At 66.8% G+C, this 111,532-nt stretch carries 110 protein-coding genes and 6 tRNA genes (2 of these 116 only partly in view); 69 read left to right on the top strand and 47 right to left on the bottom strand.

What is annotated here, in order from left to right:
- The 3 genes from VL15_RS26680 to VL15_RS26670 all read left to right on the top strand — a co-directional run.
- On the top strand, positions 1–386 hold the 3' portion of the coding sequence (locus tag VL15_RS26680; protein WP_047900131.1) for an electron transfer flavoprotein subunit beta/FixA family protein. Its footprint begins 364 nt before the window's first position; the window shows 386 of its 750 coding nt (coding positions 365–750); its start codon lies off the left edge, out of view; its stop codon occupies positions 384–386.
- 16 nt (positions 387–402) lie between these two features.
- Complete coding sequence (locus tag VL15_RS26675) at positions 403–1,338, top strand: electron transfer flavoprotein subunit alpha/FixB family protein (RefSeq protein ID WP_048249615.1); 936 nt, start codon at positions 403–405, stop codon at positions 1,336–1,338.
- 99 nt (positions 1,339–1,437) lie between these two features.
- Positions 1,438–3,228: an acyl-CoA dehydrogenase gene (locus VL15_RS26670; protein ID WP_048249614.1), complete on the top strand. Its 1,791-nt coding sequence runs from the start codon at positions 1,438–1,440 to the stop codon at positions 3,226–3,228.
- Between the two features lie 96 nt (positions 3,229–3,324).
- Here the strand turns inward: VL15_RS26670 and VL15_RS26665 are convergent, their stop codons facing one another.
- Positions 3,325–4,611, bottom strand: a complete 1,287-nt coding sequence (locus VL15_RS26665; protein ID WP_048249613.1) for a D-amino acid dehydrogenase — start codon at positions 4,609–4,611, stop codon at positions 3,325–3,327.
- 145 nt (positions 4,612–4,756) lie between these two features.
- Between VL15_RS26665 and VL15_RS26660 the strand changes: the two genes are divergently transcribed.
- Positions 4,757–5,245 (top strand): Lrp/AsnC ligand binding domain-containing protein, encoded by a 489-nt coding sequence (locus tag VL15_RS26660; RefSeq protein WP_012492860.1) that lies wholly within the window; start codon positions 4,757–4,759, stop codon positions 5,243–5,245.
- Between the two features lie 90 nt (positions 5,246–5,335).
- Positions 5,336–6,514, top strand: a complete 1,179-nt coding sequence (locus VL15_RS26655) for a PA0069 family radical SAM protein (protein ID WP_048249612.1) — start codon at positions 5,336–5,338, stop codon at positions 6,512–6,514.
- Between the two features lie 52 nt (positions 6,515–6,566).
- On the opposite strand, the gene VL15_RS26650 is transcribed toward VL15_RS26655, so the two are convergent.
- Together VL15_RS26650 and VL15_RS26645 are read right to left on the bottom strand one after the other, a co-directional pair.
- Entirely contained in the window at positions 6,567–7,034 is a 468-nt protein-coding gene (locus VL15_RS26650; RefSeq protein WP_048249611.1) for an NINE protein, read from the bottom strand.
- A 109-nt stretch (positions 7,035–7,143) separates the two neighbouring features.
- Positions 7,144–8,235 (bottom strand): PQQ-dependent sugar dehydrogenase, encoded by a 1,092-nt coding sequence (locus VL15_RS26645; RefSeq protein WP_419188697.1) that lies wholly within the window; start codon positions 8,233–8,235, stop codon positions 7,144–7,146.
- Positions 8,236–8,428: 193 nt separating this feature from the next.
- On the opposite strand from VL15_RS26645, the gene rpsP reads away from it, so the two are divergent.
- From rpsP to VL15_RS26615, 6 genes are all read left to right on the top strand, one after another.
- Positions 8,429–8,683 carry a 30S ribosomal protein S16 gene (gene rpsP / locus VL15_RS26640; RefSeq protein WP_006476550.1) on the top strand — a complete coding sequence of 85 codons (255 nt, stop codon included), beginning with the start codon at positions 8,429–8,431 and terminating at the stop codon, positions 8,681–8,683.
- Positions 8,684–8,725: 42 nt separating this feature from the next.
- Positions 8,726–9,403 carry a ribosome maturation factor RimM gene (gene rimM, locus VL15_RS26635; protein WP_048249610.1) on the top strand — a complete coding sequence of 226 codons (678 nt, stop codon included), beginning with the start codon at positions 8,726–8,728 and terminating at the stop codon, positions 9,401–9,403.
- A 1-nt stretch (position 9,404) separates the two neighbouring features.
- Entirely contained in the window at positions 9,405–10,199 is a 795-nt protein-coding gene (gene trmD / locus VL15_RS26630) for a tRNA (guanosine(37)-N1)-methyltransferase TrmD (protein ID WP_048249608.1), read from the top strand.
- Positions 10,200–10,332: 133 nt separating this feature from the next.
- Positions 10,333–10,725, top strand: a complete 393-nt coding sequence (rplS, locus tag VL15_RS26625; RefSeq protein WP_048249607.1) for a 50S ribosomal protein L19 — start codon at positions 10,333–10,335, stop codon at positions 10,723–10,725.
- 87 nt (positions 10,726–10,812) lie between these two features.
- A complete protein-coding gene (locus tag VL15_RS26620; RefSeq protein WP_048249606.1) occupies positions 10,813–11,499 on the top strand; it encodes a CoA pyrophosphatase in 687 nt (228 codons plus the stop codon).
- Positions 11,500–11,619: 120 nt separating this feature from the next.
- On the top strand, positions 11,620–12,558 hold the full coding sequence (locus tag VL15_RS26615; RefSeq protein WP_048249605.1) for a CobD/CbiB family protein: 939 nt from the start codon (positions 11,620–11,622) through the stop codon (positions 12,556–12,558).
- A 63-nt stretch (positions 12,559–12,621) separates the two neighbouring features.
- Here VL15_RS26615 and VL15_RS26610 read toward each other — a convergent pair whose 3' ends face one another.
- From VL15_RS26610 to VL15_RS26600, 3 genes are all read right to left on the bottom strand, one after another.
- Entirely contained in the window at positions 12,622–12,939 is a 318-nt protein-coding gene (locus tag VL15_RS26610) for a hypothetical protein (RefSeq protein WP_048249603.1), read from the bottom strand.
- Between the two features lie 66 nt (positions 12,940–13,005).
- On the bottom strand, positions 13,006–13,947 hold the full coding sequence (rsgA, locus tag VL15_RS26605; RefSeq protein WP_048249602.1) for a ribosome small subunit-dependent GTPase A: 942 nt from the start codon (positions 13,945–13,947) through the stop codon (positions 13,006–13,008).
- Positions 13,944–15,203 (bottom strand): M48 family metallopeptidase, encoded by a 1,260-nt coding sequence (locus VL15_RS26600; RefSeq protein WP_048249719.1) that lies wholly within the window; start codon positions 15,201–15,203, stop codon positions 13,944–13,946. The genes rsgA and VL15_RS26600 overlap by 4 nt, the downstream gene beginning before the upstream one ends.
- A gap of 117 nt (positions 15,204–15,320) precedes the next feature.
- Between VL15_RS26600 and orn the strand changes: the two genes are divergently transcribed.
- Entirely contained in the window at positions 15,321–15,953 is a 633-nt protein-coding gene (gene orn, locus VL15_RS26595) for an oligoribonuclease (RefSeq protein WP_048249600.1), read from the top strand.
- A 16-nt stretch (positions 15,954–15,969) separates the two neighbouring features.
- Here the strand turns inward: orn and mog are convergent, their stop codons facing one another.
- On the bottom strand, positions 15,970–16,590 hold the full coding sequence (gene mog, locus VL15_RS26590; RefSeq protein WP_048249599.1) for a molybdopterin adenylyltransferase: 621 nt from the start codon (positions 16,588–16,590) through the stop codon (positions 15,970–15,972).
- Positions 16,571–17,176, bottom strand: coding sequence for a ribosome biogenesis factor YjgA (gene yjgA, locus VL15_RS26585; RefSeq protein ID WP_329955965.1), 606 nt, complete (start codon positions 17,174–17,176; stop codon positions 16,571–16,573). The genes mog and yjgA overlap by 20 nt, the downstream gene beginning before the upstream one ends.
- 127 nt (positions 17,177–17,303) lie before the next feature.
- Between yjgA and pmbA the strand changes: the two genes are divergently transcribed.
- Complete coding sequence (gene pmbA, locus VL15_RS26580; RefSeq protein WP_048249597.1) at positions 17,304–18,674, top strand: metalloprotease PmbA; 1,371 nt, start codon at positions 17,304–17,306, stop codon at positions 18,672–18,674.
- Positions 18,675–18,757: 83 nt separating this feature from the next.
- On the opposite strand, the gene VL15_RS26575 is transcribed toward pmbA, so the two are convergent.
- Together VL15_RS26575 and VL15_RS26570 are read right to left on the bottom strand one after the other, a co-directional pair.
- Positions 18,758–19,258, bottom strand: a complete 501-nt coding sequence (locus VL15_RS26575) for a dihydrofolate reductase (protein WP_048249596.1) — start codon at positions 19,256–19,258, stop codon at positions 18,758–18,760.
- Positions 19,259–19,537: 279 nt separating this feature from the next.
- Positions 19,538–19,864 carry a hypothetical protein gene (locus VL15_RS26570; protein WP_048249595.1) on the bottom strand — a complete coding sequence of 109 codons (327 nt, stop codon included), beginning with the start codon at positions 19,862–19,864 and terminating at the stop codon, positions 19,538–19,540.
- 505 nt (positions 19,865–20,369) lie between these two features.
- Between VL15_RS26570 and VL15_RS26565 the strand changes: the two genes are divergently transcribed.
- Together VL15_RS26565 and VL15_RS26560 are read left to right on the top strand one after the other, a co-directional pair.
- The gene (locus VL15_RS26565; protein WP_048249594.1) at positions 20,370–21,767 is read left to right on the top strand and encodes a sigma-54 dependent transcriptional regulator; all 1,398 of its coding nucleotides are present in this window, start codon (positions 20,370–20,372) and stop codon (positions 21,765–21,767) included.
- Between the two features lie 41 nt (positions 21,768–21,808).
- On the top strand, positions 21,809–22,780 hold the full coding sequence (locus tag VL15_RS26560; protein ID WP_048249593.1) for a thymidylate synthase: 972 nt from the start codon (positions 21,809–21,811) through the stop codon (positions 22,778–22,780).
- A gap of 100 nt (positions 22,781–22,880) precedes the next feature.
- Here VL15_RS26560 and VL15_RS26555 read toward each other — a convergent pair whose 3' ends face one another.
- Positions 22,881–25,415, bottom strand: a complete 2,535-nt coding sequence (locus VL15_RS26555) for a DUF6600 domain-containing protein (RefSeq protein WP_048249592.1) — start codon at positions 25,413–25,415, stop codon at positions 22,881–22,883.
- 162 nt (positions 25,416–25,577) lie between these two features.
- The gene (locus VL15_RS26550) at positions 25,578–26,285 is read right to left on the bottom strand and encodes an ArsR/SmtB family transcription factor (RefSeq protein ID WP_048249590.1); all 708 of its coding nucleotides are present in this window, start codon (positions 26,283–26,285) and stop codon (positions 25,578–25,580) included.
- Between the two features lie 202 nt (positions 26,286–26,487).
- Here VL15_RS26550 and VL15_RS42795 point away from each other — a divergent pair, with 202 nt between their 5' ends.
- Together VL15_RS42795 and VL15_RS26545 are read left to right on the top strand one after the other, a co-directional pair.
- Positions 26,488–26,628: a hypothetical protein gene (locus VL15_RS42795; RefSeq protein ID WP_164991999.1), complete on the top strand. Its 141-nt coding sequence runs from the start codon at positions 26,488–26,490 to the stop codon at positions 26,626–26,628.
- 129 nt (positions 26,629–26,757) lie between these two features.
- Entirely contained in the window at positions 26,758–27,270 is a 513-nt protein-coding gene (locus tag VL15_RS26545) for an acyl-CoA thioesterase (protein ID WP_048249589.1), read from the top strand.
- A 46-nt stretch (positions 27,271–27,316) separates the two neighbouring features.
- Here the strand turns inward: VL15_RS26545 and fumC are convergent, their stop codons facing one another.
- The 3 genes from fumC to VL15_RS26530 form a co-directional block, all read right to left on the bottom strand.
- Positions 27,317–28,711: a class II fumarate hydratase gene (fumC, locus tag VL15_RS26540; protein WP_048249587.1), complete on the bottom strand. Its 1,395-nt coding sequence runs from the start codon at positions 28,709–28,711 to the stop codon at positions 27,317–27,319.
- 142 nt (positions 28,712–28,853) lie between these two features.
- On the bottom strand, positions 28,854–30,242 hold the full coding sequence (gene norM / locus VL15_RS26535; RefSeq protein WP_048249585.1) for a multidrug efflux MATE transporter NorM: 1,389 nt from the start codon (positions 30,240–30,242) through the stop codon (positions 28,854–28,856).
- A gap of 171 nt (positions 30,243–30,413) precedes the next feature.
- Positions 30,414–30,632 carry an RNA-binding S4 domain-containing protein gene (locus VL15_RS26530; protein WP_048249584.1) on the bottom strand — a complete coding sequence of 73 codons (219 nt, stop codon included), beginning with the start codon at positions 30,630–30,632 and terminating at the stop codon, positions 30,414–30,416.
- 270 nt (positions 30,633–30,902) lie between these two features.
- Between VL15_RS26530 and VL15_RS26525 the strand changes: the two genes are divergently transcribed.
- Positions 30,903–31,304, top strand: coding sequence for a hypothetical protein (locus VL15_RS26525; protein WP_048249583.1), 402 nt, complete (start codon positions 30,903–30,905; stop codon positions 31,302–31,304).
- Positions 31,305–31,420: 116 nt separating this feature from the next.
- Here the strand turns inward: VL15_RS26525 and VL15_RS26520 are convergent, their stop codons facing one another.
- The 8 genes from VL15_RS26520 to fdxA form a co-directional block, all read right to left on the bottom strand.
- On the bottom strand, positions 31,421–32,203 hold the full coding sequence (locus VL15_RS26520) for a DUF4088 family protein (RefSeq protein ID WP_048249582.1): 783 nt from the start codon (positions 32,201–32,203) through the stop codon (positions 31,421–31,423).
- A 161-nt stretch (positions 32,204–32,364) separates the two neighbouring features.
- Positions 32,365–32,703 (bottom strand): AzlD domain-containing protein, encoded by a 339-nt coding sequence (locus VL15_RS26515; RefSeq protein ID WP_048249580.1) that lies wholly within the window; start codon positions 32,701–32,703, stop codon positions 32,365–32,367.
- Entirely contained in the window at positions 32,700–33,467 is a 768-nt protein-coding gene (locus VL15_RS26510) for an AzlC family ABC transporter permease (protein ID WP_048249579.1), read from the bottom strand. The genes VL15_RS26515 and VL15_RS26510 overlap by 4 nt, the downstream gene beginning before the upstream one ends.
- A gap of 116 nt (positions 33,468–33,583) precedes the next feature.
- Entirely contained in the window at positions 33,584–34,483 is a 900-nt protein-coding gene (locus VL15_RS26505; RefSeq protein WP_048249577.1) for an AraC family transcriptional regulator, read from the bottom strand.
- Between the two features lie 62 nt (positions 34,484–34,545).
- Positions 34,546–35,031: a CreA family protein gene (locus tag VL15_RS26500; protein WP_048249576.1), complete on the bottom strand. Its 486-nt coding sequence runs from the start codon at positions 35,029–35,031 to the stop codon at positions 34,546–34,548.
- 119 nt (positions 35,032–35,150) lie between these two features.
- Positions 35,151–35,226, bottom strand: a tRNA-Asn gene (locus VL15_RS26495).
- 70 nt (positions 35,227–35,296) lie between these two features.
- A tRNA-Asn gene (locus VL15_RS26490) sits at positions 35,297–35,372 on the bottom strand.
- 96 nt (positions 35,373–35,468) lie between these two features.
- Positions 35,469–35,792 (bottom strand): ferredoxin FdxA, encoded by a 324-nt coding sequence (gene fdxA, locus VL15_RS26485; RefSeq protein WP_034183076.1) that lies wholly within the window; start codon positions 35,790–35,792, stop codon positions 35,469–35,471.
- A gap of 318 nt (positions 35,793–36,110) precedes the next feature.
- Here fdxA and pncB point away from each other — a divergent pair, with 318 nt between their 5' ends.
- The 5 genes from pncB to rmuC all read left to right on the top strand — a co-directional run bounded on the left by pncB (position 36,111) and on the right by rmuC (position 42,081).
- Entirely contained in the window at positions 36,111–37,310 is a 1,200-nt protein-coding gene (gene pncB / locus VL15_RS26480) for a nicotinate phosphoribosyltransferase (RefSeq protein ID WP_048249575.1), read from the top strand.
- 88 nt (positions 37,311–37,398) lie between these two features.
- The gene (locus VL15_RS26475) at positions 37,399–38,061 is read left to right on the top strand and encodes a LutC/YkgG family protein (protein ID WP_048249574.1); all 663 of its coding nucleotides are present in this window, start codon (positions 37,399–37,401) and stop codon (positions 38,059–38,061) included.
- Positions 38,062–38,104: 43 nt separating this feature from the next.
- On the top strand, positions 38,105–39,535 hold the full coding sequence (locus VL15_RS26470; protein WP_048249573.1) for a sodium:proton antiporter: 1,431 nt from the start codon (positions 38,105–38,107) through the stop codon (positions 39,533–39,535).
- An 81-nt stretch (positions 39,536–39,616) separates the two neighbouring features.
- Positions 39,617–40,606 (top strand): 2-hydroxyacid dehydrogenase, encoded by a 990-nt coding sequence (locus tag VL15_RS26465; RefSeq protein ID WP_048249717.1) that lies wholly within the window; start codon positions 39,617–39,619, stop codon positions 40,604–40,606.
- On the top strand, positions 40,603–42,081 hold the full coding sequence (rmuC, locus tag VL15_RS26460; protein ID WP_048249572.1) for a DNA recombination protein RmuC: 1,479 nt from the start codon (positions 40,603–40,605) through the stop codon (positions 42,079–42,081). The genes VL15_RS26465 and rmuC overlap by 4 nt, the downstream gene beginning before the upstream one ends.
- Positions 42,082–42,172: 91 nt before the next feature.
- On the opposite strand, the gene VL15_RS26455 is transcribed toward rmuC, so the two are convergent.
- From VL15_RS26455 to VL15_RS26430, 6 genes are all read right to left on the bottom strand, one after another.
- Positions 42,173–42,658 carry a GNAT family N-acetyltransferase gene (locus VL15_RS26455; protein ID WP_048249570.1) on the bottom strand — a complete coding sequence of 162 codons (486 nt, stop codon included), beginning with the start codon at positions 42,656–42,658 and terminating at the stop codon, positions 42,173–42,175.
- The gene (locus VL15_RS26450) at positions 42,655–42,930 is read right to left on the bottom strand and encodes a hypothetical protein (protein WP_006476519.1); all 276 of its coding nucleotides are present in this window, start codon (positions 42,928–42,930) and stop codon (positions 42,655–42,657) included. The genes VL15_RS26455 and VL15_RS26450 overlap by 4 nt, the downstream gene beginning before the upstream one ends.
- Positions 42,931–42,969: 39 nt before the next feature.
- Positions 42,970–44,268, bottom strand: coding sequence for a gephyrin-like molybdotransferase Glp (gene glp / locus VL15_RS26445; RefSeq protein ID WP_048249569.1), 1,299 nt, complete (start codon positions 44,266–44,268; stop codon positions 42,970–42,972).
- A 110-nt stretch (positions 44,269–44,378) separates the two neighbouring features.
- Entirely contained in the window at positions 44,379–44,996 is a 618-nt protein-coding gene (gene mobA / locus VL15_RS26440) for a molybdenum cofactor guanylyltransferase MobA (RefSeq protein WP_048249568.1), read from the bottom strand.
- A 35-nt stretch (positions 44,997–45,031) separates the two neighbouring features.
- A complete protein-coding gene (gene moaA / locus VL15_RS26435; RefSeq protein WP_048249567.1) occupies positions 45,032–46,144 on the bottom strand; it encodes a GTP 3',8-cyclase MoaA in 1,113 nt (370 codons plus the stop codon).
- Between the two features lie 131 nt (positions 46,145–46,275).
- A complete protein-coding gene (locus VL15_RS26430; protein ID WP_048249565.1) occupies positions 46,276–49,434 on the bottom strand; it encodes an Rne/Rng family ribonuclease in 3,159 nt (1,052 codons plus the stop codon).
- A 721-nt stretch (positions 49,435–50,155) separates the two neighbouring features.
- Between VL15_RS26430 and VL15_RS26425 the strand changes: the two genes are divergently transcribed.
- Genes VL15_RS26425 through VL15_RS26410 form a run of 4 tightly spaced genes read left to right on the top strand, consistent with a single transcriptional unit; the run spans position 50,156 to position 53,228 of the window.
- Positions 50,156–51,160, top strand: a complete 1,005-nt coding sequence (locus tag VL15_RS26425; protein WP_048249563.1) for an RluA family pseudouridine synthase — start codon at positions 50,156–50,158, stop codon at positions 51,158–51,160.
- A gap of 5 nt (positions 51,161–51,165) precedes the next feature.
- Complete coding sequence (locus tag VL15_RS26420) at positions 51,166–51,825, top strand: HAD-IA family hydrolase (protein WP_048249561.1); 660 nt, start codon at positions 51,166–51,168, stop codon at positions 51,823–51,825.
- Positions 51,822–52,223, top strand: coding sequence for a Rieske (2Fe-2S) protein (locus VL15_RS26415; RefSeq protein ID WP_048249560.1), 402 nt, complete (start codon positions 51,822–51,824; stop codon positions 52,221–52,223). Before VL15_RS26420 ends, VL15_RS26415 begins: the two co-directional genes overlap by 4 nt.
- Before the next feature lie 12 nt (positions 52,224–52,235).
- Positions 52,236–53,228, top strand: coding sequence for a S49 family peptidase (locus VL15_RS26410; protein ID WP_048249559.1), 993 nt, complete (start codon positions 52,236–52,238; stop codon positions 53,226–53,228).
- A 51-nt stretch (positions 53,229–53,279) separates the two neighbouring features.
- Here the strand turns inward: VL15_RS26410 and VL15_RS26405 are convergent, their stop codons facing one another.
- Together VL15_RS26405 and VL15_RS26400 are read right to left on the bottom strand one after the other, a co-directional pair.
- Positions 53,280–54,002 carry an SAM-dependent methyltransferase gene (locus VL15_RS26405; protein ID WP_048249558.1) on the bottom strand — a complete coding sequence of 241 codons (723 nt, stop codon included), beginning with the start codon at positions 54,000–54,002 and terminating at the stop codon, positions 53,280–53,282.
- Entirely contained in the window at positions 53,999–54,631 is a 633-nt protein-coding gene (locus VL15_RS26400) for a Maf-like protein (RefSeq protein ID WP_048249557.1), read from the bottom strand. Before VL15_RS26400 ends, VL15_RS26405 begins: the two co-directional genes overlap by 4 nt.
- Positions 54,632–54,861: 230 nt before the next feature.
- Between VL15_RS26400 and VL15_RS26395 the strand changes: the two genes are divergently transcribed.
- The 22 genes from VL15_RS26395 (at position 54,862) to nagZ (ending at position 74,650) form a co-directional block, all read left to right on the top strand.
- Positions 54,862–55,500, top strand: coding sequence for a YceD family protein (locus tag VL15_RS26395; protein WP_048249556.1), 639 nt, complete (start codon positions 54,862–54,864; stop codon positions 55,498–55,500).
- 98 nt (positions 55,501–55,598) lie between these two features.
- The gene (rpmF, locus tag VL15_RS26390; RefSeq protein WP_047900174.1) at positions 55,599–55,778 is read left to right on the top strand and encodes a 50S ribosomal protein L32; all 180 of its coding nucleotides are present in this window, start codon (positions 55,599–55,601) and stop codon (positions 55,776–55,778) included.
- A 129-nt stretch (positions 55,779–55,907) separates the two neighbouring features.
- The gene (plsX, locus tag VL15_RS26385; RefSeq protein WP_048249555.1) at positions 55,908–57,014 is read left to right on the top strand and encodes a phosphate acyltransferase PlsX; all 1,107 of its coding nucleotides are present in this window, start codon (positions 55,908–55,910) and stop codon (positions 57,012–57,014) included.
- A complete protein-coding gene (locus VL15_RS26380) occupies positions 57,015–58,004 on the top strand; it encodes a beta-ketoacyl-ACP synthase III (protein ID WP_048249554.1) in 990 nt (329 codons plus the stop codon).
- 83 nt (positions 58,005–58,087) lie between these two features.
- The gene (gene fabD, locus VL15_RS26375; RefSeq protein WP_048249553.1) at positions 58,088–59,020 is read left to right on the top strand and encodes an ACP S-malonyltransferase; all 933 of its coding nucleotides are present in this window, start codon (positions 58,088–58,090) and stop codon (positions 59,018–59,020) included.
- Positions 59,021–59,056: 36 nt separating this feature from the next.
- The gene (gene fabG / locus VL15_RS26370) at positions 59,057–59,806 is read left to right on the top strand and encodes a 3-oxoacyl-ACP reductase FabG (protein ID WP_048249552.1); all 750 of its coding nucleotides are present in this window, start codon (positions 59,057–59,059) and stop codon (positions 59,804–59,806) included.
- Positions 59,807–59,950: 144 nt separating this feature from the next.
- The gene (acpP, locus tag VL15_RS26365; protein WP_004197638.1) at positions 59,951–60,190 is read left to right on the top strand and encodes an acyl carrier protein; all 240 of its coding nucleotides are present in this window, start codon (positions 59,951–59,953) and stop codon (positions 60,188–60,190) included.
- Positions 60,191–60,354: 164 nt separating this feature from the next.
- Positions 60,355–61,587, top strand: a complete 1,233-nt coding sequence (gene fabF / locus VL15_RS26360) for a beta-ketoacyl-ACP synthase II (RefSeq protein ID WP_048249549.1) — start codon at positions 60,355–60,357, stop codon at positions 61,585–61,587.
- Positions 61,588–61,599: 12 nt separating this feature from the next.
- Positions 61,600–62,055, top strand: a complete 456-nt coding sequence (locus tag VL15_RS26355; RefSeq protein WP_048249548.1) for a hypothetical protein — start codon at positions 61,600–61,602, stop codon at positions 62,053–62,055.
- A gap of 91 nt (positions 62,056–62,146) precedes the next feature.
- On the top strand, positions 62,147–62,746 hold the full coding sequence (gene rpoE / locus VL15_RS26350; protein WP_006490873.1) for an RNA polymerase sigma factor RpoE: 600 nt from the start codon (positions 62,147–62,149) through the stop codon (positions 62,744–62,746).
- An 86-nt stretch (positions 62,747–62,832) separates the two neighbouring features.
- The gene (locus tag VL15_RS26345; protein WP_048249546.1) at positions 62,833–63,450 is read left to right on the top strand and encodes a sigma-E factor negative regulatory protein; all 618 of its coding nucleotides are present in this window, start codon (positions 62,833–62,835) and stop codon (positions 63,448–63,450) included.
- Positions 63,451–63,455: 5 nt separating this feature from the next.
- Positions 63,456–64,508, top strand: a complete 1,053-nt coding sequence (locus VL15_RS26340; RefSeq protein WP_048249545.1) for a MucB/RseB C-terminal domain-containing protein — start codon at positions 63,456–63,458, stop codon at positions 64,506–64,508.
- Between the two features lie 16 nt (positions 64,509–64,524).
- Positions 64,525–66,027: a DegQ family serine endoprotease gene (locus VL15_RS26335; RefSeq protein WP_048249544.1), complete on the top strand. Its 1,503-nt coding sequence runs from the start codon at positions 64,525–64,527 to the stop codon at positions 66,025–66,027.
- A 7-nt stretch (positions 66,028–66,034) separates the two neighbouring features.
- Positions 66,035–66,271 (top strand): glutaredoxin family protein, encoded by a 237-nt coding sequence (locus VL15_RS26330; protein ID WP_048249542.1) that lies wholly within the window; start codon positions 66,035–66,037, stop codon positions 66,269–66,271.
- A 196-nt stretch (positions 66,272–66,467) separates the two neighbouring features.
- Positions 66,468–68,261 carry a translation elongation factor 4 gene (lepA, locus tag VL15_RS26325; protein WP_048249540.1) on the top strand — a complete coding sequence of 598 codons (1,794 nt, stop codon included), beginning with the start codon at positions 66,468–66,470 and terminating at the stop codon, positions 68,259–68,261.
- 16 nt (positions 68,262–68,277) lie between these two features.
- The gene (lepB, locus tag VL15_RS26320) at positions 68,278–69,171 is read left to right on the top strand and encodes a signal peptidase I (protein ID WP_048249539.1); all 894 of its coding nucleotides are present in this window, start codon (positions 68,278–68,280) and stop codon (positions 69,169–69,171) included.
- A gap of 153 nt (positions 69,172–69,324) precedes the next feature.
- Positions 69,325–70,551, top strand: a complete 1,227-nt coding sequence (gene rnc / locus VL15_RS26315; protein ID WP_048249538.1) for a ribonuclease III — start codon at positions 69,325–69,327, stop codon at positions 70,549–70,551.
- Between the two features lie 60 nt (positions 70,552–70,611).
- Positions 70,612–71,511 carry a GTPase Era gene (era, locus tag VL15_RS26310; protein WP_048249536.1) on the top strand — a complete coding sequence of 300 codons (900 nt, stop codon included), beginning with the start codon at positions 70,612–70,614 and terminating at the stop codon, positions 71,509–71,511.
- A complete protein-coding gene (gene recO / locus VL15_RS26305) occupies positions 71,498–72,334 on the top strand; it encodes a DNA repair protein RecO (protein WP_048249535.1) in 837 nt (278 codons plus the stop codon). Before era ends, recO begins: the two co-directional genes overlap by 14 nt.
- Positions 72,331–73,107, top strand: a complete 777-nt coding sequence (gene pdxJ / locus VL15_RS26300; protein WP_048249534.1) for a pyridoxine 5'-phosphate synthase — start codon at positions 72,331–72,333, stop codon at positions 73,105–73,107. The genes recO and pdxJ overlap by 4 nt, the downstream gene beginning before the upstream one ends.
- A gap of 69 nt (positions 73,108–73,176) precedes the next feature.
- Positions 73,177–73,605 carry a holo-ACP synthase gene (gene acpS / locus VL15_RS26295; RefSeq protein ID WP_048249532.1) on the top strand — a complete coding sequence of 143 codons (429 nt, stop codon included), beginning with the start codon at positions 73,177–73,179 and terminating at the stop codon, positions 73,603–73,605.
- 16 nt (positions 73,606–73,621) lie between these two features.
- Entirely contained in the window at positions 73,622–74,650 is a 1,029-nt protein-coding gene (gene nagZ, locus VL15_RS26290) for a beta-N-acetylhexosaminidase (protein WP_048249531.1), read from the top strand.
- Positions 74,651–74,839: 189 nt separating this feature from the next.
- On the opposite strand, the gene VL15_RS26285 is transcribed toward nagZ, so the two are convergent.
- The 3 genes from VL15_RS26285 to earP all read right to left on the bottom strand — a co-directional run bounded on the left by VL15_RS26285 (position 74,840) and on the right by earP (position 78,371).
- Positions 74,840–76,225 (bottom strand): sigma-54-dependent transcriptional regulator, encoded by a 1,386-nt coding sequence (locus tag VL15_RS26285; protein ID WP_048249530.1) that lies wholly within the window; start codon positions 76,223–76,225, stop codon positions 74,840–74,842.
- A gap of 268 nt (positions 76,226–76,493) precedes the next feature.
- The gene (gene efp / locus VL15_RS26280; protein ID WP_047900193.1) at positions 76,494–77,051 is read right to left on the bottom strand and encodes an elongation factor P; all 558 of its coding nucleotides are present in this window, start codon (positions 77,049–77,051) and stop codon (positions 76,494–76,496) included.
- Positions 77,052–77,177: 126 nt separating this feature from the next.
- Positions 77,178–78,371 carry an elongation factor P maturation arginine rhamnosyltransferase EarP gene (gene earP, locus VL15_RS26275; RefSeq protein WP_048249529.1) on the bottom strand — a complete coding sequence of 398 codons (1,194 nt, stop codon included), beginning with the start codon at positions 78,369–78,371 and terminating at the stop codon, positions 77,178–77,180.
- 76 nt (positions 78,372–78,447) lie between these two features.
- Here earP and uvrC point away from each other — a divergent pair, with 76 nt between their 5' ends.
- The 7 genes from uvrC (at position 78,448) to VL15_RS26240 (ending at position 83,171) form a co-directional block, all read left to right on the top strand.
- Positions 78,448–80,490 (top strand): excinuclease ABC subunit UvrC, encoded by a 2,043-nt coding sequence (gene uvrC, locus VL15_RS26270; protein WP_048249527.1) that lies wholly within the window; start codon positions 78,448–78,450, stop codon positions 80,488–80,490.
- Between the two features lie 98 nt (positions 80,491–80,588).
- Positions 80,589–81,176 (top strand): CDP-diacylglycerol--glycerol-3-phosphate 3-phosphatidyltransferase, encoded by a 588-nt coding sequence (pgsA, locus tag VL15_RS26265; protein ID WP_011544951.1) that lies wholly within the window; start codon positions 80,589–80,591, stop codon positions 81,174–81,176.
- A gap of 142 nt (positions 81,177–81,318) precedes the next feature.
- A tRNA-Gly gene (locus VL15_RS26260) sits at positions 81,319–81,394 on the top strand.
- 52 nt (positions 81,395–81,446) lie between these two features.
- Positions 81,447–81,522, top strand: a tRNA-Gly gene (locus VL15_RS26255).
- 52 nt (positions 81,523–81,574) lie between these two features.
- Positions 81,575–81,650, top strand: a tRNA-Gly gene (locus VL15_RS26250).
- Between the two features lie 101 nt (positions 81,651–81,751).
- Positions 81,752–81,825: transfer RNA gene (locus tag VL15_RS26245), tRNA-Cys, on the top strand.
- 362 nt (positions 81,826–82,187) lie between these two features.
- Positions 82,188–83,171, top strand: coding sequence for a hypothetical protein (locus VL15_RS26240; RefSeq protein WP_155420300.1), 984 nt, complete (start codon positions 82,188–82,190; stop codon positions 83,169–83,171).
- Positions 83,172–83,286: 115 nt separating this feature from the next.
- On the opposite strand, the gene VL15_RS26235 is transcribed toward VL15_RS26240, so the two are convergent.
- The gene (locus VL15_RS26235; RefSeq protein WP_048249524.1) at positions 83,287–83,835 is read right to left on the bottom strand and encodes a GNAT family N-acetyltransferase; all 549 of its coding nucleotides are present in this window, start codon (positions 83,833–83,835) and stop codon (positions 83,287–83,289) included.
- Between the two features lie 46 nt (positions 83,836–83,881).
- Positions 83,882–84,505: a helix-turn-helix domain-containing protein gene (locus tag VL15_RS26230; protein ID WP_048249523.1), complete on the bottom strand. Its 624-nt coding sequence runs from the start codon at positions 84,503–84,505 to the stop codon at positions 83,882–83,884.
- Positions 84,506–84,653: 148 nt separating this feature from the next.
- On the opposite strand from VL15_RS26230, the gene VL15_RS26225 reads away from it, so the two are divergent.
- Positions 84,654–84,890 carry a ParD-like family protein gene (locus tag VL15_RS26225; protein WP_048249522.1) on the top strand — a complete coding sequence of 79 codons (237 nt, stop codon included), beginning with the start codon at positions 84,654–84,656 and terminating at the stop codon, positions 84,888–84,890.
- Positions 84,890–85,696, top strand: a complete 807-nt coding sequence (gene map / locus VL15_RS26220; RefSeq protein WP_048249521.1) for a type I methionyl aminopeptidase — start codon at positions 84,890–84,892, stop codon at positions 85,694–85,696. Before VL15_RS26225 ends, map begins: the two co-directional genes overlap by 1 nt.
- A 140-nt stretch (positions 85,697–85,836) precedes the next feature.
- Here the strand turns inward: map and VL15_RS26215 are convergent, their stop codons facing one another.
- Both VL15_RS26215 and VL15_RS26210 read right to left on the bottom strand, forming a co-directional pair.
- Positions 85,837–86,340: a GAF domain-containing protein gene (locus tag VL15_RS26215; RefSeq protein WP_048249520.1), complete on the bottom strand. Its 504-nt coding sequence runs from the start codon at positions 86,338–86,340 to the stop codon at positions 85,837–85,839.
- Between the two features lie 120 nt (positions 86,341–86,460).
- Positions 86,461–87,378, bottom strand: a complete 918-nt coding sequence (locus VL15_RS26210) for a LysR family transcriptional regulator (RefSeq protein ID WP_048249518.1) — start codon at positions 87,376–87,378, stop codon at positions 86,461–86,463.
- A gap of 109 nt (positions 87,379–87,487) precedes the next feature.
- Between VL15_RS26210 and VL15_RS26205 the strand changes: the two genes are divergently transcribed.
- Both VL15_RS26205 and VL15_RS26200 read left to right on the top strand, forming a co-directional pair.
- Positions 87,488–88,354 carry a pirin family protein gene (locus VL15_RS26205; RefSeq protein WP_048249516.1) on the top strand — a complete coding sequence of 289 codons (867 nt, stop codon included), beginning with the start codon at positions 87,488–87,490 and terminating at the stop codon, positions 88,352–88,354.
- A 123-nt stretch (positions 88,355–88,477) separates the two neighbouring features.
- A complete protein-coding gene (locus VL15_RS26200; protein WP_048249515.1) occupies positions 88,478–88,969 on the top strand; it encodes a GNAT family N-acetyltransferase in 492 nt (163 codons plus the stop codon).
- 22 nt (positions 88,970–88,991) lie between these two features.
- On the opposite strand, the gene VL15_RS26195 is transcribed toward VL15_RS26200, so the two are convergent.
- From VL15_RS26195 to VL15_RS26185, 3 genes are read right to left on the bottom strand one after another with little or no spacing between them, the layout of a single operon-like run.
- Positions 88,992–89,861, bottom strand: coding sequence for a cytochrome c oxidase assembly protein (locus tag VL15_RS26195; protein WP_048249514.1), 870 nt, complete (start codon positions 89,859–89,861; stop codon positions 88,992–88,994).
- A 10-nt stretch (positions 89,862–89,871) separates the two neighbouring features.
- A complete protein-coding gene (locus VL15_RS26190; RefSeq protein WP_048249512.1) occupies positions 89,872–90,318 on the bottom strand; it encodes a copper chaperone PCu(A)C in 447 nt (148 codons plus the stop codon).
- 8 nt (positions 90,319–90,326) lie between these two features.
- On the bottom strand, positions 90,327–90,962 hold the full coding sequence (locus VL15_RS26185) for an SCO family protein (protein WP_048249511.1): 636 nt from the start codon (positions 90,960–90,962) through the stop codon (positions 90,327–90,329).
- A gap of 281 nt (positions 90,963–91,243) precedes the next feature.
- Here VL15_RS26185 and otsB point away from each other — a divergent pair, with 281 nt between their 5' ends.
- Positions 91,244–91,996 (top strand): trehalose-phosphatase, encoded by a 753-nt coding sequence (gene otsB / locus VL15_RS26180; protein ID WP_048249509.1) that lies wholly within the window; start codon positions 91,244–91,246, stop codon positions 91,994–91,996.
- Complete coding sequence (gene otsA, locus VL15_RS26175; protein ID WP_048249508.1) at positions 91,993–93,372, top strand: alpha,alpha-trehalose-phosphate synthase (UDP-forming); 1,380 nt, start codon at positions 91,993–91,995, stop codon at positions 93,370–93,372. The genes otsB and otsA overlap by 4 nt, the downstream gene beginning before the upstream one ends.
- An 81-nt stretch (positions 93,373–93,453) precedes the next feature.
- On the opposite strand, the gene VL15_RS26170 is transcribed toward otsA, so the two are convergent.
- Positions 93,454–95,286: an ABC transporter ATP-binding protein gene (locus VL15_RS26170; protein ID WP_048249506.1), complete on the bottom strand. Its 1,833-nt coding sequence runs from the start codon at positions 95,284–95,286 to the stop codon at positions 93,454–93,456.
- A 564-nt stretch (positions 95,287–95,850) separates the two neighbouring features.
- Here VL15_RS26170 and VL15_RS26165 point away from each other — a divergent pair.
- From VL15_RS26165 to VL15_RS26155, 3 genes are all read left to right on the top strand, one after another.
- Positions 95,851–96,915, top strand: a complete 1,065-nt coding sequence (locus VL15_RS26165; protein ID WP_048249504.1) for a glycosyltransferase family 4 protein — start codon at positions 95,851–95,853, stop codon at positions 96,913–96,915.
- Between the two features lie 236 nt (positions 96,916–97,151).
- Positions 97,152–97,961, top strand: coding sequence for a hypothetical protein (locus tag VL15_RS26160; RefSeq protein ID WP_048249503.1), 810 nt, complete (start codon positions 97,152–97,154; stop codon positions 97,959–97,961).
- Between the two features lie 39 nt (positions 97,962–98,000).
- Positions 98,001–98,465 (top strand): DUF2214 family protein, encoded by a 465-nt coding sequence (locus VL15_RS26155; RefSeq protein ID WP_048249502.1) that lies wholly within the window; start codon positions 98,001–98,003, stop codon positions 98,463–98,465.
- A 109-nt stretch (positions 98,466–98,574) separates the two neighbouring features.
- On the opposite strand, the gene gudD is transcribed toward VL15_RS26155, so the two are convergent.
- Complete coding sequence (gene gudD, locus VL15_RS26150; protein WP_048249501.1) at positions 98,575–99,927, bottom strand: glucarate dehydratase; 1,353 nt, start codon at positions 99,925–99,927, stop codon at positions 98,575–98,577.
- 362 nt (positions 99,928–100,289) lie between these two features.
- Here gudD and VL15_RS26145 point away from each other — a divergent pair, with 362 nt between their 5' ends.
- Positions 100,290–101,051, top strand: coding sequence for a FadR/GntR family transcriptional regulator (locus VL15_RS26145; protein WP_048249500.1), 762 nt, complete (start codon positions 100,290–100,292; stop codon positions 101,049–101,051).
- Positions 101,052–101,195: 144 nt separating this feature from the next.
- Here VL15_RS26145 and VL15_RS26140 read toward each other — a convergent pair whose 3' ends face one another.
- The 3 genes from VL15_RS26140 to pdxY all read right to left on the bottom strand — a co-directional run bounded on the left by VL15_RS26140 (position 101,196) and on the right by pdxY (position 105,989).
- A complete protein-coding gene (locus tag VL15_RS26140) occupies positions 101,196–102,344 on the bottom strand; it encodes a branched-chain amino acid ABC transporter substrate-binding protein (protein WP_048249499.1) in 1,149 nt (382 codons plus the stop codon).
- A gap of 371 nt (positions 102,345–102,715) precedes the next feature.
- Positions 102,716–104,860 (bottom strand): phosphocholine-specific phospholipase C, encoded by a 2,145-nt coding sequence (locus tag VL15_RS26135; protein ID WP_048249498.1) that lies wholly within the window; start codon positions 104,858–104,860, stop codon positions 102,716–102,718.
- Between the two features lie 268 nt (positions 104,861–105,128).
- Positions 105,129–105,989: a pyridoxal kinase PdxY gene (gene pdxY / locus VL15_RS26130; protein ID WP_048249496.1), complete on the bottom strand. Its 861-nt coding sequence runs from the start codon at positions 105,987–105,989 to the stop codon at positions 105,129–105,131.
- 171 nt (positions 105,990–106,160) lie between these two features.
- On the opposite strand from pdxY, the gene VL15_RS26125 reads away from it, so the two are divergent.
- Entirely contained in the window at positions 106,161–107,222 is a 1,062-nt protein-coding gene (locus VL15_RS26125) for an alpha/beta fold hydrolase (protein ID WP_048249495.1), read from the top strand.
- 37 nt (positions 107,223–107,259) lie between these two features.
- Here the strand turns inward: VL15_RS26125 and VL15_RS26120 are convergent, their stop codons facing one another.
- Positions 107,260–108,258 carry an LLM class flavin-dependent oxidoreductase gene (locus tag VL15_RS26120; RefSeq protein WP_048249493.1) on the bottom strand — a complete coding sequence of 333 codons (999 nt, stop codon included), beginning with the start codon at positions 108,256–108,258 and terminating at the stop codon, positions 107,260–107,262.
- A 638-nt stretch (positions 108,259–108,896) separates the two neighbouring features.
- Between VL15_RS26120 and hpnI the strand changes: the two genes are divergently transcribed.
- Positions 108,897–110,069 (top strand): bacteriohopanetetrol glucosamine biosynthesis glycosyltransferase HpnI, encoded by a 1,173-nt coding sequence (hpnI, locus tag VL15_RS26115; RefSeq protein WP_048249492.1) that lies wholly within the window; start codon positions 108,897–108,899, stop codon positions 110,067–110,069.
- A gap of 158 nt (positions 110,070–110,227) precedes the next feature.
- Positions 110,228–111,532: the 5' portion of a hopanoid biosynthesis associated radical SAM protein HpnJ gene (hpnJ, locus tag VL15_RS26110; RefSeq protein WP_048249491.1), read on the top strand. The gene runs 117 nt beyond the window's last position; 1,305 of the gene's 1,422 nt are visible here — the first part of the coding sequence; the start codon lies at positions 110,228–110,230; its stop codon lies beyond the right edge, outside the window.

Raw genomic sequence — 111,532 nt, 5'->3', positions numbered from 1 at the left:
ACGATTCGAACCAGACGGGCCAGATGCTGGCCGCGCTGGCCGGCCTGCCGCAAGCGACGTTCGCGTCGAAGGTGACGGTGGCGGACGGCAAGGCTACGGTCGCACGCGAAGTCGACGGCGGCGCGGAAACGCTGTCGCTGACGCTGCCGGCGGTGATCACGACCGATCTGCGCCTGAACGAGCCGCGCTACGTGACGCTGCCGAACATCATGAAGGCGAAGAAGAAGCCGCTGGAAACCGTGAAGCCGGAAGACCTGGGCGTGGACGTCGCGCCGCGTCTGAAGACGCTGAAGGTGGTCGAGCCGCCGAAGCGCGCGGCCGGCGTGAAGGTGCCGGACGTGAAGACGCTGGTCGAGAAGCTGAAGACCGAAGCCAAGGTGCTGTAAGAGGGAGCGCAAAGAAATGACGATTCTGGTGATTGCAGAACACGACAACGCGTCGGTCAAGGCCGCGACGTTGAACACGGTGGCGGCGGCAGCGAAGATCGGCGGCGACATTCACGTGCTGGTCGCGGGCCACAACGCACAAGCGGCGGCCGATGCGGCAGCAAAGATCGCAGGTGTTTCGAAGGTGCTGCTGGCCGACGCGCCGCAGCTCGAAGCGGGCCTGGCTGAAAACGTCGAAGCGACCGCGCTGAACATCGCGAAGGATTACTCGCACATCCTCGCGCCGGCTACCGCCTACGGCAAGAACATTGCACCGCGTATCGCCGCGAAGCTGGACGTCGCGCAGATCTCGGACATCACGGCGGTCGATTCGGCCGACACGTTCGAGCGCCCGATCTACGCAGGCAATGCGATCGCGACGGTGCAGTCGAGCGATCCGGTCAAGGTCATCACGGTGCGCTCGACGGGTTTCGATCCGGTGGCGGCCGAAGGCGGCAGCGCAGCGGTCGAGAAGATCGCGGCCGCGGCCGACACCGGCAAGTCGCAGTTCGTAGGCCGTGAGGTGACGAAGCTGGACCGTCCGGAACTGACCAGCGCGAAGATCATCGTGTCGGGCGGCCGCGGTCTGGGTAGCGGCGAGAACTACACGAAGGTGCTGGAGCCGCTGGCCGACAAGCTGTCGGCTGCACTCGGCGCATCGCGTGCCGCAGTCGACGCAGGCTACGTGCCGAACGACTATCAGGTCGGCCAGACCGGCAAGATCGTCGCGCCGCAGCTGTACATCGCGGTCGGCATCTCGGGGGCGATCCAGCATCTGGCCGGCATGAAGGATTCGAAGGTGATCGTCGCGATCAACAAGGATCCGGAAGCGCCGATCTTCAGCGTGGCCGACTATGGTCTCGTTGGCGACCTGTTCGCGCTCGTGCCGGAGCTCGTGACCGAGCTCGGCTGACGCGGCTTGACGCTTCAGCAGTAAGCACACGAGAAGAGGGGCGCGACGAGCGCCCCTTTTTTTACGCCATCGACGAAAGAGAAACGAAGGAGGCGCACCATGAGTTATGTCGCACCGGTCAAGGACATGCTGTTCGTGCTGAAGGAACTCGCGGGCATCGACGCCGTTGCGCAGTTGCCGGGCTTCGAGGATGCGGGTTACGACACGGCGCAGGCCGTGCTCGACGAGTCCGCGAAGTTCTGCGGCGAGGTGCTGGCGCCGCTGAACGTCGAAGGCGACCGCAACCCGAGCAGCTGGAAGGACGGTGTCGTGACCGCGACGCCGGGTTTCGCGGAAGCGTTCCGCCAGTTCGTCGAAGGCGGCTGGCAAGGGCTGCAGCATCCGGCCGAGTACGACGGCCAGGGGCTGCCGAAGCTGATCGCGACGCCGTGCATCGAGATGCTGAACGCGTCGAACCTGTCGTTCGCACTGTGTCCGCTGCTGACCGACGGCGCGATCGAGGCGCTGCTGACGGCCGGCACCGACGAGCAGAAGCAGCGCTACGTGCCGAAGCTGATCTCGGGCGAATGGACCGGCACGATGAACCTGACCGAGCCGCAGGCGGGCTCCGATCTGGCGCTGGTGCGCTCGCGCGCCGAGCCGCAGGGCGACGGCACGTACAAGGTATTCGGCACGAAGATCTTCATCACGTGGGGCGAGCACGACATGGCGGACAACATCGTCCACCTGGTGCTGGCCCGCACGCCGAACGCGCCGGAAGGCGTGAAGGGCATCTCGCTGTTCATCGTGCCGAAGTTCATGGTCAACGAGGACGGTTCGCTGGGCGCGCGCAATGACGTGCACTGCGTGTCGATCGAGCACAAGCTCGGGATCAAGGCGAGCCCGACGGCGGTGCTGCAATACGGCGACCACGGCGGCGCGATCGGCTACCTGATCGGCGAGGAGAACCGCGGCCTCGAATACATGTTCATCATGATGAACGCGGCGCGCTTCGGCGTCGGGATGCAGGGGATCGGCGTGGCCGACCGCGCGTACCAGAAGGCGGCGGAATTCGCGAAGGAACGCGTGCAGAGCCGCCCGGTGGACGGGTCGGCAAAGCAGTCGGTGACGATCATCCATCACCCGGACGTGCGCCGCATGCTCGGCACGATGCGCGCGCTGACCGAAGGCGCGCGGGCGCTGGCGTACGTGGCAGCCGCACACAGCGACGTTGCCCACCGCCATTCGGACGAGGCGACGCGTGGCCGTCATCAGGCAATCTACGAGTATCTGGTGCCGGTCGTGAAGGGCTGGAGCACGGAGATGGTGAACGATGTGGCGAGCCTGGGCGTGCAGGTGCACGGCGGGATGGGCTTCATCGAGGAGACGGGCGCGGCGCAGTACTACCGCGATGCGCGGATCCTGGCGATCTACGAAGGGACGACGGCGATCCAGGCGAACGACCTGGTCGGCCGCAAGACGATGCGCGACGGCGGCGCGGTGGCGAAGGCGCTGATCGCGGAGATCGACGCGACGGTGGCGGCGCTGGGCAGGCTGGACGGCGCGGCGGCGGCCTCGATGAAGGCGCAGCTGGAGAAGGGCGCGCGAGCGCTGTCGTCGGTGGTGGATTACGTGGTGGCGAACGTGAAGCAGGATCCGAACGCGGTGTTCGCGGGCAGCGTGCCGTACCTGAAGCTGGCGGGCGTGGTGCTGTGCGGGTGGCAGATGGCGCGCGCGCTGGTGGCGGCGCAGGCGAATCGCGCGAGCGACCCGGCGTTCTTCGATGCGAAGATCGCGATCGCGCAATGCTATGCGGAGCACGTTCTGGTGCAGGCAGGCGGGCTCGAAGCGTCGATCGTCGGCGCGAAGGGCAACGAGAGCGTGCTCGCGTTGACGGAAGACCAGTTCTGATCCCGCGCCACGCATTCGGCGAAATGAAAAAGGCGCCCCGAGGGGCGCCTTTTCTTTTGATGCGAGCCAGCCCGCCTTGCCGCGGGCAGCCGCGGCTTAGGCGTATGCCGGGCGCGTCTGGCCGGCCACGTCCTTCAGGTAACGATGCACCGACAGGTCGTCGGCCTGGATCGCAGGCATCTTGCCGGAGATCAGGTCCGCGAGCAGTTGGCCCGAGCCGCACGACATCGTCCAGCCGAGCGTGCCGTGGCCGGTGTTCAGGAACAGGTTCGACACCGGCGTGCGGCCGACGATCGGCGTGCCGTCCGGCGTCATCGGGCGCAGGCCCGTCCAGAACGTCGCCTTCGACGTATCGCCGCCGCCCGGGAACAGGTCATTCACGCACATTTCGAGCGTTTCGCGGCGCGCAGCGCGCAGCTTTTTGTCGAAGCCGACGATTTCCGCCATGCCGCCAACGCGGATGCGCTGGTCGAAACGCGTGATCGCGATCTTGTAGGTCTCGTCGAGCACGGTCGACACGGGCGCGGCCGCTTCGTTGACGATCGGCGCGGTGATCGAATAGCCCTTCAACGGATAGACGGGGATCTTCATCAGGTTCGAGATGAAGTTGGTGGAGTACGAGCCGAGCGCGACGACGTACGCGTCCGCGCGCACCGTCTCGCTGCCGCACTGCACGCCGGCGATCTTGCCGCCCGCGATCGCGAGCGCATCGATCGGCGTGTTGTAGCGGAACTTGACGCCAAGCGATTCGGCGAACGCCGCGAGGCGCGTCGTGAACAACTGGCAATCGCCCGTTTCGTCGCCCGGCAGACGCAGGCCGCCCGTCAGCTTGTGCGATACGGCGGCGAGCGCCGGTTCGGCGTTCTTCAGTTCGGCCGGCGACAGCAGTTCGAACGGCACGTTCGCTTCCCGCAGCACGGCGATGTCCTTCGCCGCACCGTCGAGTTGCTGCTGCGTGCGGAACAGTTGCAGCGTGCCACCCGTGCGGCCTTCGTACTGGATGCCGGTGTCGGCGCGCAGCGCCTGCAGGCAGTCGCGGCTGTATTCGGCGAGGCGGACCATGCGGCCCTTGTTGACCGCATAGCGCTCGGGCGTGCAGTTGCGCAGCATCTGCCACATCCACTGGAGCTGGAAGCGCGTGCCGTCGAGGCGGATCGCGAGCGGCGCGTGCTTTTCGAACATCCATTTGACGGCCTTCAGCGGCACGCCGGGCGCGGCCCACGGTGCGGCATAACCGGGGGAGATCTGGCCTGCATTCGCGAAGCTCGTCTCGAGCGCGGGGCCTGCTTCCCGGTCGATCACCGTGACTTCATGACCGGCGCGCGCGAGGTAATACGCGCTTGCCACGCCCACCACACCGCTGCCCAGAATGACGACTCGCATAGCTGCTCCAGATGGAAGGGACCAGGTCGAGGCCGGGCGCACCTGCGGCTCCGTGTAACCTCTAACTGATCTAGTTTTTTGCGCTATGGTATTGTCGAATGTCCAGTTTTTGTTATCGTATTTTTCCGGTTTTCAGCATAAACAAATGAGAACGCAACGTCAGCCCGTACGCTCGCTCGACAAGCTCGACCGGCGCATCCTCAAACTGCTCCAGGACGACGGCAGGATGGCGATGAAGGACCTCGCGGAACAGGTCGGACTGACCGTTACGCCGTGCATCGAACGCGTGCGGCGCATGGAGCGGGACGGCGTGATCACCGGCTATCACGCGCGGGTCGACCCTGGCCAATTGGGTGCCGCGCTGCTGGTGTTCGTCGAGATCACGCTTGGCCACAAGGGCGGCAACATGTTCGAGCAGTTCCGCCGCGAGGTGATGAAGATCGACGAGGTGCTCGAATGCCATCTCGTGTCCGGCGATTTCGACTACCTGATCAAGGCGCGGATCGGCGAGATGGCCGACTACCGGAAACTGCTCGGCGATATCCTGCTGCAGTTGCCGGGCGCGGTGCAGTCGAAGAGCTATGTCGTGATGGAGGAAATCAAGGAGACGCTGACGATTGCGGTCGGCGAGTGACGTGTCGGCGGCCCGTTGTCGGGCCCCTTATCCCGCCCTTGGCATGCAGCACCCAATACTGTATAAATATACAGTATTGGGTGCTGGCGAATGGGTGGGCGCATGGACGATCGGTCCGACAACGAATTTCCGGTAGCGCCGCCCGCGCCCCGCAAGGGGCGCGGTGCGGTCGACAACCTGCAGGGGCGGTATGAAATCGCGCAGCGTGAAGCGGTCGACGACGGCTGGGCGCACGAGTCGGACGATGCCGATCTTCCCGCGCCGCTGCGCACGCAGGTCTTCGAGGAGCGTGCGAAGAGCATCCTGACGCACAACCAGTCGCCCGACATCCCGTTCAGCGTGTCGCTCAATCCGTACCGCGGCTGCGAGCACGGCTGCATCTATTGCTTCGCGCGGCCGACGCACAGCTATCTCGGCCTGTCGCCGGGGCTCGATTTCGAAAGCCGCATCTATGCGAAGGTCAATGCGGCCGAACTGCTCGAGCGCGAGATCTCGCGCAAGCGCTACGTGCCGGAGCCGATCGCGCTTGGCGTCAACACCGACGCCTACCAGCCGGTCGAGCGCGACCTGCGCATCACGCGCAGCGTGATCCAGGTGATGCACGATCACGGGCTGCCGTTCGCCGCGATCACGAAATCGTCGCTGATCGAGCGCGATCTCGACTTGCTCGCACCGATGGCCGAACGCGGGCAGGTGATGGCGGCGGTCACGATCACGACGCTCGATGCCGATCTCGCGCGCACGCTCGAGCCGCGCGCGGCGACACCGGCACGCCGGTTGCGCACGATCCGCGCGCTGCGCGATGCGGGCGTGCCGGTCGGCGTGAGCATTGCGCCGGTGATTCCGTTCGTCACCGAGCCCGACATGGAGCGCGTGCTCGAGGCGTGCGCGGAAGCCGGCGCCACGCACGCGAGCTACATCATCCTGAGGCTGCCGTGGGAGGTTGCGCCGCTGTTCAAGAACTGGCTCGCCGCGCATTTTCCCGATCGCGCGGAACGCGTGATGAACCGTGTGCGCGACATGCGCGGCGGGAAAGATTACGACTCGGATTTCTCGAAACGGATGAAGGGCGAGGGGATCTGGGCCGACCTGTTGCGGCAGCGCTTCCGTCAGGCCGTCAAGCGGCTGGGGCTGAACGAGCGCACGAACGGCATTCTCGATCTGTCGCAGTTTCGCGGTGCGCCGGTCGCCGCGGCGTCGGTGCCGCGCAGTGCTGCTCGGGCAGCAGGCACGAAGTCGCGCGACGACATGCAGCTGAACCTGTTCTGACCGGCGCATCATACCGGCCCGCGAAGGGCGCCGGTGTTTGGGAAGGGGGCGCTTACTGCGAAATCTGCTTCGCTGCTTCGACCTGCGATTCGAAATACGTCTGGAACGACAGCGCGAGCGCGGTCATCAGCAGGAATGCGCCGATCAGCAGCGAGAAGATCACGACAAAGATCACGGTCCAGCCCGACCGGCTGTGCTTGCCCGTCTCGGCGTTGAATTGCGCGTCCCACTTTTCGTCGGGGCGCAGCCCGTAGACGAGTGCGGCGAGGAACGCCGCCAGCAGCGAGATCGCGCCGGGTACCGCGAGCCACCAGCCGAGGCCGGCACTGCGCTGGGTTGCCGCGAGCAGGAGGAAGCCCGGAACGCCGACGATCGTCGCGAGCAGGTGCGCCCAGCCGTACACGTCGCGAAAGCCGTACAGATAGAAGCGGTGCGCGCCGAGCGATCCGAACAGGAATGCGAGGGCGGCGGTGAGCGTCTTGGAGCGGAAGCGGCGGGACGGTGCGGTGCTGCTGGACATGGATGGCGGCGTATTGTCGTTGGCATGGGCGGCCGGCGGGCCGGCGCGGGCACGCGGCCCGGCACGCATTCTACGATGCCCGGTCGGGCCCGGTCACCCCCGGCCTGCGTCAAGGTGCCGCATAGGTTACGCGGTAGATTGCGCCTGCGTAGTCGTCGCTGATGAGCAGCGAACCGTCCGGCAGCGGCAGCACGTCGGCCGGGCGTCCCCATACCGTGCCGTCGGGCCGCAGCCAGCCGGTGACGAATGGCGTCTGGCGCGCCTGGCTGCCATCCGCCGATACGACGACACGCATCACGCGGTAGCCGACCTTCGTGCTGCGGTTCCACGAACCGTGTTCGGCAATGAACACGTTATTGCGATACGACGCCGGAAACATCGGCCCGGTATAGAAGCGCATGCCGAGCGCCGCGACGTGCGCGCCCAGCTTCAATACGGGCGGCACATAACGGCGGCATACGCCGGCGCTGCCGAATTCGGGGTCGGGTGTGTCTCCGCCATGGCAGTATGGAAAGCCGAAGTCGAGGCCGGCACGCGGCGCGCGGTTCAGCTTATCGTCGGGCACGTCGTCGCCCATCATGTCGCGCCCGTTGTCGGTAAACCAGAGCTCGCCCGAATCGGGGTGCCATGCGAAGCCGACCGTATTGCGCACGCCGCGGGCGACGACCTCGCTGCCGCTGCCGTCGGCCTTCATCCGGGCGATGATCGCGTAGCGGCTGCGATCGGCGAGACAGACGTTGCACGGTGCGCCGGTCGGCACGTACAGCTTGCCGTCGGGGCCGAACGCGATGAATTTCCAGCCGTGATGGTGTTCGGTCGGCAGCGCGTCGGTCACGACGACGGGTGTGGGCGGTTTGGCGAGCCGGTCGTCGATGCGGTCGAGGCGCAGGATGCGCGACACGGCGGATATATAGAGTGCACCGTCGCGGTAGGCGACGCCGACCGGCATGTCGAGCCCGGACGCGATCACGTAGCGTGCGCTGATCCGGCCCTCGTGCATCACGAATGCATGCACGCGGCCTTCCCGGGTGCCGACATACAGGATGCCGCGCGGCGACCACGCCATTTCGCGCGCGGTCGGTACCGCGTCGGTCAGCACGTCCACGCGGAAACCGGGCGGCACGACGAGTTCTTCCACCGGCAAAGGCGCGGCAAGCACCATTGCGGACGCGAGGCAGGCAAGGCCGGCAAGCAGTGCCACGAAACGGCGCGGCGCGTCGAGGCGGCGCGAAGGAGCGGCATGGCGGGGGAGAGCATCCTGGACACGACGATTGTATGCCCGGCGCGGAGGCCATCCGTGGATTTTTTCCGCGTAAGTGTTTGTTGTACCTCTGGTTTCCGGCTATAATCGCGTGTTTCAGTAGTTTCGAACCCGGTTTTCCGAAGGACATCATATGGTTATCATCCGTCTGGCTCGTGGCGGCTCGAAGAAGCGCCCGTTCTACAACATCGTTGCTACCGATTCGCGTAACCGTCGTGACGGCCGCTTCATCGAGCGCGTCGGCTTCTACAACCCGGTCGCTACGAAGGGCGAATCGCTGCGTATCGCTCAGGATCGTCTGACGTACTGGCAAGGCGTTGGCGCACAACTGTCGCCGACCGTCCAGCGTCTCGTGAAGGAAGCGCAAAAGGCGCAACCGGCTGCCTAACATGGCACGGTGTGCCGGTCGTGCCGGCTGTGAGGTGCATTGATGGCGGGTCACGATTCCGGTAATGCAAGGCGCGGGCGTGCGTCATTCGGCGCATTCGTCCGCAAGCCGGTCGAGCGCGACGTTGTCGCGAACGTCGGTCCGGCTGCCGAACAGGGCAGCCATGAAGCGACGCAAGCCTGGCCTGACGACGCCGTCGAGGTCGGGGCGGTGGTCGATGCCTACGGCCTGAAGGGCTGGGTCAAGGTGGCGACGCATGCCGATGCCGGTCGCGGCGGCGACGCGCTGCTTAACGCGCGCCGCTGGTGGCTGGAACGCGGTGCGGAGCGGCTTTCCGTCCGCATCATGCAGTCGAAGACGCACAGCGACACGGTCGTTGCGCAACCCGCGGGCGTCAGCGACCGCGATGCCGCGCTGGCTATGCGCGGCTTTCGTGTGTTCGTGCGCCGGGAAGATTTCCCGGCATTGGCCGCGGACGAATTCTATTGGGTCGACCTGATCGGTCTCGATGTCGTCAACGAGCAATCGGTGGCGCTCGGGACGGTGAGCGGGATGATCGACAACGGCGTGCATTCGATCATGCGTGTCGAGTATCCGGCGACCGGTAAAGACGGTCAGCCGACCACCGACGAACGGCTGATTCCGTTTGTCGGCGTCTACGTCAAAACGGTGGATCAGGCGGCGCGTCGCATCGTCGTCGACTGGGAAGCCGATTACTGAAATGAACCAGGTTACCGAGAGCGCGGTGCAGTTCGACGTCGTCACGCTCTTTCCCGAGATGTTCCGCGCACTGACCGACTGGGGAATCACCAGCCGGGCCGTCAAGCAAGGGCGCTTCGGGCTGCGCACCTGGAACCCGCGTGATTTCACGACGGACAACTACCGCACGGTCGACGATCGTCCGTACGGCGGCGGTCCGGGCATGGTGATGCTGGCCAGGCCGCTCGAGGCCGCGATCGGCGCCGCGAAAGCGGCGCAGGCGGAGCAGGGCATCGCGAGCACGCGCGTCGTGATGATGTCGCCGCAGGGCGCGCCGCTCACGCACGAGCGGGCGATGCGGATGGCGCAGGAGCCGGGCGTTGTCGTGCTGTGCGGCCGCTACGAAGCGATCGACCAGCGTCTGCTCGATCGTTGTGTCGACGAGGAGATCAGCCTCGGCGATTTCGTGCTGTCCGGCGGAGAACTGCCGGCGATGGCGATGATGGATGCCGTCGTGCGGTTGCTGCCCGGTGTGCTGAACGATTCGCAGTCGGCCGTGCAGGATAGTTTCGCCGACGGCCTGCTCGATTGTCCGCACTACACGCGCCCGGAGGAATACGATGGCGTGCGCGTACCGGACGTTCTGCTGGGCGGGCATCATGCCGAGATCGAGCGGTGGCGGCGCCAGGAAGCATTGAGGAATACGTTGCGGAAGCGGCCGGACCTGATCGTCCGGGCGCGCCGCGAGAAGTTGCTGAGCCGTGCCGACGAGGCCTGGCTCGCGAACCTCGCACGCGAAGCGAAGGACGCCTCCTGAGGCGGCGTCGCGGGCGGGAATTGGCGGTGCCGTGCATGCGTGCGCGGCGCCTGATGTGAATCCATCCTCTATCGGGGCCAGGCCTGGAAGCAGGCGGGTGCCAACGCCGACAAGATGGCATAAGGAGTCAGTAATGAATCTGATCGCAAAACTTGAGCAGGAAGAAATCGAGCGCGCGCTCGCCGGCAAGACGATCCCCGAATTCGCCCCGGGCGACACGGTGATCGTGAACGTGAACGTGGTTGAAGGTACCCGCAAGCGCGTTCAGGCTTACGAAGGCGTCGTGATCGCGATTCGCAGCCGTGGTCTGAACTCGAACTTCATCGTCCGCAAGATCTCGTCGGGCGAAGGCGTCGAGCGTACGTTCCAGACGTACTCGCCGCTGCTGGCGAGCATCGTCGTGAAGCGCCGCGGTGATGTGCGTCGTGCGAAGCTGTACTACTTGCGCGAGCGTTCGGGCAAGTCGGCTCGAATCAAGGAAAAGCTGGTGTCGAAGGATCGCGCCGCAGCAGCTTCCCAAGAGTAAGAGCTGTAAGGAAAAAGCACCCACCCGGGTGCTTTTTTCATTCTGGCGCGACAATATGCTCGATACGACACGAACCCGAGAGCCCCATTGAATCGCCGCCCCATCATCGATCCCGAAGTCTTGCCGGTCGAAGGCACCGGCGCCGGCCTGCCCGCCATCGATCCCCGCCTGATGACACCGCCCGGCCTGCGCGACCGTTTCGCACGCACGCCCGAATGGAGCGTCGAGCCCGGCGAGGCGAGGCTGCAGGAGGGCATCGATCCACGTAGCGCGGCCGTGCTGATGCCGCTCGTCGTCCGCGAGTCGGGTCTCACCGTGCTGCTGACCCAGCGTGCCGATCACCTGAATGACCATGCCGGGCAGATCAGTTTTCCCGGCGGTCGCCGCGAACCGTTTGATCACGATGCGACCGCAACCGCGTTGCGCGAGTCGAAGGAGGAAATCGGGCTTGCAGCCGAACGCGTCGAGATCCTCGGCGCGCTGCCCGACTACCTGACCGGCACCGGCTTCTGCGTGTCGCCGGTGGTCGGCCTCGTGCATCCGCCGTTCACCGTGCAGGCCGACACGTTCGAAGTGGCCGAGATTTTCGAGGTACCGCTCGCGTTCCTGATGAATCCCGCGAACCATCAGGTCCGCGTGTTCCGCTGGGATGGCGGCGAGCGTCGTTTTTTTGCGATGCCTTATCCGAACGACAAACCAGACGGGCATTACTTCATCTGGGGCGCAACTGCCGGCATGTTTCGCAATCTGTACCGCTTCTTGGCCGCCGGCTAGGCGCACACACCGGCCGGCGCGCGCGGCCGGCTGCCGGGCGGCCGCGCCGGCAGCCATGCGGGGCTTACGCTGTGCTATCGTTATGCAAAAAATGACATAACTCCGAAGACGGCGCCACGCATGACTTTCTTTTCGGTTCTCCTCGCCCTCATCATCGAACAGGTCCGCGCGTTGTCGCCGAACAATCCGGTGTTCGCGCTGTTCCAGTTTCATGCGGAAACCGTCGCGCATGGTCTCGACGCAGGCAAGCAGAAGCACGGCATCCTCGCATGGCTCGCGGTCGTGCTGCCGTGGGTGCTGATCGTCGCGCTGATCTATTTCCTGCTGTTCAAGGTGAGCTTCGTGCTCGCGTTCTTGTGGAACGTCGTCGTCGTGTATTTCACGCTAGGCTTCCGCCAGTTCAGCCACTACTTCACCGACATCCACCTCGCGCTCAACAACGACGACGTGCCGCGCGCACGCGAAATCCTGCACGAGTGGACGGGCATCGACACGGTCGACATGCCGGTCGGCGAAATCGTCCGCCATACGCTGATTCACGCGGTCGTCGCATCGCATCGCCACGTGTTCGGCGTGTTCTTCTGGTATGTGCTGCCGATCGGCCCGGCCGGCGCCGTGCTGTACCGGATTTCCGAATACCTCGCGCGTAGCTGGTCGACGCCGGGCGACGACCGCACGGCCGCATTCTCGACGTTCGCGCAGCGCGCGTTCTTCGTGATCGACTGGATTCCCGCGCGGCTGACCGCGCTCGGCTTCGCGATCGTCGGCAATTTCGAGGATGCGATCTACGCGTGGCGCAATCACACGCGCCAGTGGCCCGACCCGAACGACGGCGTGCTGCTGGCAGCCGGCAGCGGGGCGCTCGGTGCGCGTCTCGCGGGGCCGCTCGCGGAACCGTCGAGTCTCGATGCGCTGGCGGTCGGCGACAGCGGTCCGTTGACGGTCGGTGACGATTGCACGCCGCGTACGCTGCAATCGGCAGTCGGCCTTGTCTGGCGCGCGGTGATCCTGTGGATGATCCTGCTGCTGATGCTGACGCTCGCCGTCTGGGTGTCGTGACAGGGCAGTGCAGCGTCCGATGAAAGGCAAAGGCCGGCTTGATGCCGGCCTTTTTGCTGTGGGTCAGTCGTCGAGCGGATCGCGTACGGCGCCGCATTGCCAGCACGCGGTGAACTGAGCCTCGAGCGCTTCGCCGCATTGCCGGCAGCGCCATGGCGAGGCGCCGGCCGACGGACCGTGCGACGCCGCATCGAGGAGCCGGCGCGCGAGCGCGTCGTCGCGCTCGTCGTCGAGCCATAGCTCGGGTGTGCAGGCGTCGGCGGGCAGGCCGCCGAGCGCGCCGGTCGCGTAGCAGTTATGCAGCTCGCAACCGATGCCGGCCACCTGAAGCACGTTGGCCCAATGCTGCGCCGTCGCGAGATTGGGTGCCTTGAAACGCATGGCCGCTCCTGTCGGTGAAGGCCGGCCCCGCAAGGCGTGGCCGGCCGCCGTGCGCGCGTCGCGCGATCAGCGGACGATCTGGCTCGCCTCGTGCACGAGCTGCGCGTACAGCGCGTGCCGCGACGGCGCGATGCGGCCGTCGGAGACGGCTTCGAGGATCGCGCAGCCGGGCTCGTGCAGATGATGACAATTATAGAAACGGCAGTCCGCGAGCAGCGGCCGGAACTCCGGAAACGCGCGCTCGAGACGGCCTTCCGTCAGGTGGTAGAGGCCGAATTCCTGGAAGCCCGGCGAATCGATCAGTGCGCCGCCGCCCTCCAGCGGGTAGAGGCGCGTGAACGTCGTCGTGTGGCGGCCGCTGTTGAGCGCGGCCGAAATCTCGCGCGTCGCGGCTTCGGCATCGGGAACGAGAAGGTTCACGAGCGTCGACTTGCCCATCCCGGACTGGCCGAGCAGGATCGTCGAATGTCCGGCGAGGTGCGGCATCAGTTGCGCGCGCGCGTCGTCGGGCGAGCCTTTCACCGACAGCTCGAGCACGTCGTAGCCGAGCGCGCGGTACGGCGCGAGGCGCTCGCGCGCGACCGGCAGCGCGGCCTCCACATCGATCTTGTTCAGCACGACGATCGGCTTCAGCTCGTTCGCCTCGGCAGCGATCAGCGCGCGGCCGAGCAGGTCCTCGCTGAAATAGGGCTCGGTCGCGAGCACGATCAGCAACTGGTCGAGGTTGGCGGCGAAGAGCTTCGACTTGAACTGGTCGGAACGGTACAGCAGGTTGCGCCGTTCGCCGATCTCGACGATCACGCCCTGGTCGGCCGACGCGATTTCGTACGCGACGCGGTCGCCGACTGCAATGTCGCTCTTCTTGCCGCGCGGGAAGCACTGCAGCATCGGGCCGCCGTCGTCGGGCGCGACGATGTAGTGGCGCCCGTGCGCCGCGATCACGCGGCCTTCGACACGCTGCGCGCCCGACGCGCGCGGGGCCGGCTTGCGGGAGGTCGGCCGGCTCATGCGTGCTGCATCAGGCGGTCGATCCGCTGCGAGGCGGGCGGATGCGAGTAGTAGAAGGCCGTGTAGACGGGGTCGGGCGTCAGCGTCGACGCGTTGTCCTCGTAGAGCTTCACGAGCGCGCTGACGAGATCCTGCGCGTCGGTCTGGCTGGCCGCGAACGCGTCGGCCTCGAACTCGTGCTTGCGCGACGTGAGGCTGCCGAACGGCGTTGCGAAGAACAGGAACACGGGAATCGCGAGGAAGAACAGCACGAGCGCGGCGCCCGCGTTACTCGTGTCGAGCGACGGCACGACGCCGAGCCCCGTATAGAACCACGTGCGCTGCGCGAGCCAGCCGAGCAGCGCGAGCAGCACGAGACTCAGCACGAACGACACGAGCATCCGCTTCATCACGTGGCGGCGCTTGAAGTGGCCGAGTTCGTGCGCGAGCACGGCCTCGATTTCCTGGCCGGACAGGCGCGCGAGCAGCGTGTCGAAGAACACGATCCGCTTCGAGGCGCCGAAGCCCGTGAAATAGGCATTGCCGTGCGCCGAGCGGCGGCTGCCGTCCATCACGAACAGCCCCTTCGCCGCGAAGCCGCAGCGCTTCATCAGCGACTCGATGCGCGAGCGCAGCGCGTCGTCCTTCAGCGGCTCGAACTTGTTGAAGATCGGTGCGATGAAGGTCGGGTAGATCAGCAGCACCAGCATCTGGAATGCGACCCAGACGATCCAGGTCCACAGCCACCACAGGCTGCCGGCCTGGTTCATCAGCCACAGCACGACGAACAGCAGCGGCAGGCCGAGCGCGGCGCCGAGCAGCGAGTTTTTCAGCATGTCGGTGAAGAACAGCCGCTTCGTCATCCGGTTGAAGCCGAAACGCTGCTCGATCCCGAACTGGCGGTAATACTCGAACGGGATATCGATCACGCTCGTGATCACGAGCACCGCGGCGACGAGCGCGACCTGCTGCCCGTAGCCGCGGCCGAGCCAGCCGGTCAGCAGCGTGTCGAGCGCGCCGACGCCGCCGAGCAGCGTGAGGCCGACCAGCACGGCCGCGCTGACGACGATCTCGAGCATCGTCAGCCGGGTGCGCTCGACCGTATAGTCGGCCGCGCGCTGGTGGGCGGTCAGCGGGATGGTGGCGCTGAACTGCGCAGGCACGCCGTTGCGGTGCGCGGCGACGAAGCGGATCTGCCGTGACGCGAGCCACAGCTTGGTGACGACCATCGCGAGCACGGCGAGCGCGAACAGCAGGGTGAACGAAAAGGGTGACATCGAAGGCGCCAAAGGGTTCTATGCGAGAATTATATGTTCTTGCGGACCGGGCTCGCTGACGCGATGCAGGCCGCCCGGGCGGCGCCGCGCGCCGTCCGCCATTTTCCAGGATGACTCATGACCGATACCGCCGCTTCCACCAGCCAGCCCGCGCTCGTGCGCAACGAGTTGAACCTCGTCTGGCTCGACATGGAGATGACGGGCCTCGACCCGGATAACGACCGCATCATCGAGATCGCGGTCGTCGTGACCAATTCCACGCTCGACATCGCCGTCGAAGGCCCGGTGTTCGCGATCCACCAGAGCGACGAAACGCTGGCGAAGATGGACGAATGGAACAAGTCGACGCACGGCCGCTCGGGCCTGATCGACCGCGTGCGCGCGTCGACCGTGACCGAGGCGGAAGCTGCCGCGCAGTTGCAGGCGTTCCTCGCGCAGTACGTGTCGCCCGGCAAGTCGCCGATGTGCGGCAACTCGATCTGCCAGGACCGCCGCTTCATGGCGCGCTGGATGCCGGAGTTCGAGAAATTCTTCCACTACCGCAATCTCGACGTCAGCACGCTCAAGGAGCTGTGCCGCCGCTGGCAGCCCGCGATCTACAAGGGCTTCCAGAAGCGCGCGATGCACACGGCGCTCGCGGACATCCACGAGTCGATCGACGAGCTGAAGTACTACCGAGAGCATTTCCTGATTCCGGTCGCGTCGGCTTCGGCATCGGCTTCGACAGGTGAGTCCGCGCCGGCCGCCTGAGCGGGCCGGCACGCGCTCAGCGCGACGCGCGCTGCGCGCTTTTCGGCCGGAACGCCGCGACCACCGCGGCGTCGGTCTCGATGTACGGGCCGCCGATCAGGTCGATGCAGTAGGGCACCGCGGCGAAGATGCCGGGCACGGTCGACTTGCCGTCGGCGTCACGCAGCCCTTCGAGCGTTTCCCGGATCGACTTCGGCTGGCCAGGCAGGTTGACGATCAGCGCCGCATGGTCGGCCGTCTCGCGGATCACTGCGACCTGCCGCGACAGGATCGCGGTCGGCACGAAATTCAGGCTGATCTGCCGCATCTGTTCGCCGAATCCCGGCATTTCCTTTGTCGCCACCGCAAGCGTGGCCTCGGGCGTCACGTCACGGCGCGCGGGGCCGGTGCCGCCCGTCGTCAGCACGAGGTCGCACCCGGCGACGTCGACGAGCTCGGCGAGCGTGGCGGAGATCGTTGGCGCATCGTCCTGGATCAGGCGCGTTTCGGCGCGCCACGGCGAGACCAGCGCACCGGCGAGCCATTCCTGCAGCGCCGGAATGCCTTTGTCCTCGTAGATGCCCGTGCTCGCGCGATCGCTGATCGACACGAGGCCGACGACGAGTTCGTCAGGATGATTACGCTTCGTCGTCGTCATGGTCGTCTCCGGCGTCGTCCGATGCTTCGTCGTCCGCATCGGGCGTGCCGCTCGCTGTCTTGATCCACTGGAACAGCTCGCGGAAATAGCGCGGCGGCTTGCCTTGCTGCGCTTCCTTGCGTGCGTTGCGGATCAGCGTGCGGCCTTCCTGGATGTCGGCTTCCGGGTGCAGGCGCAGGAATTCGGTCAGCGCGTCGTCGTTGGCGAGCAACTGCTCGCGCGTGCGCTCGATCCAGTGCAGGCGGGCCGTCGCGGCCTTGTTCACGCCGCGCTGTGCGTCGAGGGCGGTGCGCAGCGCGGCCGTCTCGTCGTCGGTCAGCGAGCGCATCACGCGGCCGACGTACTGGAGCTGGCGGCGCTTGCCTTCGTGATCGGTGATCCGGCGCGCCTCGCGAACGGCGTCCGAGAGACTTTCGGGCATCGGCATGCGCTTCAGCGCGTCTTTCGGCAGATCGACAAGCGCCTGGCCGAGCACCTGCAGCTCGTGCATCTCGCGCTTCAGTTGGGATTTGCTGGGGCGATCGTAGCCGTTGTCGTCGTCCTCGACGGCATGCTCGATCGGCTGGATTCGGGTTTTGCGTGTCATAGGCGGCATTGTATCGCGGCGCGGACACCCCAAGCTTGTCGGTGCGCGGCCCCGGACCTTGCTATGATCGCGGGATACGCAACATTTTGAACATGCGGGCGCCCGCCCGCCACCGGATACCAAGACGATGGCAGCCAATCTCGACGTACAAGCGCGCTATTTCCCGCACACGCAGGACCAGCTCAAAGAAATCGCGTCGGACATCCTTCGCCATGCGAAGGCACTCGGCGCGACGGACGCCGCGACCGAAATCTCCGAGGGCGACGGCCTGTCGGTGTCGGTGCGGCGCGGCGAAGTCGAAACGATCGAGCACAACCGCGACAAGATGGTCGGCGTGACGGTGTTCATCGGCAAGAAGCGCGGCAACGCGAGCACGTCCGACTTCTCGCCGGCCGCGATCAAGGATACCGTCGCCGCGGCCTACAACATCGCGCGTTTCACGGCCGAGGACGAAGCGGCCGGCCTCGCCGAGGCCGAGCTGCTCGAAACCGACCCGCGCGACCTCGATCTCTACCACCCGTGGGCGCTGACCGCCGACGAAGCCGTCGAGCTCGCCCGCCGCGCGGAAGACGCCGCATTCGCGGTCAGTTCGCAGATCCGCAATTCGGAAGGCGCGAGCGTGTCGGCCCAGCATTCGCAGTTCGTGCTCGCGACGTCGCGCGGCTTCCTGTCCGGCTACCCGTACTCGCGCCACTACATCGCCTGCGCGCCGATCGCGGGCAGCGGCCGTCACATGCAGCGCGACGACTGGTATTCGTCGAAGCGCAGCGCGATCGATCTCGCGGCGCCGGAAGCGGTGGGCCGTTACGCGGCCGAGCGCGCGCTGGCGCGGATGGGCGCGCGTCGTCTCGACACCCGCAAGGTCCCCGTGCTGTTCGAGGCGCCGCTCGCGGCCGGCCTGCTCGGCGCGTTCGTGCAGGCCGTGAGCGGCGGCGCGCTGTACCGCAAGACGTCGTTCCTCGTCGACAGCCTCGGCAAGCCGGTGTTCGCGCCGCACGTCCAGGTCGTCGAGGATCCGCACGTGCCGCGCGCGATGGGCAGCGCACCGTTCGACGAGGAAGGCGTGCGCACGCGCGCGCGCAGCGTCGTCAAGGACGGCGTCGTCGAAGGCTACTTTCTGTCGACCTATTCGGCACGCAAGCTCGGCACGCAGACCACCGGCAATGCGGGCGGCTCGCACAACCTCGCGCTGCGCAGCTCGAACACGCAGCCGGGCGACGATTTCGACGCGATGCTGAAGAAGCTCGGCACGGGCCTGCTGCTGACCGAGCTGATGGGGCAGGGCGTGAACTACGTGACGGGCGACTATTCGCGCGGCGCGGCGGGCTTCTGGGTTGAGAACGGCGTGATCCAGTATCCGGTCGAGGAAATCACCGTCGCGAGCACGCTGCAGGAAATGTTCCGGCATATCGCCGCGATCGGCGCCGATTCGATCGTGCGCGGCACGAAGGAAACGGGCTCGGTGCTGATCGAGCAGATGACGATCGCCGGGCAGTAAACGGCGCGCGGCGCCTGCCGCCATGAAACGAAAAAGCCCGACCGGCGTGAGCCGGTCGGGCTTTTCTCATTGCGCGCGACGCGTCAGCCGTGCTTGCGCGCGTAGACGACGAACGCATAGCCGAACGTGTTCGGCGCGGCCGCCTCGTGCGCTTCGCGCGAGACTTCCTGCCAGTGCGCGGCGTCGGGCGCCGGGAACGATGCGTCGCCGTCGAAGTCGGCATCGATTTCGGTGACGACCAGCTTGTCGGCGAGCATGAGACCTTCCGCGTAGAGTTGCGCGCCGCCGATCAGAAATGCCTCGGGCACGCCGTCGCGCGCGGCGAGCGCCAGTGCATCGGCGAGCGACGTGACCGTGTCGCAGCCATCGAAGCGACGCGCCGCGTCGCGCGTGACGACGATATTGCGACGGCCCGGCAGCGGCCGGCCAATCGACTCGTGGGTCTTGCGGCCCATCACGATCGGCGCGCCCATCGTCGTGCGCTTGAAGAAGGCGAGATCTTCGGGAAGTTTCCAGGGCAACTGGTTGTCGCGGCCGATGATGCCGTTGCGGGCACGCGCGACGATCAGGGTCAACGTCGTCATGAAGGTCGGGGAAGAGGAAAACCGGAATGGCGCCGATTCTACCGGAACGGCGACATGTGCCGGATTCCGCGCGCACTTGCATGCGTCCGCGCTCTTGCGTTGCGTGCCGCGACACGCGATGCAATGCGTCGCGGCGACGGACTGAATAAAAAAAGTGCCCGCCGGGGGACGGAGCACAAAACCGTTTCGTGTTGCGGGATCGGCGACACCGGTTCGGATCGATGCTTCCGGCCTGTTCAAATCAATACGGGATCCTTATCGAATGGGTCGGCGTATGGATCACTGACGCGTACTGCCTTGCGCGTTGTGTTCCATCGCGTGCTGCACGTCGCCTGATTGCGGAACCGGGAGCGGCATCGGCAACTGGGGCGGCGGGGGGATCTCGTCCCACAGCGTCACCGAAGTCTTGCCGGTCGACTGCGATTGCGGTGCCGACACGGTCACGATGCCGAACCCGTTGCCGTGCTGCATGCTCGGCGCATTTTCGGCCAGCAGCATCGCGCGATCCGGCGTCACGCTTTCGTCTGCGTACGCCGACGCGAGCGGGCCCGCGGCCACGAGCGCAATTGCCATCGATACGAAAGAAAGTAAAGGATGTTTGCGCATGGTTGCGGCCTCCGGTGTATTCCGTATTCAGCGAAATACATGCCATCGCGCCGGGACCGTTGTCGCAACTGCGATTCGTGCGCAAGCGTTGAGAATTGTGGCTGAAAACGCCTGAAAATGTTTCAGACGTGAAACGAGGGGGCTCGGGAATACTGCGGATTCAATCGATACGCTTCAAGGATGAAAATCTGCGCATGTGTTGATGAAAGAACGCTTCGCTGCACAAGTGCTATGTGCAGATGATTGACATGCATCGACCTCCTGAGCGATTCGGCCGTATCGCCCATGGCGCTGAAATCGGTTTGTCGTATTCGGTGCCTATAACTAAGCTGTCGTGACCAAAATAACTGGACGCGAGATAAGCGCCATCATGCGAGGCTTTGCGTTGCCGCGCATCGGCATGGCGAATCGATCTGCCCTAGGCTGACCCGATTCGATCCTTTTCGCACGTGACCTTCCTGGCGTGCGCGGCAATCGTTAGACGGTTGATGAACGGGGTGAGGATATGGGAGCCGATCAGCGGCACGTGATCTACTATTCGCGCGAACCGAACGACGCATTGCGCGGCCATTTCGATGAATGCGGCTGGCGTGTCGATCTCGCAGAGACCGTGCGCGACGTACGACGCGTCGTGCAGCACGGTGTTGCAACGGCCGGCCTGCTCGATTTTTCGCCGGGCTTCAAGCCGTCGGACCTGCGCGAACTCGAATCATGTCTGACCATTCAGCACATCGGCTGGATCGCGGCGACGCGGCGCGGCCAGTTGCAGGACGCGACGCTGCGCCATCTCATTCGCGACTATTGCTTCGACTACGTGACGATGCCGTACGAGACGTCGCGGATCGTCGAGACCGTCGGTCATGCGCACGGCATGGTCGCGCTGACCGATTCCGTTGCGCCGCCCGTCGGCGCAGGGCGCAGCGAAGGCGAGATGGTCGGCACCTGCGATGCGATGCTCGGGCTCTTCAGGACGATTCGCCGCGTCGCGACGACCGATGCGCCGGTGTTCATCTCCGGCGAATCGGGCACGGGCAAGGAACTGACGGCGGTCGCGATTCACGAACGTTCATCGCGTGCACAGGCGCCGTTCATCGCGATCAATTGCGGGGCGATCCCGTCGACGCTGCTGCAGGCCGAGTTGTTCGGCTATGAGCGCGGCGCGTTCACCGGCGCGAACCAGCGCAAGATCGGCCGCGTCGAGGCCGCCAACGGCGGCACGCTGTTTCTCGACGAGATCGGCGACCTGCCGCTCGAAAGCCAGGCAAGCCTGCTGCGGTTCCTGCAGGAAGGCAAGATCGAGCGGCTCGGTGCGCACGTGTCGGTGCCCGTCGATGTGCGCGTGATCTGCGCGACGCACGTGGACATGGAAGCGGCGTTGCGCGAAGGGCGGTTCCGCGAGGACCTGTACCACCGCCTGTGCGTGCTGAAGATCGAGGAGCCGCCGCTGCGTGCGCGCGGCAAGGACATCGAGGTGCTCGCGCGTCACATGCTCGAGCGCTTCAAGGGCGATGCGCATCGCCGCCTGCGCGGTTTTTCCCCTGACGCGGTGGCCGCGCTGTACGGTTATTCGTGGCCGGGCAACGTGCGCGAGCTGATCAACCGCGTGCGCCGCGCGATCGTGATGTCGGAGGGCCGGATGATCACCGCGGCCGACCTCGAACTGAACGAATACGCGACGCTCGCGCCCGTGTCGCTGCTGGAGGCGCGGGAGGCGGCCGAGCGGCAGGTGATCGAGCAGGCGCTGCTGCGCCATCGCGGCCGTTTCGCGGATGCCGCACGCGAACTCGGCGTGTCGCGCGTCACGCTCTACCGGCTGATGTGCGCGCACGGAATGCGCGATCGCGGCGACACGCTGGCAGGGTTTTCGGCGCCGTTGCCGGAGCTTCCGCATCACGCTTGCTAAAATTGGCGGGTACGGCCGCCCTCGCGGCCGAAGGAACCCGCATGAAACAGTACCTCGACCTCGTTCGTACCATTCTCGATACCGGCACTTGGCAGGAGAACCGCACGGGGATCCGCACCATCAGCATGCCGGGCGCGATGCTGCGCTTCGACCTGCAGCAGGGCTTCCCGGCCGTGACGACCAAGAAGCTCGCGTTCAAGTCCGCGATCGGCGAACTGGTCGGTTTCCTGCGCGCATCGCGCAGCGCGGCCGAGTTTCGTGCGCTCGGCTGCAAGGTATGGGACGCGAACGCGAACGCGAACGCGCAGTGGCTTGCGAACCCGTATCGCCAGGGCGTCGACGATCTCGGCGACGTGTACGGCGTGCAATGGCGCCAGTGGCCGGGCTACAAGGTGCTCGACGCGGGCGCCGACGCGCAGATCGCCGATGCGACGCGCCGCGGCTTCCGGATCGTCACGCGTTTCGACGAAGACGGCGCGCCGAAGGTGCTGCTGTACAAGGCGATCGACCAGTTGCGCCAATGCCTGGACACGATCATGGAGAACCCGGCCGACCGTCGGATCCTGTTTCACGCGTGGAATCCGGCCGTGCTCGATCAGATCGCGCTGCCCGCGTGTCACCTGCTGTACCAGTTCCTGCCGAATGCGACGAAGCGCGAGATCTCGCTGTGCCTGTACATCCGCAGCAACGACGTCGGACTCGGCACGCCGTTCAACCTGACGGAAGGGGCGGCATTGCTGTCGCTCGTCGGCCGGCTGACGGGCTACACGCCGCGCTGGTTCACGTATTTCATCGGCGACGCGCACATCTACGAGAACCAGCTCGACATGCTGCAGCAGCAGCTCACGCGCGAGCCGTACGAAAGCCCGCGGCTTGAGATCGCCGAGCGTGTACCCGAATACGCGAAGACGGGCGTCTACGCGCCCGAGTGGCTGGAGCAGATCGAACCGTCCGATTTTTCGCTCGTCGGCTACCGTCACCATGAGCCGCTGACCGCGCCGATGGCCGTCTGATTGCCCGGCTCGGGCGCGCGATTTCATCGATTCGTGCCCGCAGAAACAAGGCCCGACCGGCTGATGCCGGTCGGGCCTTTTTGTTTCATGTTTGCGGCACTTACTGGCGGTGCCGCTCTTCGTGACCGCCTTGCGGCGGCGGGTTGTTCTGGCGCGGTGCCTCGACGTGCGGCGCCGGTTGCGGCCGCGGTTCCACGTGCGGCGCGGGCATCGACGGCCGCGGCTCCATGCGCGGCTGCTGCGGCTGCGGCTGCGGGCGCGGCATTTCATGCACGGCGGGGGCTGGCGGACGGTACTCGTTCACGCGCGGCGGCGCGACATCGCGGTGCGGCGCGGGCTGCGCGAAGTCGGGGCGCGGTCGCGGTGCCGGGGCGGCCCGTTCCGGTTGCGGCTGTGCATGCTGGGCCGGCGTCGGGATGTCGGGGCGCGGACGCGGCTGCGGAATCTGCGCCGTATTGTCGAACCGCGGTTGCGGAAGCGCGCGCGGCGCTTCGTTCCGGCCGCCGGGCTGCAAGCCCTGCGCGCCCTGCGGGGCCGGCACGCCTTCCTGACGCGGGACCGCCGCGCTGCGCACCGGCGGCAGCGCATTCTGTCCTGCCGCATGCAGTGCGGTCGGCGGGGCGGAGCGCTGGCGGTCCATCGGAGCGTGCGGCTGCATCCACGCGGGCGACGGGGCCTCGGCCGCGCGCGCGTTGCCGATGCCCGGCAGCGCGTTGCCGGCCGTCGGCGGATGCGGGACGCCGTTGCCGGGCCCGAATGCCTGATGCGGCGCCGGCGTGCCGGGAGCCTGCGGCATACCGCCGTTCGCGAAGCGCGGTGCATTGGGGTTTTCGCCGTTCGCCGGCCGCGCGGCGTTCGGCGCGCCCGATACCGGTGTGCCCGGCCGTGCGGCCTGCACGGCGGGCGGCTGGCCTTCACGCGGCGCACGTGCCGGCTGCACGACAGGGCCGTGCGGATTCACGAGCTGCACGTTGTGCATCGCCCATGCGCCGCCGTTCGGGTTGCCCGGAACGTGGACCGGGCGAGCCGCATAATCGGCCGGCACGTTCGTCTTCACGACAGGAGCGCCGGCACCCGGTACGCGCCCGCCTTGCTGTGCGAGGTGGGCAGCGGCCTGGTCGCGATACGCGGCCGGCACGGCGGGATTGCGCGTCGCGATGTACGGATGCTGTGCGATCGCCGCCGGCGGACGGTAGCTGGCATTGCGCAGCCCGCCGGTAAAGCTCTGGCGCACCGGTGCAATGCCGGGTGTGCCCGACATCACGTGCGCATTGCGCCATTGCTGCGGATCGACGTGCTGCGAGAAGTGCGCGACGGGCTGGCCGTGCACGAACGCGGAGGCCGGCACGGCCGTGATGGCGTGCGGCGCACGGAAGTTCACGTACGTCTTGTTGATGTTGGTGATATTCGTGATGTTCGTCACGTTCACGGTCTTGTTCACGTTGACGTTGACGTTGTTCACCACGATGTTGCGGTTCACGCGGTCGTAGTAGTGCGGGCTCCAGCCGCCCCAGCCCGGGTGCCACGGTTCGCCGGGGCCGAGCGCGAACCATGCGCAACCGGCCGCGGCGACGCCGCCGACCGTGAGCGCGACGCTCCAGTCGGGACCGCCGCCACCGCCCACGAACGCGACGAGCGCCGGCGCATAGACAGGCGGCTGGCTGACGACCATCGGGCCCGGCACCCATGCCCAGCTGTCGTCCACGTATGCCCAGCGGCCGTAGTGATACGGTGCGAAGCCCCACGGGGCGTCGTCGACCCACGTCCAGCCCCACGGTGCCTGCCAGATCCAGTGGCCATCGTGATACGGCGCCCAGTCGGCCGGCGTATCGTTCGGCACCCAGACCGAGCCGTAATTCGGGGTTTCGCGCCACGTGCCGTTCGCGTCGAGATCCTGGTAGCCGGGAATGTCGCGGGACACGTATCGGGCCGACACCGAGCGCTCCTCGGCCGCGTCGCGGCTGGCGGCCCACTGGTCGAGTGCATCGGGGCCGGGGGCGGCCGATTGCTGCGCGACCTGCAGGTCGGTGCCCGTGAATACGACCTGCTGCCCGGGCGACAGCGGGTACTGCCCGTTGCTGCCGTAGACGGTCGCGCTGCCGCTGCGCACCGTGACCGCCGTGCTCGCGCCGTTCGGCGCGACGTCGACACGATATTCGCCGGGGCCCGTGATGCCGAGCGCGAGGTTCGGCGTGTCGATTTCGTACGACCCGCCGGCCGGCAATTCGCGCACGTGCGTCGATACGGTGCCGAGGCCCACTTTCAGCTGCGTCGTCGTGTCGTCGAGGTTCAGCACCGACAGGCTCGTCGAATCGCCGAGCCGTACCGCGGTCGAGCCGATGTGCAGTTCCGAGCGCGCGCCGGCATCGTTCCAGAGCTGGTCGCCGGTCGTCAGCGGCCGGTTCACGGCGGCATACGACCAGGTATCGGTGCCGGCCGGTTCGGTCGTCACGGCGCCCGACAGGTAATTGAGCCGCGCGACGCGGCCGGGCGGGTCGCCGCCCGGTTGCCGGGCCGCGGCCGCATACGGCGGGGCATCAGACGATTGCGCGAATGCGGGGGGCAGTGCCGCAAGCGCGACGAACGCGAGCAGCGTGTAGCGGGCGGTTCGCTTGAGCGTGAACAGGGTGGCCATGATGAGCGTCTTCGTCGTTATCGCGGCGCGTCGATTCGTGCCGTTGAGTTCACAATATCCGCTCGGCCTGTTTCAATGCTCTGTGTTTTGTAAGCCGGATGGCACGCGATGTAACAAAACCTGTCCATCGCGCGCCGTTGTCGTGCAGCCGCAATGCCGGCGTCAAGCTGACGTAAGCCACCCGTCGAAAACCTGCTGTCCGGGCACGGTTACGCGCAGCACGCGCGGCCGTGCGGAGCGCTCGATCCAGCCGTGCGCGCAGAAGCTCTCGAGCAGCGCCGCGCCGAGCGCGCCGCCGAGATGCGAGCGCCGCTCGCTCCAGTCGAGACAGCCGCACGCGAAGCGGCGCCGGCGCGTGCGCTGCTGCGCGACGTCGATGCCCCATTGCGCGAGCGCCTGGGTACCGAGTTCGGTGGTCTCGATCGCATCGCCGTCGGCGAGCAGCCAGCCGCGCGCGGTGAGCCCGTCGAAGATGCGCACCGCGAGTTCGCCGGCCATGTGGTCGTAGCAGGTGCGCGCATAGCGCAGTTCGGCCGGCACCGTGCGCGACGGCGGCGGAACCGGGCGGTGCGGCGCGGCCGCGCGGGCAACGTTCGCGAGCGCTTCGAGCGACGCCGCGATGTCGGCCGATGCGATGCGGTAGTAGCGGTGCCGGCCGCGCACGTCGAGCGCGAGCAGGCCGCCTTCGGTCAGCCGCGCGAGGTGGGCGCTTGCGGCGGACGGCGACAGCCCCGCGATCATCGTCAGTTCGCCGGCCGGCCGTGCGCTGCCGTCCATCAGCACCCACAGCATCGCGGCGCGCCCGGGGTCGGCGATCAGTGCGCCGATGCGGCTCAGGCCCGGAAAGTGGTGGTCGTCATGATCGGTCATCGTCGTGTCTCGTCAGGCGGGATGAGTTGCAGTGTAGTGGGTGCGGGTATTCGATGTTTCGGATTCAGCTGAAATATCGAATGCAGCGGCGCCGGCGCGGGCACCATTCATGCGGCGGACCGGAACTGCGACCTGTTGCGGGGCGCGCGTAGAATGGCCTGACGCGGCGGCAGCGGGCCGCCGCACGGGACACGATGCAACGATGAAGACGATTTTCTGTTTGTTGGCGGCCGCGCTCGTATGTGCGGCCTGTGCGCAGGGCGGCGCGGGTGCGTCCGGCGAGCGGGGCGGCAGCATCGAGATGTACGGGACGATCGACCAGGGCATCACGGTGCGCCGCTGACGGGTGTCAGCCGGTGCGTTGCGGGCGCGGCTGCCGCAGCCGCGCCACACGGGGCGTACCGCGACGCGTTGCCGCAGCGCAACGTATAATGGCCCGATTACAGCGCCCCTGCCGCCTGGAGCCAACAAGATGTCCCAATCGTCCCCCGTACCGGCCGCCCTCGACCGCACCGAAACCGTATTCCGCTTCCTCGCCGAGCCGTCGTCCGTGAACTTCGGCGGCAAGGTGCATGGTGGCGCGCTGATGAAGTGGATCGACGAGGTCGCGTATGCGTGTGCGGCCGTCTGGTCGAGCCGCTATTGCGTGACGGTCAGCGTCGGCAACATCCGCTTCCAGCGTCCGATCCTGGTCGGCAATCTTGTCGAGCTGAAGGCGCGCGTCGTCGCGACGGGCCGCACCAGCATGCACATCCATGTGTCCGTGCATGCCGGCGATCCGAAGGGCGGCGTGCTGCGCCAGACGACCGATTGCCTCGTCGTGTTCGTCGCGGTCGACGAGAACGGCAACCCGGTGCCGGTGCCGCCGTTCGTGCCCGAGACGCCTGAGCAGAAGGTGCTCGCGAAGTATGCGGCCGACGTGCGGGCCGCGCTCGACAAGATCGTCGAGATGAAACCGGAAGAAGTCGCGAAGGGCGCGGTCTGACTGCAACGGGCGCCGCGCAGCTCGCGCCGCGCCCGTCGTCCTGCTGTTACCGCGAGCCGATCATCTGCTCAGGACGCACCCACGCATCGAATTCCGCCTCGGTCAGGTAGCCGAGCGCGAGCGCGGCCGCCTTCAGCGTCGTGCCTTCCTTGTGCGCCTTCTTCGCGATCTGCGCGGACTTGTCGTAGCCGATGTGCGGGTTGAGCGCCGTCACGAGCATCAGCGATTCGTTCAGCAGCAGGTCGATGCGCGTGCGGTTCGGCTCGATGCCCACCGCGCAGTGGTCGTTGAAGCTCCGCGCGCCGTCGGCGAGCAGTCGCACGGACTGCAGCACGTTGTGCGCGATCATCGGCCGGAACACGTTCAATTCGAAATTGCCGCTCGCGCCGCCGACGTTGACCGCGACGTCGTTGCCGAACACCTGGCAGCACAGCATCGTCACGGCTTCCGACTGCGTCGGGTTCACCTTGCCCGGCATGATCGAGCTGCCCGGCTCGTTCTCCGGAATCGACAACTCGCCGAGACCGCAGCGCGGCCCGCTCGCGAGCCAGCGGATGTCGTTCGCGATTTTCATCAGGCCGGCCGCGACCGTCTTCAATGCGCCGTGCGCGAACACCAGCGCGTCGGCGGCCGCCATGACCTCGAACTTGCTCGGCGCCGTCACGAACGGCAGCTTCGCCAGCCGGCCGATTTCGTCGGCGACGCGCACCGCGAACTCCGGATGCGCGTTCAGCCCCGTGCCGACCGCGGTGCCGCCGAGCGCGAGTTCGTACAGGTGCGGCAGTGCCGATTCGACGTGGCGAATGCTCTGGTCGAGCTGCGCGACGTAGCCGGAAAATTCCTGGCCGAGCGTGAGCGGCGTGGCGTCCTGCAGGTGCGTGCGGCCGATCTTCACGATGTCGGCGAACGCCTTCGACTTCGCGTCGAGCGTCGTGCGCAGCGTGCGCAGTGCCGGCAGCAGGTGGTTGACGATCGCGTACGCGGCCGCGACGTGCATCGCGGTCGGGAACACGTCGTTCGACGACTGGCCGCGGTTCACGTCGTCGTTCGGATGAACCTTGCGCGCTTCGCCGCGCTCGCCGCCCATCAGTTCGCTGGCGCGGTTCGCGATCACCTCGTTGAGGTTCATGTTGGTCTGCGTGCCGGAGCCCGTCTGCCAGACCGCGAGCGGGAATTCGCGCGGATGCTTGCCGGCGATGATCTCGTCGGCCGCGTCGATGATCGCGCGCGCCTTGTCGTCGGCCAGCACGCCGAGCGACTGGTTCACGGCCGCCGCGGCGCGCTTGACGATCGCCAGCGCGTGGATCAGCTCGGGCGACTGCTTCTCCGTCGAGATCCGGAAATTCTGCAGCGAGCGCTCGGTCTGCGCGCCCCAGAGCCGGTCGGCCGGCACGGCGATCTCGCCGAATGTGTCGCGTTCCATCCGAACTGCTTCGTTCATGATGCACTCCTCCTGGAAAGGGGAAAGGCCGCGCGTCGCGCGGCGTCAGACGTATCGTGAGGCAGTTGCGCCGCTCGCGCGGCGTCTCGAGGTGTTCAGCCGACAAGCATAGCGCCGGCCGCGATTTCGCGTCGTGTCGCGCTCAGCGCGGCGACGTCGCAAGTGACGCGCTCTTCAGATGAAAGCGCCACGCCATCAGCACGGCCACGCTGGCAAGGCCGGCCGCGAGCCCCCACCAGAGGCCCCGGGCACCGAGGCCCACGTGGAACGCGAACCAGTAGCCGGTCGGAAAACCGATGCCCCAGTAGCCGAGGGTCGCCGCGAGCATCGGGATGCGCGTGTCCTTCAGGCCGCGCAACGCGCCCGACGCGACGGTCTGCGCGCCGTCGACGATCTGGAACACCGCGGCGATGCCGAGCAGCGACGCGGCGAGCGACACGGTGGCCGCGTTCGACGGATCGTCGAGGTTCAGGTACAGGCCGACGATCGCATGCGGCGCGACGATCAGCACGATGCCCGACAGCGTCATGAACGCGACACCGAGGCCGAGTGCGACGAAGCCCGCATGCCGCGCGGCGACGGGCGCCCCGGCGCCGACCCAGTAGCTGACCCGCACGTTGGCGGCCTGGCCGATCGCGAGCGGTACCATGAACGCCACCGACGCGACGTTCAGCGCGATCTGGTGCGCGGCCAGCGACGTCGCACCGAGCACGCCGATGGTCAGGCCGGTTGCGAGGAACAGCGTCGACTCGACCCCGTACGTGATCGCCACCGGCCAGCCGATGCCGATCAGTTCGCCCATCATGGGCAGTTTCGGGCGCGCGGCGGTGACGAAATGACGGAAGCGTTGCCGGCCGTGCAGCAGCCAGATCAGTGCGAGCGCGGTGAGCCAGATCGTGATCGTCGTCGCGACCGCGGAACCGAGGAAGCCGAGGCGCGGCAGCCCGAACGCGCCGTGGATCAGCCCGTAGTTCAGCACGGCATTGACGCCGACGCCGCCGATCGACACCCACAGCAGCCGCTTGGCGGCGCCGATCGCCGGCAGGAACGCGCGCATCAGCCCGACGCCGATCAGGCTGCCGAGTGCCGCGTAGCGCAGGATGCCCGTGTATTCGCCGACGTGATGCGCGAGCAGCGGCGGCTCGTGGAACATCAGCAGGATCGGTTCGGACAGCGACAGCGCGACGATCGCGGGAATCGCGAGCAGCACGGACAGCGCGAAGCCCGTCCAGTAGATGTGCGGCACGCGGTGCTCGGCCTGCGCGCCGCGCGCGTGCGCGACGCTCACGCTGACCGACGACAGCACGCCCTGCAGGATGGTGACGATGACGAAGAAGAAGTTCGCGCCGAGCCCGCCCGCCGCGAGCGAATCGGGGCCGAGCGAACCGAGCAGCACCGTGTCGGTGACGCTCATCGCCATCTGCGAGAGTTGCGCGATCGCGAGGGGTGCGGCGAGGCGCGCGGTATCGGCGGCGTGACTGGACAGGGACGGCGGCGCGGCGGCCGTCCGCGTAAAAGCGGAATGCGACATGGAATGGGCGCTCGCGCGGGTGCGGGCCCGCGCTATATGTATTTATTTTGAGAGACGGTTAGCTTACGGCTTTATTCGTACCGTGTCGAACGCGCGCGCCGATGGCCATGTCGCGGACAGGGGGAACCCCAGGGCCGGTTCCCGCTGGTCCGTCATTCGGACGGGCAGGCCCTACGCTTCGCGTACCGCGATGCGCGTGTCGCCCAGCAATACGACCTGACCCGCGCGGATCTTGCAGGTCTTGCGCAGCTCGACCGCACCGTCGACTTTCACCGCGCCGGACGCGACGATCAACTTCGCGGTGCCGCCGCTGTCCGCGAGGCCGGTGATCTTGAGAAGGTTGTGCAGCTCGACGTAGTCGCCGGTCAGCGTGAAATCCAGATTGGGCATGACGAGGAAGGTGCGCGTTGCGCGGGAGGAATCGCCCCGCATCATACGGCACCGCAGGCCGGCGCGCGAGCGTGGGCGGCCGCGGCATGCAGTTGTTAAGGACTGTGAGCGATTCGTCAGCAAATGAAACGGTGGGTAACAGTCTGAGAGATTCGAGAACCGGCCGTGCGCGCCGCGGGTCTTTTGTCGTACCTGCCGCGTGTTGCGGCGGGGGACGCGACAGGCCGCATCGCTGCGGTCGACGCTCACAATTTCTTGAGGAGAATTGCCATGTCCAAGATTCGTACGATGCTGATCGGTGCCGCGCTGACGGCGTTCGCGACTTCGGCCGCGTTTGCCCAGACGGGCACGGCGGCGCAGGGTGCAGCCGGTGCCGGCATGCAGGCGCAGACGCCGGCCGCGAGTGTCGGCGCGGGCGTGCAGGGCAGTGCCGGCGCGAACGCGTCGGGCAATGCGGTGGGCGGTGCAACCGATGCAGTCGGCGCGGCAGCCGATGGCGCGAAGGATACGGCGTCGTCGGCCGTCCACTCGGCCAAGAAGCACACGAAGCATGCCGCGAAGTCGGCCAAGAGCCATGTCGGCTCGGCCAAGGCGAAGGCCGGCGAAGCGACCGAAGGCGGCGCATCGGTCGGCGCGGAGGGCGGTGCATCGGCCCAGGGCGCCACGCAGTAAGCGATGCCCAGTGCCGTCGCAACGCTCGCCCCGGGCGGCGCGATGCGACGGTGGTTATCCAACGGCCCGGTTCGTTTCGCTCGAACCGGGCCGTTTTCATGGGTTCATGCGTGCCGTTACGGCCGGCGCTGTCCCTGGCTTTGCCCCTGTCCCTGCGCAGGCCGCGCGGCAGCCGGCGTGAATACGCTGCGCAGCCACACGGCGAGCCGCGCGAACACGTCGTACGGCTCCTCGACGAAGATCTCCGGCTTCAGCAGCCGCAGGTATTCCATGATCTGCTGCGCTTCCTGCTTCTGGAACGAGCCATGCGCGAGCCCGAGCCGCAACAGCCCGCGCAACTCGCCGAGCTTGTCGCGCGCCGTGCTGCCGACGCTCATCTCGCACGCGAGCTTCGCCTCGTAGATCCGTTGCCGCAGCGATTCCGCAAGCCGCCACGCGGGCGTCTGCATCAGTTCCTCGAGCGTCTGGATGTCCTGCGCCGCGCCCTTGATCTGCGCGGCGAGCGGGTCGATCAGCGACGGGTCGCCCTGCGCTTCGGCGACGATCGCTTTCGCCCAGTCGCGGCAAGCCTTCGCGAGTTCGTCGGGGGTCCATTCGGAGCGCGACGCGAAGCCGAAGCCGAATTCGCCGGCCTGCCGCATCAGGATCGCGACGACGTCCGGAAATTCCTTGTCGAGCGTGCGCTTCGCCCACGCGTACTGGCCGCCCTGCAGCATCCGCTGCACTGCGTGCTCGGTCAGCGGCACCATGTTGTCGAGCAGTTTGGCGCGCAGGAAATCCTCGAACGACGGCGTCGCGAACTGCGGGTCGAGTTTCAGCGACACGCGAACGAACGCGTCGTAGTCCTTGCGCAGGGACTCGAGCGTGTCGTCCTTGAGGGAAAGGGTGATCTGGCCCATGAATCTTCTCGATGGCGGCCCGCGCAAGCCGACGGCCGGCACGGCGCACCGGGGCGGGCGCAGCGTCGACTGACCGGTGCGCGCCGAGGCCGGTGGCGGGTCTTCATTCCCTTTATCGGCGCGCCGGACGAAAACTTGAGCGCGCGTGGCCGAGCGTTCGCTCAGGCGGGCAGCCAGTGCGGCAGCACGATCCCTTGCCAGAAAAAGAACACCGCGAGCCCCGCTGCGATCGTGACGAGCGGGCGTCGGGTTGCCGCCGACACCAGCACGGCGGCGAGCGCGCCGACGAGCTGCGGATTGCGCCAGGTCAGCTCGGCCGTGCCGCCGTGCGGCGAGACGGTCATCGGCACGATGATCGCGGTCAGCACGGTGACGGGCACGAAGCCGAGTGCGGTCCGCACGAGCGGCGGGAAGGCCAGCCGCTCGCCGAACAGGAACAGCGTCGAGCGGATCGCGTACGTGATGACGGCCATCCCGAGAATCAGCAGCGCGTAGTTCACGATGCGGCCTCCGTGCGCGAGCCGGCGCGCGCGCGTTCGTGGAGCAGCGTGAGCGCGACGCCGATCGCGACGCCGGCGGCGACCGCGCCGAGCAGCCCGAGCTTGTACGACCAGCCCTGCCAGAAGTACGCGAGCGTGCCGGCCGTCGCGGCCGCCGCGAAATAACGCAGCGTGCCGAGCTGCGGGACCACGATCGCGATGAAGGTTGCCGCCATCGCGAAGTCGAGGCCGAGCGACTGCAGGCCCGGGAACGCGGCGCCGAAGCCGATGCCCGCGAGCGTCCAGACCTGCCAGTTCAGGTACATCGCGAGCCCGGACCCGAAGAAGTAGTGGGGGCCGATCGTGCCGGGCGCGAAGTGCCGGTAGTGTGCATAGGCGACCGCGAACACCTCGTCGGTCATCAGCGCGCCGAGCGTCGCGCGCCAGCGCAGCGGCAGGTGCGCGACATAGGGCGCGAGCGTTGCGCTGTACAGCAGGTGGCGCAGGTTCACGATCAGCGTCGTCGCGAGTACGACGACGAAGCTCGCGCTGCCCGCGATCAGGCCGAGCGCGATGAACTGCGCGGAGCCCGCGAACACCGCGAGCGACATCAGCGCGCCGTGCCATGCGGCGAGCGGGCCGCCGCCGACGAGCGTGCCGAAAATCACGCCGAACGGCGCCGCGCCGATCATCATCGGGATCGTGTCGCGCGCGCCGTCGAGCCATTCGTTCAGCGGGCGGCGAGGGGGCGACACGGGTGTCGGGTTCGAAGAGCGCTTTTCCATGAACTGCAGGATAGCGGGCAGGTGGTGTGCCGGCTTGTATGTTCTTGCGCTCGCGGAGGCGGGGCAGGCGCGGCCTGTATCGCGGCTGCCGGATGCGGGGTGCGGGACGCCGCGTGTCAGCTTGCCTGCCAGCGCCCCGGCGGCACGCCGAACATCCGTTTGAAATGCCGGGTGAAGTGGCTCTGGTCGACGAAGCCGCTGGCCGCCGCGACATCGGCGACGGGCACGCCCGCGCGCAGCGGCGCCAGCGCGCGCTGCAAGCGCAACTGGTTGCGCCATGCATGCGGTGGCATGCCGGTCGTGCGGGTGAACAGGCGCGCCGCATGGAACGGCGACAGGCCAGCCGCTTGCGCGACTTCGTCGAGCGTCACGGTGCACGTGAGATCGGCGGCGAGCCGCTCGCGCATCGCGTCGACGCGCGGTTCGTCCGCGGCGAGCGGCGCCGGTCGCGGCAGCGCGTCGGCGTGGCGCACGATCAGCGTCGACAGCGCGTCGAGCATCGCCATTTCGGCGGCGAGCGGATCGTAGAGGCGCGGTGCGCCGGCCGCCGGATCGCCGGTCGGCTGCCCGTGCGCATGCGAAGACAGGGCGCGCTCGCTGCCGGCTTCCATCATCCGGTGTGCAAGCGTGAGCCGGGCTGCGAGATCGGCGTCGCGAATCACGTCGGGGGCAAACCACGGCGCATCCTGCGGGCGGCCCGCGATCGCACTCGTGAGTGCGCGGATGAATTCGACCGGCATGTAGCTGACGCGGTAGCACCAGCCTTCGTCGGCCGCGCGCGAACCCGTATGCACTTCGCCGGGATTGATCACGGGCACGGTGCCGGTTTCGGCGACATAGCCGCTGCCGCGATAGGTGAAGCGTTCCGCGCCTTCGAGAATCACGGGAATCGTGTACGCGTCGTGCCAGTGGGGCGCGAACGTGTGGTCGCGATAGGTGGCCGTGACGAGATCCGCATCCGGCAGCAGCGGCGTGCGCCAGTAGCGTGCGGAGTCGGGAAGGCGGGTGGCGGACATGATCGGGCGCGGGAGCGGTCGAACCGACAGTGTATCGCTCGCGCGCCCGTCCGGTGCGGGCCTTACTTGACCGGAATCGTCGTGCCGGCCGGCATCGGTACCGCGGTGACGGCGTTCTTCGGGCTGCCGCTGACGATGCGGTCGCTGTAGGTCAGGTAGACGATCGTGTTGCGCTTCTTGTCGACCACACGGACGACGTGCAGCGTCTTGAAGATGAACGACATGCGCTCGCTGAACACGTCGGTCTGTTGCTTGAGCGGCTCCTTGAAGCTGATCGGGCCGACCTGCCGGCATGCGATCGACGCTTCGCTCGGATCCTCGGCGACGCCGAGCGTACCCTTGATCCCGCCCGTGCGTGCGCGCGACACGTAGCAGGTCACGCCCTGGACGACCGGATCGTCATACGCCTCGACGACCACGCGGTCGGAGCCCGTTACGCGGAAATGGGTGTTGACGCTGCCGACTTCCTCCGCGTGCGCGAGCGGTGCCGCGGCGAATGCGGAAAGCAGGAGGGCGAGGGGTGCGCAGGAAAGGAGGCGATGCTTCATCGATGGAACCGGATACGGATGCGGGACGAAGACTCTAGCATGCGCGCGGCCGGGCCACGAAAGGCGGAAGGGCGGCCGGAAAAACAAAAGGCCCGTCGAATGACGGGCCTTTCGCTGTCTGGCTCCCCGACCTGGGCTCGAACCAGGGACCTACGGATTAACAGTCCGGCGCTCTACCGACTGAGCTATCGGGGAATAAATCGGTACATCTGCGTTTGCGTCACCAGCAAAAAGCCCGTTCAATTTCAACGGGCATTTGCGTTTTTGGCTCCCCGACCTGGGCTCGAACCAGGGACCTACGGATTAACAGTCCGGCGCTCTACCGACTGAGCTATCGGGGAACAAACAGCAGAGAAACGAGATTGTATGGGGTGTTGGCTAACCTGTCAATACTTTTGGGCCGCAGCTAATCAAAAATTTCTACGGCCGCCGCACGATCAGCGCTCGAGCAGGTGCAGCTTGTCCTGCACGTCCTTCCACTCGTCCGCATCGGCCGGTGCCGGCTTGGTCTTCGTGATCGACGGCCAGCCCTTTGCCAGCTCGGCGTTCAGCTCGGTGAACTGCTGCTGGTCGCCCGGAACGTCCTCTTCGGCATAGATCGCATTGGTCGGGCATTCGGCGACGCACACGGCGCAGTCGATGCACTCGTCCGGATCGATGGCGAGAAAGTTGGGACCTTCACGGAAGCAATCCACCGGGCACACATCCACGCAGTCCGTGTATTTGCACTTGATGCAGCCTTCGGTCACAACGTGAGTCATTAAAACGCTCCTGCTTGGCGGTATATATGGGGTGGCGTTTGCGCCAAAAGCGGCATTGTAACTGAAGCGCAAAACCCGCATGGCGTGGTCGGCTATCCGGCTTATATCGTTTCGTGATTAGTTTATGGCGGCCCGCCCAGGAGGCTCGCCAAGGGGGCCGAAGGGGCGCGCCACCGGGCACCCGCGCACCGTGCGCCGGCGCGACGGGGCGGCAGGCGGTTTCCCGATGGTCGGGCACGCATTCGGGTAACATGGCCGACAGACCGGGCGGCGCGCGGTGCGCCGGGGCCCTGTCACGATATTGGCGGTGCCGTAAACATGATCATCACTTCGCTGCTCGACACGGATCTCTACAAGTTCACGATGATGCAGGTCGTCCTGCATCACTTTCCCGCTGCAAGCGTCGAATACCGTTTCCGGTGCCGCACGCCCGGCGTCGATCTCGTGCCGTACATCGACGAGATCCGCGACGAGGTGCGCGGCCTGTGCTCGCTGCGCTTTACCGACGTCGAACTCGACTACCTGCGGCGGATGCGCTTCATCAAAAGCGATTTCGTCGACTTCCTCGCGCTGTTCCACCTGAACGAAAAGTACATCTCGATCACGCCGTCGCCGAAGGGCAACGGCGAGATCGACATCGAGATCACGGGGCCGTGGCTGCACACGATCCTGTTCGAGATCCCGGTGCTCGCGATCGTCAACGAGGTCTATTTCCGCAACACGCAGCGCGAGCCCGACTATCGCGAAGGCCGCGAGCGGCTGCGCGAGAAGATCAAGCTGCTCGGCGCGAAACCCGAGTTCGCCGACTGCAAGATCGCCGATTACGGCACGCGCCGGCGCTTCTCGAAGGTCTGGCACGAAGAGGTCGCGCTCACGCTGCGCGACGGCCTCGGCCCGCAGTTCGCGGGCACGAGCAACGTGCTGTACGCGATGAAGCACGACATCACGCCGCTCGGCACGATGGCTCACGAGTACCTGCAGGCGTGCCAGGCACTCGGCCCGCGGCTGCGCGATTCGCAGATCTACGGCTTCGAGATGTGGGCGAAGGAATATCGCGGCGACCTCGGGATCGCACTGTCGGACGTCTACGGGATGGATGCGTTCCTGAACGACTTCGACATGTACTTCTGCAAGCTGTTCGACGGCGCGCGCCACGATTCGGGCGATCCGTTCGAGTGGGGCGAGCGGATGCTGCGCCATTACGAGACGAACCGTTGCGACCCGCGCACCAAGGTGCTGGTGTTCTCGGACGCGCTCGACATCCCGAAGGTCATGCAGCTGTACGAACGGTTCCGCGGCCGCTGCAAGCTCGCGTTCGGCGTCGGCACGAACCTCACCAACGATCTCGGCTACGTGCCGCTGCAGATCGTGATCAAGATGGTCCGCTGCAACGGCCAGCCGGTCGCGAAGCTGTCGGATTCGCCGGGCAAGAGCATGTGCGACGACAAGGCGTATCTCGCGTATCTGCGCCAGGTGTTCGGCATCGCGCAGCCGGTCGAGGAAGACGCGTCGAAGTGAGCATCGGCCGGACGGCCAAAGCTGCGGCGCGGCGAGGGCGGCCGGTATAATCCGACGGTATCGCCCGCCAACGTCACGAGGACCGTTCATGGACACTTCCGCTGCCCGTCGCCAGATCCTCGCGCGCATCCGCGCGGCACAGGGGCGCGCGGCCGAACCCGACGCAGCGGAGCACGACGGCGTCGCCGACTATCTCGCCCGTCATCCGCAAGGCCCGCGCCCGCCGGCGCCGGCCGATCTCGTCGCCGCATTCGTCGAAGAGGCGGCGCGTCTGTCGACGACGGTCGACGAAGTCGCGACGCTCGCCGACGCACCCGCCGCCGCCGCGCGTTATCTTTCCGCTCACGGCCTGCCGATGCAGGCCATCGCATGGCGCACGCTGGCCGATCTCGACTGGGCGGGCGCTGGCCTGTCGGTCGAATGCCGCAAGCCGCGCGACGGCGATCTCGTCGGCCTCACGGGCTGTTTTTGCGCGACCGCTGAAACGGGCTCGCTGGTGCTGCTGTCCGGCCCCGACACCTACGCGTCGGCCGGCCTGCTGCCGGAGACGCACATCGCGATCGTACCCGCGTCGCGGATCGTCGCCGGTCATGAAGACGCGTTCGCGCTGATCCGCGCGGAGCGCGGCGAATTGCCGCGCGCGGTCAATTTCGTGTCGGGCCCGTCGCGCACGGGCGACATCGAGCAGACCATCGTACTGGGCGCACACGGCCCGTACCGCGTTCACGCGATCGTCGTACGGGGCGCATGACGCACCCGCCGCATCCACCCTCACTCGAACAAGGAAGTTCTGCATGAAACGACATGCCGCCTGGGCGGGCATGGCGTCGGGAGTCGCGCTTGGCGCAGCTCCCGCGCTCGCATCGGCCGCCACGCTCGACGGTGCCACGCTGTCCGCGCTCTGGGGCATCCCGTTCGCCGGGATCCTGCTGTCCATCGCGCTGTTTCCGCTCGTCGCCCCCGTGTTCTGGCATCACCACTTCGGCAAGATCGCAGCCGGGTGGGCGATCGCGTTCCTGATCCCGTTCGCTGTCGCGTTCGGCGCGGGCACCGCGTTCGGCACGCTCGTGCATGCGCTGCTCGAGGAATACATCCCGTTCATCGTACTGCTCACCGCGCTCTATACGGTTGCGGGCGGCATCTGCGTGAACGGCAACCTGCACGGCACGCCGAAGCTGAACACCGCGATCCTCGCGCTCGGCACGCTGCTCGCGAGCGTGATGGGCACGACGGGCGCCGCGATGCTGCTGATCCGGCCGCTGCTGCGCGCCAACGACAACCGCAAGCATGTCGTGCATGTCGTGATCTTCTTCATCTTCCTCGTCGCGAACGCGGGCGGTTCGCTGTCGCCGCTTGGCGATCCGCCGCTGTTCCTCGGTTTCCTGAACGGCGTGAGCTTCTTCTGGACGACCACGCATCTCGCGCTGCCGATGCTGTTCATCTGCGTCGTGCTGCTCACGCTGTTCTTTGCGCTCGATACGTACTTCTACCGGAAGGGCGGCGAGGAGCGGCCGGTCGCGCTCGATCCGACGCCCGACGGCGCGGCGCTGTCGATCGACGGCAAGATCAACTTCGTGCTGCTGCTGGCCGTGGTCGCCCTCGTGCTGATGAGCGGCATCTGGAAGCCGGGCATCACGTTCGACGTGTGGGGCACGCACGTCGCGCTGCAGAACCTTGCGCGCGATGTCGCGCTGGTGGTCGTGACGCTCGCGTCGCTCGCGCTGACGCCGCGGTCGGCGCGCGAGGGCAACGCGTTCAACTGGGCGCCGATCGAGGAAGTCGCGAAGCTGTTCGCGGGGATCTTCGTGACGATCGCGCCGGTGATCGTGATCCTGCGCGCGGGCGCGGACGGCGCGTTCGCGCAGATCGTTCATCTCGTCACGGGGCCGGACGGCAAGCCGATCGACGCGATGTACTTCTGGGCGACCGGCATCCTGTCGTCGTTTCTCGACAACGCACCGACCTATCTCGTGTTCTTCAACCTCGCGGGCGGCGATGCGCAGACGCTGATGACGACCGGCGCCTCGACGCTTGCCGCGATTTCCGCGGGCGCGGTCTTCATGGGCGCAAACAGCTATATCGGCAATGCGCCGAACTTCATGGTGAAGGCGATCGCCGAATCGCGCGGCGTGAAGATGCCGAGCTTCTTCGCGTATCTCGGCTGGGCGCTCGTCGTGCTGATACCGGTATTCCTGCTGACGTCGTGGCTCTTCTTCCCGGCGTAAGCTGACGATTTTCAACCTCGCGCGGGCGATCGCGGCGGCGCACGGCGTGCCGCGACGGGCCCGCTGCACGCGGAGATGGCGATGCAGAAGATTCTGGTCGCGCGTCCGATCTTTCCGGACGTGATCGAACGGCTCGAGCAGTATTTCGAAGTCGATTGGAACAATGACGACGCGCTGGCCGCCGACGCGCTCGCCGCGCGTCTGGCCGACAAGGACGGCGCGCTGACGGCGGGCGACCCGGTCGGCGCGGCTGCGCTCGCGGCGGCGCCGCGCCTGCGCGTCGTGGCGAACATGGCGGTCGGCTACAACAACTTCGACATGGCCGCGTTCAACGCGGCGAACGTGCTCGGTACCAACACGCCCGACGTGCTGAACGAGTCGACCGCCGATTTCGGCTGGGCGCTGATGATGGCCGCCGCGCGCCGTATTGCCGAATCCGAACACTGGCTGCGCGCCGGTCACTGGCAGAAGTGGGCGTACGACGGTTTCCTCGGCAGCGACATTTACGGATCGACGCTCGGCATCATCGGGATGGGCCGCATCGGCCAGGCGCTCGCGCGTCGCGCGCGCGGCTTCGGGATGCAGGTGACCTATCACAACCGTTCGCGGGTCGCGCCCGAGATCGAGGCCGAGCTGAATGCCGAATACGTGTCGAAGGATGCGCTGCTCGCGCGCGCCGATCACGTCGTGCTCGTGCTGCCGTACACGAAGGAGAACCATCACACGATCGGCGCGGCCGAGCTCGCGAAGATGAAGCCCACTGCGACGCTGACCAATATCGCGCGCGGCGGGATCGTCGACGACGCGGCGCTGGCCGTCGCGCTGCGCGACGGGACGATCGCCGCTGCCGGCCTCGACGTGTACGAAGGCGAGCCGGCCGTGCATCCGGCGCTGCTCGAGGTGCCGAACGTCGTGCTGACGCCGCATATCGCGAGCGCGACCGAAAAGACCCGGCGCGCGATGGCGAACCTCGCCGCCGACAACCTGATCGCCGCGCTGGGCGAGGGGCCGCGCGCGGGGCAGCCGCCGAATCCGATCAACCCTGACGTGATCGGGAAGCCGCGCGCATGACGATGACGTTGTTGCTTGCGGCGGTCGTCTTGCTGGCCGTCGCGCTCGCGGTGGCGATCGTCGCGATCGTACGTGGCGGCGGCCGCCACGACGATGTGGCGGTCCTTGGCGACCAGATCGAGGACGCCGCGCATGCGCAGGCGCGTGCGGTCGAGCGGCTTGAGCGCGAATTGCGCGGCGAGATCGTCGAGAACGCGCGCGGCTCGCGCACCGAGCTGGCCGGCAGCTTCGCGCAGCTTCAGCAGACGCTCGCCGCGCAGCTGACGAGCGTGGCGACCGTGCAGAACAACCAGATCGAGGGCTTCGCGCAGCAGCTCGGCAAGCTCGTCGCCGGCAATGCGCAGCAGTTCGACGCGATGCGCGAGAGCGTGCAGCGCCAGGCGCAGCAGGCGCGCGAGGAGCAGACGGGCGCGCTCAGGCTGTTCGGCGATACGTTGAACCGGCAGCTCACGCAGCTGACCGAGGCGAACGACCGCCGGATCGGCGAGGTGCGCGCGACGCTCGAACAGCGGCTGAAGGAAATCGAGACGAACAATGCGGCGAAGCTCGAGGAGATGCGCCGCACCGTGGACGAGAAACTGCATGCAACGCTCGAGCAGCGGCTCGGCGAATCGTTCAAGCTCGTGTCGGACCGGCTCGAACAGGTTCATCGCGGGCTCGGCGAGATGCAGACGCTCGCGGCGGGCGTCGGCGATCTGAAAAAGGTGCTGACCAACGTGAAGACGCGCGGCACCTGGGGCGAAGTGCAGCTCGAGGCGCTGCTCGAACAGATCCTGACGCCCGACCAGTACGCGAAGAACGTCGCGACGGTGCCGAAGAGCACCGAGCGCGTCGAGTTCGCGATCCGGTTGCCGGGCCGCGATGCCGGCACGCGCGACGCACCGCCGGTGTGGCTGCCGATCGACGCGAAATTTCCGCGTGAAGACTACGAGCGGCTGATCGATGCGCAAGAGCGTGCCGATGCGGCGGCAGTCGAGGAGGCGGCCCGTGCGCTCGAGGCGCGCGTGCGGCTGGAAGCGCGCACGATCGCCGAGAAATACGTCGCACCGCCGCACACGACCGATTTCGCGCTGCTGTTCCTGCCGACCGAGGGGCTCTACGCGGAAATCCTGCGCCGCCCGGGGCTGACCGACGTGCTGCAGCGCGACTATCGCGTGACGGTGGCGGGGCCGACGACGCTCACCGCATTGCTGAACAGCCTGCAGATGGGGTTCCGCACGCTCGCGATCGAGCAGCGGTCGAGCGAGGTGTGGCAGGTGCTCGGCGCGGTAAAAACGGAGTTCGGCAAGTTCGGCGACGTGCTCGCGCGCACGAAGGCGCAGCTCGAAACGGTCACGCGCTCGATCGAGTCCGCCGAGCAGCGTACGCGCGTGATGAGCCGCAAGCTGAAGCAGGTCGAGGCGCTGCCGGGCGACACGGCGGCCGGGCTGCTCGGTGATGAAGGCACCGATGGTGCCGATGCGGACGACGCGTGACGCGCGTTGCCGACACCGGGCTGGAGAGAGAAAACGGGCGCCGCGGCGCCCGTTTTCTCTTGAAGCAATCGCCGGCGCGGCCGGCCCGCGCTCAATGTCCGGCGAGCGTGTCCAGCGCGTCGCCCGTCACGCGAACGATGCGCCAGTCGGGCAGCACGGTTGCGCCCATCTTTTCGTAGAAATCGATCGCGGGCTGGTTCCAGTCGAGGACCGACCATTCGAAGCGCCCGCAGCGGCGCTCGACGGCCAGTGCCGCGAGGTGACGCAGTATCGCGGTGCCGAGGCCCGTGCCGCGCTGTGACGGCTGCACGTACAGATCCTCGAGATAGAGGCCGCGACGGCCGAGGAACGTCGAATAGTTGTGGAAGAACAGCGCATACGCGACGATCGCGCCATCGCGCTCGGCAACGAGCGCTTCAGCCGCGGGCCGCTCGCCGAACAGCGCGTCGGCGAGATCCGCTTCGGTCGCGACGAACAGGTGCGTGAGCTTCTCGAACTCGGCCAACTCGTGCATCAGCGCGAGGATCGCGCCGACGTCGCGCGTTTCGGCCGCGCGGATCAACGGCGTGTCGCTCACGCTTCCTCCGGCGGATCGGACAGCACGATCTCGATGCCGCCGAAGCGCGACGCGACCCAGTTGTATGCGTGGCATGCGATCCACAGCAGCACGAAGCCGAGGATCGCGTTCAGCAGCAGCGCGCTCAGGATCGTGCTCAGTTCCACCATGCCGTAGCGGATATATGCGACGAGAATGCCGAGCAGCACGATCGGCACGCTGAACGTCAGGTAGACGAGGATCAGCGCCTTCGCGGTCTGTCCCGCGGCGATGGACGAGATTTGTTTTTTCATGTGCGGATTGCCCCCGTAGAGATATACCGATTGTGGAATTCAGATCAGGCCGTCGAGCGGCAGGATGTCGACCGGGGCGCCCGAGTCGACTGCCGCGGTATCGTGGCCCAGAACGATGAAACAGTTGGCGGCCGCGAGGCCGCTCAGCGACGCGGAACTCTGCGAACCGGCCGGCGCGACGTGCCAGCGGCCGTCGGCGGCGCGCGTCGCGACGCCGCGCAGGTATTCGGTGCGGCCCGGGCGCGTCTTCAGCGCCTGTGTGCTGATGGCCGTGTACATCGCCGGCGGTGGTGTCTGCGCGCCGGCCAGCGCGAGCAGCGCGGGGCGCACGATTGCGTAGAACGTCACGGCGGACGCGACCGGATTGCCGGGCAGCCCGAAAAACAGCGCGTGGCCGGCGTCGTCGGCCGCACGTGCGAGCGTGCCGCACGCGAGCGGCCGGCCGGGCCGCAGCGCGAGGCTTGCGAACGTCACGTCGCCGAGCCGTGCCATCACGTCGCGCGTGAAGTCGGCTTCGCCGACCGATACGCCGCCCGACGTGATCACCGCGTCGGCCTGCGCGGCGACGGCGTCGCGCAACGCGGCTTCGAGCGCGACCGGGTCGTCGCGAACGATCCCGAGATCGATTGTGTCGACGTGCAGCCTTTCGAGCATCGCGATCAGCATCCCGCGATTGCTGTCGTACAGCGCGCCGCGGCCGAGCGGTTCGCCGGGCTCGCGCAGTTCGTCGCCGGTCGAGAATACGGCGACGCGCACGCGGCGGCGCACCGTGACGTCGGTGATGCCGAGTGACGCGAGCAGGCCGAGATCGGACGGCCGCAGGATGCGGCCCGCGGCGAGCGCGCAGGCGCCGCGCGCGAGATCCTCGCCGGCCTTGCGGCAGTTCGCGCCGCGCGCAACGTCGTGCGCGGCGAAACGGATCGTGTCGCCGTCGACGCGCACGCGTTCCTGCGGAATCACCGTGTCGCACCCGGCCGGCATCGGCGCGCCCGTCATGATGCGCACGCATGAACCGGCCGCCACGGCGCCGTCGAACGGATGGCCGGCGAACGCGGTGCCGGCGATCGTCAGCGCGATGTCTCCCGGCGACGACGCGTACGCGCCGGCGCCACCGTCGAACGCATAACCGTCCATCGCCGAGTTGTCGTACGCGGGGATGTCGAACGGTGCGTTCACGTCGACCGCGAGTACGCGGTCGAGCGCATCGCGCAGCGTCACCGTGTCGCACGCATCGACGGGCACCGCGAAGCGGCACGCGAGCGCCCGCGCGTCGTCGAGCGACAGCGGAGCATCGGAATCGGGTGCGGATCGGGAAGCGGGCGAGGATTGCGTGATCATCAGTCGACTGCGCCGCAAGGCGTATCGGGTTCGTGGCCGGTGGCGCGAGGAGGATGCCTGGGCGCGGGTTTCGCGTGCGGTGGGCGCCGGGCAGGAACGGTGCGGGGCCGTTAGCGGCGGGCCAGCGCGGCGAGTTCCTGCCAGGAGTTTGCATTGTAAAACGCACGCTCGTCGTGAAACTCGACTTCGACCGTCTTGTGGCGTGCGTACCACGCACGCACCTTGCGGTCGCCGGCCGCGAGCCGGGCGGCGAGATCGTCGGCCAGCGACGTGCGCAGCAGCGCGAACGTTGGCTGCGGCGAGCGCGTCTGCTGCGCGTCGACGGTCACCGCCATCGCGACGTCGGCCTGCTGCGCGTCGAGCGCCGCATGCAGCCGCGCGACGAGGTCGGCGGGCAGATAGGGCGTGTCGCACGGCGAGCACGCGACGAGCGGCGCGCGCGCCGCCCGCATGCCGGCGAGCATGCCCGCGAGCGGGCCGGGGAAGTCGGGCGTTTCGTCGGCCACGATGCGCGCGTCGAACGGCGCGCCGAGCTCGGCGTAACGATCGGCATGGCGATTCGCGCTGATCAACGTTTCGTCGACCTGCGGCGAGAGCCGGCGCAGCACGTGCAGCGCGAGCGGCGTGCCGTCGAGCAGCTGCAGTCCCTTGTCGACGCCGTCCATGCGTGTGGCGCGCCCGCCTGCGAGCAGCAGGCCGGCGATCGAAGGAGAGGCGGAAGCGGGCATCGTACGAAGGCGGAAAGGGGACAGGGCGGTGTGCGTCAGCCGCCGATATACGACATTTCGACGCGCTTGCCCGTGCCGTCGGGTGCGGCTTCGGCCGACGCGCTGCCGCGCAGTTGCGAATAGCGGTCGGTACGGGCCTGCCAGATGCGCGCGATCGCGGTCGCGATCTCGGCGTCGCTCGCGCCGCCGCGCACCAGCGCACGCAGGTCATGGCCCGTCGACGCGAACAGGCACAGATACAGCTTGCCTTCGGTCGACAGCCGCGCGCGCGTGCAGTCGCCGCAGAAGGCCTGCGTGACGCTCGAGATCACGCCGATCTCGCCGCTGCCGTCCGCATAGCCCCAGCGCTGCGCGGTTTCGGCCGCCGTGTGCGGCTCGAGCGGCACGAGCGGGAAATGTTCGGCGATGCGTGCGACGACGTCCGCCGACGGCAGCACCTCGGTCATGTTCCAGCCGTTCGACGTGCCGACGTCCATGTATTCGATGAAACGCAGGATCACGCCGGTGCCGCGGAAACGCTCGGCCATCGGCAGGATCTCGCTGTCGTTGGTGCCGCGCTTCACGACCATGTTGACCTTGATCGGCGCGAGGCCCGCGGCCTGGGCGGCGAAGATGCCGTCGAGCACGTCGGCGCTCGCGAACTCGGCATCGTTCATGCGCTTGAACAGCGTTTCGTCGAGCGCGTCGAGGCTGACCGTCACGCGCGTGAGACCGGCGTCCTTCAGCGCGCGCGCCTTGCGCGCGAGCAGCGAGCCGTTGGTCGTCAGCGTCAGGTCGAGCGGGCGGCCGTCGTGCGTCGTCATGCGCGCGAGGCGCTCGATCAGGAATTCGAGATTCTTGCGCAGCAGCGGTTCGCCGCCCGTGATGCGGATCTTCTCGACGCCATGTGCGACAAAGAGTCGCGCCACGCGTTCGATTTCTTCGTGCGTGAGCAGCGCGCTGTGCGGCAGGAACGGGTAATCCTTGTCGAACACGGCACGCGGCATGCAGTACACGCAGCGGAAGTTGCAGCGGTCCGTCACCGAAATGCGCAGGTCGCGCAGCGGCCTGGCGAACGTGTCGGCCAGCGTGCCGTCAGGGGCATGCGCGACGCCGGAGACGTCCGGCATCCCGCTGACGTCGGCGAGAGGAATGATGCGTCGGGACATGTTGAAAGAAGTGCGAGCCAGACCTGTATTTTAGCCGCAAGCGGCCAACCGGGCCGGTGGGCGGAAACCCGCAGCGCGGACGTGAAAAAGCCCGCCGGAGGCGGGCTTTTCCTGGTCGGGCGATGCGCCGGTTAGTGGTGCGTCGTTTCGACCTGCTGCATCGGGGCCGAATCGGCCGCCGGCAGCGCCTTGCGTTCACGCGGCACGCGGGCCGGACGCGGGAGTTGCGACGCGGCTTCCTGCGCAGCGGCGAACTTGCCGGCGTCCGTGTTCACCCAGACGAGACCGGCCTGCTCCAGCACGACATCCAGGCTCGCCGAAGCGGGCGCGGCGGCCGATTGCACGGGGGCGGGAGCCGGTGCCGGTGCTGCAACGGCCTCGACCGGCGCCGCTTCGACGTGTGCCGGCTCGACAGCCACCGGAGCGGCTTCGATCGTCACGGCCGGTGCGGCTTGCTCGACGGGCGCGGACTGCGGCGCCTCGACAGCGGCCGGCACTTCCGGCACTTCGAACGCGTCGGTCGGCGAAACCGCGACCGGGGCCGGACCGGCTTCCGTGTCGACGGCCGGTGCGACCGGTGCCGGTTCTGCGGCGTGGGCGGCAACGACCGGCTCAACCGGAGCGGCCGGAGCCGCTTCGACGTGTACCGGTGCCGGTTGCGGCTCGACCGCGGCCGGTGCGACCGGTTCGGCATGGTGCTCGACCGCTGCTTCCACGGCGACGGCGCTTACCGCGGCCACGGCCGCGACGACTGCCGGTGCGGCCGTGTGAGTCGGCTCGGCTGCGGTCGGTGCTGCCGGCGTCACGGTTTGCGCTGCGGTTTCGTCATCCGTGCCTTGTTCGGCCTGGTCGACGAGTGCGCCGTCTTCGTCACGCTCGCGGCGACCGCCACGGCGGCCGCGGCGGCGGCGACGACGTTCCTCGCCGTCACGCGCGACGGCTTCCGCGTCGGCGGTCAGGTCGGCGCCGGGCAGCGCTTCTGCGACAACCTTGTCGGCTTCCGATTCCGGATGGTTTTCGCCACGGGTGACGGTCTCGAGCGTGGCCGCATGCTGGGTCGGCTTGCGGCGCTCACCGCGCTCGCGACGCTCGCCGCGTTCCTGGCGCTCGCCACGGCCGGCTGCGTCGACGGCTTCCGGCTGCTCGGCACGCTCGCGCGGTTCGCGGTTCTCACGCGGTTCGCGCGGCTCACGGCTTTCACGCGGCTCGCGCGGTTCGCGGCCTTCGCGCTGGCCACGGCCCTCGCGACCTTCGCGGCCCTCACGGCCTTCACGACCCTCACGGTTCTCGCGACCTTCACGCGGTTCACGGGCCTCGCGCGGTTCACGGCCTTCACGCGGTTCGCGCGCTTCCTTGCCTTCGCGTTCCAGGCGTTGCGGCTGGCCACGGCCTGCCGCGGCCTGGTCGCGGCCGCCTTGCGCCTGCTGGGCGCCGCCGCGACGGTTGCGGTTGCGATCGCCGCCGCGCTGCTCGGTCTTCTCGGTACGCTCGCGCGCCGGACGGGCTGCCTGCTCCTTCGCCGGTGCCGGAGCAACCGGTGCGGGCGCCGGCGCCGACGACACGCCGAACAGGCCCTTCAGCCAGCCGATGAAGCCGCCGCTTGCCGCGGCGACCGGTGCGGGCGCGGCAACGGGCTCGACCGGGCGCTGCGGTGCCGGGGTCGGTGCCGGACGCTCGGGCGTGATGCCCTTGACCGCGGCTTCCTGCTTCGGCTTCACGTCGGCCGTGCGCTTGCTGTAGCCGGTTTCCGACTCGAGTTCGCGAGCCGCTTCCTCGGCCATCTTCCACGAGGCGCGCGGATCGTCGAGGCGTGCGTCGTCGTGGCGCAGGCGCTCGAGCTTGTAGTGCGGCGTATCGAGGTGCTTGTTCGGGATCAGCACGATGCCGACCTTGAAGCGCGACTCGATCTTGTTGATTTCCTGACGCTTTTCGTTGAGCAGGAAGGCGGTCACCTCGACCGGCACCTGGCAGTGGATCGCCGCGGTGTTTTCCTTCATCGCTTCTTCCTGAATGATCCGCAGAACCTGCAGCGCGGACGATTCGGTATCGCGGATGTGGCCGGTGCCGTTACAACGCGGGCAGGTCACGTGGCTGCCTTCCGACAGGGCCGGGCGCAGACGCTGGCGCGACAGCTCCATCAGGCCGAAGCGGGAGATCTTGCCCATCTGCACGCGGGCGCGATCGTGCTTGAGCGCGTCTTTCAGGCGCTGCTCGACTTCGCGCTGGCTCTTCGCCGATTCCATGTCGATGAAATCGATCACGATCAGGCCGCCGAGGTCGCGCAGGCGGAGCTGGCGGGCGACTTCGTCGGCCGCTTCGAGGTTCGTGCGGGTTGCCGTTTCCTCGATGTCCGCGCCCTTGGTCGCGCGCGCCGAGTTCACGTCGATCGCGACGAGCGCTTCGGTGTGGTCGATCACGATCGCGCCGCCGGACGGCAGCGGCACCGTGCGCGAGTATGCGGTCTCGATCTGGTGCTCGATCTGGAAGCGGGAGAACAGCGGCACGTCGTCGTGGTAGCGCTTCACCTTCGACACGTTGTCCGGCATCACGATGTCCATGAATGCACGGGCCTGATCGTGGATCTCGGTCGTGTCGATCAGGATTTCGCCGATATCGGGCTGGAAATAGTCCCGGATCGCGCGGATCACGAGGCTCGATTCCAGGTAGATCAGCATCGGCTGGCCGGAATTGCCGCTTTGCGACGCCGCTTCGATCGCGCGCCACAGCTGCAGCAGGTAGTTCAGGTCCCACTGCAGTTCCTCGGCGCTGCGGCCGATGCCCGCGGTACGGGCGATCATGCTCATCCCGTCGGGAATCTGCAGTTGCGACATCGTCTCGCGCAGTTCCTGGCGCTCGTCGCCCTCGATCCGGCGCGACACACCGCCGCCGCGCGGATTGTTCGGCATCAGCACCAGATAGCGGCCGGCGAGCGAGATGAAGGTCGTGAGGGCGGCGCCCTTGTTGCCACGCTCTTCCTTCTCGACCTGAACGATCAGCTCCTGGCCTTCGCGCAGGGCATCCTGGATGCGCGCGGAGCGCATGTCGATGCCTTCCTTGAAGTACTGGCGCGCAACTTCCTTGAACGGCAGGAAACCGTGGCGATCTTCGCCGTAGTTGACGAAGCACGCTTCGAGCGACGGCTCGATGCGGGTGATGACACCTTTGTAGATATTGCCTTTGCGCTGTTCGCGCCCGGCTGTCTCGATGTCGATGTCGATGAGCTTTTGCCCATCGACGATGGCGACGCGCAGCTCCTCCTGCTGCGTCGCATTGAACAGCATGCGTTTCATGAACGACTCCAGGCGGCTCCGCGCCGGCGCTTCGCGGTTGTCAGTCGCGAGAGCGGGAACGACGGCAGGCCGCACCTTGTTGTGTTGTCACAAGCACGCTGGAGCGGGAACGATGGCGGGGAGAATTGCCTGAAGAGGCGCTTGGGCCCGATAGACGGGGCCGGCGGCCGTAGGGCACCTGCGAATACGGCTTCAAAGCACGGCGTTCACACACCGCACGCTGCAAAAGCGCGCTAAGCCTGAGTCCGGGCATTGCCACGGGCGCGCGCAATGCGTCGCGCGCGCCGACGGGCGGCAGATGCTGCGGCTTGGGCCGCAGCGGGGAGTATCGAATCCAGCCCGACTTTCCCGCTTGGGGTGTACTTCCCTGGTTTGACGTCGCCAAGCCCCGCACGCTTCGCGGGGCCAAATCGGGCGCAACGCCGTAATTTTCGCAACCTGCAGCCTGCGGACGCACTTCGCGCCGTCGGGCTGCCGATCAAATTCTTTTCAACCAACTTTCCGTTACCGCGGCGCCTTGCCGACCGAATCCGCCTGTGGGCGCGATCCTTGCCGACGGGCGGCGCCGTGCGTGCAACTTGCTGCATCTCTTTGATCAGGGGCGAGCAGCAGACCCCCGGCGCAAGTAAAATAACGGTTTCCGCTTGCGCCTTGCCCGACTCGGTCGGGGCCGGCCGATCAGGCCACCCTCAACGTCAGGCTGGGCAAAATTATATTCAGTATGAATGAGTTAGGCAAAATATCCCAGAATTCGGTCGCAAGCGGCCAGGTATCGATGATCCAGATCGACGAAAACTCGGCCGGTCAGCGGATCGACAACTTCCTGTTGCGCGTCTGTAAGGGCGTGCCGAAAAGCCATATTTACCGGATCCTCCGCAGCGGCGAAGTGCGTGTGAATAAGGGCCGGGTCGATGCGCAGTATCGCCTCGCGGACGGCGACATCGTCCGCGTGCCGCCCGTGCGCGTGGCGGCGGCGGACCTCGCGCGCGCCGACACGCCGGTCGTGCCGCCCGCGAATTTCGACGTGCTGTACGAGGACGATGCGATGCTCGTCATCAACAAGCCGGCCGGGGTCGCCGTGCACGGCGGCAGCGGTGTCGCGTTCGGCGTGATCGAGCAGATGCGGCAGGCGCGCCCGCGCGCGAAATTCCTCGAACTCGTGCACCGGCTCGACCGCGAGACCTCCGGGATCCTGATGCTCGCGAAGAAGCGCACGGCGCTCGTGGGCCTGCACGAACAGATCCGCGAGAACCGGATGGACAAGCGCTACTTCGCCTGCGTCCATGGTGAATGGCAGTCCGACTGGGGCCGCCGCCGCGCGGTGAAGGTGCCGCTGTTCAAGTATTCGACCCCGGAAGGGGAGCGCCGCGTGCGCGTGCAGGACGACGGGCTGCCGTCGCATACGGTGTTCAACCTCATCGACCGCTGGCCCGACTACGCGCTCGTCGAAGCGGAACTCAAAACGGGTCGGACCCATCAGATTCGCGTGCACCTCGCGCATCTCGGCCTGCCGATTGCCGGCGACGCCAAGTATGGCGATTTCGCATTGAACAAGGCGCTGGCACGCGCGAACGCGCAGCCGTCGTTGAAACGGATGTTCCTGCATGCGTACCGGCTGCGGCTCGCTCATCCGCTGACCGGCGAGGCACTGCAGTTCGATGCGCCGCTGCCGGACGAATGCCGGCGCTTTCTCGACCAACTCAGCGCACTGCGCGATACCGTCTGAACCGCATGGCTCGACAGCAATTTGACCTGATCGTCTTCGACTGGGACGGCACGCTGATGGATTCGACTGCGCACATCGCGCACAGCATCCAGGCCGCATGCCGCGATCTCGGCCTGCCCACGCCGTCCGACGAGGCGTCGCGCTACGTGATCGGTCTCGGCCTGCGCGACGCGCTGCAGATTACCGCTCCGACCCTCGATCCGTCCGACTATCCGCGGCTGGCCGAGCGCTACCGCTTTCACTATCTGCTCGACGACCAGCGCATCGAGCTGTTTGCCGGCGTGCGCGAACTGCTCGCCGAGTTGCGCGACACGGGCTACCTGCTCGCCGTTGCGACCGGCAAGGGGCGGGTCGGGCTGAATCGCGTGCTGGACCAGTCGAAGCTGACGAGCCTGTTCGATGCGACGCGCTGCGCGGACGAGACGTTCTCGAAGCCGCATCCGGCGATGCTGCAGGAGCTGACTCGGGAACTGGGGCAGGACCTGTCGCGCACCGTGATGATCGGCGACACGACGCACGACCTGCAGATGGCCGCGAGCGCCGGAGCGGCCGGCGTCGGCGTCGCGTACGGCGCGCACACGGCCGATGCGCTGGCGGCGCTCACGCCGCGCTTCGTCGCGCCGGACGTCGTCGCGCTGGCTGCGTGGCTGCGGGAGCACGCATGAGCGCGGCACCGGACGCCGTGCGCGTGTGCGCATCGGACGCGCTGGCCGACGGCGGCGCCGGCGTGCGCGTCGACGCGACGCTGCGCGGCGAGCAGGCCGTCGTGTTCTTCGTGCGCTACGACGGTCGCGCCTATGGTTACCTGAACCGCTGCGCGCACGTGCCGATGGAACTCGACTGGGCCGAAGGGCAGTTCTTCGAGTCGTCGGGCCTTTACCTGATGTGCGCGACGCACGGCGCGATCTATGCGCCGGATACCGGCAAGTGCGTCGGTGGCCCGTGCCGTGGCGCCCGCCTGCGGCCGGTCGAGGTCGACGAGCGCGACACGCCGGACGGGCGTGCGGTATTCTGGGTGCCCGACGCCGACCTGCGTCCCGCCGTTCCCGCTACGACCGACTAACGACAATACTGCATGGCCGACCAACCGAATTCCCCGGAATCCTCCTCCCGTCCCGACAGCCGCGAACTGAACTGGGAGCGCGCGGCGCTCGAGCGGATCGCGCTCGCGGCGGTCAAGGAACAGCGCGCGGCGCGGCGCTGGAAGATCTTCTTTCGCTTCGCGTTCCTCGGCGTGTTCGTGCTGTTCGCGTTCGCGTTGATCGATTTCTCGAGCGATTCGAAATTTTCGTCGAGCGGCCGGCATACGGCGCTCGTCACGATCGACGGCGAGATCGCGGCCGGCGTCAACGCGAACGCCGACGACATCAACACGGCGCTCGACGCCGCGTTCGACGACGACGGCACGGCCGGCGTCGTGCTGCGGATCAACAGCCCGGGCGGCAGTCCGGTCCAGGCCGGCATGGTCTACGACGAGATCCGGCGGCTGCGCGCGAAGCACCCGGACAAGCCGCTGTACGTGGTCGTGACCGACATGTGCGCGTCGGGCGGTTATTACATCGCGGCCGCGGCCGACAAGATCTTCGTCGACAAGGCGAGCATCGTCGGGTCGATCGGCGTGCTGATGGACGGTTTCGGCTTCACGGGGCTGATGGGCAAGCTCGGCGTCGAGCGGCGCCTGCATACGTCGGGCGAAAACAAGGGCTTCTACGATCCGTTCTCGCCGGAGACGCCGAAGATGGACGCCCATGCGCAGGCGTTGCTCGACCAGGTGCACGCGCAGTTCATCAAGGCCGTGAAGGATGGCCGCGGCAAGCGGCTGCACGAGACGCCCGACATGTTCTCGGGCCTGTTCTGGACCGGCGAGAAGAGCGTCGAGCTCGGGCTCGCCGACGGCTACGGCACGACCGACACGGTCGCGCGCGACGTGCTGAAAGCGCCCGATCTCGTCGACTACACGGTGAAGGAAAGCCTGACGAACCGCGTCGCGCGCAAGTTCGGCGCGGCCGTCGGCGGTGCTGCGATGAAGGCGCTCACGGCCGGCGGCGCGTCGTTCAATCTGCGCTGAGCGGCGGCCGGCGGGCCGCCATGGCCCGCGCGTCAGCCGCCGGCCGCGGTATCAGTTCGCGAGCAGCAGGAAGATCGCGGGGCGCTTGTGCAGATTGGGTGCAGGCGCCTTTTTCCAGTCCGCCACGGTGCGGCTCGCGATCGTCTCGGTTGCGAGGGTCAGGTCGGCCGCGACGCATATCTGCGTCGACGGCGCGCAGGTCGCGACGAGCGTGTCGAGCATCGCTTGATTCCGGTACGGCGTTTCAATGAAGATCTGCGTCTGGCGCGCCTTGCGCGACAACTGCTCGAGTTCGCGCAGGCGTTTCGCGCGTGCGGCCGCGTCGACCGGCAGGTAGCCGTTGAACGCGAAGCTCTGGCCGTTCAGGCCCGATGCCATCAGCGCGAGCAGGATCGAACTCGGCCCGACGAGCGGCACGACCTTCACGCCGCGCTCGTGCGCGCGGCGTACCAGCAGCGCGCCGGGGTCGGCGACGGCCGGGCAGCCGGCCTCGGACACGAGACCGGCGTCCGCGCCGGCCAGCACGGGCGCGAGCAGCCGGTCGATTTGGCCGGCCGGCGTATTGACGTTCAGCTCGCTGATCTCGATTTCCTGGATCGGGCGCGTCGTGCCGATCTTCTTCAGGAACGCACGCGTCGTTTTCGCGTTTTCGCCGATGTAATAGCCGAGCGTGCCGGCGCGTGCCTGAACGGCCGCCGGCAGCACGGCGGCGAGCATCGACTCGTCGCCTTCGCCGAGCGTGTTCGGGACAAGGTAAAGCGTGCCGGCCGTCATGCGCGGTCTCCACGGGTGGTTGCAAACAAAGGAAATTCGGTGGCGCGCAGCATCCGCGTGAGCGCGATCAGCGGCAGGCCGACGAGCGCGGTCGGGTCGTCCGAGTCGATCGCGTCGAGCAGCGCGATGCCGAGCCCTTCGGACTTCGCGCTGCCGGCGACGTCGTAAGGCGTCTCCGCGCGCAGGTACGCGTCGAGTTCGGCTTCGGTCAGCGTGCGGAAGCGCACGCGCGTGACGACGTCCTCGACCTGGGCTTCGCCCGTACGGCTGTCGTACAGGCAGAGCGCGCTGTGGAATTCGACTTCGCGCCCCTGCATCGACACGAGTTGCGCGAGCGCACGCTCGTGCGTGCCGGGTTTGCCGATTTGAAGCCCGTCGAAGGTCGCGACCTGGTCCGACCCGATTACGAGCACGCCGTCCGGCGCGTCAATCGTCGCGGCGACGGCGCGCGCTTTCGCGCCGGCGAGGCGCAGGGCGGTCATCGCCGGTGTTTCGCCGTCGAGCGGGGTTTCGTCGAGGTCGGGCGACACGACATCGAAGGGTACGCCGAGGCGCTCGAGGAGCGCGCGGCGGTAGCGGGAACTGGAGGCAAGAATCAGCCGCGGCAGGCGGCAAACGGTTTCCGGCATGGTCGGTTGGATCGGTGAGTCGTGAGGTGTTGTACGGCGTTGCGCGGACGCAAGCTTAAGTGATTGACCGCAAAAGGTAAAACAGGTATGCTTTCCCGCTTTTCGTCGACAGGCTTCCGTCGTGGTGGCGCCTGTCGGGTCTTCGGAAGTAAAGTACGTCATCCGCGGATGAGCCGTACGTGAGCGGCGCCAAGCCGGATTCGCAAGTCAGCCTGTAGGCAGGAGCGCACATGAACACTTCTTCTGGCAAACCTGCTGCGGCACCGCTTGATCCGCACGCAGTCGACCTGTTCGAATTCGCCCGCAGTGGGCGGCAGGCAGCAGGTGCGATGCACCTCTCGCAACTGCCGCGCATGTTAAACGAAGTGCCGATGGACGCGCCAGATCGCGACACGGTCTTCACGTGGCAGGCGGAAGGGTTCACCCAGAAAGAGTTGCAGGACGACGGCGCCGATGGGCAGCAGCCGTATCTGCGCCTCGCGGTGCATGGCCATGCATGGCTCACGTGCCAGCGCTGCGTGACCCCGTACGACCAGGCGTTCGGCGTCGACATGGTTTACCGGGTCGTCGCGACCGAAGAAGAAGCTGAAGAATTTCCGCTCGACGACGATGAAGCCGATGTGATCGTGGGCTCACGCCAGTTCGATCTCGTCGACTTGATCGAAGAGGAATTGCTGCTTTCGTTGCCGCTCGTGCCCAAGCACGAGGTTTGCCCGGCAGTTCACGAAAGCCTCGTGTCGGGTGCGAGCGGTCCTGAGGAAGAGGCGGGCGAAGAGTCCGGCGAAGCCGAGGACGAAGGCAAACGGCCGAATCCGTTCGCAGCGCTGCAAGCGCTGAAGAAGGACGGTGACGGCAACAAGAAACACTAAGCAGTTGTGGCGCGGGAAGGCGTAAGGGCTTTGGGCCAGGGTAGTTAAGCGCCGGATCGGGCTGTGTTAGAATCCGGAAAATTATTTAGGAGTTAGTCATGGCAGTCCAGCAAAACAAGAAGTCGCCGTCGAAGCGCGGCATGCATCGTTCGCACGATTTCCTGACGGCGTCGCCGCTGGCAGTCGAGCCGAGCACGGGTGAAGTGCATCTGCGTCACCACGTCAGCCCGAACGGCTACTATCGCGGCAAGAAAGTCGTCAAGACGAAGAACGACTAAGCGTCAAGTCACGCGTTGCGCGCTACGTTCGCCGTTCGCGTGACAACTGGTTCGCTTGACACTTTCCTGGCGCAACAAAAAGGCGGCATTCAACTGCCGCTTTTTTGTGCCTGAAATTCGTCGCATTCCATGACCGTAAAGCTCACAATCGATTGCATGGGAGGCGACCACGGCCCGTCCGTGACCGTTCCCGCGGCAGTCAAGTTCGTCCGCGCGCATCCCGATGCGCACCTGATGCTCGTCGGCATCGAAAGCGCGATCCGCGCCCAGCTGAAAAAGCTGAAAGCCCTCGACGATCCCGCATTGACCATCGTGCCCGCCACCGAAGTCGTGGCGATGGACGACCCTGTCGAAGTGGCGCTGCGCAAGAAGAAGGATTCTTCGATGCGTGTCGCGCTCAACCACGTCAAGGAAGGCGCGGCGCAGGCCTGCATCTCCGCCGGCAATACCGGCGCGCTGATGGCCGTTTCCCGTTACGTGCTCAAGACGCTGCCCGGCATCGAGCGGCCCGCGATCGCGTCCGCGCTGCCGAATCCGACCGGCTACACGATGATGCTGGACCTCGGCGCGAACGTCGACTGCGAGCCGCAGCACCTGCTGCAGTTCGCGGAGATGGGGCACGCGCTCGTGGCCGCGCTCGAAGGCAAGGAGCGGCCGACGATCGGCCTGCTGAACATCGGCGAAGAGGTCATCAAGGGCAACGACACGATCAAGCGCGCAGGTGAACTGCTGCGCGCCAGCACGCTGAATTTCCGCGGCAACGTCGAAGGCAACGACATCTACAAGGGCACCGTCGACGTGATCGTGTGCGACGGCTTCGTCGGCAACGTCGCGCTGAAGACGTCCGAGGGGCTCGCGCAGATGCTGTCCGACATCATCCGCGAGGAGTTCGGCCGTTCGCTGATGTCGAAGCTGATGGCACTGCTCGCGCTGCCTGTCCTGATGCGTTTCAAGAAGCGCGTCGATCACCGCCAGTACAACGGCGCGGCGCTGCTGGGGCTGAAGAGCCTCGTGATCAAGAGCCATGGTTCGGCCGATGCCTACGCGTTTGAGTGGGCAATCAAACGCGGGTATGATGCCGTCAAAAACGGCGTGCTGGAGCGCCTCACGCGTGCGATGGCGGATAATTCGGTGTCGCTCGGCGACGGCGAACACAACGCGGGCGGCGCGGGCCAGGCGAGCCCGGCCGCAGGCCATCACGCCGAACCTTCCGCTGCGCTATCCTCTAAAGCATAAATGGCCCAATCGACTCTCTATTCCCGCGTGCTCGGCACGGGCAGCTACCTGCCGCCCGACCGCGTCACGAACCAGCAATTGACCGATCGTCTTGCGAAGGAAGGCATCGAGACGAGCGATGAGTGGATCGTTGCGCGCACGGGCATCCATGCGCGCCATTTCGCCGCACCCGACGTCACGACGAGCGATCTTGCGCTCGAGGCGTCGCGTCGCGCAATCGAAGCGGCCGGAATCGATCCGCAGTCGATCGACCTGATCATCGTCGCGACTTCGACCCCCGATTTCGTGTTCCCGAGCACCGCGTGCCTGCTGCAGAACAAGCTCGGCATCAAGAACGGCGGCGCGGCATTCGACGTGCAGGCCGTGTGTTCGGGCTTCGCGTACGCCATGGCGACGGCCGACAGCTTCATCCGCAGCGGCCAGCACCGCACGGCGCTCGTGGTCGGCGCGGAGACGTTCTCGCGCATTCTCGACTTCAAGGACCGCACGACCTGCGTGCTGTTCGGCGACGGCGCGGGCGCGGTGATCCTGTCCGCGTCGGAAGAGCCGGGCATCCTCGGCAGCGCGCTGCACGCGGACGGCAGCTATTCGCATATCCTTTGCACGCCCGGCAACGTCAATCGCGGCGTGATCGAAGGCAGCGCGTTCCTGTACATGGACGGGCAGGCCGTGTTCAAGCTCGCGGTCAACGTGCTCGAGAAGGTGGCGATCGAGGCGCTCGCGAAGGCGAACCTCGCGCCCGAGCAGATCGACTGGCTGATTCCGCACCAGGCCAACATCCGCATCATGACCAGCACCTGCCGCAAGCTCGGCCTGCCGCAGGAACGCATGGTCGTGACGGTCGACCAGCACGGCAACACGTCGGCCGCGTCGATCCCGCTGGCGTTCGACACCGCGGTGCGCGACGGCCGTATCAAGCGCGGTCAGCACGTGCTGATCGAAGGCGTCGGCGGCGGCTTTACCTGGGGCGCGTCGGTCTTCCGCTTCTGATCCGCGGCGCGCGACTGCTGCGCGCGGATCCCACCGGCGCGCCGTTCGTGCGCGCCGTTCGAATCGATTCAATTGGGGACGATATGAAATTTGCATTCGTTTTTCCGGGGCAGGGCTCGCAGGCGGTCGGCATGCTCAACGCATTCGCCGATCTGGCCGTCGTGCGCGAGACGCTCCAGGAAGCGTCCGATGCACTCAATCAGGACCTCGGCAAGCTGATCGCCGAAGGCCCGGCCGAAGAGCTGAATCTCACTACCAACACGCAGCCCGTAATGCTGACCGCCGCGTACGCGTGCTACCGCGCGTGGCAGCAGGCAGGCGGCCCGGTGCCGTCGATCGTCGCCGGCCACAGCCTCGGTGAATACACGGCGCTCGTCGCGGCGGGCGCGCTCGCGTTCAAGGATGCCGTGCCGCTCGTGCGTTTTCGCGCGCAGGCGATGCAGACGGCCGTGCCCGTCGGCCAGGGCGGCATGGCCGCGATCCTGGGCCTCGACGACGACACGGTGCGCGCGGTGTGCGCCGAAGCCGCGGAAGCGGGCGTTGTCGAAGCCGTGAACTTCAATGCGCCCGCGCAGGTCGTGATCGCAGGCAATAAGGCCGCGGTCGAAAAGGCGTGCGAGATCGCGAAGGCGAAGGGCGCGAAGCGCGCGCTGCCGCTGCCGGTGTCGGCGCCGTTCCATTCGTCGCTGCTCAAGCCGGCATCGGATCAGCTGCGCGACTATCTCGCGAACGTCGACGTCAAGGCGCCGCAGACTCCGGTCGTCAACAACATCGACGTCGCCGTGGTCAGCGATCCGGCCGCGATCAAGGACGCGCTGGTGCGCCAGGCCGCGGGCCCGGTGCGCTGGGTCGAGTGCGTGCAGCACATCGCCGGCACGGGCGTCACGCACGTGATCGAATGCGGTCCGGGCAAGGTGCTCGCAGGCCTGACGAAGCGCATCGACGGCAACCTGACGGGCGCGTCGGTGTTCGATCCGGTTTCGCTCGACGACGCGCTCAAGCTGGTGACCGCCTGACGCGGCGCCTTTACTCAAGAGACGGATATTCGATTCATGGAAAAGACTCTCGATAAACAGGTTGCGATCGTAACCGGCGCGTCGCGCGGCATCGGCCGGTCGATCGCGCTCGAACTCGCGCGCCAGGGCGCGACGGTGATCGGCACGGCAACGAGCGAATCGGGCGCCGCCGCGATCACCGCGACGTTCGCGGAAGCGGGCGTCACGGGCCGTGGCGCGGTGCTGAACGTGAACGACGCGGCAGCCGCCGAGGCGCTGATCGATGCGACCGTGAAGGAATTCGGCGCGCTGAACGTGCTCGTCAACAACGCGGGCATCACGCAGGACCAGCTCGCGATGCGGATGAAGGACGAGGACTGGGACGCGGTGATCGATACCAACCTGAAGTCGGTGTTCCGCCTGTCGCGCGCGGTGCTGCGCCCGATGATGAAGGCGCGGGGCGGCCGCATCATCAACATCACGTCGGTGGTCGGCTCGGCCGGCAACCCGGGCCAGGTCAACTACGCGGCCGCGAAGGCCGGCGTCGCAGGCATGACCCGTGCGCTTGCGCGCGAGATCGGCAGCCGCGGCATCACCGTGAACTGCGTCGCGCCGGGCTTCATCGACACCGACATGACGAAGACGCTGCCGGAAGAACAGCAGGCCGCGCTCAAGACCCAGATTCCGCTCGGCCGCCTCGGCAGCCCGGAAGACATCGCCCATGCCGTCGTGTTCCTCGCCTCGCCGCAAGCCGGTTATATCACCGGCACGACGCTGCACGTGAACGGCGGCATGTACATGTCGTAACGATTTTCGTTTACCATCCGCGCCGTATCCCGTTTTTCAGGCGGATCGGCGCTTGATCGACCATCAAGCCAACGCGCGTTTTGGCGTCAGCAAACCTGATAAAATGCGCGCACTTGTAAATCTGAACTTTCCCTCGGAGGGGTAATGGACAACATCGAACAACGTGTCAAGAAGATCGTCGCTGAACAACTGGGCGTCGCGGAAGCAGAGATCAAGAACGAAGCTTCGTTCGTGAACGATCTGGGCGCCGACTCGCTCGACACGGTCGAACTGGTGATGGCTCTCGAAGACGAGTTCGGCATGGAAATCCCGGACGAAGAAGCAGAGAAGATCACGACCGTTCAGCAAGCGATCGACTACGCTCGCGCAAACGTCAAGGCGTAAGCGCCTTTCGCGCTTGTTCGCCACGTCGCCGCGATCTTCGCGATTGACGCGCCATCCTGCCGGCTTCGCGCCGGACGGACTAACAGCCACAGGGCTCGCAGGGCTGGTTCCTGTGGCCACTGTGGCTTTTGTTTTTGTCATCCAATAATGGAAAAGAGGTTACCGTGAGCCGCCGTCGTGTTGTCGTTACAGGCCTGGGGCTTATTTCGCCTGTTGGCAATAGTGTTGCCGACGGCTGGGCCAATCTCGTCGCCGGCAAGTCCGGTATCGCCACCGTCACGAAGTTCGATCCGTCGAACCTCGCCGTGCATTTCGCGGGTGAGGTGAAGGGTTTCAACGCCGAGGAGTACATCCCGGCGAAGGAAGCCCGCAGCATGGATACGTTCATCCATTACGGCATTGCCGCCGGCGTCCAGGCAATCAAGGACAGCGGGCTGGAAGTGAACGAAGCCAATGCCGAACGCATCGGCGTGCTGGTCGGTTCCGGCATCGGCGGCCTGCCGATGATCGAAGATACGCACCAGACCTACGTCGATCGCGGCGCGCGCCGGATTTCGCCGTTCTTCGTGCCGGGTTCGATCATCAACATGATCTCGGGCCACCTGAGCATCATGTTCGGCCTGAAGGGCCCGAACCTCGCAGCCGTGACGGCTTGCACGACCGGCCTGCACAGCATCGGCCTCGCGGCGCGCCTGATCCAGGCCGGCGACGCCGACGTGATGGTCGCGGGCGGCGCCGAATCGACGGTGTCGCCGCTCGGTATCGGCGGTTTCGCGGCAGCGCGTGCGCTGTCGACCCGCAACGACGATCCGGCTGCAGCGTCCCGTCCGTGGGACAAGGACCGCGACGGCTTCGTGCTGGGCGAGGGCGCAGGCGTGATGGTGCTCGAAGAGTACGAGTCGGCGAAGGCGCGCGGTGCGAAGATCTACGCGGAAGTCTCGGGCTTCGGCATGACGGGCGACGCGTACCACATGACCGCGCCGAACATGGACGGCCCGCGCCGCTGCATGGTCGCGGCGCTGCGCGACGCCGGCGTGAACGCGGATGAGGTCCAGTACCTGAACGCGCACGGCACGTCGACGCCGCTGGGCGACAAGAACGAGTCCGACGCGGTGAAGGCGGCCTTCGGCGAGCATGCGTACAAGCTCGTCGTGAACTCGACGAAGTCGATGACGGGCCACCTGCTGGGCGGCGCGGGCGGCCTCGAATCGGTGTTCACGGTGCTGGCGCTGCACAACAACGTGTCGCCGCCGACCATCAACATCTTCAACCAGGACCCCGAGTGCGATCTCGACTACTGCGCGAATACCGCACGTGACATGAAGATCGACGTCGCCGTGAAGAACAACTTCGGCTTCGGCGGTACCAACGGCACGCTGGTGTTCAAGCGCGTCTGACGCTGAAATCGCTTGACGAGTCCATTCGATGCTCCGGCCGGGCGTCCGCAGCGCTTTGCGTTGCGGGCCTCGGCCGTGTCGTATCTCGTGCTGGCCGCGTTCGTCGCGGCGGCTGCCGCGTCGGCTTACCTGTTCTGGGCGCCGCGCGCGGGCGCTGCGGCAGGCGCAGGCGTGTCGGCCGCGACGGCCGCGCTGCTTGCCGTGTGCGCCGCGCGGGCCTGCGCCCGTCGGCTGCCGGCCGAGTTGCGGATCGACGCATTCGGGGAAATTGCGGCGTTTGGTCGCACCGGGCGGCTGCTCGCCCGCGGCCGTGTGACGGGCCATGCGCACTGGAGCAGCCTGCTGCTGGTGTTGTCGGTCGGGCAGGGCGCCCGGCGGGCCCGGCCGCTGCTGATTCCGGCCGATGCGCTCGACGCCGCGTCGTTCAGCGCGCTTTCCGTGCTGGCGAGGACGGCGGGGCGGGCATGACGGCGGCGCGGTTACGTACCGTAACCAGCGTCCGGCGCGGGAACGTTACAATGACGCTCCGCGTTGCATCCCTAGTTAATGGATTTGTCAGGTGAGTGAAAAAGAAATCGATCAGGCTCTGGTCGAACGCGTACAGAAGGGCGACAAGGCAGCGTTCGAACTCCTGGTCTCCAAATACCACCGCAAGATCATTCGGCTGATCTCGCGCCTCGTGCGGGATCCCGCCGAGGTCGAGGATGTGGCCCAGGACGCGTTCATCAAGGCGTATCGTGCGCTGCCGCAATTTCGCGGCGAATCCGCGTTCTATACGTGGTTGTACCGGATTGCCGTCAACACGGCGAAGAACTACCTTGCGACGCAAGGCCGCCGGGCGCCGACCTCGACCGAGGCCGATGCGGAGGAAGCGGAAACTTTCTCCGACGCAGACCAACTAAGGGATATCAACACGCCTGAATCGATGTTGATGAGCAAGCAGATTGCCGAGACGGTCAACGCTGCAATGGCTCTCCTGCCCGAAGAACTGCGCCAGGCAATCACGCTGCGCGAGATCGAGGGCTTGAGCTACGAAGAGATCGCGGAAATGATGGGCTGTCCGATCGGGACGGTCCGGTCGCGGATCTTCCGCGCACGCGAGGCAATCGCTGCTAAATTGCGTCCGTTGCTCGATACGCCCGAAGGCAAGCGCTGGTAAGCGCGACAGGCGAATCGACGCGGGTCGGGGTCTAGTTACGGATAGAGTCGTGAAGTCACGACGGGGTGTGCAAGATGGGGAGCATCATGGGGTCGGTCAATACGCAGTCGCAAGCGTGCTCGCGCGGCGAGCGCCTTTCCGCGCTGGTCGACGGCGAAATGTTCGATGGCCCGGATCACGGGCAGTTTCTGGCTGAGTTCAACGGCGCGGATCGCGCTGCGTGGGCCGATTACCACCTGATCGGCGATGCGCTGCGCTCGGACGAGCTTGCGCTGTCGCCCGCGCTGAGCGTCGCGTTCACCGCGCGCATGTCGGCTGCGCTCGAAAGCGAGCCGCATCTGCTCGCGCCGGCGGCCGCGCCGGTCGCGCGCAAGCTGCTGTCGCTGCGCCGGCGCGTCGTGCCCGCGTTCGCGGTAGCCGCAGCGGCGGCCACGCTGACGTGGATCGTCGTCCCGCAAATGCAGACGGCCGGCACGCCGGGCGCCGTCCAGGTCGCATCGGTCGGTGCGCCGCAAGGCGGCGACCTGCAGCGCGTGACGGTTGCGCAGGCATCGGCCCAGCCGGGGCTGCAGGACGTCAACATCATTCGCGACGCCAGTCTCGACCAATACCTTGAAGCGCACCAGCAATTCGCGCAGCAGCCCGTCGTCACGGGTTCGATGCCGCTGATCCGCGCTGCCGTGACCACCACGCCAGGCCAATAAACCCGATGCGGACATTGCAGTTGAATCACGCCATCTCCGGATGGAAGCGGCTGCCGGCCCTCCTGCTTTGCGCAGCCGCCCTGTTGTCCGTTCAATCCCTCCCTGCCAGCGCCCAGCAACCGGACGATCCCGTCGCGACCCGCAAGGGCGCCGCGGACTGGCTCGACCGTGTTCAGCAGGCGGCGCAGCAGCAGAGCTACGAAGGCACGTTCGTCTACCAGCGCGGCGGGTATGTCCAGTCCTCGCGCATCGCGCACGTCGCGTCCCGCGACGGCGAATTCGAGCGGATCGAGACGCTCGACGGCAAGCCGCGCAAGCTGCTGCGGCACAACGACGAGCTGTACACGTTCGTGCCGGAGCGCAAGCTGTGCGTGGTCGAGCGCCGTCAGACGCGCGACTCGTTCCCCGCGTTGCTCGGCGCGAGCGGCGATCATGTGATGTCCGTCTACGACGCGAAGTCGCTCGGCAAGGATCGCGTGGCCGGGATCGACGCGCAGGTCGTCGAGCTCGTGCCGAAGGATGCATACCGCTTTACGTACAAGCTGTGGGCCGACGCGCGCACCGGGCTGCTGCTGCGATCGCAGACGCTCGATGCGAACGATCACGTGCTCGAGCAGATCGCGTTCTCGCAATTGCAGACGGGCGGCGCAAGCGGCGACAAGGCCGCGATCGCGGCCGGCATGCGCAACCTGAGCGGCTGGACGGTCGTGCGCCCGCCGGTTGCGACGGTCGACATGGAAGCGCAGGGCTGGCAGCTCGCGCCGAGCGTCGCCGGCTTCCAGAAGATTCGCGAAGTGCGCCGGCCGATGGCCGCGCGCGACGCGGGCGATCCGCCGATTGCGGTCGACCAAGCCGTCTTCACCGACGGTCTCGCGACGATCTCGGTGTTCATCGAGCCGGCCGAAAAGAATACGCGCAAGGAAGGCGCGGGCAGCACCGGTGCGACGCACGTGCTCGTGAAGCGCCGCGGCGACTACTGGATCACCGTGCTCGGCGAAGTGCCGCCGGCTACGTTGCAGCAGTTCGCGTCTGCCATAGAATACAAGGCTTCCAAGTAACGCTACGGCCTCCGACATGATGAAACTCACGCTGCGCAAATGGCTCGCGGCGGCGGCGCTGTCTGCCTGCCTGCCGCTCGTGCCGCATACCGCGGTCGCGGTGACGCCTCCCGCCGCGAGCCTGCCCGATTTCGCCGATCTGGTCGAAAAGGTCGGGCCGGCCGTCGTGAACATCCGGACCACCGCCAACGTGCCGACGAGCAACGGCCCGCGCGGGATGCTCCCGCCGGGCTTCGACAACGGTGACATGTCGGAATTCTTCCGGCGCTTCTTCGGCATTCCGCTGCCGCAGGCGCCCGGCAGCGGCAACGGCAACGGCAACGGCAACCCGAAGAACGCGCCGGCGCCGGACAATCCGCCCGACACCGAGCAGAATCGCGGCGTCGGCTCGGGCTTCATCGTATCGGCTGACGGTTACGTGATGACCAATGCGCACGTCGTCGACGATGCGGACACCATCTACGTGACGTTGACCGACAAGCGCGAATTCAAGGCGAAGCTGATCGGCGTCGACGATCGCACGGACGTCGCGGTCGTCAAGATCCAGGCGTCGAACCTGCCTGTCGTCGCGATCGGCGACTCGAACAAGGTGCGTGTCGGCGAGTGGGTCGTCGCGATCGGTTCGCCGTTCGGTCTCGACAACACGGTGACGGCCGGCATCGTCAGCTCGAAGAGCCGCAACACCGGCGATTACCTGCCGTTCATCCAGACCGATGTCGCCGTGAACCCCGGCAACTCGGGCGGCCCGCTGATCAACATGCAGGGCGAGGTGATCGGCATCAACTCGCAGATCTACAGCCGGACCGGCGGCTTCATGGGCATCTCGTTCGCGATTCCGATCGACGAGGCGATGCGCGTGGCCGACCAGCTGAAGGCGACGGGCAAGGTCACGCGCGGCCGGATCGCGGTGGCGATCGGCGAGGTGACGAAGGACGTGGCCGACTCGATCGGGCTGCCGAAGGCCGAGGGGGCGCTCGTCAGCAGCGTCGAGCCGGGCGGCCCGGCCGACAAGGCGGGCATCCAGCCGGGCGACATCATCCTGAAGTTCAACGGCCGGCCGGTCGACACGGCGTCGGACCTGCCGCGCATGGTCGGCGACACGAAGCCCGGCGCGAAGGCGACGGTCAGCGTATGGCGCAAGGGTCAGGCGCGCGATCTGCCGATCACGATCGCGGAGACGCCGGCCGAGACGACGGCGAAGGCGGAGCAGCGCAAGAACGCGCCGCAGAAACCGCGCCAGGCCAATGCACTCGGTCTGACAGTCAGCGACATTTCGTCGGATCAGATGAAGTCGCTGAAGCTGAAGAACGGCGTACAGGTCGACGGCGTCGACGGTCCGGCCGCCCGTGCGGGACTGCAGCGCGGCGACATCGTGCTGCGCGTCGGCGACACCGACATCACGAGCGCGAAGCAGTTCGCCGAAGTGACCGCGCAGCTCGATCCGCAGAAGGCGGTCGCGGTGCTCGTGCGGCGCGGCGACAACACGCAGTTCGTGCCCGTGCGGCCGCGCCAGAAGTAACGCGCCGATGTTCACGCTCTACGGCCGCGGCTGGTGCCACCTGTGCGACGACATGCGCGACGCACTGGCGCCGGTGGCGGCCGAATTCGGTGTCAGGGTCGACTACGTCGACATCGACGCCGATGCGGCGCTCGTCGCGCGCTACGATGAAGACGTGCCCGTGCTGCTGCTGGATGGCGCGGAAGTGTGCCGCCACCGGTTCGACGACACGAAGGTGCGCGACGCGCTCGCGGCCCGGCGCTGAGCCTGGCCTGCCGCGAGTGTCGCTTTCCCAGGGGCTTTGCCCGACGAATGCCCCCGACAGGGCCGCCGCGCGGCCCGGCGTCCGAAATACCGCCCGGCGAAGGCCTTTTCGGCTAAAATAAGCTGTTTTTTCACCGACTTACACAAGGCGTGCTCCGCAGTCGTCGAGCGCGCCTTTTTCGCTTGATCGGCACTGAATGGATCATATTCGCAATTTCTCGATCATCGCGCACATCGACCATGGCAAGTCGACGCTCGCGGATCGCATCATCCAGGTCTGCGGCGGCCTCGCCGACCGTGAAATGGAAGCGCAAGTGCTCGACTCGATGGATATCGAGCGTGAGCGCGGCATCACGATCAAGGCGCAGACCGCTGCGCTGTCGTACCGTGCGCGCGACGGCAAGGTCTACAACCTGAACCTGATCGATACGCCGGGGCACGTCGACTTCTCGTACGAGGTCAGCCGTTCGCTGTCCGCTTGCGAGGGCGCGCTGCTGGTTGTCGACGCGAGCCAGGGCGTCGAGGCGCAGACGGTCGCGAACTGCTATACGGCGATCGAGCTCGGCGTCGAAGTCGTGCCCGTGCTGAACAAGATCGACCTGCCGGCCGCGAACCCCGAGAATGCGATCGAGGAGATCGAGGACGTGATCGGCATCGACGCGACCGACGCGACGCGCTGCAGCGCGAAGACCGGCCTCGGCGTCGAAGACGTGCTCGAAGCGCTGATCGCGAAGGTGCCGCCGCCGAAGGGTGATCCCGACGCGCCGCTGCAGGCGCTCATCATCGATTCGTGGTTCGACAACTACGTCGGCGTCGTGATGCTGGTGCGCATCGTCAACGGCACGCTGCGTCCGAAGGACAAGATCAAGATGATGGCGACTGGCGCGCAGTATCCGGTCGAGCACGTCGGCGTGTTCACGCCGAAGTCGCGCGATCTCGAGTCGCTGTCGGCGGGGCAGGTGGGCTTCATCATCGCCGGCATCAAGGAACTGACGGCCGCGAAGGTCGGCGATACCGTCACGCATGTGGCCAAGCCGGCGGTCGAAGCGCTGCCGGGCTTCAAGGAAGTGAAGCCGCAGGTGTTCGCCGGACTCTATCCGGTGGAAGCGAACCAGTACGACGCACTGCGCGAATCGCTCGAGAAACTGAAGCTCAACGATGCGTCGCTGCAGTACGAGCCGGAAGTGTCGCAGGCGCTCGGTTTCGGGTTCCGGTGCGGCTTCCTGGGTCTCCTGCATATGGAGATCGTGCAGGAGCGCCTCGAACGCGAATTCGACATGGACCTCATTACCACGGCACCGACCGTGGTCTACGAGGTCCTGATGAGCGACGGCTCGATCGTGATGGTCGAGAATCCCGCGAAGATGCCGGAACCGCCGAAGATCGAGGAGATCCGCGAGCCGATCGTCACCGTGAATCTCTACATGCCGCAGGACTACGTCGGCTCGGTGATCACGCTGTGTACGCAGAAGCGCGGCTCGCAGATCAACATGCAGTATCACGGCCGCCAGGTGCAACTGACCTACGAAATCCCGATGGCCGAGATCGTGCTCGATTTCTTCGATCGCCTGAAGTCGGTGTCGCGCGGCTACGCGTCGATGGACTACGAGTTCAAGGAATACCGTTCGGCGGACGTCGTGAAGGTCGACATGCTGATCAACGGCGACAAGGTCGACGCGTTGTCGGTGATCGTCCACCGGTCGCAATCGCAGTATCGCGGCCGCGAAGTGGCGTCGAAGATGCGCGAGATCATTCCGCGCCAGATGTACGACGTGGCGATCCAGGCTACGATCGGCGCGCACATCATCGCCCGCGAGAACATCAAGGCGCTGCGCAAGAACGTGCTGGCGAAGTGTTATGGCGGTGACATCACGCGTAAGAAAAAGCTGCTCGAGAAGCAGAAGGCCGGCAAGAAACGCATGAAGCAGGTGGGCTCGGTCGAGATCCCGCAGGAAGCGTTCCTTGCGATCTTGCGCGTCGAAGACAAATAACAGGACTGTTCCTTTTATGAATTTTGCGCTGATTCTTTTTGTGCTCGTCGTCGTGACGGGCGTAGCGTGGGTGCTGGACAAACTGCTGTTCCTGCCGCGGCGACGCAAGGCGGCCGACTCGGCGATCGAGGAGTTCGATCGCCAGCAGTCGCGCATCGACAAGCGCTTCGCGGACGAAAACGCCGTGCAGACGCGTTCGAAGCTGCGTGACGAGAAGCTGCGCCAGCCGTGGTGGCTCGAGTACACGGCGAGCTTCTTCCCGGTGATCCTGGCGGTGTTCGTCGTGCGTTCGTTCGTCGTCGAGCCGTTCAAGATTCCGTCCGGCTCGATGGTGCCGACACTGCTCGTCGGCGACTTCATCCTCGTCAACAAGTTCGAATACGGGCTGCGCCTGCCGGTCACGAACACGAAGATCACGCAGGGCAGCCCGCTGTCGCGCGGCGACGTCGTCGTGTTCCGCTATCCGAAGGACGAGTCGGTCGACTACATCAAGCGCGTGATCGGCCTGCCGGGCGACACGGTCGCGTATCAGGACAAGCAACTGACGATCAACGGTCAGCCGGTGCCCGAAACGCCGCTGCCCGATTTCTTCGACGACGAGCGTCAGAACTACGCGAAGCAGTTCGAGGAAACGATCGGCAACAAGAAGAACGCGATCCTCAACAACCCCGCCGTGCCGCCGTTCGTGATGGGCGCATACGACTATCCGTATCGCGACAACTGCACGTACAACAGCCGCGGCGTGATCTGCAAGGTGCCGCCCGGTCACTACTTCATGATGGGCGACAACCGCGACAACAGCGCGGACAGCCGCTACTGGGGTTTCGTGCCGGACCAGAACATCGTCGGCCGCGCGTTCTTCATCTGGATGAACTTCAGCGATCTGAAGCGCATCGGTTCCTTCAACTGATCGCATTCGATGCACACGCAATACGCGACGCACGGGCCGCGTCGCGTATTGCCGAACTACTTTAAGAACCGGCGGTAACACCGCCTCGTCACGCCTTTTCGCGTCCGGCCGCGCCGTTTCGGCCCGACCGGCGCCCGCGTTATACTCCTGCACATGCCCCTATCCCAGTTGGAAAGCCGGCTGCGCTACGAATTTCGCAATGCGGAATTGTTGCGCCAGGCTTTGACCCATCGCAGTCACAGTGCCACGCACAACGAACGGCTCGAGTTTCTCGGCGACTCCGTTCTGAATTGCGCGGTGGCCGCCCTTTTGTTCCAGCGTTTCAGCAAGCTGGACGAAGGCGACCTGTCGCGCGTACGCGCCAATCTCGTCAAACAGCAGTCGCTGTACGAAATCGCTCAGGCCCTGAATATCGCGGACGGGCTGCGGCTGGGTGAGGGCGAGCTGCGCAGCGGTGGCTTCCGCCGCCCGTCGATCCTTGCGGACGCGTTCGAAGCCATCATCGGGGCCGTGTTCCTCGATGGCGGCTTCGAAGCCGCCCAAGGGGTCATCAAGCGCCTCTACATCCCGATTCTCGACCACATCGATCCGCGCACGCTCGGCAAGGACGCGAAGACGCTGCTGCAGGAGTACCTGCAGGGGCACAAGATCGCACTGCCGACCTACACGGTCGTCGCGACGCATGGTGCAGCGCACAATCAGCAATTCGAAGTCGAATGCACGGTGCCGAAGCTCGACGTGAAGGTATCGGGCTCCGGCGCGAGCCGGCGTGCGGCCGAGCAGGCAGCGGCCAAGAAGGCGCTCGACGAGGTGATGGCGGCCGCGCCGATGCTGGCCGCGAAGCCGAAACGCTCGAAGAATGCGCGCGGGTCGAAGCATGTCGAACCCGAAATCGTGCCTGGCGTGAAGGGCGTGCAGGAAGCGCTCGACCTGCGCTCGCCCGAACGGAAGGAACGTGCGGCGGTGCGCGAGGCCAAGGCGGCCGGTGCGGCGCCCGTGGCAGCCGCTGCGACCGGAGCCGGCATGGAGCCGGCCGCGGCGCCGATGGCCGCGATTCGCGCGGCGCATGTCGAGACGGCTGCGGACAAGGGCGAACGGGCGACGAAGCCGGCAATCGACAAGGTTGCCGACAAGCCGGCCGACCGGCCCGACAAGGGCGCGGAAAAACCCGCGGAAGGCACGCCGCGCGCAACCGACAAGCCGGCGGGCCATGCAGCCGATCCGGCCTCCGCGTCCGCCGACAAGTCGTCCGCTGGTTCCGACCCTGCTTCGCGCGCGACAGCGCGCGCACGCGATGCCGCGGCGCCCGACTCCGAAACGCCGCCGGGTGGCGCGAGCCTCGCTGCCACGCAGGCGCGCGTGGCCGATGCCGACCACTGAATTGCCCATCGATCGTGCCGCGCACCGCGCGGCCGTTTCCGAACCTGTCTCCCAAACGATATGAACACTCCCGCTCCTACCGGTTTCCGTTGCGGCATGATCGCGATCGTGGGCCGCCCGAACGTCGGCAAGTCGACGTTGATGAACGAACTCGTCGGCCAGAAGATCAGCATCACGTCGCGCAAGGCGCAGACGACCCGCCATCGCATCACCGGCATCAATACGTTCGACGACGCGCAGTTCGTGTTCGTCGACACGCCGGGTTTTCAGACCCGTCACAGCACCGCGCTGAACCGTTCGCTGAACCGCGCGGTCACGTCGACGCTGACGTCGGTCGACGTGATCCTGTTCGTGATCGAGGCCGGCCGCTTCGGGCCCGACGATCAGAAGGTGCTCGACCTGATTCCGCCCGGCACGCCGACGTTGCTGATCACGAACAAGATCGATCGCGTCAACGACAAGGCGACGCTGTATCCGTTCATGCAGAAGATGAGCGCGCTGCGCGAATTCGCCGAGCTCGTGCCGCTGTCGGCGCAGCGGCCGGACGACATCAAGCGCCTGCTGGAGACGATCAAGCCGTACCTGCCGGAAGGCGCGCCGATCTACGGCGAAGACGAGCTGACCGACCGCAGCTCGCGTTTCCTCGCGGCCGAGATCCTGCGCGAGAAGGTGTTCCGCTGGACCGGCGACGAACTGCCGTACACGAGCACCGTCGTGATCGACAAGTTCGAGGAGGAAGGGCGCCTGAAGCGCATCTTCGCGACGATCCTCGTCGAGCGCGATTCGCACAAGGCGATGGTGATCGGCAAGAAGGGCGAGAAGCTCAAGCAGATCAGCACCGAAGCGCGGATGGACATGGAAAAGCTGTTCGACGGCCCCGTGTACCTCGAGACCTTCGTGAAGGTGCGGAGCGGCTGGGCCGACAACGAGGCGGGGCTGCGCGCCTATGGGTACGAATGACGCGCTGACGTCGACTGAAGACGCGGTGACGGCCGGCGCGAACGACGCGCCACTGCCGGCACCGCCCGAACCGCCGCGCAAGGCGCGGCGTGCGACGTCTCGCACGTCCGATTTTCGTGTGGCCGAGCAGCCGGCGTACGTGCTGCACAGCTATCCGTACCGGGAAACGAGCCTGATCATCGACGTGCTGACGCGCGATCATGGCCGCCTCGCGCTCGTCGCGAAGGGCGCGAAGCGCCCGCACTCCGCGCTGCGCGGCGTACTGCAGACCTTCCAGCCGCTGCTGCTGTCCTGGTCGGGCAAATCCGAGGTGCGCACGCTGACCGGTGCCGAGTGGGTCGGCGGCATGCTGCCGCTCGGCGGCGACGGCTTGCTGTGCGGCTTCTACGCGAACGAGCTGCTCGTGAAATTCTGCGCGCGCGAGGATCCCCAGCCGCCGCTGTTCAATCATTATGTGCTGACCCTCACGCGCCTCGCGCACGGCGAGCCCGCGGTGCAGGTGCTGCGTTCGTTCGAGCGCGTGCTGCTGCGCGAGACCGGTTATGCGATGGCGCTGAACCGCACGGTCGCGCGCCGTGCGGTCGAGCCCGACCGCCGCTACGTGTTCGATCCCGAGCGCGGTGTGCGCAACGCGGACGACGACGTGCCGTCGCACTGGCCGGTCATCACCGGACAGACGTTGCTCGACATGGAGCAGGACGATTACCATCGAGCCCAGACGGTTGCGCAAAGCAAGACGCTGATGCGCTTCCTGCTGAACACCTATCTCGGCGGCACGCCGCTTGCCACGCGTCAGATCCTGATCGACCTGCAAAACCTATGAGCTTCTTCCTGACAACGCCCACCGCCATCGACCTCGGCGTGAACATCGACCACGTCGCGACGCTGCGCAATGCGCGCGGCACGAGCTATCCCGATCCGATCCGTGCGGCGCTCGCGGCCGAAGAGGCCGGTGCGGACGCGATCACGCTGCACCTGCGCGAGGATCGCCGTCACATCGTCGACGCGGACGTGCGCAAGCTGCGCCCGCTGCTGAAGACGCGCATGAACCTCGAATGCGCGGTAACGGCCGAGATGCTCGACATCGCGTGCGAAGTGCGGCCGCACGACGCGTGTCTCGTGCCCGAGAAGCGCGAGGAACTGACGACCGAAGGCGGCCTCGATGTCGCGGGCCACTTCGAGGCCGTGCGCGCGGCGTGCAAGCAACTCGCCGACGTCGGCGTGCGCGTGTCGCTGTTCATCGACCCGGACGAGACGCAGATCCGTGCCGCGCATGAAGCGGGCGCACCGGTGATCGAGCTGCATACGGGCCGCTATGCCGAGGCGCACGACGAAGCCGAGCAGCAGCGCGAATACGAGCGCATCGTCGCGGGCGTGCAGGCCGGCGCGCAACTCGGCCTGAAGGTCAATGCGGGTCACGGGCTGCACTACACGAACGTGCAGCAGATCGCCGCGATCGACGGCATCGTCGAGCTGAACATCGGCCACGCGATCGTCGCACACGCGATCTTCGCGGGCTGGGACAATGCGGTGCGCGAGATGAAGGCGATCATGGTCGCCGCGCGCGTCGCCGCGTTGCACGGCGGTACGCGCTGAAGATGACATGCCACCGCATGCGTGACGTTCGCAACCCGGCTCCGCTGGGGCGCCCCGGCGCGTACTGACATGGCGATCTACGGCATCGGTACCGACATCGCCCAGGTGAGCCGCATCGCGGCCGTGCTCGAACGCACGGGCGGCCGGTTTGCCGAGAAGGTGCTGGGCCCCGACGAACTGCGCGTGTTTCATGCGCGCCGCGCGCGCTCCGAGGCGCGCGGCATCGCGTTTCTCGCGACGCGCTTTTCCGCGAAGGAAGCGTTCTCGAAGGCGATCGGGCTCGGCATGCACTGGCCGATGACGTGGCGTGCACTGCAGACCCTCAACCATCCGAGCGGCGAGCCGTACGTGGTCGCGTCGGGCGAGCTGGCCGACTGGCTCGCCGCGCGCGGCATCACGGCACGCGTGACGGTCAGCGACGAACGCGATTACGCGGTGTCGTTCGTGATCGCCGAGACGGACGCCGCACCTGCACCTGTTTCCCGAACCCCCTCCTGACGGAATTCCCGATTCGATGAAAACGACTCCCGGCCCGGTCATGCTCGACGTCGTCGGCACGGCCCTGTCGCGCGACGATGCGCGGCGCCTCGCGCATCCGAATACCGGCGGCGTGATCCTGTTCGCGCGGCACTTCCAGAATCGCGCGCAACTGACCGCGCTGACCGACTCGATCCGCGCGGTGCGCGAAGACATCCTGATCGCCGTCGATCACGAAGGCGGGCGCGTGCAGCGGTTTCGCACCGATGGCTTCACGGTGCTGCCCGCGATGCGCCGCCTCGGCGAGCTGTGGGATCGCGACGTGCTGCTTGCGACGAAGGTCGCGACCGCCGTCGGCTATATCCTGGCCGCCGAGCTGCGTGCGTGCGGGGTCGACATGAGCTTCACGCCCGTGCTCGACCTCGACTACGGGCACTCGAAAGTGATCGGCGATCGCGCGTTCCATCGCGACCCGCGCGTCGTCACGCTGCTCGCGAAGAGCCTGAACCACGGGCTGTCGCTCGCCGGCATGGCGAACTGCGGCAAGCATTTTCCGGGGCACGGTTTCGCGGAAGCCGATTCGCACGTCGCGCTGCCGACCGACGATCGCACGCTCGACGCGATCCTCAAGCAGGACGTCGCGCCGTACGACTGGCTCGGCTTGTCGCTGTCCGCGGTGATTCCCGCGCACGTGATCTACACGCAGGTCGACAAGCGGCCGGCCGGTTTCTCGCGCATCTGGCTGCAGGACATCCTGCGCGGGCAGCTCGGCTTCACGGGCGCGATCTTCAGCGACGACCTGTCGATGGAGGCCGCCCGCGAAGGCGGCACGCTCACGCAGGCGGCCGAGGCCGCGCTCGCTGCCGGTTGCGACATGGTGCTTGTCTGCAACCAGCCGGATGCGGCCGAAGTCGTGCTGAACGGGCTGAAAGCGCACGCATCGGCCGAGTCGGCACGGCGCATCAAGCGGATGCGCGCGCGCGGCAAGGCGCTCAAGTGGGACAAGCTGATCACGCAGCCCGAGTATCTGCAGGCGCAGGCGCTGTTGAGCAGCGCACTGGCGTGAGCGGAGAGGGGATGGCGCGCTGAGCGCCATTCCGGCCGCTGAAACAAAAAGCCGCGCAGTTGCGCGGCTTTTTTGCGGGTTGCGGCAGGTGCGAATCGGACGGCAGCGGGAATCAAGCATGCCGGTGCGGCGAGCTTTGACGCAACTAACGGTCAAATCCGATCAGCGCTCGCATTCACCCCCGTTCGCTCAGTTCACCTTCATCCGCTGCAGCTTGTTGTACAGCGTCTTCGGGCTGATGCCGAGCAGCGTCGCCGCGCGGTGGCGCGTGCCGCCGACCGCGTCGAGCGTCGCGCGGATCAGCAGATCCTCGACGTCGGACAGCGGCGTGCCGACCTTGATCTGCACGCTGCTGCCGTTCAGTGCGGCGCCGGCGGAGAAGCTTGCCTCGCCCGCGCGCAGCGTCTCGATGAAGTCGCCCGATGCGTCGTACGCGAAGCGCACGCGCTCTTGCAGCTCGCGCACGTTGCCGGGCCATTCGTAGGACAGGCATTCGCGCACGAAGCCCGGTGCCGCGCGTTTGTCGGTGATGCTGCGGCCGGTTGCGCGTGCTTCGCGGTTCAGTTCGTCGATCTGTGCGTCTGCGATCGCGAGCGCGTCGCCGTCGCGCTCGCGCAGCGGCGGCATCGTGATCGACGCCGCATCGAGGCGCAACCACAGATCCTCGCGCAGCGTGCCGTTCGCGACCGCTTCGCGCGCCGGGCGGCGCGTGGTCGCGATCAGCCGGAAGTCGCTCGTGATCGAACTCGTGCCGCCGATCCGCATGAAGTTCTGCGAATCGAGCGCTTGCAGCAGCGCTTCCTGCAGCACGAGCGGCAGCGCGGTGATTTCGTCGAGGAACAGCGTGCCGCCGCCGGCCTGTTCGAACAGGCCCGATTCGCGTCGCTCGGCGCCGTCGAACGCGCCGCGCTCATGGCCGAACAGCACGCTGTCGAGCGATGCGCCGTGACGGCCGGCTTGCGCGATCATGCGGCAGTCGAACGATACGAACGGCCCCTTGCGGCGCCGGCTCAGCTCGTGCAGCGTACGCGCGGCCAGCTTCTTGCCGGTGCCGGCCTCGCCCGAGAACAGCACGGCCGTTTCGGTGCGCGCGTTGTGCTCGATCATGTCGTACACGTGCTGCATCGCGTCGCTGCGGCCAACCAGCGCGCCGAAGCGGCCGAGATGGCGCAGCGATGCGCGCAGCGACTGCACTTCGTCGATCAGTTCGTACGGGCGGGGAATCCGCGCGAGCAGGCTGCGCAGGCGCGGAATGTTGATCGGCTTCAGCAGGTAATCCCAGATACCGTGACGCAGGCCCTCGATTGCGCTCTCGACCGTCGCGTTACCCGTCAGCACGATAACGGGCAGCGAACCGTTCGGCTGCTGCTGCGGCAGGTGCTGGAGCAGGTCGAACCCGCTGCCGTCCGGCAGGTTCAGGTCGACGAGGACGACATCGGGAATCGAGCGGCCGAGCGCCGTGCGCGCTTCGGCGAGCGACGTGGCCGTGTCGACCGAGAAGCCGTCTGCGGCGAGCAGCGCGGTGAGGCCGGACAGACTGTTGGGATCGTCTTCGACAATCAGGGCGTGGGGCATGGTGGACGCGAGTCGAGTCAAGAGAGGCGGGCTGTCGGCCAACGGGGCCGCAGCCGCATGTCAGATTAAAAACTGATTTTATGCCCCACCGAACGCGTAACGCGCATTATTTCTCCGGCGCTATAAAACAGTTACCGATGATACAAATTGAATATCTTTACCGGTGGATTTTGTGCTCCATATGGCACTGGTTTTCGGTCGCTGTTTGCGACAGGTAAACAAAAAGCGCCCCGAAGGGCGCTTTGTTCGATGCGTGAAACGCTGGCGATTACGCGCGGCTGCGGTATTCGTTCGTACGCGTATCGATTTCGATCTTGTCGCCGGTGTTGCAGAAGAGCGGCACTTGCAGTTCGAAGCCCGTTGCGAGCTTGGCGTTCTTCAGCACCTTGCCCGACGACGTGTCGCCCTTGACGGCCGGTTCCGTGTAGGTGATCTCGCGAACGAGGACCGTCGGCAGGTCGACCGAGATCGCCTTCTCGTTGTAGAACACGACTTCGCACGCCATGCCGTCTTCGAGGTAGTTCAGCGCTTCGCCCATCATTTCGGCTTCGACTTCGTACTGGTTGTAGTCGGCGTCCATGAACACGTACATCGGATCGGCGAAGTACGAATACGTCACTTCCTTGCGGTCGAGCACGACGACGTCGAACTTGTCGTCTGCCTTGTAGACCGATTCCTGGCCTGCGTTGGTCAGCAGGTTCTTCATCTTCATCTTGACGACGGCGGAATTACGGCCCGACTTGTTGTATTCCGCCTTGGCGATGACCCAAGCATCGCTGCCGATCTGCACGACGTTGCCTACGCGGAGTTCCTGTGCGGTCTTCATAAAAACTGTCCTGATCAAATCAAATAAATAGGTGCCTGAGCGTTGCGCAACGGCTGACGGCGCAAGCGGCGCGTTCCGGTGGACGCCAAAAGCGAGCGCTTGCCTGGTCAGCCGTCGGATAACCGCTTATTTTAACTGAGATTTTGCGTATTCGGCCAGCTTTCCGGCGAGATCGCCGACGGCCGCGAGCGTGTCGGCCCAGCGGACCGCGTTGGCGTCCAGGGCGGCACGGTGCTGGCGGAAATCGGCCCAGTCGGGGGTGCCGGCGCCGTTCCATGCATGCCAGAACCGCGCGAGCGCCGCGCGCGGCGCGTCGGCGAGGCCGGCCGACAGGTGCGCGAGCGCGGCGTCGAGCTTCGGCAGGTGCACGTCGTCGGCCTGCGGATAGATGTGCCACACGAACGGCTTGCGCGCCCACTGTGCGCGGACGAACGAATCCTCGCCGCGCACGAAATTGATGTCCGCCACCCACAGCAGCGGATCGTAGTCGGCCTGGGGGACGAATGCGAGGCCATGTGCGACCAGGTTGCCGCTGTGCGCATGCGCGCCCGCGCCGAACGAATCGACCCCGAAAAAGCGCGCGACGGCGGGCGACACGCGGCCGGTCGGCACCAGCGCGACGACCGGTGACGGGCCGTCGCGCCACTGCGCGAGCAGCGCGTCGACGGCGGGATTCTCGTAGGCGAACAGGCTGACGACCGTCGTGCCGGGTGCCGGCGGCGCGCCGCCGGTCGCGCGCTGCCACCATGCGGCGCGTGCGGCCGGGTCGATTTCGAAGGCGGCGCGGCGCGCGTCGAGGTCGTGCTCCTTCGGCACGCCGCCCGTGCCGGCCGACAGGCCCGGGAAGAAGAACGTCTTCAGCAGCGGGTAGCGCGGATGCGGCGATGGCCGCAAATGGAAATCGGCGACCCAGTCCTCGGCGCTCAGGTATTCGAGGTTGATCCACACGGGGCGACGTTCCCGGCGCGCCATCGCCGCGAGATACGCACCGGGCAGCTCGCACGCGAATGCCTCGATCACGACATCGGCGATCTCCAGCGCGTCGCCGACTTCCGCATGCCAGTGCTCGATCACGATCGCATCGACCGTCTGTCGCCCCGCGTCGGGATCGACCCCCGGCAGCAGGCGCGCGAACGTGCGCAGGTCGTCGACGAACAGGCGAACCTGCCAGCCGTGCTCGTGCGCGAGCTGGCGCGCGACACGCCAGCACACGCCGATGTCGCCGAAATTGTCGATCACCGTGCAGAAGAGGTCGCAGGCGATCGGTTCGTTCGGCGCGAGCGGCGCGGTGGAGAGGGGGGCAGCGGAGGTGCGTGGCATCGAAGCGGGCCGGTGAATGCTCTAAACTGGCGATTCTAATAGACCCGTTCCGCGTTACAAGGCGCCCGGATCACGCATGACATCCCCAGAAGCCTCCGATACTCCGTTCGAACCGAAGAAGATCCTTGCGCAGTTGCCGCACATGCCGGGCGTCTATCGTTATTACGACACGGCGGGCGCCGTCCTCTACGTCGGCAAGGCGCGCGATCTGAAGAAGCGCGTGTCGAGCTATTTCACGAAGACGCAGCTGTCGCCGCGCATCGCGATGATGGTCACGCGCATCGCGCGAATCGAGACGACCGTCACGCGCTCGGAGGCCGAGGCACTGCTGCTCGAGAACAACCTGATCAAGGCGCTCGCGCCGCGCTACAACATCCTGTTTCGCGACGACAAGTCGTATCCGTACCTGAAGCTCACCGCGCATCGTTTTCCGCGGATGGCCTACTACCGCGGCTCGGTCGACAAGCAGAACCAGTATTTCGGCCCGTTCCCGAGCGCGTGGGCCGTGCGCGAGAGCATCCAGATCCTGCAGCGCGTGTTCCAGTTGCGCACCTGCGAGGATTCGGTCTTCAACAACCGCACGCGGCCGTGCCTGTTGCACCAGATCGGGCGCTGCACTGCGCCGTGCGTCGGCGCGATCTCCACGGACGACTACGCGATCGACGTGTCGAACGCCGCGCGTTTCCTGCTCGGCCGGCAGTCCGAAGTGATGAAGGAGCTCGAGCAGAAGATGCACGCGTTCGCGGCCGAGCTGAAATTCGAGCAGGCGGCGGCCGTGCGCAACCAGATGAGCTCGCTCGCGACGGTGCTGCACCAGCAGGCGATCGAGGTCGGCGGCGACAGCGACGTCGACATCCTGGCCGTCGTCGCGCAGGGCGGTCGCGTGTGCGTGAATCTCGCGATGGTGCGCGGCGGCCGGCATCTGGGCGACAAGGCGTATTTCCCGACGCACGTCGAAAGCGCGCTGACGCTCGCCGAGGGCGGTCTCGGCGATGAAGGCGAGGTGGCGGAAGCTGCCGACGCGACCGATGCGGCCGCCGGCGTGCTGCCCGACCCGCCTGCCGAAGAAACCGTCGGCGCGCGCGGCGACGCGGCGGCGTCGGTCGAGGCCGAGGTGCTCGACGCATTCATCGCGCAGCACTATCTCGGCAACCGCGTGCCGCCCGTGCTCGTCGTGAGCCATGCGCCCGCGAGCCGCGACCTGCTCGAACTGCTGTCTGAGCAGGCCGGCCACAAGGTGTCGCTGGTGCGGCAGCCGCAGGGGCAGCGGCGCGCGTGGTTGTCGATGGCCGAGCAGAATGCGCAGCTTGCGCTTGCGCGGCTGCTGTCCGAGCAGGGCTCGCAGCAGGCGCGCACGCGCTCGCTCGCGGAGACGCTCAGCTACGAATGCGACGATCTCGCGACGCTGCGGATCGAATGCTTCGACATCAGCCATACGATGGGCGAGGCGACGCAAGCGTCGTGCGTCGTCTACCACCATCACAAGATGCAGTCGGGCGAGTATCGCCGCTACAACATCACGGGCATCACGCCGGGCGACGATTACGCGGCGATGCGGCAAGTGCTCACGCGCCGCTACGAGAAGATGGTCGAGCAGGCCGCGCAGGCGGCCGCCGCCGACGATGCGGCCGGCATCGACGGCGAGTCGACGCGCCAGGCCGAGGCGTCGAGCCTGCTGCCGAACATCGTGCTGATCGACGGCGGCAAGGGTCAGGTCGAAATCGCGCGCCAGGTGTTCACCGAGCTGGGCCTCGACACGTCGATGCTGGTCGGTGTCGCGAAGGGCGAGGGGCGCAAGGTCGGCCTCGAGACGCTCGTGTTCGCGGACGGCCGCACCGCGCTCGAACTCGGCAAGGAAAGCGCCGCGCTGATGCTCGTCGCACAGATTCGCGACGAGGCGCACCGCTTCGCGATCACCGGCATGCGCGCGAAGCGGGCGAAGGCGCGCCAGACGTCGCGGCTCGAGGAACTCGAAGGCGTCGGCGCGAAACGTCGGCAGCGGCTGCTCGCGCGGTTCGGCGGGTTGCGCGGCGTCGTTGCCGCGAGTGTCGAGGAATTGGCGAGCGTCGAGGGCATCTCGCACGCGCTCGCCGAACAGATCTACAAGCAGCTTCACTGACGCGCCCGTGCGGCCGGCAGCCTGGCACGCGTTTTCGCGTTCTTGTGGCAGGCCGGTCGACACGGCACAATTGCGAATCCTCTACTGTCCCGGATGCCATGCCGTTCAATTTCCCGATTTTCCTGACGTGGGTGCGGATCGTGCTGATTCCGCTCGTCGTCGGCGTGTTCTATCTGCCGGACACGGTGATGGGCGGCGCGCACCGCAATCTCGCGGCGGCGGCGATCTTCATCCTCGCCGCGCTGACCGACTGGTTCGACGGGTTTCTCGCACGCAAGTGGAACCAGACGTCGTCGTTCGGCGCATTTCTCGATCCGGTGGCGGACAAGCTGATGGTGACGGCTGCGCTGCTGATCCTCGTGCAGATTTCGCGGGTCGACGCGGCGATCGCGCTCGTGATCGTCGGCCGCGAGATCGCGATCTCGGCGCTGCGCGAGTGGATGGCGCAGATCGGCGCGTCGAAGAGCGTTGCGGTGAACCAGCTCGGCAAGTTCAAGACCGCGTGCCAGATGGTCGCGATTCCGATGCTGCTGTTCTACGGACCGCTGCCGCTCGGCGTCGTGACGATCGACACGCGCGTGTGGGGCGAGTGGCTGATGTATCTCGCGGCGGTGCTGACGATCTGGTCGATGCTGTACTACATGAAGCTTGCGTGGCCGCAGATTCGCGAGCGCGGCGGCGCGTGACCTGTGCCACGTACTCGTCGGCGCAGGTTTTTGGAAAAAGGGCGGGAAAAGCCCTTGACACACGAATGTGCCTTCGACATAATCTCGCTTCTCCGCTGCACGGCGAAGTAAGTGCGACGGGGAAGCAGTAGCGCAGCAATACGCGGGAGTAGCTCAGTTGGTAGAGCGCAACCTTGCCAAGGTTGAGGTCGCGAGTTCGAGACTCGTCTCCCGCTCCAGATTTTTCTGGCAGCGTGTTGGTCGGCAAAGCGCTGCAGATGCAGGACAAATGCGGGAGTAGCTCAGTTGGTAGAGCGCAACCTTGCCAAGGTTGAGGTCGCGAGTTCGAGACTCGTCTCCCGCTCCAGGATTTTTTTGGCAGCGTGTTGGTCGGCAAAGCGCTGCACATGCAGGACAATGCGGGAGTAGCTCAGTTGGTAGAGCGCAACCTTGCCAAGGTTGAGGTCGCGAGTTCGAGACTCGTCTCCCGCTCCAAGTAATGGGGAAGCCAAGCTTCCCTTTTTATTTGATGGACCTACGGTCCTCGAATAAAAAATCTGTCGCTTGCCTTCACGGCATCCGGACAGTCCGCTTTTGGCGCGATAGCAAAGCGGTTATGCAGCGGCCTGCAAAGCCGTTTAGGCCGGTTCGACTCCGGCTCGCGCCTCCAGGTAGGAAGAGAAAAAGCCCCGCTTCGGCGGGGCTTTTCTTTTTTCTGATTCGTTTGTTCTTGGTCGGTACGGCACTGGTGATCGGCGACGTACGCTGCTTTCTTTTGCTTGGGTCTGCTGGTGTCTGACAGGGATGTCCTGCTCATGGCCCTCTTTCAGGGGCTGCGTTGGCTCGGTAGTTTCGGTCACAAACTGGAAAGTCTCTGCCATCTACGCTGGTTTGGGCGCGTGTCGTTGCGCGACGCTGCTGAAATTATCTACAGTGAAGCTTGCGCACAGGACGCGGTTGAACTTTGATAAATCGCCTGACGGCATCCTGAGCTTTCAGGGGCGTCTATTTGAACTATCTCGGCGAGGGGCTATGAAAAAAGCGGTGCTGTATAGAGGTATTCCGGTATTCATGATGGCGATGCTGGCACTCACATGGTGCGTGCTGGCCAAGGCGGGCGGGACAGCGGGTGTTCAGTATTACGGATACGACTGGCTTGACGGTATCAACGGCACATCGGTTGAAACGGCATTGAATGACATCACGACAATGCCGAATACAGGGACCTCCGGTAGCCGCACCAACATGAATGTTGTTCACACCATCGACAGCCTGAATTCAGCCGCCTGTACGAACAAGCGTTGTGCGGTTGGCGTCTCGGCCGGTTCGAATGCAGTCTGGCTCGACATCTGTCCGGACCGGACGTCGAACTCCGATTGCACAGGTGCGAACTCGTGGTCGAACATCTGGAATATCGTTAACCGGATCGCGCATGCCGCGAACGCACCGGCCGCGATCTATTTCATCGACGAGCCGTTCAATAACTCGGCGCTGCAAAGTAACGGGCAGTATGTCGCCTGGCAGTATCCAAGCTACGTTTGTACGCTCCGACAGGCAATGGCGGCGAACAATCTCAACGTGCCGGTATACACGATCTTGACCACGTCGAGTGCAGCAAACCCGGCAGACATTAACGAGATTCGAACGCAAATGCCGGTTACTGGTTGTGCGACGCCGACCAGTAGCCGGCTTGACTGGGTTGGAATCGACAACTACACCTGGACAAGTTCGGATCAGATTTACAACGCGTACAACAATGTCGCGCCGGCCACAGACCCACAATCGCCGAAGTGGATCATCGTGCCACCCACTTCGCTGACGGTACTGCCGTCGCCGCCGACGGACGCTGCTATCAAGAACCATATTCAGCCATATTGGGACGTATTATTTGCCTATCCCAACGCACCAATCATCGGGGTCATGAATTTTCGGTTCGATCCGGAGGTGATCGCGACGTCGAAGTATCCCGCTACCGCGGCACTACTATCGTTTATGGGCAATAGCCTGACGAAGTGATGGCTTTCTTCGGACGTTGCGGGATGCAGAAGAGAAAAAGCCCCGCCTTCGGCGGGGCTTTTCTTTTTTCTGCGTCGCGTCGCGTGCCGCCGCGCATGCTACGGCGCGCAGGCGCTCAGCCATCCACCGGCTGCGCCGGCGTCTCGAGCTTCAATTGATAGAACGCCGCATCGAGCCAGCGGCCGAACTTGAATCCCGCCTCCGTGATCGTGCCCGAGTGCACAAATCCCAGTTTCGTATGCAGTGCGATGCTTCCGGCATTGGTCGCATCGATACAGCCCACCACGACATGTACCTGCGCTTCGCGCGCGCGCCGCACCACTTCGCGCAGCAGCAACTCGCCGAGTCCGCGACCGCGCTGGTCGGGATGCACGTAGACGCTGTGCTCCACCGTGTACTTGAACGCCGGAAACGCACGGAACGTGCCCCAGCTCGCAAAGCCGAGCAGCGTGCCTGACGCGTCGACTGCGCCGATGACCGGAAAGCCGCCCGCGCGCTTCGTTGCGAACCACGTGACCATCGCTTCCGGCGGCCGCGGCCGGTAGTCGTACAGTGCGGTCGAATTCACGATCGCGTCGTTCAGGATCTCGAGGATGGCCGCGGCATGCTCGGTCTCGCTGCAATCGATCAGGCGCACGTCGTCGCGCTGTTTCGGGGAATTCATGGGAGCTCCTGTGGGTTTTGAACGGATCGCGCAAACGGTGAGCGCATCACGCGCTTCGCACGCCGGTCGCGGTGGACGCATCGCAAATCACGACGACATAGCGCGCGACGTGCGGCGACGGATTGCTGAAAACCAGCGGCCGGTCGAGCCGCATGGCCAGACAGTCGCCTTCGTGAAGTTCGTGAAGCTCGTCGCCGAACGTGACGTCGATACGGCCGCTGACGATCCACACCTGCTGATGCAGCGCGCTTTCGCGTCCGCCGCTGTCGTACGCGACGCGTGCACCGGGCGGGAAGTCGACCTCGACGAGCTGGATCGGCGACGGCCAGCCGGGCGGGGAAAGATTACGCCGCACATAACCGGATGCCGGATCGCGCCATTCGGCCTGCTGCGCGCGCCGTGCGAGCGGCTGCGCGGGCGTGTCGTCGCGATCGCCGCCGAACAGTCCGGCCAGCGACACGCCGAGTCCGGCCGCGAGCTTGTCGAGCACGACCGCCGTCGGGCTGGCCGACGCGCGTTCGATGAGCGAGATCATCGAACGGCTGACGCCGGAACGCGCGGCCAGCGCATCGAGCGTGTAGCCTCGCAGGGTGCGCAGGTCGCGCACGCGCCGGGCAATGCGCTCGTTGATGCCGGTGTCGTCGGCAGGAGTGGTCACTGGTTCTTGCATGATGGATTGATTTTCCAGCAAACTGGAATTTGATGTCAACGGCATTTACCGTGGTCGGATAAGGGTTCGACGGGATCCGAACGACTTGCCCGACAGTCACGTGCAGCGTAATATACGATGTGACTACGTTTCGTTTAATTGGGGGTATATGGGCATCATCAAGATTTCCGAGCACATGCACGAACGGCTGCGCTCGACGAGCACGGCGCTGAGCCGTTCGATCAACGCGCAGGCCGAACACTGGCTGCGTGTCGGCATGCTGGCGGAACTCAATCCGGCGCTGTCCTATGGCGAGATCTGCCGGATGCTGATCGAGGCCGAAGCACGGGGCGGTGAAGTGGCGCCGGTGGAGCCGGTCGCGCACGGCATCGAGCAGGTGGCGTGATGGCGAAGCGCGAAATCCCGATCCGTGGCGCTGCAGAAATCGCCAAGTCGCGCGAAGCCGCGAAGCTCGCGTCGCAGGTGCTGACGATGATCACCGAGCATGTGAAGCCGGGCGTCACCACCGACGAGCTGGACGCGCGCTGCCGCGAATACATCGTCGACGTGCTCGGCGCGATCCCGGCGAACATCGGCTACCACGGCTATCCGAAGACGCTGTGCACGTCGGTCAACCACGTGGTCTGTCACGGCATTCCGACGTCGCGGCCGATGCGCGACGGCGACATCGTGAACCTCGATATCGCGGTGATCAAGGACGGCTGGTACGGCGATACGAGCCGCATGTATTTCGTCGGCGAACCGGGCGAGCTCGCGCGGCGCCTCGTCGCGGCGACCTATGAGGCGATGCACGCGGGCATCCGCGCGGTTCGTCCGGGCGCGACGCTGGGCGACGTCGGTTATGCGATCCAGCAGGTCGCGCATCGCGAAGGGTTCAGCGTGGTGCGCGAGTACTGCGGGCACGGCATCGGCGATGTTTATCACGACGAGCCGCAGGTGCTGCACTACGGGCGCCCGGGCACCGGCGTGCCGCTGCGGCCGGGGATGATCTTCACGATCGAGCCGATGCTCAACGCGGGCAAGCGCGACACGCGCGTGCTGGCGGACGGCTGGACGGTCGTCACGAAGGACCATTCGCTGTCCGCGCAATGGGAGCATATGGTCGTGGTGACGGAGCAGGGCTTCGAGGTGCTGACCGAGGACGCGAAGCCGCAGGCATTCGCGGCGCTTTCCGGCACGCACGCGGCCTGACGCGTGCAGTGCGCCGCACACGGCGGCGCAATGGATCGGGCCCCGTCGCGGGGCCCGTTTCGTTGGAGGTCGCGCGAGTGCGCTTCACGCGCGATCGCGGCGACCGGCCGCGGGGCGATCAACCGCGGCGTAACGGCGGCTTAACCGCGCGCCTTCTGCCACGCGTGTTCGACGAACACGCGGCACAGCGCTTCCATGCCTTGGCGGTCTTCGTCGTCGAAGCGCGCGGCGACCGGGCTGTCGACGTCCCACACGCCGATCAGCGTGCCGTCGGCGACCACCAGCGGCACGACGATTTCCGATTCCGATGCCGCGTCGCACGCGATATGGCCGGGGAAGTCATGCACGTCGCGCACGACCTGCGTCTCGCGCGTTTGCGCGGCCGTGCCGCACACGCCCTTGCCGAGCGCGATCCGCACGCACGCGGGCTTGCCCTGGAACGGCCCGACCACGAGTTCCGACCCGTCGAAGAAGTAAAAGCCGGCCCAGTTGAGGCGGTCGAGCGAGTGGTAGACGAGCGCGGCGAAATTCGCCGCGTTCGCGATCAGGTCGCGTTCGGATTCGACCAGCGCGCGCGCCTGCTCGACGAGCGTCGCGTATTGATCGGCCTTGGAGGCGTTGGGGTCGTTGGACAGCGTGAACATGGCGGGAAAGCGATAGGGGGTTGTGAACATGCACGATGCGCAAAATGCGCGATGCGCGTACCGCAGTCTACGGCACGCGCGCGCGGTCTGCAGCGCCCGGTTGCGCATGACGCAGCGCGCTCAATCGGGTTCGAGTTCGGCAAATCGCTCCGCAAGAAAATCGAGCAGTGCCCGCACTGCGGGCAGCAGCCCTCGGCGCGACGCGAACACCGCATGCACGATCTCGCGGCGCGGCGCCCAGTCCGGCAGCACGGTCGTCAGTTCGCCGCGCGCGACTTCGTCGCGCACCATCATCGTCGGCAACTGCACGACGCCGACACCCGCGACCGCCGCCGCGCGCAGCGCGAGCATGCCGCCCGTCACGAAGCGCGGCTGGTGATGGATTTCCGCGTGAGCGCCGTCGGGCCCGCGCAGCCGCCACACGTGCGTGGACTGCGGCACGCCGTGATCGAGGCTCGGCAGGCGCGCGAGATCGGCGGGAACGGCCGGCGCGCCCTGCTCGCGCAGCAGCGCGGGGCTCGCGACGAGGCATTGGCCGCGCTCGGCCAGCACGCGCAGCGCGAGATCGCTGTCTTCGAGCGGCGGCGGGCGTACGCGGATCGCGACGTCGATCCCTTCGCCGACCACGTCGACGCGCCGGTTGGTCGCTTCCAGATGAATCTCGACGCGCGGGCACGCGGCCATGAACGCGGCGATCATCGTGCCGACCAGCGAATCGAGCAGCACGACCGGGCAACTGACGCGCACGATGCCGCGCGGCTCCTCGTGGAGCAGCGCGATCGCCTCGTCGGCGGCATCGGCCTCGACGAGCATCGCGCGGCAATGCGCGTAGTACGTCTGGCCGACGTCGGTGACCGTGAAGCGGCGCGTCGATCGCTGGATCAGCCGCATCCCGAGCCGTTCCTCGAGCAGCGCGACGCGGCGGCTCAGCTTCGATTTCGGCATGTCCAGCGCGCGCCCCGCCGGGGCGAAGCCGCCGTGCTCGACGACCTGCACGAAGTAGTAGAGATCGTTCAGATCCCGCTCTTTATCGTTCATGAAATGGAACGCTGAGTGCGATTTTGGCAGTCTACCGGATCGATCGTTCCATCTCTATATTCCTACTCAGGATGCGAAACACGTGTTTCGCCGCAATTTGGAGAGGGCAATGAAGAAGATCCAGGGTGTGTACAGTGCGCCGCGCGGCCATTGGGTCGGCGACGGTTTCCCGGTGCGTTCGATGTTCAGCTACCAGTCTCACGGCACGCATCTGAGCCCGTTCCTGCTGCTCGACTACGCGGGCCCCGCGACGTTCGAGCCGGCTTCGGCGCCGCGCGGTGTCGGCCAGCATCCGCACCGCGGGTTCGAAACGGTGACGATCGTCTATGACGGCGAGGTCGCGCACCGCGACTCGACCGGCGCGGGCGGCACGATCGGCCCGGGCGACGTGCAGTGGATGACGGCCGCGAGCGGGATCCTGCATGAGGAATTTCACTCGGAGGCGTTCACGAAGCGCGGCGGCCCGCTCGAGATGGTGCAGTTGTGGGTGAACCTGCCCGCCGCGGACAAGATGGGCGCACCCGGCTACCAGACGCTGCTGAACGCGGACATCCCCGTGGTCGAGTTGCCGGACGGTGCGGGGCGTGCGCGGATCATCGCGGGCGAACTCGACGGGCGGCGCGGCCCGGCCCGCACGCACACGCCGATCGACGTGTGGGACGTGCGGCTCGTGGCAGGCGGCCATGCGCGGTTCCCGGTCGCCGAAGGGCGCACGCTCGCGGTGGTCGTGCTGAGCGGCACGGTGCAGGTGAACGGCGAGACGGTCGCCCGCGAAGCGCAGTTCGTGCAACTGGCCCGCGACGGCCGCGACGTCGAGATCGAAGCGAACGGCGACGCGAAGCTGCTGATCCTGAGCGGCGAGCCGATCGACGAGCCTGTCGTCGGTTACGGGCCGTTCGTGATGAACTCGCAAGCGGAGATCCGTACCGCGATCGAGGATTTCAACAGCGGCCGCTTCGGCCAGATGCCGGCATGACGGACAGCCCCGCGCAATGCGGGGCTTTTTTGCGCGCGGGCGGGCGGTCGCCTGCTGTGGGTGCTTCGAGGCATAATCAACGGTTGCCGCGCGCCGGCCGGCGCGCCCGAATCAGGACCGCACATGAACGCATCCGCACCCGCCGCATCCCCGAGCGCCGACGATCTCGACTGGCGCTGGAAATCCTTCGACGCGCTGACGGCGCACGAAATCTATTCGATCCTCGAAGCGCGCAGCGCCGTGTTCGTCGTCGAGCAGAACTGCGTGTATCGCGACATCGACGACGCGGACCAGGCCGCGTGGCACCTGGCCGCGTTCGATCCGGCGGGCCGCCTGGCCGGCTATCTGCGCGTGCTGTTGCCCGATGCGCAGCACACCGACGTGCGCATCGGCCGTGTGCTGACGACTGCCGCGTTTCGCGGCGCGGGCCTCGGCAACGGGCTGCTGTCGCGCGCGCTCGAGCATATCCGCGCGCAGTGGCCGGATACGCCCGTGAGCCTGCATGCGCAGGCCCACTTGCAGCGTTTTTACGGGGCATTCGGCTTCGCGCCGAGTTCGGACGTCCACGACGAGGACGGCATCCCGCACGTGTGGATGAGCAGCGCGCGCGCGTGATTGTCCACGCGCCGCGCCGCAGTCAGTGCGCGGCGTGCGCCACCGGCGGCTTGTCCGCGCGCTGCACGGTCCGTTCGTCGATCAGGCGCCCGCGTGCGGACAACCTCAGCCAGTGCCGCAGCGCGATCAGCGCGCCGATCACGCTCATCATCGAGCCCGGAATCCACAGCAGCAGGCCGCCGATCTGCTGGTCGCGCAGCGGGCTCAGCCACGTGAAGGCGCGGCCGCAGATCGAGTAGATCGGATACAACTCGTGCGGCGTGAAGAAGATCAGCGCGCCGAGCGCGATCTGCGGCGGGATCGCCGCGACGACGATCAGGATCCGGCGGCCCGGCGACAGCCGCGCGGGCGGCGCCGGCCGCGGATCGACGACGAGCCACCAGAACAGCAGCCCGTCGATCACCATGCTCCAGTTCATCACGCGATAGAGGCGCCAGTCGAGCATCGCGATGAAGTGGATCGGCGACAGCAGCCAGAAATAGATCAGCCCGACGAACAGCACGACCGCGACGACGGGATGGAACACCACGTTGAGCGTCGCGCGCACGGGCGCCCACGCGAGCGCGGGGCGCACGAAGCGTTGCCGCCAGCGAAACGGGATGCCCGCGCGAATCGCCGCGCCCGGATAGGACAGCGCGATGAAGAACGGCCCGAGGTGGTGCAGCACGAGGTGCTGCGCGCGGTGCATGAAGAACTCGTGCTCGAAGAAATAGTCGAGCCGCGTATGCAGCGCAATGTAAAGCGCCGTCAGCCCGAACCAGAACGAGAACTGCCGCAGCGGCGACACCTTCGCTTTCTTCACGCCGCGCGCGAACAGCACGGCGGCCGTCAGCACCGCGATGACGACGGTCGGCGACGGTTCCCACGGATCGAGCCAGTACAGGAGGTTCATCGCGCGCGCATCACTTCGCCTGGGCCGGCGATTTCACGGCAAACGGTGCATCGACGGTTTCGCCGTCGGAGAATTTCAGGCGCAGGTGCACGGTATCGCCGGGCTTGATCGCGTGCTTCGGCTCCTCGAGCATGAAGTGATAGCCGCCCGGTGCGATGTCGACCTTGCCGCGCGCGGGGATCGTCAGCTTGTCGACCATTTCCATCTTCTGCGTCGAGCCGTTCGAGACGGTTTGGTGCAGCATCGCCATCCCGTAGTCGGGGCTGTCGACGTCGACGAGATCGACCGGCTTGTCGCTGGTGTTCACGAGTGTCACATAGCCGCCCGCGGGCAGCTTGTTCGGCAGCCAGCGCACCCACGCGTTCTGCGCGGTGATCGCGCCGGCGGCATAGGCGTGGGCGCCGGCGCACAGCGCGGCGAGGAGGGCGAACGTCTTGAGTGTCGTCTTCGTCTTCATGTCGGAATTCAGGTCGTGGAGGCGGTGTCGATGATCCGGCGCACATCGGCGGCGATGGCGTCGGGCGAGTCGCGGTCGGTCGCGAGCAGGCGTGCGCGGCCGGTCGCGTCGAAGATGTAGACGGCCGAGCTGTGCGTGACTTCGTAGCCGCCGGACGGATCGCGTTTTTCCATCTGGTACGCGACGCGATAGCGTTTCGCGAGCGATTCGATCTGGCGGTCGGTGCCGGTCAGGCCGCGCGCATGCGCGGCGTCGAACGCGGCGACATACGACTGCATCGCCTGCGGCGTGTCGCGTGCGGGATCGACCGAAACGAACAGGATGCGTACGTCGTTCGCCTGCGGGCCGAGCTTCGCCAGCACTTCCATCAGCCGCGCCATCGTTTCGGGGCAGACATCGGGGCAGTGCGTGTAGCCGAAGTAGACGAGCGAGATGCGGCCGTGGAACGCATCGGCGTCGACCGGATGGCCGTCGTCGCCGGTCAGCGTGAACGACAGGTCGGGCAGATGGCCGGTGACGTTGGTCAGGTTCCAGCGCGGCTCGTCGTGCGTGCACGCGGCGAGCGTCACGGCGGCGGCCAAGGCAGCCGCCGTGCGGATGAAGCGGGACAGGCGCCGGTGCGGCGCGGGACAGGCAGACGACATCCAGGGGCTCGATCGGACGGAAGGGGACCGGCCGGCGCGGCGCCATGCGTCGCGCGGCAGGCGGTTGCGACTGTAGCGCAATTCGCTCGCCCGCGTCCTTTCGAAACCCGTACGGCGCGGGCGAGCGGGGCAATATGTCGCAGTTGACGCGGCTCGCGGCGCGAGGCTTGCGACGCACCGGTTTCGCCCATTTCGATGCGCAGGCACGGTAAGATGCGCACAATTCCATTCGCGCAGCGGCGGCCCTGCCTTTACCGGCCGACCCTCAGACTATCGAATCGATGCAATCCGTTCCGGCTTCCCTGTCCCTGACCGATACCGCGTTCTTCTTCGACTTCGACGGCACGCTCGTCGAACTGGCGCCGACGCCCGACAGCATTCACGTTCCGCCGTCGCTGCTGGCGTTGCTCGACGCGTTGCGGCGCCGCTCCCACGGCGCGGTCGCGATCGTGTCCGGGCGCGGTATCGACAACCTCGACACGTTCCTGAAGATGCCCGACCTGCCGATCGCCGGCCTGCACGGCGCGGAGCGCCGCGACGCGAACGGCGACACGCAGCGCATCGGCTTCAACGACGAACGTCTGCTGCGCATCGAGCGCGAGCTGGCGGGGGTCGTCGACCGTTATCCGGGCATGCTGCTCGAAATCAAGGGCGCGGCCGTCGCGCTGCACTACCGCAACGCGCCCGAGCGCGAGGCGGCAGCACGCGAAGCGGCCGAGCGCCTCGTCGCCGACTATGCCGATGCGTATGTGCTGCAGCCCGGCAAGATGGTGTTCGAGATCAAGCCGAAGGGCGTCGACAAGGGGCGCGCGCTGGCTGCGTTCCTCAACGAACCGCCGTTCGCGGGCCGCATGCCGCTGTTCGCGGGCGACGACCTGACCGACGAGAAGGGCTTCGCGGTGGTCAACGCGCGCGGCGGCCTGTCGATCAAGGTCGGCGCGGGCGAGACGTCCGCCCGCACGCGGCTCGAGTCGGTCGACGCGCTGCACGAGCAGATCGCGCGCTGGCTCGGCACGGGGCAGCCTGACGCATGAGCCGGCTCATCATCGTTTCAAACCGCGTCGCACCGATTTCAGAAGGCGAACCGGCGGCGGGCGGCCTCGCGATCGGCGTCTACGACGCACTGAAGGAGACGGGCGGCATGTGGTTCGGCTGGAGCGGCGAGGTCGTCGCATCCGGCGCGCCGCAGATCCGCATCGAGGAGCGCGGGCCGGTGACGTTCGCGACCGTCGGCCTGTCGCGCCGCGATTACGACCAGTACTACCGCGGGTTCTCGAACGCGACGCTGTGGCCCGCGTTCCATTACCGTGCGGACCTGATCCAGTACGACCGCCACGAATTCGACGGCTACCGCCGCGTCAACGTCTGGCTGGCGCAGCAGCTCGTGCCGCTGCTGCAGGACGACGACGTGATCTGGGTGCACGACTATCACCTGATCCCGTTCGCACGCGCGCTGCGCGAGGCCGGCGTGAAGAACCGCATCGGCTTCTTCCTGCATATTCCGTTTCCGGCCGCGCAGGTGCTCGTCAACGTGCCGCCGCACCGCGAGCTCGTCGAGTCGCTGTGCGCGTTCGACCTGCTCGGTTTCCAGACCGAGCCCGACTTGCGCGCGTTCTGCGATTACGTCGAATTCGAGGCGGGCGGCGAGGTCGAGCGCGACGGGCACACGGTGCGCGTGCGCGCGTTCGGCCAGACGCTGCGCGCGGCTGCCTACCCGATCGGCGTGTATCCGGACGAGATCGCGTCGCTCGCGCAGGCGGGCGAGCATGGCAAGGCCGTGCGCACGCTCGCGACGTCGCTGCGCGGGCGGCAACTGATCATGAGCGTCGACCGGCTCGATTATTCGAAGGGGCTTGTCGAGCGCTTTCGCGCGTTCGAGAAGCTGCTCGAGCACCAGGCGTCGATCCGCAACCGCGTGTCGTTCCTGCAGATCGCGCCGTCGACGCGCGCGGACCTGCGCGCGTACCAGGACATCCGCCTGCAGCTCGAAGCGGAGTCGGGGCGCATCAACGGGCGCTACGCCGAACTCGACTGGGCGCCGATCCTCTACATTCACCGCCAGTACGACCGCCAGGTGCTGGCCGCGCTGTACCGGCTCGCACGGGTCGGCTTCGTGACGCCGCTGCGCGACGGGATGAACCTCGTCGCGAAGGAGTATGTGTCCGCGCAGAATCCGGACGATCCGGGCGTGCTCGTCCTGTCGCGCTTCGCGGGCGCCGCGCGGGAGCTGACGGGCGCGCTGATCGTCAATCCGATCGATATCGACGGGATGGCCGATGCGCTATCGCAGGCGCTGACGATGCCGCTCGCCGAGCGGCGTGCGCGTTATGCGGACATGATCGCGCAGCTTCGCGAGAACAACGTGTCGGTGTGGCGCGACAACTTCCTGCGCGATCTGCAACACGCGTAGCCCGCGGGCTGCTCCCGGTGCAATAAAAAAGCCGCAGTGCATGAAGCACTGCGGCTTTTTTGTCGGCTGCGCGCGGACGCGTCAGGCCGCGCGTTCGCCGGTCGGCGTGCTGCCGTCGGGTGCCGTGTGATGGCGGCCGTGCTGCTTCGCGAGCAGGTCGCGATACAGGCCGGGGCGGCTGCGCAGCACGTCGGGGCTGCCGTCGTCGATCACCTTGCCGTTGTTCATCACGATGATCCGGTCGAAGTTGCGCAGCGTCGACAGGCGGTGCGCGATCGCGATCACGGTGCGGCCGACCATCAGGCGGTCGAGCGCGCTCTGGATCGCTTCCTCGGATGCGCTGTCGAGTGCCGATGTCGCTTCGTCGAGCAGCAGGATCGGCGCGTCCTTCAGGATCGCGCGCGCGATCGCGATGCGCTGGCGCTGGCCGCCCGACAGCTTGACGCCGCGGTCGCCGACGATCGTGTCATAACCTTCGGGCATCGCCTCGATGAACTCCGCGCAGCGCGCGTCGCGCGCGGCGGCGAGCACTTCGTCGCGAGTCGCGTCGGGGCGGCCGTACGCGATGTTGTCGTAGATCGTCCGGTGCAGCAGCGAGATGTCCTGCGGCACGAGCGCGATCGCATGGCGCAGGCTGTCCTGCGTGATCGCCTTCACGTCCTGGCTATCGACCTTCACGACGCCATCCTGCGTGTCGTAGAAGCGCTGCAGCAGCGCGAGCACGGTCGACTTGCCGGCGCCCGACTTGCCGATCAGGCCGACACGCTGGCCCGGTTCGATATGGAGGTCGAAGTGGTCGAGGATCGCGCGGCGGTGCGGATACGCGAACGTCACGCGCTCGAAATCGACGCGGCCGCCCTTGGCCGACAGCGGCTGCGCGTCGGAGTGGTCCTGCATCCCGTGCGGCTCGAGCAGCGTCTTCACGGCTTCAGACAGGCGCGCGATGTGCTGCGTGACATCGACGAGCGCGACCGCGAGATCGCGCGTGCCGTGCAGGATCGTGAAGCCGAGCGAGCTGACGAGCACGATGTCGCCCGACGTCGCCTGGCCTTGATCCCACAGCCACAGCGCCCAGCCGAGCAGGCCGGCGGACAGCATCGCGGTGATCACCGCGTGCAGCAGGCGCAGTTTCTCGAGGTAGAGCAGGCTTTGCTGGCGCGCGTCCATCTCGGCCTTGATCGTCGCGCCGAAGCGCTTCTGTTCGCGCAGCGTCATCCCGAACGCACGCACGAGGCCCATGTTGCCGATCACGTCGACGAGCTCGCCGTCGACCGCCGCGGCCTTCGCCGCGAACGCATGGTGGCGGGCCGAGCCGCGCCCGGCGAGCTTGAACAGGATGACGGAGAGCACGGCCGAGCAGCCGAGCAGGCCGCCGGCCATCAGCGGATTGACGACGATGATCATCAGGATCGCGCCCATCACCGCGATGCACGGCGGCAGCACGTTCCAGGCCATCGTGTTCTCGGACGTGTAGACCGCGTTCGACGTGGCCGTGATGCGGCTCGCGAGCGTGCCGGGCTGCTTTTCCGAGTAGTAGGTCGGCGAATGGCCGATCAGGTACTGGAACAGGTCGCGCCGCAGGTCGCCGGTGACCGCGACGAACGTGTGCGCGGCGACCCAGCCGCCGACGCGCCACAGCAGGTTGTCGGCCGCGATCAGCCCGACGAGCAGCGCGAACGCGCTCCACAGCGGGCCCGGATGATGGCGCCCGGTCGCCAGCACGTCGATCAGGTGCTTGATCGCGTATTGCGAGCCGAGCGCGCAGCCGACGGCGGCCAGCACGCTGCAGAACACGATGAGGTGTGCGACGGGGTGGAGGCGAATGTAGCGGAACAGAAACGCGATCGGCCGGTGCGCGTAGCTCGACAGCTCCGCGTTGTGGGCGTTGCGCTGGGCAGGGGTGAGAGATTCCAAAATATGCGTGCGGTGATTCGGTGATTGAGCGTGGCGGCGGGATCGCTTGCCGACGTTCGCCCGGACTGAATAATCCGGCATTGTAAACAAGGCCGTGCGTCGCGCTGCGCGAATCTTGCCTTGGCCAGGGGCTCGCGATCGATTTTGAGATAAAATCCGGCATCCTGTCCTGCCGCATGTGCCGGAATCGCACTGCCGACAGCCACGGATGACAAGGGACGCCAAAAGGGCCTTCCACTCTAGAACGGACACCCAAGTCCGCGGGTTGCAAAGTGTTGCGCCTTTGTAACAAAGTAAAGTGTTTGAAATGTTGTGCGCCGTATCAGGATTAACCCTAGATAATCGGCTCAGGGTTCGATTCCAGGTTTTTTACGAACCCCTGTCAACGGGTCTTCGTTTCAAACGTTCTATGCCTGTCGCGTCGCCGACGCTCCTTGAGCAGCGCGGGTTTGACGCCCCCGGCAGGCTGATTCGTCCGATCTTCGGACGAAATGCCTCCAGCCCGGACCGCCGGCAGGTTGCCGACCCATACCTGGTTTTTAGCCGATTTTTTAGGAGTTACGCATGCGAATCGCCCAAATCGCTCCGTTGCACGAAGCGGTGCCCCCGAAACTGTACGGTGGTACCGAGCGAGTGGTGTCCTACCTCACCGAAGCACTTGTCGAGATGGGGCATGACGTCACGCTCTTCGCGAGCGGCGATTCGCAAACCTCCGCGAAGCTCGAAGCCTGCTGGCCGCAGGCGCTGCGCCTCGACCCGACGATCCGCGACGTGATGGCACCGCACATGCTGCTCCTCGAGCAGGTGCGCCGCCGCGCGGAAGAGTTCGATGTCCTGCACTGCCACATCGACTACTACCCGTTTTCGCTGTTCTCGCGCCAGCCGGTCCCGCATCTGACGACGATGCACGGCCGTCTCGACCTGCCGGAACTGCAGCCGATCTTCAACGCGTTCAGCGACGTGCCGGTCGTGTCGATCTCCGACAACCAGCGCATCCCGCTGCCGCAGGCGAACTGGCTGTCGACCGTCTACCACGGCCTGCCGGAAAACCTGCTGACGCCGATCCCGAACGTGAAGCCGAGCTATCTGGCGTTCCTCGGCCGTATCTCGCCGGAGAAGCGCGTCGACACGGCGATCCGCATCGCCGAGCAGGCCGGCCTGCCGATCAAGATCGCCGCGAAGCTCGACAAGGCTGACCGCGCGTACTACGAAGAAAAGATCAAGCCGCTGTTCGCGCTGCCGCACGTCGAGTACATCGGCGAAATCAGCGAGTCCGAAAAGGCCGAATTCCTTGGCAACGCGCACGCGCTGCTGTTCCCGATCGACTGGCCGGAGCCTTTCGGCCTGGTGATGATCGAGGCGATGGCCTGCGGCACGCCCGTGATCGCGTTCAAGCGCGGCTCGGTGCCGGAAGTGATCGACAACGGCGTGTCGGGTTTCGTCGTCGAAGACGAACTGTCGGCCGTCGCGGCGCTCAAGCGCCTCGATACGCTGCCGCGCGAGAAGGTCCGCGCCGCGTTCGAAGCCCGCTTCTCGTCGAAGGTGATGGCGCAGAACTACGTGAAGGGCTACGAGGAACTGCTGCGCCAAAAGCGCCGCACGGTGCTCCGCGAAGTCAACGCAAACTGATTGCGGGCCGCCGCCGCGCTGCGGCGGGCGGCCTTCATCGACGCCCCGTCCGGGTTCCCGGCGGGGCGTTGTCACATCTGCGGCGCGGATCTGTTGTATTCTCGCCGCGCCCGACACCGCGAACACCCTCCGAAGCGGCCCGGCACGCCATCCGGCCGTCTGTCCAGACGGTAATGTCCCTATAATGGCCGTGCCGTGAAATCCGGCCCCGCACGATTATCCAGAGGAGAGCAGTCTTGGCGAGAACGAAAACCACGCGCGCAGCGCCGGCCCCCGGCGCCGGTGTGATCTTCGCGTTGCGCGCGATCGGTCTCGTGCTGCTCGCGCGCTGGCTGTTCTCGATGTCCCAGATGGGCTATCGCTCGTCGCTGTCGGCGATGGTGTCGTCGCCGTGGGCGTTCGTCTACCTCGTGCTGATCTTCCTGCTGCTCGCGCTGCCGGGCGCCGTCGCGCGCGCCGAGCGGCCGTTCCATCCGCTGCCGCAGTGGCTGCGCCAGGCGCTGCGCGTCTTTGCGCTGATCGGTTTCCTGTTCGCCGTCTGGTCGATCGGCATGTTCGCGTGGGCGGCCGGCTGGCGCGGCGCGCTGCATGCGGTGACGGCGACCAACGGCTGGCTCGTCGCCGCGCCGGCGCTCTACGCGGCGATCGTCTGGGTCTGCCGCCCGCGGCCGCTGTGGCGGACCAACGTGGCGGCACGCCGCTTCGCGGTCGGCCGTTATGCGATTTCGCTGGACGTGCTGACGCGCACCGCGATCGTCTGGATGGAAAGCCGCAAGGTCGGCCAGTACGACGCGCGCGAGCTGTCGGTGCGCTGGCCCGGCCGGGCGGTGCCCGCCACGGGCGAGCAGGCTGCGCAGGGCGTGCAGCCTGCTGTCGTGCCGCCGCGCCGCGGCGGCCTGTTCCAGCGGCCGAAGGTGGAACTGCTGTGGGATTCGCCGGCGGCCGTCGGCCATAACCGGCAAATCGTGATGCGCGCGCCGCTCGCGACCGAGGGCGACCGCGTCGCGGTGCTCGCGCTCGACGCGGCGCTCAAGCAGATCGTCTGACAGGGCCCGTGCACCGCGTGCGGGCGACAAGGAGGCACGATGATCGTCCGTTGGTTGCTGGCTGCCATTCACCTGAGCGCGTTCGGCGTCGCGTTTGCCGCGATCGTGGGACGCAACCGCGCGTTGCGCCGGCTCATCGCGTCGGCGCAGGCGGCTGACCTGCCCGGTGTATTCAAGGCTGACGCGGCCTGGGGGCTGTCGGCGCTCGTGCTGATCGTGACGGGCCTCACGCGCGCGTTCGGCGGTTTCGAGAAAGGCACCGCGTACTACCTGCACGAACCGCTCTTTCACCTGAAGATGACCGCGCTCGTGCTGATCCTGCTGCTCGAGGTCGTGCCGATGCTGGGGCTGATCCGGTGGCGCGTCGCCGCGCGGCAACAGCAGATGCCCGATATCGGCCGTGCGCGCACCTATGTGCGGATCGGCCATTGGCAGGCGGTGCTCGTGATCGTCATCGTGTTCGCCGCGTCGGGGATGGCGCGGGGGATTGGGCTGGCCGGGTAGGTGCGGCCGGCTAGGTCTGGCCGGGCAGGCGCGACCGACTAGATCCGGCCCGCCATGCGCGGCCAGCCAGACGTGACCGGGCGACCTTGCCGCCCGGTCTGTCCGGTGCTTAACGCACGAGGCAAGGGCGCTTGTTGTTGAACGTCCACCCCGGAATCAGATACTGCATGGCCGCCGCATCATCGCGGGCGCCGAGGCCGTGCTGCTTGTACAGCTCGTGCGCGACCGCAACGGCGTCCATGTCGATGTCGACGCCGAGCCCCGGCCGCTTCGGCACTTCCACCAGCCCATTCTCGATCTTCAGCGGCTCGCGCGTCAGCCGTTCGCCGTCCTGCCAGATCCAGTGCGTGTCGATCGCGGTGACCTGACCCGGTGCGGCGGCCGCGACATGCGTGAACATCGCGAGCGACACGTCGAAGTGGTTGTTCGAATGCGAGCCCCACGTGAGGCCCCAGTCGCGGCACATCTGCGCGACGCGCACCGAGCCCTGCATCGTCCAGAAGTGCGGATCGGCGAGCGGGATGTCGACGGCCTGCAACTGCACCGCGTGGCCCATCTGCCGCCAGTCGGTCGCGATCATGTTGGTCGCCGTCGGCAGCCCCGTCGCGCGGCGGAATTCGGCCATCACCTCGCGGCCCGAGTAACCGTTCTCCGCGCCGCACGGATCTTCCGCATAGGCGAGCACGTGATGCTGGTCGCGGCACAGCCGCACGGCCTCGTCGAGCGACCACGCGCCGTTCGGATCGAGCGTCACGCGCGCATCGGGGAAGCGTTCGGCGAGCGCCGTCACGGCCTCGATCTCGCTGGCGCCTTCGAACACGCCGCCCTTCAGCTTGAAGTCGTTGAAGCCGTAGCGCGCATGCGCGGCCTCGGCGAGCCGCACGACCGCGTCGGGCGTCAGCGCCGGCTCGTCGCGCACACGCGTCCAGTCGTCGGTCGCGCCGCTGCCGTCGCGATAGGACAGGGCAGTCTTCGTGCGGTCGCCGATGTAGAACAGGTAACCGAGCATCTCGACGCGCTCGCGCTGCTGGCCCTCGCCGAGCAGCGCGGCAACCGGCACGCCGAGGTGCTGGCCGAGCAGGTCGAGCAGCGCGGCTTCGAGCGCGGTGACCGCGTGGATCGTCGTGCGCAGGTCGAAGGTCTGCAGCCCGCGGCCGCTCGCGTCGCGGTCGGCGAAGGTGCGCCGCACGTCGTTGAGCACCGCGTGGTAATTGCCGACCGGCTGGCCGACGACGAGCGCACGCGCGTCGTCGAGCGTGCGGCGGATGCTTTCGCCGCCCGGCACTTCGCCGACGCCGGTCCGGCCCGCGCTGTCCTTCAGGATCACGAGGTTGCGGGTGAAGAACGGACCGTGCGCGCCGCTCAGGTTGAGCAGCATGCTGTCGTGGCCGGCGACCGGAATCGCTTGCAGGTCGACGATACGCGGCGTGTCGTGGGAAGGCGAGGCAGTGACGGCGTTCATGGGCGGCGATGGCGAAAGGGTGGGCAATGCCGTGCGGCAAAAGCTTTGCCGCGCGCGGCGGGAGGTGCGATCATTCGACAACCGACGTGCGCGGCGCGCAAGGCCTGCATGTCGACAGCAACCCGGAACGGGGTGGAAGCGACAACCGAACCAGCGGAGCGCGGAACGCGAACGCTGGCTGATCGTAAGGCATGGGACCGGGCAGGCGCTGAAATGCCGGCTTGAGTCGACAGGAGATCTGTGCATCGATCATCAGTCGTCGGATGACTTGTGACGCAGTATAATGAATCATCGGCTTTCGCTCAAACCCCGCGTAAACCCTCGGCCCACATATTACGATCATTCAAAAAGGAACCGGCCTCATGTCCGTGCCTACGTTTCCCGCAGCGCCGCGCCGTCGCGCACGCAGCCTCGCACAAGATGTCGTCGACGCGCTGACCGCGCAGATCGAAAACGGCACGCTGCGTCCCGGCGACAAGCTGCCGACCGAAACCGAAGTCATGGCGGCGCAGGGCGTGAGCCGGACGGTTGTGCGCGAGGCGATCTCGCGGATGCAGGCGAGCGGCCTCGTCGAAACGCGCCACGGCATCGGCAGCTTCGTGCTGGAGCCGTCGCGCCGCCAGACGCTCGGCATCGATCCCGCGACGATCACGACGCTGCGCGACGTGCTCGCGGTGCTGGAGCTGCGCATCAGCCTCGAGAGCGAGTGCGCGAGCCTGGCCGCGCAGCGCGCGAACGATACCGACCTCGCCGCGCTGCGGCGCGCGCTCGACGCGATCGCGACGGGCGCGGGCGGCGGCCGCGACACGGCGCAGCTCGACTTCCAGTTCCACCTGCAGATCGCGCAGTCCACCGGCAACCGCTATTTCGTCGACATCATGACGCAGCTCGGCACGTCGATCATCCCGCGTACGCGCGTGAATTCGGCGCGCTTCGCCGGCGACGATCTCGAGCGTTATGTCGGCCGGCTGAACCACGAGCACGAGGATATCTACGAGGCGATCGCGCGCCACGACCCGGAGGCCGCACGCGCGGCAATGCGCACGCACCTCACCAACAGCCGCGAGCGGCTGCGCCGCGCGCACGAGGCGGCCGAAGCCGAGCGCGACACGCAGGCCAGCTGACGCGCCGGGCTGAGCGGCCTGCGTTGCCGCTGGCCTCGCCGGATCGCCTGAATATCAGTCGTCATACGAGATCGATGTGCCTTCGTCGATCCGCGGGGCCGGGCGGCGTTACCGCCGCCGGCCGCCGCCGCATCGATAAGCCGATCAGCCTCCCTTCGTCACGATCGTCTTCCACGCACCGCTCTTCACCTGGTACAGCGTCGACATCCCGCTCTTCAGCGAGCCGTCGTTCGCGAACGAGATGCGGCCGGTGACCCCTTCGAAGTCGATCTTCTTGAGCGCCGGGCGATAGACCTTCGGGTCGGTCGAGCCGGCCGCCTGCATCGCCTTGATCGCCGCCCAGGCCGCGTCATAGCCGAACTGCGCATACGACAGCACGTCGACGCCGAAGCGCTTCTTGAAGCGCTGTTCGAAGTCCTTGCCTTGCGGCAGCTCGTCGAGCGGCTGGCCGTATTCCCACGCCATCGCGCCTTCGGCGGCCGGGCCCGCGATCTTGATGAACTCGTTGTCCTTCACGCCGCCGCCGCCGACGAACTGCGCGTTCAGCCCGAGCTGGCGCATCTGCTTGATGAAGTTCGCGGCGAGCGAATCGAGGCCGCCGAAAAAGATCAGGTCGGGGTTCTTGCCCTTCAGGCTCGTGATCTGCGCGCGGAAGTCGACCGCCTGGTTGCTGGTGAACTCGCGGCCGATGATCGTGCCGCCGGCGGCCTTCACGGCCTTCTCGAATTCGTCTGCCTCGCCCTGGCCGAACGCCGTGCGGTCGTCGATGATCGCGATGCGCTTCGCCTTGGTCACGTCGACCGCGTACTTGCCCGCGTTGCCGGCGTTCTGCCCGTCGGTCGCGATCACCATGAACATGTTCGCGAGCCCGCGCGACGTCAGTGTCGGATTGGTCGCGGCCGGGTCGATCACCGGAATGCCGGCCTTGTCGTAGACGACCGACGCCGGAATCGTCGTGCCCGAGTTGAAGTGGCCGACCACGACCGACACGTTCTGGTCGACGAGCGCCTGCGCGGCCTGCACGCCGATGCGCGGGTCGGCCTGGTCGTCCTGCACGACGAGATTGAAGTGCACGGGCTTGCCGGCGATCTGCACCTTCTGCGCGGCGGCGTCGTCGAGCGCGAGCTGCACGCCGTTCTGCAGGTCCTTGCCGTAGCCGGCGTTCACGCCCGTGAGCGGCGCGGCGAAGCCGACCTTCACGTCGGTTGCGTCGGCGGCCCAGGCGGCCTGTTGCGAGAGGAGGGCAAGCGCGGATGCGATCGACACCGACAGCAGGGAATGACGGAATTTCATGTTGTTCCTCTTGTTCGATACCTGCGAGTGGGTACCGCACGCGCTCGTGCGAGCCGGGCGCGTGCGACGGGCGGGCGGTTCGACCGCTTCTCGGAATCGGGCGGGGAGGTCGGCATCATGCGCCTCGGAAGAATCTCCCGTCAGGCTCCGCGAAGAGCCCCGATCGCCTCGATATATAGGTCGCCGATATGCACGGGTCTTGGCAATTTGCCGCGCATTCGGTGAGGATTTGCGCATAGCTTCCGCGCGTGCGGTGGCGGCCGGTATCGGGAGTTTCCCGTCGCGAACGGAACGGGCGGGGAGGAGGGGGTACGGCGCGGGGCAGACGCGCGGCGCGACCCGCCGGGGCCGCGCCGCGCTGGGGGATACCGTCAGTCGGACAGCACGTCCGAAGCGGCTTGCTCGTCGTGATGCGACGCGGTCGTGCGGATCAGCGGATCGCTGGTGCTCGGGCGGCCGGTCTCGACGTGGCCGGCGAAGCGGCGCTGGAAGCCGAGCGGCTTGCCGTCGCTGATGGTCAGGTCGTACCAGCCGTGGCTGCCGCGCAGGTCCCAGTAGTCGTCGACGTGGGTGCCCGGCTTGAGATCGAACTCGCGCGCATGGCCGTGGCCGTAGGCGTTCGTCACCTTGAGCCGTACCGTCCGGTGGCCGCGGTTCATCAGGCGCAGCGTGATGTTGCCGTTCGCGACGTCGTAGCCGTAGACCACCTCGGGGTTGACGCTCGCCGGCCCGACCGCCGACGCGGCAGGGCTGCGGAAGTGGCAGTAGAAGCCGTTCGGGCCGTACACGTCGAGGTCGTACAGGCCGAGCGACGGCGCAGGGCTCCACGTGTCGGACAGCCGCTTGCCGGCGTCGACCGTATATGCCCACGGGCCGTCGGCGCGGTTGCGCGCCTGGACCTGGAACGCCGCGCCCGCGGTGCCGGTGTTCGCGAAGGTCAGCCGGAACTGGCCGCTCGCGTCGTCGATCCGCCCGTGCACGAACAGTTCGTACGGCAGCGCGCGCGCCGGACGCAGGCCGTGCTCCTGCTTCGGCAGATGCTGGACGACCGGCGGGACCGGGATGTAGTCGGGGTGCCGGGTGCGGTCGGGCGGCGCGTAGCCGCTCGTGTCCGGGAGCTGCGGCCAGCTTGCGTCGGGTGTCGAGAAGTCGAACGCGGACGTCAGGTTGCCGCACACCGTGCGGCGCCACGGCGACACGTTCGCCGCCGCGACCGCATGCTGCGCGCCGAAGCGTGCCTCGATGAATTGCAGCAGCGAGGTGTGATCGAAGGTCTGCGAGCAGACCCAGCCGCCCTTGGTCCACGGCGACACGACCAGCATCGGCACGCGCGGCCCGAGCCCGTACGGGCCGGCCATGTGCGACGCGTCGCCGGCGAACACCTCGTTGGTCGTCGCGACGGTCGACAGCCCGTTGTCGCGCGACTGCGGCGCGAACGGCGGCTGCACGTGGTCGAAGAAGCCGTCGTTTTCGTCGTACGTGATGAACAGCGCGGTCTTGCTCCACACCTCGGGATTCGACACCAGCGCCTGCAGCACCTGCTCGATGTACCACGCGCCGTAGTTCGCGGGCCAGTTCGGGTGCTCGGAATACGCTTCCGGCGCGCAGATCCACGACACCTGCGGCAGCGTGCCGTTCTTCACGTCCTGCTGCAGCACGTCGAACAGCGTGCCGCCCGCGCTGATGTTGGTGCCGGTGCGCGCCTTGTCGTACAGCGGCGTGCCGGGCAGCGCGGTGCGGTACTGGTTGAAGTAGAGCAGCGAGTTGTCGCCGTAGTTGCCGATGTACGGGTTCTGCGTCCAGCCCCACGAGCCGTTCGCGTCGAGCCCCGTGCCGATGTCCTGGTAGATCTTCCACGACACGCCGGCCTGCTCGAGCACTTCCGGATAGGTCGTCCAGGCGTAGCCCTTTTCCTCGTTGCCGAGCACCGGGCCGCCGCCCGTGCCGTCGTTGCCGACGTAGCCGGTCCACATGTAGTAGCGGTTCGGGTCGGTCGAGCTCGGGATCGCGCAGTGGTACGCGTCGCAGATCGTGAACGCGTCGGCGAGCTGGTAGTGGAACGGGATGTCGTCGCGTTTCAGGTACGCCATCGTCGTGGTGCCCTTGTTCGGCACCCACTGGTCGTAGCGGCCTTTGTTCCATGCGGCATGCATGTCCTGCCAGCCGTGCGGCAGGTCCTGCAGGAACTGCAGGCCGAGCTTGTCCGCGCCCGGGTGGAACGGCAGCAGTTCGGCCGGGCCGACCGGCTGGTGGAACACCGACTTGCCGTTCGCGAGGCGCAGCGGGCGCGGATCGCCGAAGCCGCGGACACCGCGCATCGTGCCGAAGTAGTGGTCGAACGAGCGATTCTCCTGCATCAGAATCACGATGTGTTCGATGTCGCGGATCGTGCCGGTGCGGCGGTTCGCGGGAATCGCGAGCGCATCGCGGATCACGGGCGGAAACAGGTTCAGCGCGGCGGCGCCGGCAGTGCCGGCGGCGACGCGCAGGAAGTCACGACGGTTCGATCGGGTCATGGTCGTTATCGTGTGATAAAGGGGGGAGCCGATTGGCGGGGCCTACGGGAAGGGCGCGCCCGGGTCGCAGGATGCGGCTGCGCCAGTTTGTGCCGCCGCGAGCATAGCGAGAAATCGGTGTCATTCATGTGAAGTCCGGAAACGTTTGCATCCGCGTCGAAGCCGCATCGGGATGCGTATCGCCAACGGCGACGTGAAGAAGGGGCAGGTCGGGAAAGCGGGGCGGCGCGCGCTATGCGCCGATGAAACGGCGGGCGGTGCCGACGCGTCAGGCGTCCGTCACCCACGCGCCGAACCATTCGCTCGGGCGCGCGATTTCGTCCTGCGCGGCGACGAGTTCGAGCTCGTAGCGGCGCGCGTCGTAGGTGGCCTTCACGACCGCGTGCACGGCTGCGAGTGTGTGCTCGAACGCGGCGCGCACGGAGTCGCCGCGCAGCCGGCACGCGACGAAGATCGCGCTGGTCAGGTCGCCGACGCCGACCGGATGGCGCGGAAACGCGTACAGCGGACGCTGGCCGATCCACGCCTCGGTTTCAGTGACGGCGAGCATGTTGAAACGATCGGCTGGGCTGTTGCGGTCGTGCAGGTGCTTGACGAGGATGATCTGCGGGCCGCGGCGGATCAGCGTGCGGCATGCGTCGACGGCTTCGGCGACGGTTTCGATGCGCCGCCCGGCGAGTTTCTGCAGTTCGGTGTGGTTGGGCGACATGCCGTCCGCGAGCGCCGGCATCTCCTGGACCATGTATTCCTCGACGCCGGGTTCGGGCCGGATGCCGCCCGTCTGGCCCATTGCCGGATCGCAGAAGTACCACGCGTTCGGATTCATCGCCTTCACCGTGCGCACGATCTCGGCTGCCGCACGCGCCTGCGGCGGCGAACCGAGGAAACCGGACAGCACGGCGTCGCAGCGCTTGAGCGCGCCGATCGCGGCGATGCCGTCGACGAGCTGTTCCATCTTCGCGGCATCGATCGCGCTGCCGGCCCAGTGGCCGTACTGCATGTGATTCGACAGCTGGACGGTATTGAGCGGCCAGACGTTGACGCCGAGGCGTTGCATCGGAAACACGGCCGCACTGTTGCCGGCATGGCCGTAGATGACGTGCGACTGAATGCTGAGGACGTTTTTCATGGGAATTCGCCTGCACGCGTTTCAGGGTCACGTCACACGATACCCGAGTTCGTCGCGCACGCGGAAGTCGCGCGGCGCCGGTGTTGCGCGCCGTCGTCACGCGACCGCGTAGAATCGCGGGGCGCGGCGCCGTCCGGCTGCCCGCGTGCGTTTCCAATCACCGTGACCGCCATGCTTCCGATTTGCAAGTTGTTGTCTGTCGCGCGCGCTGCCCTGTTTGGCGCGGGCATTGCCTTCGCATGTGCGACCTCCGCGGCAGAGGCCGCCCCGGTGCCCGCCGGCAACGACGGGCCGGTGTACGGCCCGCGGCTGGAAGGCTTCGACTACCCGGAGCCCGTGCATCGCTACGCGTTCACATCGCAGCGCGAAACCCTCGAGATGACGTACATGGACGTGCAGCCGGCACACCCGAACGGCCGCACCGTCGTGCTGCTGCACGGCAAGAACTTCTGCGCGGGGACCTGGGAAGACACGATCGGCGTGCTGACACGCGCCGGCTATCGCGTGATCGCACCGGACCAGATCGGCTTCTGCAAGTCGTCGAAACCCGATCGCTACCAGTACAGCTTCCAGCAGCTTGCGCGCAATACGCACGCGCTGCTGGAATCGATCGGCGTGAAAGCGGCGACGATCGTCGGGCACTCGACGGGCGGGATGCTCGCGATGCGCTATGCGCTGATGTATCCGAAGGCGACCGATCAGCTCGTGCTCGTGAACCCGATCGGCCTGGAGGACTGGAAGGCGCTCGGCGTGCCGCCGCTGTCGGTCGACTACTGGTATGCGCGTGAGCTGAAGACGACGGCCGAAGCCATCCGCCGCTACGAACAGTCGACGTATTACGCGGGCAAGTGGTCACCGTCGTACGAGCGCTGGGTGCAGATGCTTGCCGGGATGTATCGCGGCGCCGGTCGCGACGCGGTCGCGTGGAACTCCGCGCTGATCTACGACATGATCCTCACGCAGCCGGTGGTCTACGAACTCGGTGCGATCCGCGTGCCGACGCTGCTCATGATCGGCGACAAGGACACGACCGCGATCGGCAAGGACGTCGCGCCGCCCGACGTGCACGCGAAGCTCGGTCACTATCCGGAACTCGCGAAGCGCACGCAGGCGGCGATCCCCGGCGCGCAGCTGGTCGAATTCCCGGCGCTCGGGCACGCGCCGCAGATCCAGGATCCGGACGCGTTCCACAAGGCGCTGCTCGACGGGCTGGAAGCCGTGCACCCGCAGTGACGCGGGGCGGGCGATCGCCCGCCCCGCGCCAGTGCCGTCAGCGCGCGTCGTTCGCGAGTTCGTCGCGGATCTGCGCGGCCAGTTCGAACGAGCGCAGCCGCGCGGCATGATCGTAGATCTGCGCGGTGATGATCACTTCGTCGGCGCCCGTCTGCGCGATGCGGTCGCGCAGCTTGTCGCGCACCGTGTCGCGCGAACCGACCGCCGCGAACGACAGCGAATGCGCGACGTTCGCGAGTTCGAGCTCGTTCGCCTCGAGCACGTCGACGGGCGGCGGCAGCTTGCCCGGCGTGCCGCGCCGCAGGTTGATGAACTGCTGCTGCAGCGATGTGAACAGGTGCCGCGCCTCGTCGTCGGTATCGGCCGCGAACACGTTGACCCCGACCATCGCGTGCGGCTTCGGCCATGCGGCCGACGGCCGGTACTGCGCACGATAGATCTCGAGCGCGCGCATCAGGTAATCCGGCGCGAAGTGCGACGCGAACGCGAACGGCAGCCCGAGCATCGCGGCGAGCTGGGCGCTGAACAGGCTCGAACCGAGCAGCCAGACGGGCACGTCGAGCCCCGCGCCGGGCACCGCGCGCACGCGCTGGCCGGGCACCGGCTCCGCGAAGTAGCGCTGCAGTTCGGTGACGTCGTCCGGAAACGAATCGGCGCTGCCGATCAGGTCGCGGCGCAGCGCGCGCGACGTGGTCTGGTCGGTGCCGGGCGCGCGGCCGAGGCCGAGGTCGATGCGCCCCGGATACAGCGACGCGAGCGTGCCGAACTGCTCGGCGATCACGAGCGGCGCGTGGTTCGGCAGCATGATGCCCCCCGAGCCGACGCGGATCGTCTTCGTGGCGCCCGCGACATGGCCGATCACGACGGCGGTCGCCGCGCTCGCGATGCCGGGCATGTTGTGGTGCTCGGCGAGCCAGTAGCGCTGGTAGCCCCAGCGTTCCGCGTGCTGCGCAAGGTCGACGGTGTTGCGGAAAGCCTGGGAGGCGTCTGCGCCGTCCGGAATGGGGGCGAGATCGAGTACGGAAAACGGAGTCATCGGGTGGCCTTCGAATGGGGGCGCGCGGTGATGCGCTTACGCAACAAATGCCAAGGATTTTGCCAAAGGGTTCCGGAACGTGCTTGCGACGCGCCGATACCCATGCGCCTTTCAGGGATGCCCGGGCGATTGGATCATTGTTGCAAAAATAAAGCTAATCCCCAAAGAATTACCAATCTTTACGGCGATTGGATGTGAATCCGCATCGACCTACAAATTTGCACGAAACGTTTGATTTTCAAGACTGCAATACGCTTGCAAAGCGCTTACGCTAACGTGAACGCGGTTGCGCCCAAATGGTTCTCCTGCAGCACAGCTTTGCCGGAATTGCACCAGTCCGTTTCTCGTAGTGCCGAGCGCGGGATGCCGCAGGCTGCTAAAATCCGGCGCCTGCCCATGTTGTGCCGATGCTAGCCATTCGAGTCTTCCCGCATCCCGTCCGGGCGGCGCGCGAAGATGCGCCACGCGAAGCCGGGCATGGTCGTACCCGAAGAATGGGTCATGCCTCCCCCATACACAGACGCTGCTGGAACAAGGAGTCGGGTCGTGCCCGCGTTCGTCGTTGTCGGAATACCGCATCACGCTGAATCACGCTCAAGCGTTCTCCGTGGCGTTCAGGTCGCCGGGAGGCGTTGCGCATGACGCAAACCGCAACGCTGCTCGACTGGCTCCTGATCGTGTTCACGCTGGCCGCAGCCGGCTATGCGCTCGTCGCCGCGTTCGCGCCGCGGCCGCGCACGCCGCGCACGGCCGCGCGCGACGGCTTCGATCCGGTCAGCGTGCTCAAGCCGCTGTGCGGCGCGGAGCCGCACCTGTACGAAAACCTCGCGACGTTCTGCGAGCAGCGGCATCCGCGGTATGAAGTGCTGTTCGGCGTCCAGTCGGCGGCCGATCCGGCCATTGCCGTCGTCGAGCGGTTGCGCGCCGACTATCCGGAGTGCGACATCACGCTGGTGGTCGATTCGCGCGTGCACGGCAAGAACCTGAAGGTCAGCAACCTGATCAATCTCGCCGGGCGCGCGAAGTACGGCCGGATCGTGATCGCGGACAGCGACATCGCGGTGAAGCCCGACTATCTGGAGCGCGTGACGGCACCGCTCGCCGATGCGTCGGTCGGTGTCGTCACGTGCCTGTATCATGCGCGCAGCGTCGGCGGGTTCTGGACGCGGATCGGCGCGCAGTTCGTCGACGCCTGGTTCGCGCCGTCGGTGCGGATCACGCACCTCGGCCGCTCGAGCCGCTTCGGCTTCGGCGCGACGCTCGCGCTGACGCGCGACACGCTCGACCGGATCGGCGGTTTTCTCGCGCTGAAGGACGAGCTGGCCGACGATTTCTGGCTTGCCGAGCTGCCGCGCCGCCTCGGGCGGCGCACCGTGCTGTCGGAAGTCGAGGTCGCGACCGACGTGATCGAACCGTCGTTCGGGCCTTTGTGGCACCGCGAGACGCGCTGGCTGCGCACGATCCGTTCGCTGAACCCGGCCGGCTTCGCGTTCCTGTTCATTACGTTTACCGTGCCGTGGCTCGCGATCGGCGCGGCACTTGCGCTGCGTCTCGATGGCACCTTCGCCGGCACGCTGGCGGGCGGGGCGGCCGTGGTCGGCGCATTCGGGCGGCTGGTGCTGCACGCACGCGGCGAGGACGGCTGGCGCGCGTTCTGGCGCGATCTGCCGCTCGTCGCGGTACGCGACACGCTGCTCGCGCTCGAGTGGCTCGCGGCCGCGTTCGGCACGCACGTCGTGTGGCGCGGTGCAAGGATGACGGTCGTCGGCGGCGAACGCGCGACGGCGGTGGAAGCGGTGGACGGCCGCTAGGGCCGTTCCCGATCGAACCCGGCCCGAGGGCCGAGACGCGTTGCGCGGCGAGGCCGCGCGGCGCGACATGACAGAGAGGCGGGCGCCGGCAGGGCGGCCCGCGGTTTATTGACTGAATCGTTGTAACGAATCGAACTATGCAGGCTACCGGAGCACTCATGAAAACGCTGTTCTTGCAGGCCCCTTCGTATGACGGCTTCGACGGCGGAGCCGGCTCGCGCTATCAGGCGAAGCGCGAAATCCGTTCCTTCTGGTATCCGACGTGGCTCGCACAGCCGGCCGCGCTCGTGCCGGGCAGCCGCGTCCTCGATGCGCCGGCCGACGGTCTGTCGGTCGAGGAAACGCTGAAGATCGCGAACGACTACGACCTCGTGATCATCCACACGAGCACGCCGTCGTTCCCGACCGACGCGATGTTCGCGCAGGATCTGAAGAAGATGAAGCCGTCGATGCTGGTCGGCATGGTCGGCGCGAAGGTGATGGTCGATCCGCACAACTCGCTCACGGCGAGCGAGGCAATCGACTTCGTGTGCCGCGAGGAATTCGACTACACCTGCAAGGAAATCGCCGAAGGCAAGCCGTTCCCCGAGATCAAGGGCTTGAGCTGGCGCGCGAAGGACGGCTCGATCGAGCACAACGAAGCGCGTCCGATCCTCGAGAACATGGACGAACTGCCGTTCGTCGCGCCCATCTACAAGCGCGACCTGAAGATCGACAACTACTTCATCGGCTACCTGAACTACCCGTACGTATCGATCTACACGGGCCGCGGCTGCAAGTCGCGCTGCACGTTCTGCCTGTGGCCGCAGACGGTCAGCGGCCATCGCTACCGCACGCGCTCGGTCGAGAACGTGCTCGCGGAAGCGAAGTGGATCCGCGACAACATGCCGGAAGTGAAGGAACTGATGTTCGACGACGACACCTTCACCGACGACCTGCCGCGCGCCGAAGCCATCGCCATCGGTCTGGGCAAGCTCGGCATGACGTGGTCGTGCAACGCGAAGGCCAACGTGCCGTACAAGTCGCTCAAGGTCATGAAGGAAAACGGCCTGCGCCTGCTGCTGGTCGGCTTCGAATCCGGCGACGACCAGATCCTCGTGAACATCAAGAAGGGCGTGCGCACCGATTTCGCGCGCCGCTTCAGCGCGGACTGCAAGAAGCTCGGCATCAAGATCCACGGCACCTTCATTCTCGGCCTGCCGGGCGAGACGCAGGAAACCATCAAGAAGACGATCGAGTACGCGAAGGAAATCAATCCGCACACGATCCAGGTCTCGCTCGCCGCGCCGTATCCGGGCACGACGCTCTACAAGCAGGCCGTGGAAAACGGCTGGATGGAAGAGAACAAGACCATCAACCTGGTGAGCAAGGAAGGCGTGCAGCTCGCGGCGATCGGCTACGCGCATCTGTCGCGCGACGAGATCTATCACCACCTCGAGCAGTTCTATCGCCAGTTCTACTTC

The sequence above is a fragment of the Burkholderia cepacia genome (genome assembly GCF_001039005.1).
In the GTDB taxonomy this organism is placed as follows: Bacteria; Pseudomonadota; Gammaproteobacteria; order Burkholderiales; family Burkholderiaceae; genus Burkholderia; species Burkholderia theae.
The sequence above is the reverse complement of the archived record's forward strand: the minus strand, read 5'-3'. Positions and strand labels throughout refer to the sequence as shown.

What these genes read in the sequence shown, in the direction of transcription:
- VL15_RS26675 (WP_048249615.1), top strand. Translation starts at nt 403, where the DNA reads ATGACGATTCTGGTGATTGCAGAACACGACAACGCGTCGGTCAAGGCC.
- VL15_RS26670 (WP_048249614.1), top strand. Translation starts at nt 1,438, where the DNA reads ATGAGTTATGTCGCACCGGTCAAGGACATGCTGTTCGTGCTGAAGGAA.
- VL15_RS26665 (WP_048249613.1), bottom strand. Translation starts at nt 4,611, where the DNA reads ATGCGAGTCGTCATTCTGGGCAGCGGTGTGGTGGGCGTGGCAAGCGCG.
- VL15_RS26660 (WP_012492860.1), top strand. Translation starts at nt 4,757, where the DNA reads ATGAGAACGCAACGTCAGCCCGTACGCTCGCTCGACAAGCTCGACCGG.
- VL15_RS26655 (WP_048249612.1), top strand. Translation starts at nt 5,336, where the DNA reads ATGGGTGGGCGCATGGACGATCGGTCCGACAACGAATTTCCGGTAGCG.
- VL15_RS26650 (WP_048249611.1), bottom strand. Translation starts at nt 7,034, where the DNA reads ATGTCCAGCAGCACCGCACCGTCCCGCCGCTTCCGCTCCAAGACGCTC.
- rpsP (WP_006476550.1), top strand. Translation starts at nt 8,429, where the DNA reads ATGGTTATCATCCGTCTGGCTCGTGGCGGCTCGAAGAAGCGCCCGTTC.
- rimM (WP_048249610.1), top strand. Translation starts at nt 8,726, where the DNA reads ATGGCGGGTCACGATTCCGGTAATGCAAGGCGCGGGCGTGCGTCATTC.
- trmD (WP_048249608.1), top strand. Translation starts at nt 9,405, where the DNA reads ATGAACCAGGTTACCGAGAGCGCGGTGCAGTTCGACGTCGTCACGCTC.
- rplS (WP_048249607.1), top strand. Translation starts at nt 10,333, where the DNA reads ATGAATCTGATCGCAAAACTTGAGCAGGAAGAAATCGAGCGCGCGCTC.
- VL15_RS26615 (WP_048249605.1), top strand. Translation starts at nt 11,620, where the DNA reads ATGACTTTCTTTTCGGTTCTCCTCGCCCTCATCATCGAACAGGTCCGC.
- VL15_RS26610 (WP_048249603.1), bottom strand. Translation starts at nt 12,939, where the DNA reads ATGCGTTTCAAGGCACCCAATCTCGCGACGGCGCAGCATTGGGCCAAC.
- rsgA (WP_048249602.1), bottom strand. Translation starts at nt 13,947, where the DNA reads ATGAGCCGGCCGACCTCCCGCAAGCCGGCCCCGCGCGCGTCGGGCGCG.
- VL15_RS26600 (WP_048249719.1), bottom strand. Translation starts at nt 15,203, where the DNA reads ATGTCACCCTTTTCGTTCACCCTGCTGTTCGCGCTCGCCGTGCTCGCG.
- orn (WP_048249600.1), top strand. Translation starts at nt 15,321, where the DNA reads ATGACCGATACCGCCGCTTCCACCAGCCAGCCCGCGCTCGTGCGCAAC.
- mog (WP_048249599.1), bottom strand. Translation starts at nt 16,590, where the DNA reads ATGACGACGACGAAGCGTAATCATCCTGACGAACTCGTCGTCGGCCTC.
- yjgA (WP_329955965.1), bottom strand. Translation starts at nt 17,176, where the DNA reads ATGACACGCAAAACCCGAATCCAGCCGATCGAGCATGCCGTCGAGGAC.
- pmbA (WP_048249597.1), top strand. Translation starts at nt 17,304, where the DNA reads ATGGCAGCCAATCTCGACGTACAAGCGCGCTATTTCCCGCACACGCAG.
- VL15_RS26575 (WP_048249596.1), bottom strand. Translation starts at nt 19,258, where the DNA reads ATGACGACGTTGACCCTGATCGTCGCGCGTGCCCGCAACGGCATCATC.
- VL15_RS26570 (WP_048249595.1), bottom strand. Translation starts at nt 19,864, where the DNA reads ATGCGCAAACATCCTTTACTTTCTTTCGTATCGATGGCAATTGCGCTC.
- VL15_RS26565 (WP_048249594.1), top strand. Translation starts at nt 20,370, where the DNA reads ATGGGAGCCGATCAGCGGCACGTGATCTACTATTCGCGCGAACCGAAC.
- VL15_RS26560 (WP_048249593.1), top strand. Translation starts at nt 21,809, where the DNA reads ATGAAACAGTACCTCGACCTCGTTCGTACCATTCTCGATACCGGCACT.
- VL15_RS26555 (WP_048249592.1), bottom strand. Translation starts at nt 25,415, where the DNA reads ATGGCCACCCTGTTCACGCTCAAGCGAACCGCCCGCTACACGCTGCTC.
- VL15_RS26550 (WP_048249590.1), bottom strand. Translation starts at nt 26,285, where the DNA reads ATGACCGATCATGACGACCACCACTTTCCGGGCCTGAGCCGCATCGGC.
- VL15_RS42795 (WP_164991999.1), top strand. Translation starts at nt 26,488, where the DNA reads ATGAAGACGATTTTCTGTTTGTTGGCGGCCGCGCTCGTATGTGCGGCC.
- VL15_RS26545 (WP_048249589.1), top strand. Translation starts at nt 26,758, where the DNA reads ATGTCCCAATCGTCCCCCGTACCGGCCGCCCTCGACCGCACCGAAACC.
- fumC (WP_048249587.1), bottom strand. Translation starts at nt 28,711, where the DNA reads ATGAACGAAGCAGTTCGGATGGAACGCGACACATTCGGCGAGATCGCC.
- norM (WP_048249585.1), bottom strand. Translation starts at nt 30,242, where the DNA reads ATGTCGCATTCCGCTTTTACGCGGACGGCCGCCGCGCCGCCGTCCCTG.
- VL15_RS26530 (WP_048249584.1), bottom strand. Translation starts at nt 30,632, where the DNA reads ATGCCCAATCTGGATTTCACGCTGACCGGCGACTACGTCGAGCTGCAC.
- VL15_RS26525 (WP_048249583.1), top strand. Translation starts at nt 30,903, where the DNA reads ATGTCCAAGATTCGTACGATGCTGATCGGTGCCGCGCTGACGGCGTTC.
- VL15_RS26520 (WP_048249582.1), bottom strand. Translation starts at nt 32,203, where the DNA reads ATGGGCCAGATCACCCTTTCCCTCAAGGACGACACGCTCGAGTCCCTG.
- VL15_RS26510 (WP_048249579.1), bottom strand. Translation starts at nt 33,467, where the DNA reads ATGGAAAAGCGCTCTTCGAACCCGACACCCGTGTCGCCCCCTCGCCGC.
- VL15_RS26505 (WP_048249577.1), bottom strand. Translation starts at nt 34,483, where the DNA reads ATGTCCGCCACCCGCCTTCCCGACTCCGCACGCTACTGGCGCACGCCG.
- VL15_RS26500 (WP_048249576.1), bottom strand. Translation starts at nt 35,031, where the DNA reads ATGAAGCATCGCCTCCTTTCCTGCGCACCCCTCGCCCTCCTGCTTTCC.
- fdxA (WP_034183076.1), bottom strand. Translation starts at nt 35,792, where the DNA reads ATGACTCACGTTGTGACCGAAGGCTGCATCAAGTGCAAATACACGGAC.
- pncB (WP_048249575.1), top strand. Translation starts at nt 36,111, where the DNA reads ATGATCATCACTTCGCTGCTCGACACGGATCTCTACAAGTTCACGATG.
- VL15_RS26475 (WP_048249574.1), top strand. Translation starts at nt 37,399, where the DNA reads ATGGACACTTCCGCTGCCCGTCGCCAGATCCTCGCGCGCATCCGCGCG.
- VL15_RS26470 (WP_048249573.1), top strand. Translation starts at nt 38,105, where the DNA reads ATGAAACGACATGCCGCCTGGGCGGGCATGGCGTCGGGAGTCGCGCTT.
- VL15_RS26465 (WP_048249717.1), top strand. Translation starts at nt 39,617, where the DNA reads ATGCAGAAGATTCTGGTCGCGCGTCCGATCTTTCCGGACGTGATCGAA.
- rmuC (WP_048249572.1), top strand. Translation starts at nt 40,603, where the DNA reads ATGACGATGACGTTGTTGCTTGCGGCGGTCGTCTTGCTGGCCGTCGCG.
- VL15_RS26450 (WP_006476519.1), bottom strand. Translation starts at nt 42,930, where the DNA reads ATGAAAAAACAAATCTCGTCCATCGCCGCGGGACAGACCGCGAAGGCG.
- glp (WP_048249569.1), bottom strand. Translation starts at nt 44,268, where the DNA reads ATGATCACGCAATCCTCGCCCGCTTCCCGATCCGCACCCGATTCCGAT.
- mobA (WP_048249568.1), bottom strand. Translation starts at nt 44,996, where the DNA reads ATGCCCGCTTCCGCCTCTCCTTCGATCGCCGGCCTGCTGCTCGCAGGC.
- moaA (WP_048249567.1), bottom strand. Translation starts at nt 46,144, where the DNA reads ATGTCCCGACGCATCATTCCTCTCGCCGACGTCAGCGGGATGCCGGAC.
- VL15_RS26430 (WP_048249565.1), bottom strand. Translation starts at nt 49,434, where the DNA reads ATGAAACGCATGCTGTTCAATGCGACGCAGCAGGAGGAGCTGCGCGTC.
- VL15_RS26425 (WP_048249563.1), top strand. Translation starts at nt 50,156, where the DNA reads ATGAATGAGTTAGGCAAAATATCCCAGAATTCGGTCGCAAGCGGCCAG.
- VL15_RS26420 (WP_048249561.1), top strand. Translation starts at nt 51,166, where the DNA reads ATGGCTCGACAGCAATTTGACCTGATCGTCTTCGACTGGGACGGCACG.
- VL15_RS26415 (WP_048249560.1), top strand. Translation starts at nt 51,822, where the DNA reads ATGAGCGCGGCACCGGACGCCGTGCGCGTGTGCGCATCGGACGCGCTG.
- VL15_RS26410 (WP_048249559.1), top strand. Translation starts at nt 52,236, where the DNA reads ATGGCCGACCAACCGAATTCCCCGGAATCCTCCTCCCGTCCCGACAGC.
- VL15_RS26405 (WP_048249558.1), bottom strand. Translation starts at nt 54,002, where the DNA reads ATGACGGCCGGCACGCTTTACCTTGTCCCGAACACGCTCGGCGAAGGC.
- VL15_RS26400 (WP_048249557.1), bottom strand. Translation starts at nt 54,631, where the DNA reads ATGCCGGAAACCGTTTGCCGCCTGCCGCGGCTGATTCTTGCCTCCAGT.
- VL15_RS26395 (WP_048249556.1), top strand. Translation starts at nt 54,862, where the DNA reads ATGAACACTTCTTCTGGCAAACCTGCTGCGGCACCGCTTGATCCGCAC.
- rpmF (WP_047900174.1), top strand. Translation starts at nt 55,599, where the DNA reads ATGGCAGTCCAGCAAAACAAGAAGTCGCCGTCGAAGCGCGGCATGCAT.
- plsX (WP_048249555.1), top strand. Translation starts at nt 55,908, where the DNA reads ATGACCGTAAAGCTCACAATCGATTGCATGGGAGGCGACCACGGCCCG.
- VL15_RS26380 (WP_048249554.1), top strand. Translation starts at nt 57,015, where the DNA reads ATGGCCCAATCGACTCTCTATTCCCGCGTGCTCGGCACGGGCAGCTAC.
- fabD (WP_048249553.1), top strand. Translation starts at nt 58,088, where the DNA reads ATGAAATTTGCATTCGTTTTTCCGGGGCAGGGCTCGCAGGCGGTCGGC.
- fabG (WP_048249552.1), top strand. Translation starts at nt 59,057, where the DNA reads ATGGAAAAGACTCTCGATAAACAGGTTGCGATCGTAACCGGCGCGTCG.
- acpP (WP_004197638.1), top strand. Translation starts at nt 59,951, where the DNA reads ATGGACAACATCGAACAACGTGTCAAGAAGATCGTCGCTGAACAACTG.
- VL15_RS26345 (WP_048249546.1), top strand. Translation starts at nt 62,833, where the DNA reads ATGGGGTCGGTCAATACGCAGTCGCAAGCGTGCTCGCGCGGCGAGCGC.
- VL15_RS26340 (WP_048249545.1), top strand. Translation starts at nt 63,456, where the DNA reads ATGCGGACATTGCAGTTGAATCACGCCATCTCCGGATGGAAGCGGCTG.
- VL15_RS26335 (WP_048249544.1), top strand. Translation starts at nt 64,525, where the DNA reads ATGATGAAACTCACGCTGCGCAAATGGCTCGCGGCGGCGGCGCTGTCT.
- VL15_RS26330 (WP_048249542.1), top strand. Translation starts at nt 66,035, where the DNA reads ATGTTCACGCTCTACGGCCGCGGCTGGTGCCACCTGTGCGACGACATG.
- lepA (WP_048249540.1), top strand. Translation starts at nt 66,468, where the DNA reads ATGGATCATATTCGCAATTTCTCGATCATCGCGCACATCGACCATGGC.
- lepB (WP_048249539.1), top strand. Translation starts at nt 68,278, where the DNA reads ATGAATTTTGCGCTGATTCTTTTTGTGCTCGTCGTCGTGACGGGCGTA.
- rnc (WP_048249538.1), top strand. Translation starts at nt 69,325, where the DNA reads ATGCCCCTATCCCAGTTGGAAAGCCGGCTGCGCTACGAATTTCGCAAT.
- era (WP_048249536.1), top strand. Translation starts at nt 70,612, where the DNA reads ATGAACACTCCCGCTCCTACCGGTTTCCGTTGCGGCATGATCGCGATC.
- recO (WP_048249535.1), top strand. Translation starts at nt 71,498, where the DNA reads ATGGGTACGAATGACGCGCTGACGTCGACTGAAGACGCGGTGACGGCC.
- pdxJ (WP_048249534.1), top strand. Translation starts at nt 72,331, where the DNA reads ATGAGCTTCTTCCTGACAACGCCCACCGCCATCGACCTCGGCGTGAAC.
- acpS (WP_048249532.1), top strand. Translation starts at nt 73,177, where the DNA reads ATGGCGATCTACGGCATCGGTACCGACATCGCCCAGGTGAGCCGCATC.
- nagZ (WP_048249531.1), top strand. Translation starts at nt 73,622, where the DNA reads ATGAAAACGACTCCCGGCCCGGTCATGCTCGACGTCGTCGGCACGGCC.
- VL15_RS26285 (WP_048249530.1), bottom strand. Translation starts at nt 76,225, where the DNA reads ATGCCCCACGCCCTGATTGTCGAAGACGATCCCAACAGTCTGTCCGGC.
- efp (WP_047900193.1), bottom strand. Translation starts at nt 77,051, where the DNA reads ATGAAGACCGCACAGGAACTCCGCGTAGGCAACGTCGTGCAGATCGGC.
- earP (WP_048249529.1), bottom strand. Translation starts at nt 78,371, where the DNA reads ATGCCACGCACCTCCGCTGCCCCCCTCTCCACCGCGCCGCTCGCGCCG.
- uvrC (WP_048249527.1), top strand. Translation starts at nt 78,448, where the DNA reads ATGACATCCCCAGAAGCCTCCGATACTCCGTTCGAACCGAAGAAGATC.
- pgsA (WP_011544951.1), top strand. Translation starts at nt 80,589, where the DNA reads ATGCCGTTCAATTTCCCGATTTTCCTGACGTGGGTGCGGATCGTGCTG.
- VL15_RS26240 (WP_155420300.1), top strand. Translation starts at nt 82,188, where the DNA reads ATGAAAAAAGCGGTGCTGTATAGAGGTATTCCGGTATTCATGATGGCG.
- VL15_RS26235 (WP_048249524.1), bottom strand. Translation starts at nt 83,835, where the DNA reads ATGAATTCCCCGAAACAGCGCGACGACGTGCGCCTGATCGATTGCAGC.
- VL15_RS26230 (WP_048249523.1), bottom strand. Translation starts at nt 84,505, where the DNA reads ATGCAAGAACCAGTGACCACTCCTGCCGACGACACCGGCATCAACGAG.
- VL15_RS26225 (WP_048249522.1), top strand. Translation starts at nt 84,654, where the DNA reads ATGGGCATCATCAAGATTTCCGAGCACATGCACGAACGGCTGCGCTCG.
- map (WP_048249521.1), top strand. Translation starts at nt 84,890, where the DNA reads ATGGCGAAGCGCGAAATCCCGATCCGTGGCGCTGCAGAAATCGCCAAG.
- VL15_RS26215 (WP_048249520.1), bottom strand. Translation starts at nt 86,340, where the DNA reads ATGTTCACGCTGTCCAACGACCCCAACGCCTCCAAGGCCGATCAATAC.
- VL15_RS26210 (WP_048249518.1), bottom strand. Translation starts at nt 87,378, where the DNA reads ATGAACGATAAAGAGCGGGATCTGAACGATCTCTACTACTTCGTGCAG.
- VL15_RS26205 (WP_048249516.1), top strand. Translation starts at nt 87,488, where the DNA reads ATGAAGAAGATCCAGGGTGTGTACAGTGCGCCGCGCGGCCATTGGGTC.
- VL15_RS26200 (WP_048249515.1), top strand. Translation starts at nt 88,478, where the DNA reads ATGAACGCATCCGCACCCGCCGCATCCCCGAGCGCCGACGATCTCGAC.
- VL15_RS26195 (WP_048249514.1), bottom strand. Translation starts at nt 89,861, where the DNA reads ATGAACCTCCTGTACTGGCTCGATCCGTGGGAACCGTCGCCGACCGTC.
- VL15_RS26190 (WP_048249512.1), bottom strand. Translation starts at nt 90,318, where the DNA reads ATGAAGACGAAGACGACACTCAAGACGTTCGCCCTCCTCGCCGCGCTG.
- VL15_RS26185 (WP_048249511.1), bottom strand. Translation starts at nt 90,962, where the DNA reads ATGTCGTCTGCCTGTCCCGCGCCGCACCGGCGCCTGTCCCGCTTCATC.
- otsB (WP_048249509.1), top strand. Translation starts at nt 91,244, where the DNA reads ATGCAATCCGTTCCGGCTTCCCTGTCCCTGACCGATACCGCGTTCTTC.
- otsA (WP_048249508.1), top strand. Translation starts at nt 91,993, where the DNA reads ATGAGCCGGCTCATCATCGTTTCAAACCGCGTCGCACCGATTTCAGAA.
- VL15_RS26165 (WP_048249504.1), top strand. Translation starts at nt 95,851, where the DNA reads ATGCGAATCGCCCAAATCGCTCCGTTGCACGAAGCGGTGCCCCCGAAA.
- VL15_RS26155 (WP_048249502.1), top strand. Translation starts at nt 98,001, where the DNA reads ATGATCGTCCGTTGGTTGCTGGCTGCCATTCACCTGAGCGCGTTCGGC.
- gudD (WP_048249501.1), bottom strand. Translation starts at nt 99,927, where the DNA reads ATGAACGCCGTCACTGCCTCGCCTTCCCACGACACGCCGCGTATCGTC.
- VL15_RS26145 (WP_048249500.1), top strand. Translation starts at nt 100,290, where the DNA reads ATGTCCGTGCCTACGTTTCCCGCAGCGCCGCGCCGTCGCGCACGCAGC.
- VL15_RS26140 (WP_048249499.1), bottom strand. Translation starts at nt 102,344, where the DNA reads ATGAAATTCCGTCATTCCCTGCTGTCGGTGTCGATCGCATCCGCGCTT.
- VL15_RS26135 (WP_048249498.1), bottom strand. Translation starts at nt 104,860, where the DNA reads ATGACCCGATCGAACCGTCGTGACTTCCTGCGCGTCGCCGCCGGCACT.
- pdxY (WP_048249496.1), bottom strand. Translation starts at nt 105,989, where the DNA reads ATGAAAAACGTCCTCAGCATTCAGTCGCACGTCATCTACGGCCATGCC.
- VL15_RS26125 (WP_048249495.1), top strand. Translation starts at nt 106,161, where the DNA reads ATGCTTCCGATTTGCAAGTTGTTGTCTGTCGCGCGCGCTGCCCTGTTT.
- VL15_RS26120 (WP_048249493.1), bottom strand. Translation starts at nt 108,258, where the DNA reads ATGACTCCGTTTTCCGTACTCGATCTCGCCCCCATTCCGGACGGCGCA.
- hpnI (WP_048249492.1), top strand. Translation starts at nt 108,897, where the DNA reads ATGACGCAAACCGCAACGCTGCTCGACTGGCTCCTGATCGTGTTCACG.